The sequence below is a fragment of the Caulobacter sp. LjRoot300 genome (assembly GCF_964253875.1).
Classification (GTDB): domain Bacteria; phylum Pseudomonadota; class Alphaproteobacteria; order Caulobacterales; family Caulobacteraceae; genus Caulobacter.
In genome coordinates, this window is sequence record NZ_CAXUSA020000001.1 from 671,584 (window position 1) to 783,097 (window position 111,514).

General features: G+C 68.9%; 103 protein-coding genes and 1 pseudogene (1 of these 104 cut by a window edge). 38 read left to right on the top strand and 66 right to left on the bottom strand.

Going from position 1 to position 111,514, the window contains the following annotated elements; all coding sequences use genetic code 11:
- From pyk to fliL, 11 genes are all read right to left on the bottom strand, one after another.
- On the bottom strand, window positions 1–1,394 hold the 5' portion of the coding sequence (gene pyk, locus ACSQ2G_RS03110) for a pyruvate kinase (protein ID WP_436028201.1). The gene continues 37 nt to the left of window position 1, outside the view; 1,394 of the gene's 1,431 nt are visible here — the first part of the coding sequence; its start codon is at window positions 1,392–1,394; the stop codon falls past the left edge of the window.
- Between the two features lie 254 nt (window positions 1,395–1,648).
- Complete coding sequence (locus tag ACSQ2G_RS03115; RefSeq protein WP_436028203.1) at window positions 1,649–2,665, bottom strand: LacI family DNA-binding transcriptional regulator; 1,017 nt, start codon at window positions 2,663–2,665, stop codon at window positions 1,649–1,651.
- Window positions 2,666–2,796: 131 nt separating this feature from the next.
- On the bottom strand, window positions 2,797–3,786 hold the full coding sequence (glk, locus tag ACSQ2G_RS03120) for a glucokinase (RefSeq protein ID WP_310084503.1): 990 nt from the start codon (window positions 3,784–3,786) through the stop codon (window positions 2,797–2,799).
- A 12-nt stretch (window positions 3,787–3,798) separates the two neighbouring features.
- Entirely contained in the window at window positions 3,799–5,610 is a 1,812-nt protein-coding gene (gene edd / locus ACSQ2G_RS03125; RefSeq protein WP_436028205.1) for a phosphogluconate dehydratase, read from the bottom strand.
- A 5-nt stretch (window positions 5,611–5,615) separates the two neighbouring features.
- Window positions 5,616–6,308, bottom strand: coding sequence for a 6-phosphogluconolactonase (gene pgl, locus ACSQ2G_RS03130; protein WP_436028207.1), 693 nt, complete (start codon window positions 6,306–6,308; stop codon window positions 5,616–5,618).
- 11 nt (window positions 6,309–6,319) lie between these two features.
- Complete coding sequence (zwf, locus tag ACSQ2G_RS03135; RefSeq protein WP_436028209.1) at window positions 6,320–7,783, bottom strand: glucose-6-phosphate dehydrogenase; 1,464 nt, start codon at window positions 7,781–7,783, stop codon at window positions 6,320–6,322.
- Window positions 7,784–8,612: 829 nt separating this feature from the next.
- Entirely contained in the window at window positions 8,613–11,501 is a 2,889-nt protein-coding gene (locus tag ACSQ2G_RS03140) for an endoglucanase (protein WP_436028211.1), read from the bottom strand.
- Window positions 11,502–11,522: 21 nt separating this feature from the next.
- A complete protein-coding gene (locus ACSQ2G_RS03145; RefSeq protein WP_436028213.1) occupies window positions 11,523–12,311 on the bottom strand; it encodes a MotE family protein in 789 nt (262 codons plus the stop codon).
- Window positions 12,308–12,883: a DUF6468 domain-containing protein gene (locus ACSQ2G_RS03150; RefSeq protein ID WP_436028215.1), complete on the bottom strand. Its 576-nt coding sequence runs from the start codon at window positions 12,881–12,883 to the stop codon at window positions 12,308–12,310. Before ACSQ2G_RS03150 ends, ACSQ2G_RS03145 begins: the two co-directional genes overlap by 4 nt.
- Window positions 12,880–14,007: a flagellar motor switch protein FliM gene (gene fliM / locus ACSQ2G_RS03155; RefSeq protein ID WP_436028216.1), complete on the bottom strand. Its 1,128-nt coding sequence runs from the start codon at window positions 14,005–14,007 to the stop codon at window positions 12,880–12,882. Before fliM ends, ACSQ2G_RS03150 begins: the two co-directional genes overlap by 4 nt.
- Before the next feature lie 27 nt (window positions 14,008–14,034).
- Window positions 14,035–14,643: a flagellar basal body-associated protein FliL gene (fliL, locus tag ACSQ2G_RS03160; protein ID WP_436028218.1), complete on the bottom strand. Its 609-nt coding sequence runs from the start codon at window positions 14,641–14,643 to the stop codon at window positions 14,035–14,037.
- A gap of 224 nt (window positions 14,644–14,867) precedes the next feature.
- Between fliL and flgF the strand changes: the two genes are divergently transcribed.
- The 5 genes from flgF to ACSQ2G_RS03185 all read left to right on the top strand — a co-directional run bounded on the left by flgF (window position 14,868) and on the right by ACSQ2G_RS03185 (window position 18,527).
- The gene (gene flgF, locus ACSQ2G_RS03165) at window positions 14,868–15,605 is read left to right on the top strand and encodes a flagellar basal-body rod protein FlgF (RefSeq protein WP_436028220.1); all 738 of its coding nucleotides are present in this window, start codon (window positions 14,868–14,870) and stop codon (window positions 15,603–15,605) included.
- 14 nt (window positions 15,606–15,619) lie between these two features.
- The gene (flgG, locus tag ACSQ2G_RS03170; RefSeq protein WP_436028222.1) at window positions 15,620–16,408 is read left to right on the top strand and encodes a flagellar basal-body rod protein FlgG; all 789 of its coding nucleotides are present in this window, start codon (window positions 15,620–15,622) and stop codon (window positions 16,406–16,408) included.
- Window positions 16,409–16,412: 4 nt separating this feature from the next.
- The gene (flgA, locus tag ACSQ2G_RS03175) at window positions 16,413–17,171 is read left to right on the top strand and encodes a flagellar basal body P-ring formation chaperone FlgA (RefSeq protein ID WP_436028224.1); all 759 of its coding nucleotides are present in this window, start codon (window positions 16,413–16,415) and stop codon (window positions 17,169–17,171) included.
- Between the two features lie 11 nt (window positions 17,172–17,182).
- Entirely contained in the window at window positions 17,183–17,902 is a 720-nt protein-coding gene (flgH, locus tag ACSQ2G_RS03180; protein WP_310084718.1) for a flagellar basal body L-ring protein FlgH, read from the top strand.
- Window positions 17,903–18,020: 118 nt separating this feature from the next.
- Window positions 18,021–18,527, top strand: coding sequence for a hypothetical protein (locus tag ACSQ2G_RS03185; protein ID WP_436028225.1), 507 nt, complete (start codon window positions 18,021–18,023; stop codon window positions 18,525–18,527).
- 87 nt (window positions 18,528–18,614) lie between these two features.
- On the opposite strand, the gene manD is transcribed toward ACSQ2G_RS03185, so the two are convergent.
- Window positions 18,615–19,826 (bottom strand): D-mannonate dehydratase ManD, encoded by a 1,212-nt coding sequence (gene manD, locus ACSQ2G_RS03190; protein ID WP_436028227.1) that lies wholly within the window; start codon window positions 19,824–19,826, stop codon window positions 18,615–18,617.
- A gap of 145 nt (window positions 19,827–19,971) precedes the next feature.
- Here manD and ACSQ2G_RS03195 point away from each other — a divergent pair, with 145 nt between their 5' ends.
- The 3 genes from ACSQ2G_RS03195 to ACSQ2G_RS03205 all read left to right on the top strand — a co-directional run bounded on the left by ACSQ2G_RS03195 (window position 19,972) and on the right by ACSQ2G_RS03205 (window position 22,926).
- Window positions 19,972–20,733: a FadR/GntR family transcriptional regulator gene (locus ACSQ2G_RS03195; protein WP_310084538.1), complete on the top strand. Its 762-nt coding sequence runs from the start codon at window positions 19,972–19,974 to the stop codon at window positions 20,731–20,733.
- A 309-nt stretch (window positions 20,734–21,042) separates the two neighbouring features.
- Window positions 21,043–21,483 (top strand): thioredoxin TrxC, encoded by a 441-nt coding sequence (trxC, locus tag ACSQ2G_RS03200; protein WP_436028229.1) that lies wholly within the window; start codon window positions 21,043–21,045, stop codon window positions 21,481–21,483.
- A 75-nt stretch (window positions 21,484–21,558) separates the two neighbouring features.
- On the top strand, window positions 21,559–22,926 hold the full coding sequence (locus ACSQ2G_RS03205; protein ID WP_436028231.1) for a PQQ-dependent sugar dehydrogenase: 1,368 nt from the start codon (window positions 21,559–21,561) through the stop codon (window positions 22,924–22,926).
- On the opposite strand, the gene ACSQ2G_RS03210 is transcribed toward ACSQ2G_RS03205, so the two are convergent.
- The gene (locus ACSQ2G_RS03210) at window positions 22,923–24,290 is read right to left on the bottom strand and encodes a dicarboxylate/amino acid:cation symporter (protein ID WP_436028233.1); all 1,368 of its coding nucleotides are present in this window, start codon (window positions 24,288–24,290) and stop codon (window positions 22,923–22,925) included. The genes ACSQ2G_RS03205 and ACSQ2G_RS03210 overlap by 4 nt on opposite strands.
- Before the next feature lie 532 nt (window positions 24,291–24,822).
- Here ACSQ2G_RS03210 and ACSQ2G_RS03215 point away from each other — a divergent pair.
- The gene (locus ACSQ2G_RS03215) at window positions 24,823–25,080 is read left to right on the top strand and encodes a GlsB/YeaQ/YmgE family stress response membrane protein (protein ID WP_028040338.1); all 258 of its coding nucleotides are present in this window, start codon (window positions 24,823–24,825) and stop codon (window positions 25,078–25,080) included.
- Window positions 25,081–25,148: 68 nt separating this feature from the next.
- On the opposite strand, the gene ACSQ2G_RS03220 is transcribed toward ACSQ2G_RS03215, so the two are convergent.
- The 6 genes from ACSQ2G_RS03220 to ACSQ2G_RS03245 form a co-directional block, all read right to left on the bottom strand.
- On the bottom strand, window positions 25,149–25,661 hold the full coding sequence (locus ACSQ2G_RS03220; protein ID WP_436028234.1) for a CinA family protein: 513 nt from the start codon (window positions 25,659–25,661) through the stop codon (window positions 25,149–25,151).
- Window positions 25,662–25,707: 46 nt separating this feature from the next.
- Complete coding sequence (locus tag ACSQ2G_RS03225) at window positions 25,708–26,244, bottom strand: hemerythrin domain-containing protein (RefSeq protein WP_436028236.1); 537 nt, start codon at window positions 26,242–26,244, stop codon at window positions 25,708–25,710.
- 219 nt (window positions 26,245–26,463) lie between these two features.
- Window positions 26,464–27,816 carry a sugar MFS transporter gene (locus ACSQ2G_RS03230; RefSeq protein ID WP_436028915.1) on the bottom strand — a complete coding sequence of 451 codons (1,353 nt, stop codon included), beginning with the start codon at window positions 27,814–27,816 and terminating at the stop codon, window positions 26,464–26,466.
- Window positions 27,817–28,121: 305 nt separating this feature from the next.
- The gene (locus ACSQ2G_RS03235) at window positions 28,122–29,477 is read right to left on the bottom strand and encodes an FAD-dependent oxidoreductase (RefSeq protein WP_436028239.1); all 1,356 of its coding nucleotides are present in this window, start codon (window positions 29,475–29,477) and stop codon (window positions 28,122–28,124) included.
- 87 nt (window positions 29,478–29,564) lie between these two features.
- Window positions 29,565–31,787, bottom strand: a complete 2,223-nt coding sequence (locus ACSQ2G_RS03240; RefSeq protein ID WP_436028242.1) for a molybdopterin cofactor-binding domain-containing protein — start codon at window positions 31,785–31,787, stop codon at window positions 29,565–29,567.
- Between the two features lie 2 nt (window positions 31,788–31,789).
- Window positions 31,790–32,254, bottom strand: a complete 465-nt coding sequence (locus tag ACSQ2G_RS03245; protein ID WP_436028244.1) for a (2Fe-2S)-binding protein — start codon at window positions 32,252–32,254, stop codon at window positions 31,790–31,792.
- 197 nt (window positions 32,255–32,451) lie between these two features.
- Between ACSQ2G_RS03245 and ACSQ2G_RS03250 the strand changes: the two genes are divergently transcribed.
- The 4 genes from ACSQ2G_RS03250 to ACSQ2G_RS03265 all read left to right on the top strand — a co-directional run bounded on the left by ACSQ2G_RS03250 (window position 32,452) and on the right by ACSQ2G_RS03265 (window position 35,482).
- Window positions 32,452–33,108 carry a DUF47 domain-containing protein gene (locus ACSQ2G_RS03250; protein ID WP_436028246.1) on the top strand — a complete coding sequence of 219 codons (657 nt, stop codon included), beginning with the start codon at window positions 32,452–32,454 and terminating at the stop codon, window positions 33,106–33,108.
- Window positions 33,108–34,109 carry an inorganic phosphate transporter gene (locus ACSQ2G_RS03255; protein ID WP_310084564.1) on the top strand — a complete coding sequence of 334 codons (1,002 nt, stop codon included), beginning with the start codon at window positions 33,108–33,110 and terminating at the stop codon, window positions 34,107–34,109. The genes ACSQ2G_RS03250 and ACSQ2G_RS03255 overlap by 1 nt, the downstream gene beginning before the upstream one ends.
- Window positions 34,106–34,666 (top strand): NUDIX hydrolase, encoded by a 561-nt coding sequence (locus ACSQ2G_RS03260; RefSeq protein ID WP_436028248.1) that lies wholly within the window; start codon window positions 34,106–34,108, stop codon window positions 34,664–34,666. Before ACSQ2G_RS03255 ends, ACSQ2G_RS03260 begins: the two co-directional genes overlap by 4 nt.
- An 87-nt stretch (window positions 34,667–34,753) precedes the next feature.
- Complete coding sequence (locus tag ACSQ2G_RS03265; RefSeq protein ID WP_436028250.1) at window positions 34,754–35,482, top strand: endonuclease III domain-containing protein; 729 nt, start codon at window positions 34,754–34,756, stop codon at window positions 35,480–35,482.
- Between the two features lie 152 nt (window positions 35,483–35,634).
- On the opposite strand, the gene ACSQ2G_RS03270 is transcribed toward ACSQ2G_RS03265, so the two are convergent.
- Window positions 35,635–36,573 carry a M15 family metallopeptidase gene (locus ACSQ2G_RS03270; RefSeq protein WP_436028252.1) on the bottom strand — a complete coding sequence of 313 codons (939 nt, stop codon included), beginning with the start codon at window positions 36,571–36,573 and terminating at the stop codon, window positions 35,635–35,637.
- A 65-nt stretch (window positions 36,574–36,638) separates the two neighbouring features.
- Window positions 36,639–38,135, bottom strand: a complete 1,497-nt coding sequence (locus tag ACSQ2G_RS03275; RefSeq protein WP_436028253.1) for a CoA-acylating methylmalonate-semialdehyde dehydrogenase — start codon at window positions 38,133–38,135, stop codon at window positions 36,639–36,641.
- Between the two features lie 75 nt (window positions 38,136–38,210).
- Here ACSQ2G_RS03275 and ACSQ2G_RS03280 point away from each other — a divergent pair.
- A pseudogene (locus ACSQ2G_RS03280) lies at window positions 38,211–38,372 on the top strand (hypothetical protein); the annotation flags it as partial.
- On the opposite strand, the gene ACSQ2G_RS03285 reads toward ACSQ2G_RS03280, so the two are convergent.
- The 4 genes from ACSQ2G_RS03285 to ACSQ2G_RS03300 form a co-directional block, all read right to left on the bottom strand.
- The gene (locus tag ACSQ2G_RS03285; RefSeq protein ID WP_057184515.1) at window positions 38,330–38,851 is read right to left on the bottom strand and encodes a flavin reductase family protein; all 522 of its coding nucleotides are present in this window, start codon (window positions 38,849–38,851) and stop codon (window positions 38,330–38,332) included. The pseudogene ACSQ2G_RS03280 and the gene ACSQ2G_RS03285 sit on opposite strands and share 43 nt — an antisense overlap.
- A gap of 804 nt (window positions 38,852–39,655) precedes the next feature.
- The gene (locus tag ACSQ2G_RS03290) at window positions 39,656–40,825 is read right to left on the bottom strand and encodes a glutathionylspermidine synthase family protein (RefSeq protein WP_436028255.1); all 1,170 of its coding nucleotides are present in this window, start codon (window positions 40,823–40,825) and stop codon (window positions 39,656–39,658) included.
- A gap of 183 nt (window positions 40,826–41,008) precedes the next feature.
- Entirely contained in the window at window positions 41,009–41,734 is a 726-nt protein-coding gene (locus tag ACSQ2G_RS03295; protein WP_436028257.1) for a PspA/IM30 family protein, read from the bottom strand.
- A 26-nt stretch (window positions 41,735–41,760) separates the two neighbouring features.
- Window positions 41,761–42,189 carry a YjfI family protein gene (locus ACSQ2G_RS03300; protein ID WP_310084588.1) on the bottom strand — a complete coding sequence of 143 codons (429 nt, stop codon included), beginning with the start codon at window positions 42,187–42,189 and terminating at the stop codon, window positions 41,761–41,763.
- Window positions 42,190–42,384: 195 nt separating this feature from the next.
- On the opposite strand from ACSQ2G_RS03300, the gene ACSQ2G_RS03305 reads away from it, so the two are divergent.
- The 6 genes from ACSQ2G_RS03305 (at window position 42,385) to ACSQ2G_RS03330 (ending at window position 48,811) form a co-directional block, all read left to right on the top strand.
- On the top strand, window positions 42,385–43,038 hold the full coding sequence (locus ACSQ2G_RS03305) for a DUF2491 family protein (protein ID WP_436028259.1): 654 nt from the start codon (window positions 42,385–42,387) through the stop codon (window positions 43,036–43,038).
- Window positions 43,039–43,058: 20 nt separating this feature from the next.
- A complete protein-coding gene (locus ACSQ2G_RS03310; protein WP_436028261.1) occupies window positions 43,059–43,472 on the top strand; it encodes a DUF350 domain-containing protein in 414 nt (137 codons plus the stop codon).
- Window positions 43,473–43,480: 8 nt separating this feature from the next.
- Window positions 43,481–44,146: a DUF1190 domain-containing protein gene (locus ACSQ2G_RS03315; protein WP_436028262.1), complete on the top strand. Its 666-nt coding sequence runs from the start codon at window positions 43,481–43,483 to the stop codon at window positions 44,144–44,146.
- A gap of 253 nt (window positions 44,147–44,399) precedes the next feature.
- Window positions 44,400–45,119 carry a response regulator transcription factor gene (locus ACSQ2G_RS03320; protein ID WP_436028264.1) on the top strand — a complete coding sequence of 240 codons (720 nt, stop codon included), beginning with the start codon at window positions 44,400–44,402 and terminating at the stop codon, window positions 45,117–45,119.
- Complete coding sequence (locus ACSQ2G_RS03325; RefSeq protein WP_436028266.1) at window positions 45,116–46,483, top strand: FecR domain-containing protein; 1,368 nt, start codon at window positions 45,116–45,118, stop codon at window positions 46,481–46,483. Before ACSQ2G_RS03320 ends, ACSQ2G_RS03325 begins: the two co-directional genes overlap by 4 nt.
- A 3-nt stretch (window positions 46,484–46,486) precedes the next feature.
- Window positions 46,487–48,811: a CHASE2 domain-containing protein gene (locus ACSQ2G_RS03330; RefSeq protein WP_436028268.1), complete on the top strand. Its 2,325-nt coding sequence runs from the start codon at window positions 46,487–46,489 to the stop codon at window positions 48,809–48,811.
- Between the two features lie 274 nt (window positions 48,812–49,085).
- Here the strand turns inward: ACSQ2G_RS03330 and ACSQ2G_RS03335 are convergent, their stop codons facing one another.
- The 5 genes from ACSQ2G_RS03335 to ACSQ2G_RS03355 form a co-directional block, all read right to left on the bottom strand.
- Window positions 49,086–49,841 carry a class I SAM-dependent methyltransferase gene (locus ACSQ2G_RS03335; protein ID WP_436028270.1) on the bottom strand — a complete coding sequence of 252 codons (756 nt, stop codon included), beginning with the start codon at window positions 49,839–49,841 and terminating at the stop codon, window positions 49,086–49,088.
- A 307-nt stretch (window positions 49,842–50,148) separates the two neighbouring features.
- Entirely contained in the window at window positions 50,149–50,649 is a 501-nt protein-coding gene (locus ACSQ2G_RS03340; RefSeq protein WP_436028272.1) for a hypothetical protein, read from the bottom strand.
- A 133-nt stretch (window positions 50,650–50,782) separates the two neighbouring features.
- The gene (locus tag ACSQ2G_RS03345; RefSeq protein WP_436028274.1) at window positions 50,783–50,941 is read right to left on the bottom strand and encodes a hypothetical protein; all 159 of its coding nucleotides are present in this window, start codon (window positions 50,939–50,941) and stop codon (window positions 50,783–50,785) included.
- Window positions 50,942–50,943: 2 nt separating this feature from the next.
- Entirely contained in the window at window positions 50,944–51,291 is a 348-nt protein-coding gene (locus ACSQ2G_RS03350) for a hypothetical protein (protein WP_436028276.1), read from the bottom strand.
- 127 nt (window positions 51,292–51,418) lie between these two features.
- Complete coding sequence (locus tag ACSQ2G_RS03355; RefSeq protein ID WP_436028277.1) at window positions 51,419–52,912, bottom strand: amino acid permease; 1,494 nt, start codon at window positions 52,910–52,912, stop codon at window positions 51,419–51,421.
- Between the two features lie 166 nt (window positions 52,913–53,078).
- On the opposite strand from ACSQ2G_RS03355, the gene ACSQ2G_RS03360 reads away from it, so the two are divergent.
- The 7 genes from ACSQ2G_RS03360 (at window position 53,079) to ACSQ2G_RS03390 (ending at window position 59,335) form a co-directional block, all read left to right on the top strand.
- A complete protein-coding gene (locus tag ACSQ2G_RS03360; protein ID WP_436028279.1) occupies window positions 53,079–53,468 on the top strand; it encodes a VOC family protein in 390 nt (129 codons plus the stop codon).
- 82 nt (window positions 53,469–53,550) lie between these two features.
- On the top strand, window positions 53,551–54,126 hold the full coding sequence (locus ACSQ2G_RS03365; protein ID WP_310084621.1) for a GbsR/MarR family transcriptional regulator: 576 nt from the start codon (window positions 53,551–53,553) through the stop codon (window positions 54,124–54,126).
- A gap of 65 nt (window positions 54,127–54,191) precedes the next feature.
- The gene (locus tag ACSQ2G_RS03370; RefSeq protein ID WP_436028281.1) at window positions 54,192–54,899 is read left to right on the top strand and encodes a DUF4166 domain-containing protein; all 708 of its coding nucleotides are present in this window, start codon (window positions 54,192–54,194) and stop codon (window positions 54,897–54,899) included.
- Complete coding sequence (locus tag ACSQ2G_RS03375) at window positions 54,896–56,392, top strand: TIGR01777 family oxidoreductase (protein ID WP_436028283.1); 1,497 nt, start codon at window positions 54,896–54,898, stop codon at window positions 56,390–56,392. Before ACSQ2G_RS03370 ends, ACSQ2G_RS03375 begins: the two co-directional genes overlap by 4 nt.
- 49 nt (window positions 56,393–56,441) lie before the next feature.
- Complete coding sequence (locus ACSQ2G_RS03380) at window positions 56,442–58,061, top strand: GMC family oxidoreductase (protein WP_436028285.1); 1,620 nt, start codon at window positions 56,442–56,444, stop codon at window positions 58,059–58,061.
- Between the two features lie 530 nt (window positions 58,062–58,591).
- Window positions 58,592–58,918, top strand: coding sequence for a hypothetical protein (locus ACSQ2G_RS03385; RefSeq protein WP_436028287.1), 327 nt, complete (start codon window positions 58,592–58,594; stop codon window positions 58,916–58,918).
- Window positions 58,919–58,921: 3 nt separating this feature from the next.
- Entirely contained in the window at window positions 58,922–59,335 is a 414-nt protein-coding gene (locus ACSQ2G_RS03390) for a hypothetical protein (RefSeq protein ID WP_436028289.1), read from the top strand.
- Between the two features lie 161 nt (window positions 59,336–59,496).
- Here the strand turns inward: ACSQ2G_RS03390 and ACSQ2G_RS03395 are convergent, their stop codons facing one another.
- From ACSQ2G_RS03395 to recA, 3 genes are all read right to left on the bottom strand, one after another.
- Window positions 59,497–60,366, bottom strand: a complete 870-nt coding sequence (locus tag ACSQ2G_RS03395) for a hypothetical protein (RefSeq protein ID WP_436028291.1) — start codon at window positions 60,364–60,366, stop codon at window positions 59,497–59,499.
- A 687-nt stretch (window positions 60,367–61,053) separates the two neighbouring features.
- A complete protein-coding gene (alaS, locus tag ACSQ2G_RS03400; RefSeq protein ID WP_436028917.1) occupies window positions 61,054–63,702 on the bottom strand; it encodes an alanine--tRNA ligase in 2,649 nt (882 codons plus the stop codon).
- A 512-nt stretch (window positions 63,703–64,214) separates the two neighbouring features.
- A complete protein-coding gene (gene recA / locus ACSQ2G_RS03405) occupies window positions 64,215–65,285 on the bottom strand; it encodes a recombinase RecA (protein WP_310084265.1) in 1,071 nt (356 codons plus the stop codon).
- Between the two features lie 273 nt (window positions 65,286–65,558).
- On the opposite strand from recA, the gene ACSQ2G_RS03410 reads away from it, so the two are divergent.
- The gene (locus ACSQ2G_RS03410) at window positions 65,559–67,163 is read left to right on the top strand and encodes an EAL domain-containing protein (protein ID WP_436028293.1); all 1,605 of its coding nucleotides are present in this window, start codon (window positions 65,559–65,561) and stop codon (window positions 67,161–67,163) included.
- Window positions 67,164–67,311: 148 nt separating this feature from the next.
- On the opposite strand, the gene ACSQ2G_RS03415 is transcribed toward ACSQ2G_RS03410, so the two are convergent.
- Together ACSQ2G_RS03415 and ACSQ2G_RS03420 are read right to left on the bottom strand one after the other, a co-directional pair.
- The gene (locus ACSQ2G_RS03415) at window positions 67,312–69,141 is read right to left on the bottom strand and encodes a DUF885 domain-containing protein (RefSeq protein WP_436028295.1); all 1,830 of its coding nucleotides are present in this window, start codon (window positions 69,139–69,141) and stop codon (window positions 67,312–67,314) included.
- 130 nt (window positions 69,142–69,271) lie between these two features.
- Entirely contained in the window at window positions 69,272–69,649 is a 378-nt protein-coding gene (locus tag ACSQ2G_RS03420) for a YybH family protein (protein WP_436028297.1), read from the bottom strand.
- Between the two features lie 70 nt (window positions 69,650–69,719).
- Here ACSQ2G_RS03420 and ACSQ2G_RS03425 point away from each other — a divergent pair, with 70 nt between their 5' ends.
- Window positions 69,720–70,238, top strand: coding sequence for a GNAT family N-acetyltransferase (locus ACSQ2G_RS03425; protein ID WP_436028299.1), 519 nt, complete (start codon window positions 69,720–69,722; stop codon window positions 70,236–70,238).
- 6 nt (window positions 70,239–70,244) lie between these two features.
- Here the strand turns inward: ACSQ2G_RS03425 and ACSQ2G_RS03430 are convergent, their stop codons facing one another.
- From ACSQ2G_RS03430 to ACSQ2G_RS03440, 3 genes are all read right to left on the bottom strand, one after another.
- Entirely contained in the window at window positions 70,245–72,749 is a 2,505-nt protein-coding gene (locus tag ACSQ2G_RS03430; RefSeq protein ID WP_436028301.1) for a M10 family metallopeptidase C-terminal domain-containing protein, read from the bottom strand.
- A 127-nt stretch (window positions 72,750–72,876) separates the two neighbouring features.
- Window positions 72,877–74,964, bottom strand: coding sequence for a cell cycle histidine kinase CckA (cckA, locus tag ACSQ2G_RS03435; protein ID WP_436028303.1), 2,088 nt, complete (start codon window positions 74,962–74,964; stop codon window positions 72,877–72,879).
- 119 nt (window positions 74,965–75,083) lie between these two features.
- Complete coding sequence (locus ACSQ2G_RS03440) at window positions 75,084–75,554, bottom strand: MarR family winged helix-turn-helix transcriptional regulator (RefSeq protein WP_436028305.1); 471 nt, start codon at window positions 75,552–75,554, stop codon at window positions 75,084–75,086.
- A 63-nt stretch (window positions 75,555–75,617) separates the two neighbouring features.
- On the opposite strand from ACSQ2G_RS03440, the gene ACSQ2G_RS03445 reads away from it, so the two are divergent.
- Complete coding sequence (locus ACSQ2G_RS03445; protein ID WP_436028307.1) at window positions 75,618–75,971, top strand: hypothetical protein; 354 nt, start codon at window positions 75,618–75,620, stop codon at window positions 75,969–75,971.
- A gap of 4 nt (window positions 75,972–75,975) precedes the next feature.
- Here the strand turns inward: ACSQ2G_RS03445 and ACSQ2G_RS03450 are convergent, their stop codons facing one another.
- From ACSQ2G_RS03450 to ACSQ2G_RS03505, 12 genes are all read right to left on the bottom strand, one after another.
- Window positions 75,976–76,590: a hypothetical protein gene (locus ACSQ2G_RS03450; RefSeq protein ID WP_436028309.1), complete on the bottom strand. Its 615-nt coding sequence runs from the start codon at window positions 76,588–76,590 to the stop codon at window positions 75,976–75,978.
- Window positions 76,591–76,664: 74 nt separating this feature from the next.
- Entirely contained in the window at window positions 76,665–77,747 is a 1,083-nt protein-coding gene (flhB, locus tag ACSQ2G_RS03455; protein ID WP_436028311.1) for a flagellar biosynthesis protein FlhB, read from the bottom strand.
- 9 nt (window positions 77,748–77,756) lie between these two features.
- The gene (fliR, locus tag ACSQ2G_RS03460) at window positions 77,757–78,512 is read right to left on the bottom strand and encodes a flagellar biosynthetic protein FliR (RefSeq protein ID WP_310084662.1); all 756 of its coding nucleotides are present in this window, start codon (window positions 78,510–78,512) and stop codon (window positions 77,757–77,759) included.
- A gap of 10 nt (window positions 78,513–78,522) precedes the next feature.
- Entirely contained in the window at window positions 78,523–78,786 is a 264-nt protein-coding gene (gene fliQ, locus ACSQ2G_RS03465; RefSeq protein WP_035073657.1) for a flagellar biosynthesis protein FliQ, read from the bottom strand.
- A gap of 279 nt (window positions 78,787–79,065) precedes the next feature.
- Window positions 79,066–79,560: a RidA family protein gene (locus ACSQ2G_RS03470; RefSeq protein ID WP_436028313.1), complete on the bottom strand. Its 495-nt coding sequence runs from the start codon at window positions 79,558–79,560 to the stop codon at window positions 79,066–79,068.
- Between the two features lie 65 nt (window positions 79,561–79,625).
- A complete protein-coding gene (locus ACSQ2G_RS03475) occupies window positions 79,626–80,018 on the bottom strand; it encodes a c-type cytochrome (RefSeq protein WP_056758897.1) in 393 nt (130 codons plus the stop codon).
- Window positions 80,019–80,059: 41 nt separating this feature from the next.
- Window positions 80,060–81,676 (bottom strand): FAD-dependent oxidoreductase, encoded by a 1,617-nt coding sequence (locus ACSQ2G_RS03480; RefSeq protein WP_436028315.1) that lies wholly within the window; start codon window positions 81,674–81,676, stop codon window positions 80,060–80,062.
- A gap of 303 nt (window positions 81,677–81,979) precedes the next feature.
- Window positions 81,980–84,379, bottom strand: a complete 2,400-nt coding sequence (locus tag ACSQ2G_RS03485) for a TonB-dependent receptor plug domain-containing protein (protein ID WP_436028316.1) — start codon at window positions 84,377–84,379, stop codon at window positions 81,980–81,982.
- Window positions 84,380–84,860: 481 nt separating this feature from the next.
- On the bottom strand, window positions 84,861–87,401 hold the full coding sequence (locus ACSQ2G_RS03490; protein WP_436028317.1) for a TonB-dependent receptor plug domain-containing protein: 2,541 nt from the start codon (window positions 87,399–87,401) through the stop codon (window positions 84,861–84,863).
- A 334-nt stretch (window positions 87,402–87,735) separates the two neighbouring features.
- Window positions 87,736–90,297: a family 20 glycosylhydrolase gene (locus ACSQ2G_RS03495; protein WP_436028318.1), complete on the bottom strand. Its 2,562-nt coding sequence runs from the start codon at window positions 90,295–90,297 to the stop codon at window positions 87,736–87,738.
- 73 nt (window positions 90,298–90,370) lie between these two features.
- The gene (gene phoY / locus ACSQ2G_RS03500) at window positions 90,371–92,053 is read right to left on the bottom strand and encodes an alkaline phosphatase PhoY (RefSeq protein WP_436028319.1); all 1,683 of its coding nucleotides are present in this window, start codon (window positions 92,051–92,053) and stop codon (window positions 90,371–90,373) included.
- Window positions 92,054–92,119: 66 nt separating this feature from the next.
- Window positions 92,120–92,482 carry a VOC family protein gene (locus ACSQ2G_RS03505; RefSeq protein WP_436028320.1) on the bottom strand — a complete coding sequence of 121 codons (363 nt, stop codon included), beginning with the start codon at window positions 92,480–92,482 and terminating at the stop codon, window positions 92,120–92,122.
- Window positions 92,483–92,617: 135 nt separating this feature from the next.
- Between ACSQ2G_RS03505 and ACSQ2G_RS03510 the strand changes: the two genes are divergently transcribed.
- Together ACSQ2G_RS03510 and ACSQ2G_RS03515 are read left to right on the top strand one after the other, a co-directional pair.
- On the top strand, window positions 92,618–93,091 hold the full coding sequence (locus ACSQ2G_RS03510; protein WP_310084682.1) for an Lrp/AsnC family transcriptional regulator: 474 nt from the start codon (window positions 92,618–92,620) through the stop codon (window positions 93,089–93,091).
- Window positions 93,092–93,332: 241 nt separating this feature from the next.
- On the top strand, window positions 93,333–93,935 hold the full coding sequence (locus ACSQ2G_RS03515) for a DUF998 domain-containing protein (protein ID WP_436028321.1): 603 nt from the start codon (window positions 93,333–93,335) through the stop codon (window positions 93,933–93,935).
- 130 nt (window positions 93,936–94,065) lie between these two features.
- Here the strand turns inward: ACSQ2G_RS03515 and ACSQ2G_RS03520 are convergent, their stop codons facing one another.
- Window positions 94,066–95,613 (bottom strand): glycine betaine ABC transporter substrate-binding protein, encoded by a 1,548-nt coding sequence (locus ACSQ2G_RS03520; protein WP_436028323.1) that lies wholly within the window; start codon window positions 95,611–95,613, stop codon window positions 94,066–94,068.
- A complete protein-coding gene (locus ACSQ2G_RS03525; RefSeq protein WP_436028325.1) occupies window positions 95,606–96,370 on the bottom strand; it encodes an ATP-binding cassette domain-containing protein in 765 nt (254 codons plus the stop codon). Before ACSQ2G_RS03525 ends, ACSQ2G_RS03520 begins: the two co-directional genes overlap by 8 nt.
- Before the next feature lie 170 nt (window positions 96,371–96,540).
- Here ACSQ2G_RS03525 and ACSQ2G_RS03530 point away from each other — a divergent pair, with 170 nt between their 5' ends.
- Both ACSQ2G_RS03530 and ACSQ2G_RS03535 read left to right on the top strand, forming a co-directional pair.
- Window positions 96,541–96,789 carry a hypothetical protein gene (locus ACSQ2G_RS03530; RefSeq protein WP_436028327.1) on the top strand — a complete coding sequence of 83 codons (249 nt, stop codon included), beginning with the start codon at window positions 96,541–96,543 and terminating at the stop codon, window positions 96,787–96,789.
- A 132-nt stretch (window positions 96,790–96,921) separates the two neighbouring features.
- On the top strand, window positions 96,922–97,557 hold the full coding sequence (locus tag ACSQ2G_RS03535; RefSeq protein ID WP_436028329.1) for a dihydrofolate reductase family protein: 636 nt from the start codon (window positions 96,922–96,924) through the stop codon (window positions 97,555–97,557).
- Window positions 97,558–97,579: 22 nt separating this feature from the next.
- On the opposite strand, the gene fliE is transcribed toward ACSQ2G_RS03535, so the two are convergent.
- Genes fliE through flgB form a run of 3 tightly spaced genes read right to left on the bottom strand, consistent with a single transcriptional unit; the run spans window position 97,580 to window position 98,782 of the window.
- On the bottom strand, window positions 97,580–97,888 hold the full coding sequence (gene fliE / locus ACSQ2G_RS03540) for a flagellar hook-basal body complex protein FliE (RefSeq protein WP_436028330.1): 309 nt from the start codon (window positions 97,886–97,888) through the stop codon (window positions 97,580–97,582).
- Between the two features lie 11 nt (window positions 97,889–97,899).
- Window positions 97,900–98,319 carry a flagellar basal body rod protein FlgC gene (gene flgC / locus ACSQ2G_RS03545; RefSeq protein WP_028041629.1) on the bottom strand — a complete coding sequence of 140 codons (420 nt, stop codon included), beginning with the start codon at window positions 98,317–98,319 and terminating at the stop codon, window positions 97,900–97,902.
- Between the two features lie 13 nt (window positions 98,320–98,332).
- Window positions 98,333–98,782, bottom strand: a complete 450-nt coding sequence (gene flgB, locus ACSQ2G_RS03550; RefSeq protein WP_436028333.1) for a flagellar basal body rod protein FlgB — start codon at window positions 98,780–98,782, stop codon at window positions 98,333–98,335.
- Between the two features lie 133 nt (window positions 98,783–98,915).
- Here flgB and ACSQ2G_RS03555 point away from each other — a divergent pair, with 133 nt between their 5' ends.
- The 3 genes from ACSQ2G_RS03555 to ACSQ2G_RS03565 all read left to right on the top strand — a co-directional run bounded on the left by ACSQ2G_RS03555 (window position 98,916) and on the right by ACSQ2G_RS03565 (window position 101,025).
- Window positions 98,916–99,239: a hypothetical protein gene (locus tag ACSQ2G_RS03555; RefSeq protein WP_436028335.1), complete on the top strand. Its 324-nt coding sequence runs from the start codon at window positions 98,916–98,918 to the stop codon at window positions 99,237–99,239.
- A complete protein-coding gene (gene fliP, locus ACSQ2G_RS03560) occupies window positions 99,239–100,039 on the top strand; it encodes a flagellar type III secretion system pore protein FliP (RefSeq protein ID WP_436028337.1) in 801 nt (266 codons plus the stop codon). The genes ACSQ2G_RS03555 and fliP overlap by 1 nt, the downstream gene beginning before the upstream one ends.
- A gap of 74 nt (window positions 100,040–100,113) precedes the next feature.
- Complete coding sequence (locus ACSQ2G_RS03565) at window positions 100,114–101,025, top strand: ribokinase (RefSeq protein ID WP_436028339.1); 912 nt, start codon at window positions 100,114–100,116, stop codon at window positions 101,023–101,025.
- Window positions 101,026–101,028: 3 nt separating this feature from the next.
- On the opposite strand, the gene ACSQ2G_RS03570 is transcribed toward ACSQ2G_RS03565, so the two are convergent.
- The 4 genes from ACSQ2G_RS03570 to mopJ form a co-directional block, all read right to left on the bottom strand.
- Window positions 101,029–101,313 carry a DUF5985 family protein gene (locus ACSQ2G_RS03570; protein ID WP_436028341.1) on the bottom strand — a complete coding sequence of 95 codons (285 nt, stop codon included), beginning with the start codon at window positions 101,311–101,313 and terminating at the stop codon, window positions 101,029–101,031.
- On the bottom strand, window positions 101,310–101,579 hold the full coding sequence (locus ACSQ2G_RS03575) for a DUF5985 family protein (protein WP_436028343.1): 270 nt from the start codon (window positions 101,577–101,579) through the stop codon (window positions 101,310–101,312). Before ACSQ2G_RS03575 ends, ACSQ2G_RS03570 begins: the two co-directional genes overlap by 4 nt.
- Window positions 101,576–101,950: a hypothetical protein gene (locus tag ACSQ2G_RS03580; RefSeq protein ID WP_310084707.1), complete on the bottom strand. Its 375-nt coding sequence runs from the start codon at window positions 101,948–101,950 to the stop codon at window positions 101,576–101,578. The genes ACSQ2G_RS03575 and ACSQ2G_RS03580 overlap by 4 nt, the downstream gene beginning before the upstream one ends.
- Window positions 101,951–102,055: 105 nt before the next feature.
- Complete coding sequence (mopJ, locus tag ACSQ2G_RS03585; RefSeq protein WP_436028919.1) at window positions 102,056–102,562, bottom strand: motility/cell cycle regulatory protein MopJ; 507 nt, start codon at window positions 102,560–102,562, stop codon at window positions 102,056–102,058.
- 451 nt (window positions 102,563–103,013) lie between these two features.
- On the opposite strand from mopJ, the gene ACSQ2G_RS03590 reads away from it, so the two are divergent.
- Window positions 103,014–104,108 (top strand): 2-hydroxyacid dehydrogenase, encoded by a 1,095-nt coding sequence (locus ACSQ2G_RS03590; RefSeq protein ID WP_436028345.1) that lies wholly within the window; start codon window positions 103,014–103,016, stop codon window positions 104,106–104,108.
- A gap of 129 nt (window positions 104,109–104,237) precedes the next feature.
- Here the strand turns inward: ACSQ2G_RS03590 and ACSQ2G_RS03595 are convergent, their stop codons facing one another.
- The 7 genes from ACSQ2G_RS03595 to ACSQ2G_RS03625 form a co-directional block, all read right to left on the bottom strand.
- Window positions 104,238–104,660: a MucR family transcriptional regulator gene (locus ACSQ2G_RS03595; RefSeq protein ID WP_436028347.1), complete on the bottom strand. Its 423-nt coding sequence runs from the start codon at window positions 104,658–104,660 to the stop codon at window positions 104,238–104,240.
- Window positions 104,661–104,887: 227 nt separating this feature from the next.
- Window positions 104,888–106,108, bottom strand: a complete 1,221-nt coding sequence (locus ACSQ2G_RS03600; protein ID WP_436028349.1) for a DUF2336 domain-containing protein — start codon at window positions 106,106–106,108, stop codon at window positions 104,888–104,890.
- Between the two features lie 129 nt (window positions 106,109–106,237).
- Window positions 106,238–107,716 (bottom strand): methyl-accepting chemotaxis protein, encoded by a 1,479-nt coding sequence (locus ACSQ2G_RS03605; protein WP_436028350.1) that lies wholly within the window; start codon window positions 107,714–107,716, stop codon window positions 106,238–106,240.
- Window positions 107,717–107,880: 164 nt separating this feature from the next.
- Window positions 107,881–108,381, bottom strand: a complete 501-nt coding sequence (locus tag ACSQ2G_RS03610; protein WP_436028351.1) for an AprI/Inh family metalloprotease inhibitor — start codon at window positions 108,379–108,381, stop codon at window positions 107,881–107,883.
- Window positions 108,382–108,439: 58 nt separating this feature from the next.
- Complete coding sequence (locus ACSQ2G_RS03615; RefSeq protein ID WP_436028921.1) at window positions 108,440–109,441, bottom strand: hypothetical protein; 1,002 nt, start codon at window positions 109,439–109,441, stop codon at window positions 108,440–108,442.
- A complete protein-coding gene (locus ACSQ2G_RS03620) occupies window positions 109,354–110,274 on the bottom strand; it encodes a glycosyltransferase family 2 protein (protein ID WP_436028353.1) in 921 nt (306 codons plus the stop codon). Before ACSQ2G_RS03620 ends, ACSQ2G_RS03615 begins: the two co-directional genes overlap by 88 nt.
- Window positions 110,275–110,299: 25 nt before the next feature.
- Window positions 110,300–111,430 carry a GNAT family N-acetyltransferase gene (locus tag ACSQ2G_RS03625; protein WP_436028355.1) on the bottom strand — a complete coding sequence of 377 codons (1,131 nt, stop codon included), beginning with the start codon at window positions 111,428–111,430 and terminating at the stop codon, window positions 110,300–110,302.
- Window positions 111,431–111,514 lie beyond the last annotated feature (84 nt).

Here is a 111,514-nt window from a genome sequence, read left to right on the forward strand (position 1 = left end):
CGCAGCAGGTTGGCCGCGCCCGGCGCGCCGAACGGGGTGCCCGCGACGATCAGCACGCGCTCGCCCGGGCCGACCAGCTTCAGCTCGACCGCCTTGGCGACGGCGTCCGAAGTGACGACCTCCAGGCTGTCGGGCTGGCCGCTGACCCGGGCCTCCACGCCCCAGACCAGGCACATGCGGCGCACGGCGTTGATCTGCGGCGACAGGGCCAGCACCGGCTGCAGCGGCCGCTCGCGCGACAGGCGGCGGGCGGTGGCGCCGGTGGTGGTGAAGGCCACCAGGCACTTGGTCGAGCCGGACCGGGCGGCCTGGGCGGCGGCGACCACCAGGACGTCGGCGTCCTCGTCGTTGTGCGGCTGTTCGGCCTGCATCAGCTCGGGCCAGCGCGGATCGCGCTCCACCCGCTCGATGATGCGGCTCATCATCGTCACGGCCTCTTCCGGATAGTCGCCGGCCGCGCTCTCGGCCGACAGCATGACCGCGTCCGCGCCCTCGTAGACAGCATTGGCCACGTCGGAAGCCTCGGCCCGGGTCGGGGTCGGCGAGTTGGTCATCGATTCCAGCATCTGGGTGGCGACGATCACCGGGATGCCGCGCTCGCGGGCGGCGCGCAGGATGACCTTCTGGGCCACCGGCACCTCTTCCGGCGCCATCTCGACGCCCAGGTCGCCGCGCGCCACCATCACGCCGTCGCAGAGGTCGAGGATCGGGCCCAGCACTTCCAGCGCCTGGGGCTTTTCGATCTTGGCCAGCACGGCGGCGCGACCTTCGACGATGCGGCGCAACTCGGCCATGTCTTCCGGGGCCTGCACGAACGACAGGGCGATCCAGTCGACGCCCAGGCGCAGGGCGAAGGCCAGGTCCTCGCGGTCCTTCGGCGTCAGGGGCGACATGGGAATGACCACGTCGGGCACCGCCACGCCCTTGCGTTCCGACAGCTTGCCGCCGTTGACCACCGTGGTGTTGGCGTAGCCGGGGCCGGCGTCGATCACGGTCATCCGCAGCTTGCCGTCGTCCAGCAGCAGGGTCGCGCCCGGGCGCATGGCCACCAGGATCTCCGGGTGCGGCAGGTGCACGCGCGTCGCGTCGCCCGGCGTCGGGTCATTGTCGAACCGGAACGCCTGGCCGGCCTTCAGGGTGACCGGACCGTCAGCGAACTTGCCCACGCGCAGCTTCGGCCCCTGCAGGTCGGCCAGGATGCCCAGCGGCCGTCCGACAACCGCCTCGGCCGCGCGAATGGCGTTGTAGGCGGCGGCGTGGTTGTCGTGGCTGCCGTGGCTGAAGTTCAGACGGAAAACGTCCGCCCCGGCCTTGGCGAGGGTGATGATCATCTCCGGCGAGCTGCTGGCCGGGCCGATGGTGGCGACGATGCGGGAGCGGCGCGCGCGGATCATGAACCTGCTCCGGAGAGGCTAGAAAATGCTGCAATGCGGCAATTTATACCGCATAGCGGAAAGGATTTGCTTTTGACGAACGTCATTCTCGAATTTCGCGCCTGACAACGTTGTCTAGCGGCCCAAGCCTGGATTCGCCATTGCTGACTTAGCGTCAACGCCGAAGCCTTTCCACCTCCATCGGAAAAATGGGCGCGAAAGGCCTTGGGATTCCGAACGCCTGAAGCGGGGTTCGGATCAGAGAAACCTGGAACCTAGCCGACCGGGCCGGTGGATTCGCGGACCACCAGTTCGAAGTCCAGCAGGCGCGACGGCGGCGCCTCGCCTTCTGTCCGGGTCACGCCGGTCAGCAGCAGATCGGCCGCCGCCGCCGCCATGGCCTGGATCGGCTGGCGCACGGTGGTCAGCTGCGGCCAGACCACCTTGGCGCCGGGCGTGTCGTCGAAACCCGCCACCGACAGGGTCTGGGGCACCTCCAGGCGCAGGCGGTTGGCGACCGCCATCACGCCCAGGGCCATGTCGTCGTTGGAGGCGAAGATCGCGGTCGGGCGGTCGGGACGGTCCAGCAGCCGCTCGGCCGCCTCGAAGCCCGAGCGGAACGAGAACCAGCCCTGCTCGACATGGTCCTCGCGCACGGGGCGGCCATGCTCCTTCATCGCGGTCACATAGCCTTCGTAACGCAGGTGCGAGGCGCCGTGCTCGGGGTGGCCCTTGATGAAGCCGATGTCGGTGTGGCCCAGGCCGATCAGGTGGGCGGTCATCTCGTAGGCGGCGCGCACGTCGTCCATGCGCACATGGGCCGAACGCTCCAGGTCCTGGTCCGGCGACAGCCGCACATAGGGCACGCCCTCGGCTTCCAGCACGTCCAGCACCGCGACGTTGTCGCAGACCGGCGGGGTCAGGATCACGCCGTCCATGCGCAGGGTGCGCAGCATCGGCTCCACCTGGGCGGCCACATCGCCCTCGGAGTCGAGCGGCTCGACGATCAGGTGATAGCCCTCCTCGCGGCAGCGGGCGATCGCCCCCAGCTGCACGTCGGTGACGTAGGCGGGGCTGGGGTTGTCGAAGAACACGCCGATCAGATAGGCCTTCGAGCCCGCCAGGCTGCGGGCCGAGATGTTGGGCCGGTAGTTCAGGGCCGCGACGGCTTCCTGCACACGTGTGCGGGTGTCGGTCTTCACGTTCGGCTCGCGGTTCAGCACCCGCGAAACGGTCTTGATCGATACCCCCGACAGACGGGCGACCTCGTGGATCGTAACCTTGGAACTCAAGACCGGCCTCGCGAAGCGTCGGAAATCGACAAGCGACGCAATAAAGGCATGACAACCTTGTCAAGGCGAGCCCACTTCCGGTGGAAATCTCGCCTCGCAGGATGGGAAACCAGGCTCGCGGGGAGAAAGCCCTACGAAATGGCGGCCTTGCCGTCCGGGGTCATGGCGACGGCCGCGCCGATCAGGGCTGTGTGGGGGTTCATCACCACGTGGGTGGGGATGGCGCGGGTGTAATCGCTGAGACGACCCTTCGACTCGAATCGGCTACGGAACTCGCCCTGCTCCAGGAGATCGACGATCCGGGGCGCGATGCCGCCGGCTATGAACACCCCGCCCCGCGCGCCCAGCGCCATGGCCAGGTCACCGGCCGCCGAGCCGAGGATGGCGCAGAACCGGTCGATCGTGACCTTGCAGCACTCGTCGCCGGCCACGCCGTGCTCGGTGATCTGCTTGGCGGTCAGTTCGTCGGCCTTTCGGCCTTCGACCTCGGCCAGGATGAGATGCAGGTCCTCCATGCCGGGGCCCGACAGGATGCGCTCGATCGAGCAGCGGCCGAAGCGCTTGTTCAGCGCCCGGAGGATCTCGATCTCGACGTCGTCGAACGGCGCGAAGGCGATGTGGCCGCCCTCGGTGGTCAGGGGCGTCTCGACGCCGTGCCGGCGCACCATGCCCGCGGCGCCGAAGCCGGTGCCTGGGCCGATGATCGCCAGGTCGCCCTCGCCCGAGGTCTGCAGGGGACCGATCTGGCGCAGGTCCTTGGGCGCCAGGCGCGGGGCGGCCAGGGCCTGGGCGGTGAAGTCGTTGATCAGCCGGGCGGTGCGGAAGCCGCCGGCCCGGCGCAGGCTGTCCTCCGACAGCTTCCAGTCGCTGTTGGTGAACTGCACCGCGCCATGCTCGATCGGGCCGGCGACCGCGACCACCGCCTGGTCCGGATGGCGCACGCCCATCTTGTCCAGATAGGCCTCGACGGCGTCCTCTGCCTGGCCGTAGTCCTCGCCCTTGTACGAGGTCGGCTCGATCAGCTTGGGGTCGACCCCATCGAAATCGACCAGGGCGAACCGCGCGTTGGTTCCGCCGATGTCGCCGACCAGGCCTAGTCCGATGGAGTTCAAGCCGCTCATATCCGTCATTTCCTAAGCAAACAGCACCGATGCGCCGTGGTCGGAAGCGCCGACCCCCGAACGCAACAGGCCGAAGAGTTCCCGTCCAAAGCCCGGCTTGGACGCCGGGACTTGCGCCGGCGTGCGGGCGCGCAAAGTCGCCTCGTCCACCAGGATTTTCAGTTCGCCCGTGTGGGCGTTCAGCGAGATGACGTCGCCATCCTCGACATAGGCCAGGGCCCCGCCCTTGGCGGCTTCCGGCGTGATGTGGATCGCCGCCGGGGTCTTGCCCGAGGCGCCCGACATCCGGCCGTCGGTGACCAGGGCCACCTTGAAGCCGCGGTCCAGAAGCACCGAGATCGACGGCGACAGGTTGTGCAGCTCGGGCATGCCGTTGGCCGACGGGCCCTGGAAGCGGACCACCACCACCACGTCGCGATCCAGCTCGCCGCGCTTGAACGCGGCGATGAAGTCTTCCTGCTCCTGGAACACCGCGGCCGGGGCGGTGATCACCTGGTGCTCGGGCTTGACGGCCGAGACCTTGATCACCCCGCGGCCCAGATTGCCGGTCAGCAGGCGCAGGCCGCCTTCCGGGCTGAACGGGTCAGAGGCCGGACGCAGGATGTTGAGGTCCAGCGACTCTTCGGCGCCCTCGCGCCAGGTCAGCTCGCCGTCGATCAGCACCGGCTCCTGGGTGTAGCGCGACAAGCCGGGGCCGGCGACGGTCAGCACGTCCTCGTGGGCCAGGCCGGCCTTCAGCAGTTCCTTGACCACGAAATGGATGCCGCCGGCGGCGTGGAAGTGGTTCACGTCGGCCGAGCCGTTCGGATAGACCTTGGCCAGCAGGGGCGTCGCCTTGGAGATGTCGTCCAGGTCTTCCAGGGTCAGGATGATGCCGGCCGCGTGGGCCATGGCCACCAGGTGCAGCGCCAGGTTGGTCGAGCCGCCGGTGGCCATCAGGCCGACCACGCCGTTGACCACGGCTTTCTCGTCGATCACCCGGCCGACCGGGATCCAGTCGTTGCCCTTGTGGGTGATGGCGGCCACGCGCTTGGCGGCTTCCTTGACCAGGGCCGTGCGCAGCGGGGTGTGCGGATGGACGAAGGCCGAGCCGGGCAGATGCAGGCCCATCAGCTCCATCAGCATCTGGTTGGTGTTGGCCGTGCCGTAGAAGGTGCAGGTGCCGGGGCCGTGGTAGCTGGCGCTCTCGGCGGCCAGCAGTTCCTCGCGGCCGACCTTGCCCTCGGCGTAGAGGGCGCGGATGCGGGCCTTTTCCGAATTGGGCAGGCCCGAGGTCATCGGCCCGGCCGGCACGAACATCGCCGGCAGGTGGCTGAAGGTAAGGGCGCCGATCAGCAGGCCCGGCACGATCTTGTCGCAAACGCCCAGGTACAGCGCGCCGTCGAAGGCGTCGTGGGTCAGGGCGATGCCGGTGGCCATGGCGATGACGTCGCGCGAGAACAGCGACAGCTCCATGCCCGGACGGCCTTGAGTCACGCCGTCGCACATGGCCGGCACCCCGCCGGCGAACTGGGCCGTGGCCCCGACCTCCCGCGCCGCGGCCTTGATCAGCGCCGGATACTCCTCCAGCGGCTGGTGGGCCGACAGCATGTCGTTATAGGCCGAGACGATGCCCAGGTTGGGGGCGTTGACGTCCAGGGCGCGGACCTTGTCCACCGCCGGCGAGGCGGCAAAGGCGTGGGCCCAGTTGGCGCAGCTGAGCTTGGCCCGGCCCGGCTGGGCGGCGGCGGCGGCGTCCAGATTGGCCAGATAGGTCGCGCGGCTGTCGCGGCTGCGTTCGATGATCCGCGCGGTGACTTCGGCGATGACGGGGTTCAAGGCCATGGGGATTACTCCGCCCAGAGGATACGGACCGGGGCGCGGTCCTGGTTCAGAATCGCGGCGATCGGCAAGCTTTGATCGACCGGACCCTCAAGCAACGTCTTCTTGGCGCCGCCGGTGACCAGCAGCACGATCAGCGACGACTGGATCAACGCCTGAAAGGTCAAGCTGATCCGGGGCAGGTCCGGCGCGGGCTGGCCGGGCGGCACGGCGATCACCGTGCGCTCGGACCGGGGGTCCAGGCCTTCCGCCAGCTTCGGGTTGCCGGGGAACAGCGACGCGAAGTGGCCGTCCGGCCCGACGCCCAGCAGGGTCACGCCGAACGGCAGCGCCCCTGCGACGCCGGCCTCGGCCTTGGCTGCGACCGCGTCCTGGGGCACGCCGTCGAAATAGAGCGGCGCGAAGCCGGCCTTGGCCGCCTCGCCTTGCAGCAGGTGGCGGCGAACCAGGCCCTCGTTGCTGCTGGGGTCGGACGGCCGCACGAAGCGCTCGTCGGTCAGGGTGACCACGACCTTGTCCCAGGGGACGGTCATCGTCGCCAGCCGGTCATAGACCGGGGCCGGGGTCGAGCCGCCGGTGGCGGCGAACCCGGCCTGGCCGCGCTTGGCCACCGCGTCGGTCAGGGCCGAGGCGACGACCGAGGCGGCGGCGTCGTAGAGCGCCTCGCGGGTGGCGAAGGCCTCGATCTTGGGAAGGACCATGGTCGTCACGCCTATTCGTTCCACGCCCGGCCCTGGGGCGAGATCAGCGCCGTGGCGCTGTGCGGCCCCCAGGTGCCGGCGGCGTAGGGCGCGGGCTCGATCTTGGCCTCGGCCCAGGCGGCCGAGACGCCGTCCACGAACTTCCAGGCCTGCTCGACCTCGTCGCGGCGCACGAACAGGGTGCGGTCGCCGCGGAACACGTCCAGCAACAGCTTCTCGTAGGCGATGCGGCGGCGGCTGCCGGCCGCGCTCATGGCCAGGGACAGCGGCAGGGACTGCAGACGCATGCCCTCCTCCGACAGGCCCGGACGCTTGGTCATCACGGTCAGCGAGATGTCTTCGTCCGGCTGCAGGTCGATGACCAGGCGATTGGCCTTGGTCTCGGCCTGGGCGGCGCTGCCGAAGATGTTGTGCGGCACGGGCTTGAACTGCACGACGATCTGGGTGCGCCGGTCGGGCAGGTTCTTGCCGGTGCGCAGGAAGAACGGCACGCCGGCCCAGCGCCAGTTGTCGATGTCGACCTTCATCGCCACGAAGGTCTCGGTCCTGGACGCCTTACCGACCTCTTCCAGATAGCCCTCGCGCGGCGTGCCCTCGACCACCCCGGCCACGTACTGGCCGCGCACGGTGTCATGGGCGACATTGGCCTTGGTGAAGGGACGCAAGCTGCGCAGCACCTTGACCTTCTCGTCGCGGACCGCGTCGGGATCGAAGCCCGACGGCGCCTCCATGGCGACCAGGCAGAGCAGCTGCAGCAGGTGGTTCTGCAGCATGTCGCGCAGGGCGCCGTATTCATCGTAATAGGGCCAGCGCTCGCCGACCTTCTCGGTCTCGGCGATGGTGATCTGCACGTGGTCGATGTGCTTGTTGTCCCACAGGGGCTCGAACAGCACGTTGCCGAAGCGCAGGGCGGTCAGGTTCTGGACCGTCTCCTTGCCCAGATAGTGGTCGATGCGGAAGATCTGGCTTTCGTCGACCACGGCGCCGACCGCGCCGTTGATCACGCACGAGCTGGCGAAATCCTTGCCGATCGGCTTTTCCAGCACCAGGCGCGTCCTGGGCCCGGTCAGGCCGGCCGATTGCAGGGCGGTGCAGACCGAACCGTAGAGGCTGGGCGACAGGGCGAAATAGATGACGAGATCACCGTGCGGACCGACCTTGTCGGCCAGGGCCTTGGCGCCCTCTTCCTTGGTGATGTCGACCGACAGGTAGTCCAGGCGGGCGGCCAGGCGGTTCCACGCCGATTCCTCGACGGTGGCCCGCTTGCCCAGTTGCTCGCGCACCAGCTTGCGATAGCTGTCGGGCGTGTGGTCGTGACGGGCCAGGCCGACGATCCGCAAGTCATGCGGCAGCAGGCGGTCGACTTCGAGAAAGTACAGCGAAGGCAACAACATGCGCAACGCGAGGTCGCCCGCGCCGCCCAGCAGAACCAGCACTTCGCGACCGGTCTGGTCGGCGTTCGTTTCTTTGGCCAAAGTTTCCACCCTATGACAACGTTGTCATGACACGCCCTTTCGAGCAATGCAAGCGGGCCCATGACGTCAGGGGCCGATGTCCCGTGTCGACGTCCCGACAGGACCGCGTGCGCGGCGTCTAACTAAGGCGTTTGGGTCGAGGCCGCCAGCAGACCAATCGCTTTTCCCGCGCGAAGGTTCACCGCCTGGGCAGACGAAACGCGGTCGCGCGGCAAATGACGACCGTCTGGGCAGGGTTGAACGGTAGAATCGTTCCCTAGAGCGCCAGTGCACACAGCGTTCGACACCCTGCGGAGCGCTCGAACTTCGCTTGAAGAAACCACCCGGCTTCTGAAGGCCGGCCAGCAAAGAACTACCGGGCCGGACTCGACAAGCACACCTCCTCGGTCACCGAGTCGTCGAGGAGGCGGTAAGTCACCGCGTAGCGCGTACAGGCTTGCCGCGAAGGCGGAGCTTGGTTGCGTGTACGATAATGCGTGTTGGGCATCTGCGGGCGAACCCGCTGGACCGACAGCAGGACGTGAATCGTCGGCTCTCCGTGCTCCACGGCGCCATAGTAGAGCCGGTGGTAGGCTTGTCGGGGCCCGAAGGCCGTCGAAGCGAACCGCGGATCTGCTTGAAAGCGGTCCAAGGCGGCGTCCACCTTGACCACATAGGCGTCGCTGGGTCGCCACGAACTCCACCGCACATGGGACGGCCTGCCGCTACAAGCGCTCAGCAGCGTCGCGGCTGCAACGAGCAGCGCAATCTGAAACCTCATGGCGCCCCCTGACACTTCGGCTGCAACCAGCTTAGTCAAGGAAGGGATCTTCACAATAGCGGGGCGAACCTACCCCGCCTTGCTCGCCTGCGGCCGGAAGCGGTCCTTCATCTTGGCCACCCAGCCGTTGAAGGCCTCGTTGTCGGCGGTGACCTTGCTGAAGTCGGTGCTGGACAGGCTGCCCGGATCGGCGCCAGCCAGGGCCACGCGCAGCCCGTCGGGATTGCGCGCGCCTTCGACGAAGGCGCCGTAGCGCTGGCGCAGTCGACCCAGTGAAGCATCGTCGTCGGCCAGGCTGAAGGCCACGGCCGAACGCAGCAGCTTGGATTCGTCGGCCGGGTTCAGCACGCCCGGAGTCTTCCAGCGGTCGGCCAGAGAGCGCTCGTACAGAGCGCCGGCCTGGGGCCAGGCATGTTGTTTCCAGGCGATCTCGGCGCGGACGTCCTCGGCGTCGCGGCTCTTGTCGGCCTCGATCACCTCCAGGGCGGCGTCGTAGCGGCCCAGGCCCATCAGGGCGCGGGCCGTGGCCAGCCTGCGTTCGGCGTTCAGGGCCGGCGGCAGGATCGTGGTGCGCGTCGCGTTGATGGTGTCCAGCGCGCTCTCGGGCTTGCGGTCCATCAGGTAGATCCAGGCCAGGTCGGTGGCCACCTGGGCCTTGGGCACGCCGTTCAGGCGGTTGTCGACCTGGTACTTCAAGAGCTTGGCGGCCTCGTCCAGCAGGTCGACGTCGACCAGGCGGCGCACCAGGTTGCGGACCATCTGGTCGCCGTCGGCGCCGATCGGGGTCAGGTCCTGGAAGTCGTAGAACAGCCCCACGGCCTGGATCGGCTGCATGCCGTCGGCCAGGCCGTCCAGGAACAGGCTGCGGAAGGCGGTGTTGAGGTCGTTGCGCAGGGCGACGGCCTGCGGCAGGTCGGACTGCACGTTGCTGGCCGAGTGCAGCACCTCCAGCGCCTCGCGATAGCGGCCCTGCTTGATCTGCAGCTGGCCTAGGGCGCGGATGGTGTCCAGCTCGACCCCGTCGCCGCGCCAGTGGAAGCGCAGGGCGTCCAGCCCCTTGGCGGCGATGTCGGCGCTGATCTGGTTCTTGGCCAGGCGCAGCTGGATGGCGTGCAGGGTGGCCGGCGCGGCCAGGCGGTCGATGCCGCAGCGGGAAATGGCCTGGAACACCGGCAGGGCGCGGACGTCGTTCTTGGCCTCGAAGGCCTTGGCCAGGGTCAGGCGCAGCTCCAGCTGGTCCTCGACCGGGATGTTCGGCAGCTTCAGGGCCTGATTGACCAGGCGGATGGCGCTGTCGGGCGCGCCGACGCCCACCGACGCCTCGGCCTGGGCGCCCAGGAAACGGGCCTGCCACAGGGCCGGGAACATGTTCAGCGCGCGCGCGCCTTCGGCGAACCGCTGGTTGGCGTCGACCCACTGACCGGTCTTGCTGGCGATATAGCCCCGCCACATCGCCGCCGAGGGGTCGTCGCTCAGCACCGGCGAGGCGAAGTCGGTCTCGGCCTCGGCGTAGCGCCGCGCCAGCACCTTGGCCACGCCGCGCAGGCCGCGGAACTCGCCGTCGCCCATCAGGGTCTGGTGGGCGCGGCCGGCGGCGTTGAGCACGCCGATCGCCTCGAACGACAGGTTGGAGCCGACCAGGAAGCGGGCCAGGGCCATGCGGGCGGCCGTGTCGTCGCCCTTGCCGTCACTTCCGCCGGCCGCCGGGATCGCGCCCAGCAGCGCGTCGTACCGGGCCATGAAACCGCCCGAGCCGGTCTTGGACCAGTGCTCGGAATCGATCAGGGCCGGCATGGCCATGGCCTGGGGCGCGCCGGCCCCGGCGTCCGCCTGGGCATGGCCGCTGGACGAGGAGGACAGCAGCAGGCCCTTGGGCCGGCCGATGCGGACGATGTCGCCGTCGGCGGTGACCTGCAGGTCGCCCGCATAGGTTTCGACGGCCAGGCCGGTGGCCGACTGCAGCAACGCCATCTCGACATAGTCGCGGCGCGACGGCAGGCCCTTGGACGGGGCCAGGGCGGTGGCGACGGCGACCCTGTCGCCGACCGCCGGGTCGGTGACCCAGGCGATCTTCGTCGCGCCGGCGACGTTGGCGGTCAGGGTGACAGGGCTGGCGTTGTCGTCGCGGGCCACATGGACCAGGTCCGGAGAGTCCTGGGTCCCCGCCCCCAGGGCGATCGTCCAGTTGGAGCCGACGCCGTCGGCGTAGAACGGCGCGCCCTGCGGCGTGCTGATGCGCAGCGCGGTGTAGTCGGGCCCCTTGAAGGCCTGGATGGTGCGGTACTGCGGGGTGCTAACCGGCAGCTTGCCGATGTCCAGCCGGGCCGGAGCGTCGAACACCACCCAGACCGCCTCGCCGCGCCGAAACACCGCGGCGCCGGCCGGATTGGCCCAGTCGAAGCTGAGTTGGACCTGGCCCGCGACCTTGGAGAACTTGACCGCCACCGCGCCGTTGGCCGGCATCGGGTTGGGACGCCGCGCGACCACGGCCGCGGCGGGCGCCGGCGCAGAAGCCGTTTCGGCCCGGGCGAACAGGTTGATGAAGTCGTCGCCGTCGGCGTTGCCGGCCCGGAAGTCGGCGTCGTCGCTCAGCGCGACCACGATCTCGACCACGCCGCCGACGTGACGGGCCTGAGCGCCCTTGACCCAGCGTGGCGGGCCGACGTTCAGCGGCGAGAGATTGGGATTGGCGTCGCGGGGAAAGCGCAGAACCACCGCCGTCCCCTCGCGACGGGCCTGCATGCCACGCGAGCCGGGGAACTCCAGCCGCGTGAAGTCGGGGGCCTGGGCGACCCTTACCTGGAGGCCCGCGGAAGCGGCGGGACGCGGCGCGGCGGCCTTGCGGGGAGCGGGCTTGGAGACCTGGCGCGGCGCGGCCGAGATCGACACCGCCGGGGTCGCGACCCCAAGGATGCAGATCGCCGCGACGGTCGATCTCAGGATCCCTCCCAGCTTCATGCCCCCGCCCGCGCTCCCGTCCTAGCCGGCCTTCTTGCCGCCGGCCTTGCCGGCCTCGGGACCCGCGCCGGCCAGGGGCGCGGCCGCGGCCTGAGCGGAAGGAGCGGCGGCGGCGGGCTTGTCGGCGGCCGCCAGGGCCGCCCGTTGCTTGGCGATGGCGTCGGCCGACAGCCGGTTGGCCAGGCGCTCGGTCAGGATCTTGGCGTCGTTCGGCGACATGTTGGCCAGGATCATCGAGAGCGTGCGCTCCTTCATCTTGGCGGCGATGGGCAGGCGGACGGAGTCGTCCAGCACGCTCATGCGGGCGGCGGCGTCCTTGGGCTTCATGGCCGAATAGACCGTGACCATCCGCATGGCCTCGGCCTCCTTCTGGGCGTCGGCCTGGCCCAGCAGGCCCTGGATCTCGCCCTTCATGCCGTTCAGCGCCTTCATCTTGGCGTCGAGCTTGGCCTCGGCGGCGGTCAGCAGCTGCAACTGGACGTCGATGTCCTGCTCGCGCTGGTCCAGCTGGCCGCGGCGCTGGCCCAGGCTCTGCAGGACGCGCAGCTCGGCCGGCGACAGGCCGGCTTCCTTGGCCAGCTCGCTGGACGACGGCGCGCAGACCGCCGGCGGCGTCCTGGCCGCGGCGTCCTGGCCGGCGTCGGCGGCCGACACGGCCTTGCCGGCGTCGGGCTTGGCCATGCCTTCGGCGAAGGCCTTGGCGCCGCTCAGCATGTCGGGCACGGACTTGGCGCCGGCCAGCGCGTTGACGGCGAGCACGCCGACCACGGCGACCCCGACGATCGGCAGGATGCGCGGAACGTTTTTCATCGACGGCCCCTAAAGGTCGAACCGGGGCGCGGCGGATCTTCCGGGCCCTCGAACAGGTCATCATCTATCCGCGCCCGTGAACGCGGAGTTTCCTTTGGCGCCGAAGACCGCGCGGGGGAAGGCGGCGGGGCGTCGCGGGGGATGCGGGCTTCGCGGTCCAGCAGCTTCTCGAAGTCCTCGGCCCGCAGCCGGCGCGGGGTTTCCGGCGGAAGCTGCGGCTCCGGTGCGCGGATCGGACGCGTCGCGGCGCGGGGCTCGGCGGCGGCGTGCGCGGCGGGCGGCGGCGTAACCATCGGCCGGTTCAGGCGCTCGTCCAGTTGGACGGCCAGGGCCTGGGCCCGGGAAATGCGGTCGGCCAGGGTGTCGGCGGCCTCGTCGGTCGCGGCGCGCAGATCGGCCAGGCCTTGTTCGGCGCGCATGGCGGCGCGGTCGAGATCGGCCACGGCCTTGGCGAAGCCCTCGTGGCTGTCGCGCAGGGCCTTCAGCCGGCGCTCAAGGCGCACGCCGAAGGCCAAGGCGATCAGCAGCAGGATCGCCAGCAGACCGTTGAGGGCGATGGCCGTCACGCTCATTTCAGCTTCTGAACCGCCTTCTTGGCCGCCATGCTCAGGGGCGCGTCGGCCCGCACGGCGATCGAGTGGTTGCGGCGGCCCATGCGCCCGCGGGTCAGCGGGATGGAACCGGCGCGCAGCTCCACCGGGCTGTCGGGCGTGGCGTTCAGCATCAGGGTGTCGCCCACCTTCAAGTCCAGGACCTTGGAAAGCGGCAACTGCTGCTCGTCGAGCACCGCGCGCACCTCCATCTGGGTGGTCCAAAGTTCGGTGGCCAAGTGGCCTTCCCAGATGTTGTCGCGGCCGAACTTCTCGCCCATGAACTGCTGCAGCAGCATCTTGCGGATGGGCTCGAGGGTCGCATAGGGCAGCAGAAGCTCGATTCTGCCGCCGCGGTCTTCCATGTCGATCCGAAGCTTCACCAGAATCGCGGCGTTGGCCGGCCGGGCGATGGCGGCGAAGCGCGGGTTGGTCTCCAGGCGGTCCAGGCTGAACGACACCGGATGCAGGGGCTCGAAGGCCGCCTTGGCGTCGTGCAGCACCACCTCGACCATTCGCTGCACCAGTACCCGCTCGATGGTGGTGTAGGGACGGCCCTCGATGCGCATGGCCGCGGTGCCGCGACGGCCGCCCAGCAGCACGTCGACGATCGAGTAGATCAGGTTGGAGTCGACGGTCAGCAGGCCGTAATTGTCCAGCTCCTCGGCCCGGAACACCGCCAGGATGGCCGGCAGCGGGATCGAGTTGAGATAGTCGCCGAAGCGGATCGAGCTGATGTTGTCGAGGCTGACCTCGACGTTGTCGGAGGTGAAGTTGCGCAAGCTGGTCGTCATCAACCGCACCAGGCGATCGAAGACGATTTCCAGCATCGGCAGGCGCTCGTACGAGACCAGGGCCGAGTTGATGATGGCGCGGATGCCGGTGCGGTCGTCGTTGCCGTCGCCGGACATGTCGAAGCCCAGCAGGCTGTCGATCTCGTCCTGGTTCAGGATGCGCTCGGCGCCCATGCCGTCGCCGCCGCCGTCGTCCCAGCCGCCCATGCCGCCGCTGAAGTCGCCAAACTCGTTGGCGCCGGCCTCGCCGCCTGGCGGGTTCTCCGAGGCCCATTGGGCCATCGCGGCCTGATCGTCGATGTCTTCCGCCATGTCGGTTCGCCTCAGCCAGCCCGGGGGCTAGTTGATCAGCATCTCCTCGATCAGCACCGCGTTCACCTTGGAGGGCGCGGCGACCAGATTAACGCGACGCAGCAGCTCGGCCCGCAGCTGATAGCTGCCCTGGCTGCCATTGAGGTCTTCCGGACGCAGTTCGCGCAGGAAGGTCTGGAACATGTCCTGCAGGCGCGGGAGGTTCGGCGTCAGGGTCTCGGCCGTCTCCTCGTCGGGCAGTTCGAAGGTCAGTTTCAGCTTCAGGAAGGTCGACTTGCCGTCGGCGGCCTGCATGTTCACCACGATGTCCGGCAGGGTGTAGAACACCACGCCGTCGGGGCCTTCCTTGATCACCGGCGCGCCGGCCGCGGGCGCGGCTTCGCCGCCGCCATGGCCGCCCTTCTCTTCCTTCTTCTTTTCCTTCTTCTTCGGCTTTTCGTGGCCCGCCTCGCCGTGGGCGTCGGGCTTGGGCTTCAGAAGCAGGAAGGTCGTCACGCCGCCGCCAACCAGCACGACGGCCGCCGCGGCCGCGATGATGATCATCATCGGCGGCTTCTTCTTAGCCGGAGCTTCGCCCTCGGCAACGCCCTCTTCGCCTTCCGGGGCGGGAGCGTCCTTGGGGGGTTTCTTGGCCACGCGCGCGGTTCCTTGAAATCTACGGATCTACTCATGCGTGGAGCATGGTTAACGATGTCTTTTGAAGGCCATTTCGCCGCAGGCTGAATCTGCCCGGCAGACTCCGTCACACGAGCCTCATTAACCTTTCTCTTCGTTGAAATTCCTGGTCTTTTCGAGTTGGCACGAGGGTTGCTTGCGGAGTTGCGGCGCATTTGTCGCGCCAGCCGTCTCGGTAACCGGTCATGGACAACGCTCTGTATGTGGGACTTTCGCGGCAGATGACCCTGCGCCGCGAGCTCGACATCGTGGCCAACAACATCGCCAACGCCAACACCACCGGCTTCAAGGTCGAGGAGTTGATGGTCCGCACCGAACCGGCGAAACCGGCCCGCACCGCCGGCGGCGCGAACCCGGTGAAGTTCGTGCTGGACGACGGCGTGGCGCGCGACTTCGGCCAGGGCGCCCTGACCCAGACCGGCGGCGACTTCGACCTGGCCCTGGAAGGCCAGGGCTTCTTCAAGGTCTCGACAGCCGGCGGCGAGCGCTACACCCGCGACGGCCGTTTCACGATGAACCCCGAGGGCAAGCTGGTCACCCAGAACGGCCAGCCCGTGCTGGATGACGGCGGCGGCGAGATCCTGCTGGACCCGCTGAAGGGCCCGGTCACCATCGCCCGCGACGGCACGGTCAGCCAGGGCGCCGAACTGCTCGGCAAGATCGCCGTGGTGCGCCCCACCGACCTGGCCAGCTTCCGCAAGGACGGCGACAACCTCTATCGCAACACCACTAACGACACCCCCCAGGCCGCCCCGGACGCCAAGATCCACCAGGGCATGCTGGAGGCCTCCAACGTCCAATCGATCACCCAGATCACCAAGCTGATCGAGGTCAGCCGCGCCTACGAGAGCGTGGCCAAGATGATGGATCAAACCTCGGAACTGTCCCGGTCCGCCGTCGAGCGGATGGGCAAGGTCCAGTAAGGGATAACTGAACGATGCAAGCGCTTCGCACCGCCGCGACCGGCATGTCGGCCCAGCAGCTGAACGTCGAGGTCATCTCGAACAACATCGCCAACATGAACACCGTCGGCTTCAAGCGCCAACGGGCCGAGTTCCAGGACCTGATCTACCAGACGATCGAGCGGGCCGGCTCGCAGTCGTCGGGCGACGGCAACGTGGTCCCGACGGGCGTGCAGATCGGCGGCGGCGTGAAGGCCGGCTCGGTCTACCGCATCCACGAGCAGGGCACCCCGACCATGACGAACAACGAGTTCGACGTGGCCATCCAGGGCAAGGGCTTCCTGCAGATCCTGCTGCCCTCGGGCGAGACCGCCTACACCCGGGCCGGCAACTTCTCGACCAACGACCAGGGCCAGATCGTCACCGAGGACGGCTACACCGTCCAGCCGGGCATCACGATCCCGCAGAACGCCGTGTCGACCACCATCGGCAAGACCGGCCTGGTTCAGGTGAAGCTGGACGGCAACCCGACCCCGCAGACCGTCGGCCAGATCGAACTGGCCAACTTCATGAACGAAGGCGGCCTGGAAGCCATCGGCGACAACATGTTCATGGAAACCGCGGCCTCGGGCGCGGCCAACATCGCCGCCCCCGGCCAGCCCGGTTTCGGCACGTTGCTGCAGAACTACACCGAAGCCTCGAACGTCGACTCGGTCAGCGAAATCACCGCCCTGATCGTCGCCCAGCGCGCCTACGAGATGAATTCCAAGGTCATCACCACGGCCGACCAGATGCTCCAAGCCGCGTCGAACCTGAGGACGTAAGCCGATGAAAGCCCCGCCCCACTCCCTCGGCGCCCTTTCCCTCGCCGCTCTGCTGATCGCCAGCCCGGCCCTGGCCGGCCAGACTGTGTCGCTGCGGTCCGACACCACCGACGCCGACGGCCGGATCACCCTGGGCGAGCTGTTCGACGGGGCCGGCGCGGCCTCGGACGTCGTCGTCGCCAACCGCGTGGGCCCCTCGGCCGTGCTCGACGCCGGCGCGGTGCAGATCGCCGCCCGCCGGGCCGGGCTGGACTGGGCCAACAGCAACGGCGTGCGCCGGATCATCGTCCGCCAGGGCTCGGACGGAGCCCTGGCCGGCGCCTCGCGCGGCAATGTGGAAGTTCTTGCCTACGCCCGCAGCCTGGCGACCGGCGAGATGGTCCAGCCGGAAGACCTGGTCTGGATCAAGGTCGCGGCCAGCCCGTCGGACGCGCCACGCGACGCCGACGCCCTGATCGGCATGACCGTCAAACGCCCGCTGCGCCAGGGCGCGACCGCCAGCCTGCGCGACGTCTCGACGCCGCAGGTCATCAAGGCGGGCGACATTGTCGCAGTCACCTACGAAGACGACGGCGTGGCGCTCACTTTGCAAGGGAAAGCAATGGCGGCGGGGGCGGTCGGTGAAAGCCTGATGGTCCAGAACACCGCCAGCAAGAAGATCATCGAGACCGTGGTCACCGGGCCCGGCTCGACCGCCGTCGGCCCGCAGGCGATGCGCCTGAAGGCCAACCGTAACAACACGCTGCGCTACGCCGCTCGCTGAGAAGGTCACGTCTGATGCGCCCCGCCCTCGCCGCCCTCCTGCTGCTCGCCCCGCTCGCCGCCTGCTCGACCGTCAAGGAAGCGGTGAAGGGCCCGGAACTGGCGCCCGTCGGCTATCCGGCCCAGCTGGCGCCGATGACCCAGCAATATGTCGCCACGCCCCAGCCCGCCTCGGCCAACTCGCTGTGGCGCACGGGCGCGCGCACCTTCTTCAACGACCAGCGGGCCAGCAAGGTCGGCGACATCCTGACCGTCAACATCGACATCGACGACAGCGCCACCACCAAGAACCAGACCTCGACCTCGCGGGCCTCCAACAGCTCGCTGGGCGTGCCGAACTTCCTGGGCCTGGAATCCAGCCTCGGGAAGGTTCTGCCGGGCGGTTTCGACCCGGCCAACATGATCAACACCAAGTCGGGCACGTCGAACGCCGGCGCCGGCGCGGTGAACCGTTCGGAAAAGATCAGCCTGACCATCGCCGCCGTCGTCTCGGGCGTGATGCCCAACGGCAACCTGGTGATCCAGGGCACCCAGGAGGTGCGTACCAACGCCGAGGTGCGGCAGCTGACCGTGGCCGGCATCGTGCGCCCCGAGGACATCTCGTCAGCCAACACCATCAAGCACACCCAGATCGCCGAGGCCCGCATCAGCTATGGCGGCCGCGGCGACATCAGCCGCGTCCAGAAGACCCCGGCCGGCCAGTCGCTGGTCGAGAAGTTCTCGCCGTTCTGAGGGCTTGCTCGCGGGACGGCCGAGGCGGACTCCTTGATCGGATGGGCGCGCGGGGCCAGATTGGTTGGCGTCACAGCGTTCGCCCGGTCTCGCCGGGCCTGATCCCGGAGCCGACCCCATGACCAAGCGCGCCCGCGCCCTCATCGCCCTGGTCGGCGCCGCCCTGCTGGCCGCCGCGCCCATGGTCGCCAGCGCCCAGCCGTTCAGCGGCCCGATGGGCGTGACCGGACGCTGGGCGATTGACCTGTCGCGCTCGAAGTTCAACGCCGCCCTGACCGGCCCCCCGCCGCTGAGCGGCGAACTGGACGTCACCATCGACGACGGAAAGGCCCTGGCCTGGACCCTGGTCGAGGTGGACGAGGCCGGCGTCGCCGCCCTGCAGTTCGCCCACGCCGTGCTCGACGGCCCGCCGACCCAGGCCGTGGTCAATCTGAACCTGGTGAAGATCAGCGTCCAGCGCGTCGGCCAGAGCGCGGTGACCGTCACCACCCACGGCGAGCAGGGCTCGCGCCATCAGTCAATGAAGGTCACCCGCACCGATCCCGACACCCTGCTGGTCGAGCAGGACATCGACGGCCGCCCCGGTCCGCCGGACCAGACGCTGATCCTGACCCGGGTGAAGTAGCGCCCTTTCCTCCCCTTTTGGCGGAAGGTGTCGCCCAACGGCCGAGGGAATCTTCGCGCCGCCCGAAGACGGCGCGAAGGAAACGCGTCACCAGTTGAACATGGTCCCGTCCTCCAGCCGGTTCACCGGCAGGTAGGCGCGCTTGTAGGGATATTGTTCGGCCAGAACCTCATCGATCTCGACGCCCAGGCCCGGGCGCTCGCCCGGATGCAGCATGCCGTCCTTGAAGGTGTAGCCGTGCGGGAAGACCGCGTCGGTCTCGGGGGTATGGCGCATATATTCCTGCAGGCCGAAGTTCGGGATCGACATGTCGAAATGCAGGGCCGCGGCCATGGTCACCGGCGACAGGTCCGTGGCGCCGTGGCAGCCGGTCTTGACGTGGTGCAGGTCGGCGAAGGCGGCGATCTTCTTCAGGTTGGTGATGCCGCCGGCGTGCAGCACCGTCGCCCGCAGGTAGTCGATCAGCTGTTCCTGGATCAGGATGTTGGCGTCCCAGACGTGGCTGAAGATCTCGCCGACCGCCAGCGGGGTGGTTGTGTGCTGGCGCATCAGGCGGAAGCCGGCCTGGTTCTCGGCGGGCACGGCGTCCTCCAGCCAGAACAGGCGGTAGGGCTCCAGGTCCTTGCCCAGGCGGGCGGCCTCGATCGGGGTCAGGCGGTGATGGACGTCGTGCAGCAGATGCACGTCCCAGCCCAGCACCTCGCGCGCCTTCTCGAACAGCTTGGGCGCGTGGCTCAGATATTTGGCCGTCGACCAGACGTTCTCGGTGGGCAGGTCGGCGTCGGCCGGCTCGTAGAACATCTTGTCGCCCGAGACGCCATAGGTGCTGGCCAGGCCCGGCACCCCGGTCTGCAGGCGGATGGCCTTGTAACCGAGGCCCTTGTACTTCACCGCCTCGGCGATGGTGTCCTCGATCGTCTCGCCGTTGGCGTGGCCATAGACGGTGACGCCCTCGCGACAGGCGCCGCCCAGCAGCTGGTAGACCGGCAGGCCGGCCACCTTGCCCTTGATGTCCCACAGCGCCATGTCGACGGCCGCCAGGGCGGTCATGGCCACCGGGCCGCCGCGCCAGTACGAGCCGCGATAGAAGAACTGCCAGATGTCCTCGATCCGATGGGCGTCGCGGCCGATCAGGCAGGGGATCATGTGGTCGCGCAGATAGCTGACCACCGCCAGCTCGCGGCCGTTCAGCGTGGCGTCGCCGATCCCCGTGACCCCGTCCGAGGTGGTGATCTTCAGGGTGACGAAGTTGCGGCCAGGGCAGGTGACGATCACCTTGGCGTCGACGATCTTGAGCATGGAGGGTTGGTCTACCTTTGTCACGTAAGTGGCCTGACCAATCCTTAGTCCAGATATTACAATTGCGCTAGAGCATCGTGGCGCCTTTCGCCGCCATGCTTTAGGCTGCCAGGGACCCCGCGACGCGCGTGGGCGGGAAAGTCTCATGACCACGTCGACCGCAGAAACCCGCAAGCTCTACCAGCAGGTCGCCAACGCGATCGCCGAATCCATCCGCGAAGGCGCGTTCCAGCCCGGACACCGCCTGCCCTCCGAACGCGACCTGGCCGAGGAATACAAGGTCAGCCGCCCCACGGTGCGCGAGGCGATGATCGCCCTGGAGATCCGCGGGCTGGTCGAGGCTCGCCACGGTTCGGGCGTCTATGTCACCGAGGCCGCCTCAGCCGAGGTTCCCGCCCCCGAGCTGGACATCGGCGCCTTCGAACTGACGGAGGCCCGCCGCTTGATCGAGGGCGAGTCCTGCGCCCTGGCCGCCACCACCATCACCGACCAGGAACTGGTCGACCTGGAAAAGATCCTTGACGACATGGTCGAGGAGAACGACCACGACGTGCGCGGCGATCTGGCCGACCGCCGGTTCCACGTCACCATCGCCCGCGCCACCCGCAACAGCGCCCTGGTCACCGTGGTCGAGAACCTCTGGGACCTGCGCTACAAGTCGCCGCTGTGCCGGGCGATGCTGGAACGCGCCCGCCAGGTCGGCGTGCGGCCGCTGATCGACGACCACCAGGAAATCCTCAGCGCCCTGAAGGCCCGCGACCCGAAGACCGCCCGCAACGCCATGCGCGAGCACCTGGGCCGGGTGATCGACAATCTGCTGACCGCCACCGAGATCGACGCGATGCAACAGGCTCGCAGCGAGGTCGCCGCCCGCCGCAGCGAACTGGCGCGCCGCTCGCTGATCTGACAGCGCTGCATTCCGGCCGAAATCAAAGCCTGAGGGTGGGCGGCTGAAGGGAAGGCTCCAGCCGCCCGTCGCCGGCCGGCCCCGGGAGGAGGTGCGATGACGGGCAAGGTCATCGCGTAGGCCGACGAGGTTCGTCGCCTATCAGCATAGCCCACCCACAGGTTGGCGCAAGACAATTGGTCTGACCATTAAATCGCGCAAAAGTATATTTGGTCAGGACTGTCTAGTGGCGCGGATCGGACCCGCCGGGTTTTAGCAAGTCGGCGCCGGTAGAACCCGAACGCCCGCTGTTTCGTTGAGACAAACACCATGGCCGAGACCGTCAATATCGTCTGCCCGCACTGCGACACCACCAACCGGCTGCCCGCCGAGCGCGACGCCAAGGCGGCCAAGTGCGGCCGCTGCGCCCGGCCGCTGTTCACGGGCCAGCCGGTGGACCTGACCACCGCCCGGTTCCGCAAGCACCTGGCCGGCAGCCAGATCCCAATCGTCGCCGACTTCTGGGCGGCCTGGTGCGGACCCTGCAAGGCGATCGCCCCGATCTTCGCCCGTTCGGCCGCCGAGCTGGAGCCCCGCGCCCGTTTCGTGAAGGTCGACGTCGACGCCGAGCCCGCCCTGGCCCAGGCCTATGGCGTGCGCGGCATCCCCGCTCTGTTCCTGTTCAAGGACGGCAAGGTCGCCACCAACCAGGCCGGCCTGCCCGACCCCGGCTTCTTCCGCCGCTGGCTGGACGAGCACGCGCCGACCTGAGGACGACGAGCCAAGCCGGAGCTTGCCGCCCGGTCCCGCGTTTATCCTCATTCAACAAAGGGAATGAGGCCGACGATGCCCAAAACCCATCACACCCTCCTGGTCGCGGGTCCGGTCGCCCTGCTGCTGGCGGCCTGCGGCGGCGGTCCGGCCTTGCCGCCCGAGCAGGGCTATGGTCCTAACCCCGTCCTGCCCGCCGCCGAGAAACAGATGATCCCGGTGATGAAGATCGCGCCGGCGGTCGGATGGGCCGGCGGCCAGACCCCGGACGCCGCACCGGGCTTCATCGCCACCGCCCTGGTCCGCGGCCTGGACCACCCCCGCTGGCTCTATGTGCTGCCCAACGGCGACGTGCTGATCGCCGAGACCAACGCCCCGCCCAAGCCCGAGGACGGCAAGGGCCTCAGGGGCTGGTTCCAGAAGATCATCATGAAGCGGGCCGGCGCGACGCCGCCTTCGGCCAACCGCATCACCCTGGTGCGCGACGCCGACAATGACGGGACGCTGGAGGTCCGAACCCCCTTCCTGTCGAATCTGCACTCGCCGTTCGGCATGGCCCTGGTCGGCGACACCTTCTACGTCGCCGACAGCGACGCCCTGCTAGCCTTCCCCTACCAGACGGGCCAGACCCGGATCACGGCCGCGCCGCGCAAGGTGGCCGACCTGCCGGCCGGGCCGATCAACCACCACTGGACCAAGAACGTCATCGCCAGTCCCGACGGCTCCAGGCTGTACGTGACTGTCGGCTCCAACAGCAATGTCGGCGAGAATGGCATGGCCGCCGAAGAACGGCGGGCGGCGATCCTGGAGATCGACCCGGCCACCGGCGCCAGCCGCGTCTTCGCCTCGGGCCTGCGCAACCCCAACGGCATGGACTGGCAGCCGCAGAGCGGCGCCCTGTGGGCGGCCGTCAACGAGCGCGACGAGATCGGCAACGACCTGGTCCCCGACTACATGACCTCGGTTCGGGACGGCGGCTTCTATGGCTGGCCCTACAGCTATTACGGCCAGACGGTGGATACGCGCGTGAAGCCCCAGCGGCCGGACCTGGTGGCCAAGGCGATCAAGCCGGACTACGCTCTGGGCGCCCATACCGCCTCGCTGGGCCTGACCTTCTACGACGCCGACGCCTTCCCGCCGCGTTACAAGGGCGGCGCCTTCGTCGGCCAGCACGGCTCGTGGAACCGCAAGCCGGTCAGCGGCTATCGCGTGGCGTTCGTCCCGTTCTCGGGCGGCAAGCCGTCCGGCCCGGCCGAGCCGTTCCTGACGGGCTTCCTCGACGCCAAGGGCCAGGCCCTGGGTCGCCCCGTCGGCGTGGTGGTCGACAAGTTCGGCGCCCTGCTGGTGGCCGACGACGTCGGCAACGTCGTGTGGCGGGTCGCGGCCAACACACCTCCGCCACCCAAGGGCGAGCCTTCGCCCGCCGCCAAGCCTGCCCCCTAGGCGGGCACGGGCTCGTCGACGCCCACCTCGCGCGGCGGGGCGTTGAAGACCGCCTCGTCCAGCATCCCCTCGCGCTTGGCGACGATGGTCGGCACCAGGGCCTGGCCCGCGACGTTGACGGCCGTGCGGCCCATGTCGAGGATCGGGTCGATGGCCAGCAGCAGGCCCACGCCTTCCAGGGGCAGGCCCAGGGTCGACAGAGTCAGGGTCAGCATGACCACCGCGCCGGTCAGCCCCGCCGTCGCGGCCGAGCCCAGCACCGACACGAAGACGATCAGGCCGTAGTCGGTCAGCTGCAGCGGCAGGTGGTAGAACTGGGCGATGAAGATCGCCGCCACGGCCGGGTAGATCGCCGCGCAGCCGTCCATCTTGGTGGTCGCGCCCAGCGGCACGGCGAAGGCGGCGTAGGCGCGCGGCACGCCCAGCCGCGTCTCGGTCAGGGCTTCGGTCACCGGCAGCGTGCCGATCGACGAGCGCGAGACGAAGCCCAGCTGGATGGCCGGCCAGGCCCCGGCGAAGAACCGCAGCGGGTTCAGACCGTTCAGCGCCAGGATCGTCGGATAGACCACGAACAGCACCAGGCCCAGGCCGATATAGATCGCCCCCGCGAAGGCGCCCAGCTGGCCCAGGGTGGTCCAGCCGTATTGGGCCACGGCGTTGCCCAGCAGGCCGATGGTGCCGATCGGCGTCAGGCGGATCACCCACCACAGCACCTTGCGCACCACCGCCAGGGCCGAGGCGTTGAAGGCCAGGAAGCCCTCGGCGGCCGGACCGACCTTGATCGCCGCCACGCCCGCCACCAGAGCCAGGACCAGGATCTGCAGCACGTTGAACGAGGCCGTCGTCGTGGCCGCGCCGTCGACGATCTTGGTCGAGGCCTGCAGGCCCAACATGTTGGACGGAACAAGGCCCGTCAGGAAATCCAGCCACGAGCCGGTCGTGCGCGGGGCGTGGGCCGTCGCCAGGTCGACCACGGCGTGATCGCCGGGACGCAGGATCAGGCCCAGGGCGATGCCGATGGCCACGGCGATCAGGGCGGTGATCGCGAACCACAGCAGGGTGCGCCAGACCAGCCGGGCGGCGTTCTGCAGCTCGCGCAGGTTGGCGATGCTGGCGACGATGGCGGTGAACACCAGCGGTGGCACCAGGACGCGCAGCAACTGGACGAAGATCGCCCCCACCTGGTGCAGGGTCTCGGCCAAGCCGTAGCCGGGCTGGCCCTCCGCCGGTCCCAGGGACCGGGCCAGCAGGCCGAGCCCCAGGCCGACGACCATGGCGGCCAGGACCTGGACGCCGAAGCTGCCGATGAAGCGCCCAGCCTTCGCGGTGGGGGGCGAGGATGGAGGAGTCTGGGTCTGGGCCATCTGGGTCCTCTCGAAAGCCCGTCGGGCTCTCCAGCATAACGTCGCAAGGCCCCGACCGGGTCAAATCAGGGGGCCGTCCGACCTCGGTTCTGACGCCGACGGGTGGAAACGCCCAACCAGAATTCATCGACGCCGGCTCAACGCATCTGGATTGGCCGGATCGCGCAAGACGGCGCCCGGCGTCGGCATGTCACATGGTCAACGGCCGGCCGTTGGCTCTAGAAGGGTGTTGGTCGCAGCCTCCAGTACCCCGGGGATTCCATGAGCCTGTCCTTCGTCATCGGCGCCGTCATCGGCTCCGGCGCCTTCATCCTGCTGGGGCGCGCGCCGGCGCAGAAGCTGGTCGAGGCCGTTCAGGCCCGCATCGGCAAGCCGCGCTAACCACGACCGAAGCAACGCGCGAACGGACCGGAAGTCTTCGCCGTACTTGCGGGCCCGAACACGCAAGCGTGTCGGAACGAAAGTCTTGGCCAACGCCTTTATTTGGTATCGGCGCGCAGCTCGCACGCCTTTTGATGCCAAGGAGGCGTACATGTCTATTCTTGCGTGGATCGTGCTCGGCCTCGTGGCCGGCTTCATCGCCAGCAAGCTCGTCAGCCGCACCGGCGGCAGCCTGGTTGTGGATCTGGTGCTCGGGATCGTCGGCGCCGTGGTGGGCGGGTTCCTGTTCAACCAGTTCGGTTCCGCTGGAGTCACCGGCCTGAACCTCTACAGCCTGCTGGTCGCCGTCATCGGCGCGGTCGTCGTCCTGGCGATCTACCACGCCTTCACCGGTCGCCGAGCGCTCTAGCTTCCCAGACGTTCGACACGGGAAAAGCGCCTCCGGCCCGGCCGGAGGCGCTTTTTCATGGCCCGCGGTCAGAGCGCCACCGCCTGCTGCAGCATCTGCAGCGCCACGCGCAGGCATTCGATCCGCAGAGGACCGCGGCCGATGTCGCCGAACTGGGCGTGGCGATGGTGGGTGTAGCCGCCGCGGCGCGCGCAGGCGAAGTGGACCAGGCCGCCCGGCCGCTCCGGATCACCGACCTCCTCGGCCCAACCGGTGATCGACACCGCCACGTCCGCCTTCGACCGCTTGATCGCTCCGTCCGCCATGGCGATCGCCGTTGCCTGCGAGACCGAGCCGCCGTGCGGCAGGAGCGACGCGGGCACGTCGAGCAACGCGATCTTGGCGTCGTCGGTATAGACCACGAAGCCGCGGTCGAAGGCGTGCGAGCATCCCGGCACGTCGGTCAGCAGCGAGGCCAGCAGGCCGCCGGTGCAGCTCTCCGCCGTCGCCAGGGTCAGTTCGCGCGCGCAGGCGGCCTCCAGGACCGCCCGCGTCAGTTCATCGATGTCCGGTGGCAGGATCGGATCAAGCGCCTCGGGCATGAGCACTCCGAAAAAGGGGGAAGGCCGACGGCCCTCCCCCAGGACATCAGTTCGGCTGTTTTCCGCCCAGTTCGGCCATCAGCTCTTCCTTGCGGGCCTTCAGGCGTTCGCCCATGGCCTCGAGGTCTTCGTCGCCCTTCTTGGCCTGGGCGAAGATGCCGCCGGGCTGCTCTTCTTCCTTGACGTGGTGCTTGATGTACTCGCCCAGCACCTTGACCTTGGCGTCGTAGAATTCATCGCCCGGCCGCATCGCCTCGATCTCGGCGATCAGCTTCTTGGCGCCGTCGTGCTCGACATAGGCTTCGTCCAGCATGTCGTCCTCGACCTCGCCGCGCTCCTCCGGATAGAAGATCTCCTCCTCGATCCGCGTGTGGACCTTGAGGGCCAGGGCGATCTTGTTGAAGAGCGCCAGCTTTTCGGACTCCGCCTCCAGCTGTTCGTATTCGTCGAACCAGCCTTCGACCTCGCGGTGGTCCTTCTTCAGAAGGGTGATCGCCAGCGGATCGCGGCGGCCAGTGCGACGCGTGCGGCGAGGCTTGGCGGACTTGGCCTTGGTCGATGAGTTCTTGGCGGTGGTCGCCATGGTGTCTCTCCCTGAGTGCTTGGTCGCCGAAGTTGGCGGATCACAAACACTTGGCGTCGGGAGGGCGTTCCCGTTTCAGAGCTTTTCCGCTCAAGTAACGCGCCTTAGGTCGACTGCCCGACATCTATAGTCGCAAGTCATTATCATTCTTAGATCAACCGCATGAAAAAGCCCGGACGCAACGCGCCCGGGCTCTTCCGTCGTCGTCGCGGTCTGGCCCTAGTGAGCCGCGACCACCTCTTCCTGAATCTCGTGAACCTTGGCGCCGCGCGCCGCGAACGAGAACCACAGGACGTAGACGTAGCAGATCAGCGGCGCGACGAAGGCCAGCGACTTGGAGCCGGTCATCTCCTCGATCTTGGCGAAGATCAGCGGCAGGAAGGCGCCGCCCACGATGGCCATGCACAGCAGGCCCGAGGTCGCCGAGGTCGGCGCCGAGGACCGTTGCAGGGTCAGGGTGAAGATCGTTGGGAACATGATCGAGTTGAACAGGCCGATCAGCAGGGCCGCGAAGGCCGGGATCAGGCCGCTGGTCATCGGGGCCTGGGCCAGGATCAGGTTCAGCGTGCCGGCGTGGGCGGTCGGGGTCATGTCCTTGGTGACGATCACCACCACGCAGAGCGCGATGGCGCCCAGGGCGACCAGCATTAGCAGCACGTAGTCCTTGACCGACTTCAGCAGGGCCGAGCCGGCGAAACGGCCGATCATCGCGAACACCATGTAGAAGGTGGTCAGCTTGCCGGCCTGCTCGGCCGGGATGTTCAGGACGTGGCTCTGCTCGATGAACAGCAGCAGGTTCAGCGAGATCGCCACCTCGGCGCCGACATAGAGGAAGATGCCGATCGCGCCCAGGTTGGCCCACTTCGAGGCCAGGGCCGAGAACGGGCTCACCAGGTGGCCGGTCTTCGGCGCGGCTTCGGTGATCTTGTGGCGGACCAGGAAGATGGCGACGATGAACAGGGTCAGGCCCACGCCGATCGCCAGATAGACGTTCGAGACGAAGCCCAGGGCCTGTTCGCGCAGGGCGGGCGTGATCTCGATGCCGTGCTTGAAGATGTCGCCCTTGAGCAGGAAGTTGGCGCCGAACCACAGGCCGCAGGCCGCGCCCAGCGAGTTGAAGGCCTGGGACAGGTTCAGGCGGAAGGACGCGCCCTCCGGCTTGCCCATCGAGGCGATCAGCGGGTTGGCGGCCACCTGCAGCAGGGTGACGCCCGAGGCCATCACGAACAATCCGACCAGGAAAATGCCAAACACGTGCAGCTTGGCCGCCGCGATGGCGACGAAACAGCCGGCGACGATGCCGCTGAGGCCCACGATCACCGACTTGGCGTAGCCGAACTTCGACAGAAAGGCCGCCGAGGGCATCGACATGACGCCATAGGCGATGAAGAAGGCGAAGCCGGTGAGGTTCGCCTCGACCGGGCTCAGGGTGAAGACCGTCTTCATGGTCTTCAGCAGAGGGTCGAGCAGGTTGGTGACCAGCGCCCAGATGAAGAAGAGCGCCGTCACATAGACGACGGCCAGGACCAGACTGCCTCCCGCCTTGGGCGCGGGCCCCGAACTCGGCGTCATCGACGCACCCATACCTGCCATGTTGTTTCACTCCCTGTCCGACATTGCGGGACGCGCCATCCACCCCAACCGTGACAACGTTGTCAAGCGTCGAGGCCGAACGTACGCCGCGAAGATCTCGCCTAGCCGCCGTGTGGGAACCGATTTCCCCGATTCGACGACAAATCGAAAACTCCGACAAATCCCCGCCAATGGGAAGTGGCGATGTCGATCATCGCCATTCTATGCGTGTCGGGCTGGGATCGTGATCGCCGTAAGTTGGCCTGGCCGAGGCTTGCACGCCCCGGCTGCGCCGAGCCGGTCCCCTACGCCGCCCGGCGCCCCGCGTTGGGCGCGGGCGAGACGTCCCACACGTCGTGAGCGGTTTCGCCCGTGAGGATGTTCTCGGCGGTCAGGAGGCCGCTGAGCGGGGCCTGATCGCGGTCGCCGTCGCGGTGCAGGCCGTTGCGGCCGGCCAGGTGCAGGCTGGGGAACTGCATCTTCAGGTCCAGGCGGATCATCGCCCGGTGCTCGGCGCAGTCCTCGTCCTCGATCGGCAGCACCTTGCGCTGGCGCACGACGCGGGCGTCGCTGACGGCGGTCGGGTCCATCAGCCCCATCACCGCGGCCTCGCGCCAGGCCAGGGCCACCAGGTCGGCGTCGCTGGCGGTCCACAGGCCGTCGCCCTCGAAGCAGAAATAGTCCAGACCCAGGCAACTTGCCGCCTCGCCTTCCGGCGCCATGTCCGGCGACCAGGCGCGGTAGTTCTGAACCCGACCGACCTGCAGGTCGGTGTCGTGCACGTCGATCGCGGCCTCGCGCAGCGGCTTGCGAGTGCGCCCCACCAGGGCGACGGTGACCTGGTCGCGGTACATCAGCTCGCCGGCGTGGAACAGGCTGACCGGCGCCGGCCGCAGCATGGCCATCAGTTCGCGCAGCGGCGCGGTCGAGACCACGTGGTCGGCGGTGCGCACCTCGTGGGCGCCGTCGTCGCGCAGGATGGTCGCCGTCCATAGCCTGGTAGCGGCGTCGAACTTCAGGGTCTCGACGCGCCGACCCAGGGCGACTTCGCCGCCAAAGGCCGCGATCCTGTCGGCGCAGGCCCGCCACATCGAGCCGCCGCCCTGGCGCGGATAGCGCAGGCGGGCCGCTGGCCTGGCGGGGCCGGCCCGACCGGCCGGCATCTGGTCGCGGATCAGGCCTGACACCTTCTCGGCGAACGGCAGGAACAGCATCGACGACAGCCGGGCGCCGACCTGGTTGCGGATTTCGTCGCTGAAGGTGCGAGGCGTCCTGATCGGACGGATCTTGGCCACGCCGAACGAGGCCGCGCAGGCCGCGGCGCCGCGCAGGCCCAGATGCGTCAGGGTCTCCAGGGTCTTCAGCGGATAGGCATAGAACCGCTCGCGGTGATAGATCCGCGCCGTGCGGGGCTGCTCGACGAAGCCGTCCGGCAGCAGTTCAGACCACAGCGCCAGCACGCTGGGCGAAGCCGAGGCGTAGGCGCCGCCGTTCAGGTCGATCTTGAAGCCGTGATGGTCGATCGTGCGACTGGAGCCGCCAACCGCGTGGGGATCCATTTCCATGACGGCGACGTCCCGTCCCGCCTTGGCCAGGGCATAGGCGGCGGCCAGGCCGGCCGGCCCGGCCCCGATCACCAAGGTTTCGACGTGCTGCCCCATGGCCGATGGTCCTCGTTCAAGAACCATCCTGGCCCAAGAAGGTTAAGGACCGCCCCGTCGGACGGCCCCGAACTTGGCCATGGGACGCTATGCCGCGCCTTGCGGAACCCCAGGTCCCGAAGCCAGTTGGTCGCCGATCGGCAGGGTCCGGATGCGCTTGCCGGTCGCGGCGAAGATCGCGTTGACCAGGGCGGCCGGCGCCGGCGGCAGGGCCGGCTCGCCCAGCCCCGTCGGCGGATTATCGCTGGTCACGAAATGCACCTCGACCTCGGGCGCGTCGGCCAGGCGCAGCATCGGGAAGTCGCCGAAATTGCTCTGGACCACCGCGCCGTTCTCGATGGTGATCGCCTGGCCCAGCGCGCTGCCGATCCCGTCGAGGACCGAGCCCTGCACCTGCTGCTCGGCGCCGTTCGGATTGACGATCTGGCGGCCGACGTCGGCCGCCGCCCACGCCTTGCGAACCGTCAGGCTGCCGTCCGCGACCGCCACCTCGACGACCACCGCCACATAGCCTCGATGGCTGTAGTGGCAGGCCACGCCCAGGCCGACGCCCTTGGGGGTCTTTCGGCCCCAGCCGGACGCCTCGGCCGCCCGGTCGAGCACGGCGCGCATCCGGCCGGTATGGAAGCTGTCGCCCTTGCCCGGCTCGCCGATCAGCCTGGGTTCGCCCAGCAGCCTGCGACGAAACTCGACAGGGTCGACGCCCGCCGCATGGGCCACCTCGTCGGTGAAGCCCTGGTACACGTAGCCGTAGGCGTTGTTGCCCGGCGCTCGCAGCCAGCCGGTCGGCACGCCCAGCGGCATGACCGAGACGTCCTGGGCGTAGTTCTCCACCGCCCCGTACGGAAACTGCGTGCCGCCGATATTGGCCGCGCGCGCGAACTTCTGGCCCTCGCCGAAGGTCACGAAGTGGTTGCGCCAGGCGGTCAGCCCGCCTTGAGCGTCCAGCCCCGCCGTCAGCCGGTGGAAGCCGGCGGGACGGTAGAAGTCGTGCTGCATGTCGTCCTCGCGGGTCCACAGCAGCTTGACCGGCGCCCCGACGGTCTTGGAGATCCACGCCGCCTCGACCATGAAGTCGTTCATCAGCCGCCGGCCGAAGCCGCCGCCGCTGCGGGTGAAGTGGATGGTGATGTCCTCGGGCCGGATCCCCAGGGTCTTGGCCACCAGTTCGCGCCCGTCCTCGGGGTTCTGGGCGGGAGCCCAGATCTCGACCTTGCCGTCCTTGAAGCTGGCCGTGCAGTTCTGCGGCTCCAGCGTGGCGTGGGCGTTGAACGGATAGCTGTAGTCGGCCCTCACCACCTTGGCCGCGCTCTTCAGGGCCGCGTCGACGTCGCCGACGGTCTTGAGATTGCGATGCGGCGGTTGGCCGTGCAGTTCGGCGGCCTTGGCGACGAAGCCCGCGCTGCTCTGGGCGCTGGTCGGGTGGTCGGCCCAGGTGACCTCCAGGGCGTTGCGGCCCTTGCGCGCCGCCCACCAGCTCTCGGCCACCACCACCACGCCGGCGAGCAGGCCCTCCAGCTCGGTCCCACCGTCGACCACGAAGGCGTGGCGCACGCCCTTGACCGCCTTGGCCGGCGTCAGGTCGACCTTGGCCACCTTGGCTGCGAACACCGGGGCCTTGAGGAAGGTGGCGTACAGCATGCCCGGCACGCGCACGTCGATCCCATACAGCGGCTTGCCGACGACGATGGCGGCCGTGTCGGACTGGGGCTGGGGCTTGCCGATGATTCGGTAGGCCTTGGGATCCTTGAGGACCAGGGTCTTGGGGTCGGGCGCCGCCAGGCCGGCCGCGGCCTGGGCCAGCTCGCCATAGGACAGCCGGCGCTTTCCCGCCTTGTCGACCACGAAGCCCGGCTCGGTGGCTAGGCCGGCCGCCGGGACGTTCCAGCGCTGGGCGGCGGCCTGGATCAGCAGGGCCCGGCCCACCGCCCCGACCTGGCGCATCGGCTCCCAGTCGTCCGGGGTGGAGGTGCTGCCGCCGGCCGACTGCTCGCCGAACACCTTGGCGTCGACCGGGGCCTGCTCGATGCGCACGGCCGACCAGTCGACGTCCAGTTCCTCGGCGATCAGCATCGGCATCGAGGTCTTGATCCCCTGCCCGATCTCCGGCCGCTTGGCCGCGATGGTCACCACGCCGTCGGGCGCGATGCGGACGAAGGCGTTGAACGGATTGGCGCCCACGCCGCTCGCCGCTTCGTCCTGCGCGTGGCCAAGCCCCGTCAGGCTGAACGACAGCAGCAGGCCGCCGCCGACCGCCGCGCCGGTCTTGAGAAACAGCCGGCGAGCGGGATTTTCCAGGATCGCTGTCATGCTCACGCCTCCACCTGGCCGGACGCCGCCTTGATGGCCTTGCGAATGCGGATGTAGGTGGCGCAGCGGCAGAGATTGCCGTTCATCGCCGTGTCGATCTCGTCGTCGGTCGGCTTGGGGGCGGCGACCAGCAGGGCCGTGGCCGACATGATCTGGCCGGCCTGGCAATAGCCGCATTGCGGGACGTCGATCGCCTTCCACGCCGCCTGCACCTTGGCGCCGACCGGACTGGCGCCGACGCCCTCGATGGTGGTCACCGCCTTGTCGCCCACCCGGGCCAGCGAGGTGACGCAGGACCGCATGGCCACGCCGTCGATGTGCACGGTGCAGGCCCCGCACTGGGCGATCCCGCAGCCGTACTTGGTCCCGACCAGGCCCAGCTCGTCGCGCAGCACCCACAGCAGGGGCGTATCCGGCTCGGCCTCCACAGTGTGGACCTGGCCGTTCACCTTGAGACTGGTCGACATGCCGCTGCTCCCGAACTGACGCGGCGACACAGTGCCAAAGGCCGGGAACGACGACCAGAGGGTGTGGTTGTCATAAATCCGTCACTCAAGGCTTGAACGCGGTCGCCTTCCGTGGTTCCGCTCCGCCCCGTCGGGCGTCGTTCGGTACCAGGATCGCCCGAAAGATCTCCACGCTTCGAACAGAGGATGAAGCGACCATGCTGGGCTTGTTCCGGGCCGTCATGCCCAAGGAAGACCGCTTCTTCGAGCTGTTCGCGCAGCACGCCGCCACCCTGGTGCTGGGCGCCAAGGCGCTGCGGGACCTGATGGAGGGCGGCGACGGCGTCGAGGCCGCCAGCGCCCGGGTCTACCAGCACGAGGAAGAGGCCGACGAGATCACCCGCCAGGTGATGGGCGCGATCCGCCGCAGCTTCATCACCCCGTTCGACCGCAGCGACATCCAGGACCTGACCACCTCGCTGGACGACGCCATCGACCAGATGCGCAAGACGGCCAAGGTCGTCAGCCTGTTCGAGGTCAAGACCTTTGAGCCGCAGATGCGCGAGATGGCCGCGATCATCGTCCAGGCCGCCGAACTGACGGTCGAGGCCGTGGCCCTGCTGCCCGACATGCGCAAGAACGCCCAGCGCCTGACCGAGCTGGCCGTCCGCGTCACCCAGATCGAAGAGCAGGCCGACCTGATGTACGACCAGGGCCGCAAGGCGCTGTTCCTGGCCAACCGCGCGACGGGCTCCTCCGGCGACCCGATGACCTTCATCGTCGGGGTCGACATCTACAGCCACCTGGAAAAGGTCGTCGATCGCTTCGAGGACGTCGCCAACCGCATCAGCGGCATCGTGGTCGAGCAGGTCTAGTGGATCCGACCTTCCTGATCCTGGTCGTGCTGGTGGTCGTGGCCCTGGGCTTCGACTTCCTGAATGGCCTGCACGACGCCGCCAACTCGATCGCCACCATCGTCTCGACACGCGTGCTGTCGGCCAAGTGGGCGGTGCTGTGGGCGGCGTTCTTCAACTTCATCGCCTTCATCTTCTTCGGCACAAGCGTCGCCAAGATGGTCGGCGCGGGCATCATCGACCCGCACATCATCAGCGACCGCCTGATCTTCGCCGCCCTGATGGGCGCGATCAGCTGGAACCTGATCACCTGGTGGGCCGGCATCCCATCGTCCAGCTCGCACGCCCTGATCGGCGGCCTGGTCGGGGCCTCGGTCGCGCGGGTCGGCAGCTTCGACGCGGTGCAGTGGGCGGGACTGGGCAAGACCGCGGCCGGCATCGTGGTCTCGCCGTTGATGGGCTTCGTCCTGGCGCTGCTGCTGGTGCTGATCGTCTCCTGGACCTTCCTGAAAAGCTCGCCCTTCTTCGCCGACCGGGTGTTCCGCAAGCTGCAGTTCGTTTCGGCGGCGGCCTATTCCCTGGGCCACGGCGGCAACGACGCCCAGAAGACCATGGGCATCATCGCCGCCCTGCTGTTCGCCCACGGCGCCACCCACGCCCCCGGCACGATCCCATTGTGGGTGGTGCTGTCGTGCCAGACCGCGATGGCGCTCGGCACCCTCTTTGGCGGTTGGCGCATTGTGCACACCATGGGCAGCAAGATCACCCGCCTGACGCCGATGCAGGGCTTCTGCGCCGAGACCGGCGGCGCGATTACGTTGTTCCTGGCGACCCATATCGGCGTTCCGGTCTCGACGACTCACACGATCACGGGCGCTATTGTCGGCGTCGGCGCTTCGCGTCGGGTTTCAGCCGTCCGCTGGGGCGTGGCCAAGAGCATCGTGACGGCCTGGATCGTCACCCTGCCCGCGGCCGGCCTCGTCGCGGCGGCGTTCTACTATCTCGGGTTCTGGATGAAGTGAGCGACACGGCGGGCGGCAAGCAGGCGGGACGCAAGTCCGGAACACGGCGCCGCCAGGTCGCCGCCCTGCCCTGGCGCGCCGATCCGGTCGCGGGCCTGCAGATCCTGCTGGTCTCGTCCCGCGAGACCCGCCGCTGGGTGATCCCCAAGGGCTGGCCGATGAAGGGCAAGCTCGACCATCAGGCCGCCGCCCAGGAAGCCTACGAGGAAGCCGGACTGGACGGCCGCATCGTCGAGACCCCGATCGGCGACTATCCCTATCTGAAGCGCCTCAAGAGCGGCGCGGCGCGTCCGGTGACGGTCGACGTCTATCCGATGGAGATCACCGGCGAGCACGCCGCCTGGCCCGAGAAGGGCCAGCGGACCCTGCGGTGGATGTCACCGGTCGAGGCGGCGCTGGCGGTGCAGGAGCCGGAGCTGCGCGACATGATCGCCCGCTTCGCCCAGGTCGAGCTGCCGGCCGAGGAGCGCCCGGCCCCGACCTTGGCGCCCACGCCGGTCCGGGTCGCCTTCGATCGCCTGCGCCGGCGGGTCACCGCGCTGTGGGGCCGACGCTAGGCCGACGTCTTTCAACAGGCTGGGGATAACTCGACAAGCCGCTTCGCGTTCACTATGTTCCCGTTACGTTCCGAAGCGAGAATCGCCATGCAGCTGTCCCTCGACCTTTCGACCTCGCCGCTCGAAGCCCTGCGCGACGGGCTGCTCAAGACCTTCGGACCGCAGCGGCCGACCAAGCGGCTGGATCCGGTGTCGCAGCTGGTCAAGTCGTCGATCAGCGGCCGGACCAAGGACGCCGTCTCCTGGGCGGTCTATCACCGGCTTAAAGACCGGTTCGCCACCTGGGAGGAACTGGCCGAGACGCCGGACGCCGAGGTCCAGGAGCTGATCAAGGACGTCACCTATCCCGAGGAGAAGGCCCGTCACCTGCCCCATGCCCTGCGGCTGATCCAGGTGCGCAGCGGCTGGAAACTGTCGCTGGACCACCTGGCCGAGCTGGAACTGGACAGCGCCCGCTGGTGGCTGCAGGGCCTGCCCGGCGTCGGGGTCAAGGTCGCCGCCTCGGTGCTGAACTTCAGTCCGCTGAACATGCGGGCCCTGGTGGTCGACACCCATGTGCATCGCGTCGCCGGCCGCTACGGGCTGGTTCCCGCGAGCTACGACACCGCCCACGCCTACCGGGCGCTGATGGACCTGGTCCCCGACAGCTGGACGGCCGAGGATCTCTACGAGCTGCACTGGCTGATGAAGGGCCTGGGCCAACTGCTGTGCTCGCACCACGCGCCGCGCTGCGGGGCGTGTTCGCTGAAGGGGACGTGCTCGCGGACGGGGGTGGAACGCAGCGCCGACATCCTGGCCTGGCGGCCGCGCGCCTGAAGCCGGCGGGAGCGGTGAAGCGCTTGCGCCGCCTGCACGGCTCGCCCGCCCTGTACGCGACGGCGTATGACGACGCCCCACCTCAAGCTGGTGCGTGCTCGACAACACCCGGTTCGGCGCGGCGACCACCGACGCCCTGACGCTGATGGCGCTCACCGCGCTGTCGCCAGTTCGCTGAAGGTCCGCGTCCCGATGCCGTAATGGCGCCAGTCCTTGTAGTCGAAGTGCCACCATTCCTCGGGATAGACCTCGAAGCCTTGGGCGATCATGGCCTCGCGCAGCGTCGCGCGCATCGCCCTCTGCTTGGTCGTGCCGCCGATGAAGTCGGCGTAGGAGCGGCCCGACATCTCGTCGTAGCGGCTGGGCATCTCGACCGGCTGGCCCGTCTTCAGATCGTACAGCGTCAGGTCGACAGCGCAGCCGCGGTTGTGGCGCGAGCCCTGGGCCGGATCGGCCACGAACATGTGGTCCTCGGGCGGGGTCGCCTCCCAGAACATCCAGGTCACGAACCAGGGCCGGTAGGCGTCGTGGACCAGCAGGCCGTAGCCCTTGGCCTTCAGCGCCTGGGCGGCCCGCGCCAGGGCCAGGGCGGCGGGGCGCTGCAGATAGGCCGCCGCCCGCTCGTACAGCGGCAGGCCCATGAAGTTGTCCGGACCGGCATAGCGGATGTCGAGGCGGATCGTCGGGTCCAGCGTCGACAGGTCCACCAGGTCGGCGGGCCGGTGCTCGGCGGTCTCGACCGGCGGCTTGGCGGCCAGGGCCCGGGCCCGCAGGGCGGCGGGATCGGCGCGGACCGCCGCGCGGACGCCGGCCTCGACCTCGGCCCCGAAGTCGTGGCGCGGCAGGCGGTTCCCGTCCAGGCGCACGGCGACCGGCTCCAGCACCAGTTCGCCGCCGCCCTCGATCCGGTAGCGGCCGCGCCCCAGCGGCGTCAGCCTGGCGTCCGAGCGGCCCTGGCCATCGACCCGCAGCACCCCGGCCCGCTCGAACACCGTCAGCGGCGCGGCGCGCTGGCCATATTGGCCGACGGCCGCCATCTCGGCGGCGTCCAAGGGCTGGGCGAAGGCCGTGGTGCTCAGGACAAGTCCCATCAGCAAGGGGGCGACAACGGTGAAAGCTCCGGCCAGTTTTCGCATCGCCCCCATGCCTTGTCGTCCTACTTCATCGTCGGGATGACGAAGGCGTCGCCCTCATGGTCGCCCTCCGGCCACCGCGCCGTGACGGTCTTGACCTTGGTGTAGAACTTCACGCCCTCGACGCCATGCTGGTTGGTGTCGCCGAACGCGCTGCGCTTCCAGCCGCCGAAGGTGTGGTAGGCCACCGGCACCGGGATCGGCACGTTGATCCCCACCATGCCGACATTGACCCGGCTGGCGAACTCGCGCGCCGCCCGGCCGTTGCGGGTGAAGATAGCCACGCCGTTGCCGTACTGGTGCTCGGACGCCAGGCTGAGCGCCTCCTCGAAGCTCTCGGCGCGGACGATCTGCAGCACGGGGCCGAAGATCTCCTCCTGATAGGTCCTCATGCCCTTCTTGACGCCGTCGAACAGCGACGGGCCGATGAAGAAGCCCTGCTCGAAGCCCTGCAGCGCGAAGTCACGACCGTCGACCACCAGCTCCGCGCCCTCGTCGACGCCCAGCTGGATGTAGCCGGCGATCTTGGCGCGGTGCGCGGCGCTGACCACCGGGCCATAGTGGGCGGCGGCGTCGGTGGAGATGCCGACCTTCAGGGTCTCGATCTCGGCGACCATCCGCTCGCGCAGTTCGTCGCCGGTCTTCTTGCCGACCGGGACGACCACCGGCAGGGCCATGCAGCGCTCGCCGGCCGAGCCGAAGGCCGCGCCCGACAGGTCCTTGACCACCTGGTCGAGGTCGGCGTCGGGCAGCACGATCCCATGGTTCTTGGCCCCGCCCATGGCCTGGACGCGTTTGCCGTGCGCCGTGCCGGTCTGGTAGACGTAATGGGCGATGTCGGACGAGCCGACGAAGCTGACCGCGCGGATCAGCGGGTGGGTCAGGATGGCGTCGACGGCGGTCTTGTCGCCGTGCACCACGTTCAGCACGCCGGGGGGCGCGCCGGCTTCCATCATCAGCTCGGCCAGCTTGACCGGCACGGTCGGATCCTTCTCCGACGGCTTGAGGATGAAGCTGTTGCCCACGGCGATGGCGATGCCGAACATCCACATCGGGATCATGGCCGGGAAATTGAATGGGGTGATCCCCGCGCAGACACCCAGCGGCCGGCGCATCGAATAGACGTCGATGCCTGGGCCGGCGCCCTCGGTGTATTCGCCCTTCAGGACGTGGGGGATGCCGCAGGCGAACTCGATCACTTCGAGACCGCGCTGGATGTCGCCCTTGCTGTCGGCGATCACCTTGCCGTGCTCGGACGACAGGATCTCGGCCAGGGCGTTCATGTCGCGCTCGATCAGGCGCTTGAACTCGAACATCACCCGGGCGCGGCGCTGGGGATTGGTCGCCGCCCAGCCGAGCTGGGCCTTGGCGGCGGCCTGGACGGCGGCGTCCAGCTCGGCGTCGGTCGCCAGGGCCACCCGGGCCTGGACCTCGCCGGTGTTCGGGTTGAACACATCGCCGAAGCGGCCGGAGGTCCCTTCCAGGGTCTGTCCGTTCACGAAATGGCTGATGGTCCGCATGATACGCTCCCTGGATCTTGTTTTGCGCGTCAATAGCATCCGGCCGGGCGCACGTATTCCGCAAAATTCGTCCACCAACGCCCTGCGTCCTTCGAGGCTCGCCGGGGGCTCGCACCTCAGGATGAGGAATTCAGCAGCAACAAAGCTCCTCATCCTGAGGCGCCCGCGCAGCGGGCCTCGAAGGACGCACAGCGTTACTCCTCCACGTGCACCCGCCGGAACCGGCCCTGCAGATAGACCAGCGGCTCGTGGTCCGGGTCGTAGCGCAGCTTGACCACCCGGCCGACATAGACTCGGTGGTCGCCGGCGTCGAAGACCTGGTGGGTCACGCATTCGAAATTGGCCATGCAGTCGGGCAGGATCGGCGCGCCGGTGCCCCAGGTCTCGGTGTCGATGCCCGCGAACCGGTCGCCGTCCTTCTGTACGAACTGGCGGGCCATCAACTGCTGGTCGGCGTGCAGCACGTTGACCGTGAACCGCTGGGCGGCGTCCAGGATCGGCAGGCTGCGCGAGTTCAGGTCGACGCAGACCAGGGCCAGGGGCGGATCCAGCGACACCGAGGTGAACGAGTTGGCCGTCAGCCCGACGCGGCGGCCGTCCTCGCAGACCGTGGTGATCACCGTCACCCCGGTGGTGAAGCATCCGAAGGCGTGGCGCAGCGCCCGGGCGTCATGCGCGCCGCCCTCGCCCAGTTCGATCGTGACCGGCTGACTCATTGGATCACCAGTGATGCAAACCGACGTGACGGGCAAGGGTTTGAGCCGTGGCGCGCCGCCCGGTGGGGGCAAATGTTGGCGGGCACGATCTCTCGTCCTCACGCGGCTGGCCGCTGAGCTATCGGAAAGGGACGCGGAGCGCCGGACACCGTCCGGAGTGTTTGAGTAGTAACCGTTTTCGACGAAGCCCGATCGCTCCGCGCGGTCGTTATCCGGAAGCCCGCGGCGCTGAGCCCTGTTCGGGCCTCGCCGCCTTGAAGCCTCCGACGGGCGGGCCAGGTCAACGAACCCCGGTCCCGGACCGCGAGCGCGTCACCGCCCGCCTGTTGCTTCGCCAGCCCTCGCGCCACGCTGTATCCGTGTTCCGAGCCCAGCCGGCACCAGAGACGCGAGGTTTGGTCCCAAGGGACCGCCGACAGAGCTTCCCGCTCGATCGCCCCCCGCCGCCGCATCAGTCGCTGGCCATTGCGCCCTTTCCCCGCGACGAGGTGGGATCAGGATAAGGGCGGTCTGGGAGGGTGAGGACCAAAGCGGGTCGAGAAATTTCAGGGCGTTGAAATCGCCGGAGTTTGTTCGCTCAACGCCGAGCGCAAGCCGGGGACGTGCTCTCACGGCAAGGCGTCGCGGATCGATCCACGGTCTCGGGGTGAGTGCATGTCCCCAACGCCATCCACGGCGTCATGGGACTTCAGCGCCGGACTCAGCGGGTCCGTTGGGGACACGCACTCACAGCCAGCGCCCTGCAAACCGGCCGGCGCCTTGCCGTGAGTGCGCGTCCCCGGCCGCGGTGTCCCCGGCCGCGCCCTACCCCTCGATCACGTGCGGCACGAACCGGGCCAGGTTCTTGGTGACCACGCTGTCGTCCTCGCGGATGCCGATACCGGCCGGCGCGTTGCCGACCATCCACGCCCCGACCACCGGCCGCTTGCCGTCGAACTCCGGCGGCGGATGGTAGGCCTGGACGATCGCGCCTTCCGCGCCGTAGCCCTGGTCGAGCACGGCTTCGCCAAGGTGTTCTGGGCCGCCGACCACCTCGACATTGGCTCCTTCGCGCGAGAACAGCGGCTTGCGCACGAACCGGCCACCCAGCGCGTTGGCCGCCGGGTCGCCCTCGAAATAGGCTTCCAGCAGGTTGGGATGGCCACGATGGCGCTCCCACAGCAGCGGCAGGATGCCCTTGTTGGACAGGATCGCCTTCCACGGCGGCTCGATCCAGCGGACCTGGGCCGTGTTCAGGTGCGCGGCGTAGGGCTCGCGCAGCATGAACTCCCACGGATAGAGCTTGAACGCCGCCTGCAGGACGAAGCCCTCCAGGTCGACGAACTGGCCCTCTTCGTTGAGGCCGATATTGTCCATGGCCACGAACTTGGGCTCGACGCCGGCCTGCAGGGCCAGGTCCTCGAGGAAGCGCACGGTCTGGCGATCCTCGACCGCGTCCTCGTCGCTGGCGAAGTGGACGAAGCCGCCGGTCGGGAACAGCACCTTGAACCGGTCGCGCAGGGCCTCGAACAGGCTGTTGAACTGGTCGGCGTTGGCCGGAAGCGTGCCGTTGGCGATCAGCTCCTCCAGCCACAGCCATTGGAAGGTGGCCGCCTCGAAGACGCTGGTCGGGGTGTCGGCGTTGTATTCGTAGAGCTTGGGTTTGGCCTTGCCGTCATAGCCGAAGTCGAAGCGGCCATAGAGCGACGGCGACTTGGCGCGCCAGGACGCGGCCACGAAGTCGCGGTGCTCGGCCGGGATCGCCAGCCGCTCCATCAGCGCTTGGCTGCCGGCCACCTCGTCGACCAGGTCCAGGCACAGGTCGTGGAGCTCGGCCGCGGCCGGCTCCAGGTCCTGCTCCACTTGTTCCAACGTGAAGGCGTAGGCCACGCCCTCGTCCCAATAGGCCTGGCCTTCGGTGTGGTGATAGACGAACCCGACCGCCTCGGCCTTGGCCTGCCAGTCGGGACGCGGGGTGAGCTTGAGGCGGCGCATCAGGCTTCGATCCATTTCAGCATTGCGGTCGACAGGACCAGGTCTTCCAATCCAGTTGTCTTCCCGGAAGCCTCGAAGAGGCTGTCCGGGACCCAGGGGACTGGGCTGATGCGGTGCGGCTCACCTGGGTCCCGGACAGCGCTACGCGCTTCCGGGATGGCAACGCTCTGAGGGCCGGAAACCCTACGCCTCGCCGTCCGGCTTCTGTTCGATCTGCAGGGTCGGCTGGGCCGGGGCCAGGCGGGCCAGGATGTCGTCGGCGCTGGACTGGCCGGGCAGGATGCCGGCCAGGCGCAGCTTTTCGTCGAGGTCCGCGCCGGTGCGGCGGTCTTCCAGCTCGCCGGCGGCCTTGATCCGCTCGCCGCGGATCATCTGGCGTTCCTTGATGCGGGCCAGGCTGTCGGCGGCCGAGCCGAGCGAGGCGCCCGCGCCGGCCCCGCGCGCCGAGACGGCCGCCTGGGCCTTCTGGACGCTTTCGTTGACCTTCACGACCTCGACCTCGCGACGCAGGGTCTCGATGCGGCGGTCGGTGGCGGTCACGGCCTGGTGCAACTGGTCCTCGGCGGCGCGCATGTCGCCGATCTGCGGCTCCTTCAGCGCGATGTCCTGCTCGAGGTCGGCGATGCGCTGGGCCACCTGGCGGGCCAGGTCCATGTCGCCTTTCTGGACGGCGGCCCGGGCCGAGGCCTCGTACTTGGTGACCTGGTCGCGGAAGCCGGCGACTTCCTTCTCCAGGATGCGGCGGCGAGCCACCAGCGTGGCCATGTCGTCGCGGGCCTTGCCCTGGGCGGTGTCGGCGTCGCGGATCTCCTGGTCGAGGATGCGCAGGGCGTTGGCGTCGACGACGGCCGCGGTGGCCTCGTGCGCGCCGGCGCGACCCAGGGTGAACAGCTTGTTCCAGATGGACATGAGGGGTCTCCGAGGTGCGCGGGTGTTTAGGCGGCGGGGGTGAAGGACGAGCGCAGGTCGGACGCGGCCTCGATGGCGTTCTCGGCCAGGACCCGCAGCTCGATCAGGATATCGTCCAGGGACGAGCTGGGCGACAGCTCGCCGAACAGCTCGTAATAGTCGCGGCCGTTCACGGCGCTGATGCCGAAGTTCGACAGCGGCACCAGCTTCTGGGCCTTGAGCAGGAACTCGTTGAAGGCGTGGCGGTCGGCCTGTTCGTCGACCGGCCACAGCAGCACCGAGGCGGCGATCTGCTGGTCGCTGACGCTGACGAAGATCTCCAGGTCGCCGTGATCGTGCATGGTCACCAGCAGGATCGGGTCGGCGCCCTCGACCACGCGGGCCGTCATGGCGTCACTGAAACCGTCGGAAAGCGCCGTCTTCAGCGAGCGAACAGTCCAGGCGGGGGTCGTCATCGGGCGGTGTCTCCTCGGGAGCGTGTCTTGCGGCAAACCGATCTTGGGGCCGTTTCATACTAGATGGGCCGGCGAACGCCAGTCGTCGAGAGCGCAACCTTACGTGCGCTCATGACAAGTTGGTAATCCCCTTCCCTCTTTTGTCGCCGGGATTGGCGCCGTACATGTGACGGGAGTTTCGCATCGGGTCGCTTCATGTTCGGTAAGCTCTTCGGCCGCAAGGACGCCGCGCCCGCCTCGGCCCTGCCGGCGATCCGCAACGTCACCCTGGGCCGCACGGTCTGGTTGGACACCCTCGCCTGGCGACGCCTGGGCGACGACCTGAAGTTCGCGCTCGACACCGACACGCTGGAAATCACAGCCCAGGGCCTGGTCGAGCTGCGCGAGGGCGGCTTCGTCCACAGGTTCTATACCGACGACAACATCATGTTCCAGGCGGTGTCCGACGACCGCGAGGGCCAGCGCGTCACCGACATCACCCTGTTCATCCCCTGGGACAGCGCCTATCCGGGCGGCCGGGCCGACGAGGAGGCCTGGGCCAAGCGGCTGCGGGCGCGCACCTTCACCGGCCCGGGCCTGCCGGAGTACCGGCGCGACTGGTTCGGCGACGAGGCCGAGAGCCAGGAACCGGTCAGCTTCTGGGAAGACGTCCACGACGACCGCGACGGCGTTCCCGACCGGCGGATCTTCCAGACCTGCATGCTGTTCTCCCGCGACTTGCCGGGCGACGGCCGCGAGCTTCTGCTGGCCATCCAGCAGGAAAACGAGAACGAGGACACGCGCCAGCGCGAGATCTCGTTCGAGATCATGGTCGGCGTCGCCTTGGGCGTCGGCGAATTCCGGGCCTAGGGCCTTTTAGGGGGAAAGACATGAGCGATCTGCACGGATTTGGCGGCAACGCCCTGGCCTTCGTGGTGGCCTTCGTGGTCGCCGGCCTGTTCACCGTCGTCTTCAAGCTGATCTACCAGTGGGTGACGCCCTATAACGAGGCCAAGCTGATCCGCGAGGGCAACGTCGCCGCGGCCCTGGCCCTGGGCGGGGCGCTGGTCGGCTACGTGCTGCCCCTGGCCTCGGCGCTCAGCAACACCGTGTCGCTGGTCGAGTTCTGCGCCTGGGCGGCCCTGGCGGGCGTGATCCAGATCGCCGCCTTCACCCTGGTGCGCGTGGTGGCCATGAAGGACCTCTCCGCCCGGATCGAGAAGGGCGAGATCGCCGCCGGCCTCTATCTGATGAGCATCTCCCTGGCGGTGGGCCTGCTCAACGCCGCCTGCATGACGGCCTGAGGCGCGCCATGACCGATCAGACCTCCATCCCCCAGACCTCGCGCCCCCAGACCTCGCGGGCGAAACGCCGCCTGCGCTCCAGCAGCCTGGCCCTGACCGGCCTGATGGCCGGCACGGCGATCTCGGTCAGCGCCTGCGACGACCCCGGCACGGCCACCCAGTGGGGCGACCCGCCGGCCGCCTCCAGCGAGGTCGACGCCAAGACCTACGCCTCGCTGGCCGACTGCAAGAGCTCGGGCGACATGACCGCCGAGCAGTGCGACACCGCCTACGCCCAGGCCCAGAAGGACAGCGCCGCCAACGCCCCCAAGTTCGGCGACCAGCAGAGCTGCGAGGAGCGCTACGGCGTCGACCAGTGCGTGCCGCGCAACAACGGCGGCGGCGGCAGCTTCTTCACCCCGCTGCTGACCGGCTTCATCGTCGGCCAGGCGCTGAACAACCTGGGCGGCGGCGGCGGCCGCTACTACGGCGCGCCGATGTATCGCGACCGCGAAGGAACCTATTACGGCGGCTCGGGCTATCCCCTGTCGCGCGACTATGTCACCGGCCGCACCCGCGTGCGCACCGACAGCTTCAACGCCCCGGAAATGCGCGCCCCGGCCCGCGTCCAGAGCCGCAGTTCCGTGATCTCGCGCGGCGGCTTCGGCGGCGGCGGCCGCTCGTTCGGCGGCTAGATCCAGATCCCGCTCGTCCTGGCCAGTCCCGGACGAGCGGAACGGGGCGGCCGGCCTGTAAACCCCAGACTGCAAACCCCAGACTGTAAACCATTGTAAATTTGGCCGTCCTAACCGGGCGTAGGGGGCTTCCGCACGGTACGCTTGCCAACGCGGATGGTCGCCTTGATCCTTCTCGGACGGCGCCCCGCCGCCGCGCGCCCCGCGCCCCACCCCGCGGGGCGCGCGAGTTACCCTGGTTGCAAGTGAACGCATGAAAGTCGCCCTGCTCGACGACGACGACAGCCACAACGCGCTGGTCGCCGCCCTACTGGGGCCGGCGGGCTATGACTGCACCAGCTTCACCCGCCCCGAGCGCCTGCTGGCCGAGCTGCGCCGCCAGACCTTCGACCTGCTGATCCTGGACTGGAACATGCCCGAGCTCAGCGGCATCGAGACCCTGCGCCGGGTCGGCGAGCTGCTGAGCCCGTCGCCGCCGGTGCTGCTGCTGACCAGCCGCTCGGTCGAGGCCGACCTGGTCGAGGGGCTGAACGCCGGGGCCGACGACTACATCGTCAAGCCGCTGCAGCCGCAGGTGCTGCTGGCCCGCGTCAACGCCCTGGCCCGGCGCGCCTATCGCCCGACCGCCGTGCCCCAGGTCGAGCAGCACGGCCCCTATCGCCTGGACCCCGGCGCCCAGACCGTCAGCTGGGGCGACACTGTCGAGACCCTGACGCCCAAGGAGTTCCAGCTGGCGGCCCTGCTGTTCAACAACCTGGCCCGGCCGCTGTCGCGCGAGTACCTGCTGCGCCGGGTCTGGGGCCAGCGGCCCGACCTGGAGACCCGCACCCTGGACGCCCACGTCTCGCGCCTGAGATCAAAGCTTCACCTGCGCCCCGCGAACGGCTTTAGACTGACGACGGTCTATGGGTTCGGCTACCGGTTGGAAGTCTGCGAGCCCGAGGCCGACGCCGCCTCGGGAGCCGCTGAATGATTCTTCGACCTTCGCTGTTCGCCCTGGCCTCCGTCCTGGCCCTGGCGTCCGGCCCGGCCGTGTGCGCGCCGCGGGCCCCGGCGAAGCCCTCCAAGCCCGTGGCCAGCCCGGCCGACCCGCCGGTCCGCTATGTGGTGCGACGTGGCGACACCCTGTTCGACCTGGGCCGCGCCTATCTGCGCCAGGTCGACGACTACCGCCATGTGCAGCGCGCCAACCAGATCAGCCGGCCGCGCGTGATGCCGGTGGGCAAGACCCTGACCATCGACGCCGACCTGCTCAAGACCGTGCCGATCGACGCCCGGCTCAGCGCCTTCAGCGGCAGGGTCGAGATCGAGACCGACGGCCGTCGGACCCCGGCCCAGACGGGCATGCCCCTTCGGGAAGGCCAGCGGGTGATCACCGGCCCCGGCGCCTTCGCGACGTTCGAGATGGAGGACGCCTCGCGCGTCACCCTGCCCTCCAACACCGCCATGCGGGTGGTGCGGCTGCGCAGCGTCGTGCTGACCAACGCCCCGCAGCGGGTGTTCAAACTGGACGAAGGCCGCAGCGCCATCCAGGCGACGCCCAACCCCAATCCCAACGCCCGCTTCGAGGTGCGCACGCCGGTGTCGATCTCGGCCGTGCGCGGCACCGAGTTCCGGGTGGCGGCGTCGGAGGGTCGGGCCCGGACCGAGGTGCTGAAGGGCGCGGTCGGCGTGGGCCCTGGCGAAGCGCCCCCCGCCGGGCCGCCGATCCCGGCCGGCTTCGGCGTCACGGTCTCGGCCGACGGGACCGGGGTCAGCGCCCCGGTCGCCCTGCTGCCTCCGCCCCGGCTGGACGAGGCCGGCCAGAACCAGACCGGCCGCACCGTGCGCTTCGCCGTCCAGCCCCAGGCCGGAGCCGCCGGCTACCGGCTGCTGCTGTCGCACGACGCCGGCTTCGTCGACCTGTTCGCCGAGGCGACCCAGGCTGAATCCACGGCTGACTTCGGTCCGCTGGAGGACGGCGTCTATTTCGTCCGCGTCACCGCCCTGGACCCCGCCGGCCTGGAGGGCGCGCCCGCCGACTACAGCTTCGACCGCGACCTGGATGTGCTGGAGCCGGGCGCCCCGCCGGTCGCCGAGGTCAGCGGCAAGCATCGCCATTTCCTGTTCCGCTGGAGCGCGGCGGGCGGCGGTGTGCGCAGCTTCCGCTTCCAGCTGTTCGCCGGAACCGAGCCGACCGCGCCGATCGTCGACCAGCCGGGCCTGGTCGCGCCGCAGCTGACCCTGACCGACCTGCCGCCGGGCCTCTACAGTTGGCGGATCAGCGCCACGCGGGTGAAGAACGGGGTGGTCACCGAAAAGGTCGCGCCGCTGCAGTCGCTGAAGATCGGAAGCTAGGCCTTGGCCACCTTTCCCCCTGCGCCGCTCTCCCGCCTGGCGCCGCTTCGGCGGTTGAGGCCCGGACCGCCCCGCTCGCCGCGCCGGCGGCTGGCGCGCTGGCTGATCGTCGCCGTCCTCACCGGCCTGGCCCTGGCCGGCCTGACCGCCAGTTCGCTGACCACGCGACTGGACAACATCCTCTACGATCGGCTGGTGCGCGCCTCGGAACGCCCGGTCGACGCCTCGATCCTGATCGTCGGCGTCGACGAGCGCAGCCTGCGGGCCCTGGGCGCCTGGCCGTGGAACCGCGCCCGCCACGCCCAGATGATCGACCGGCTCGGCCAGGCCGGCGCCAGGGCGATCGTCTACGACGTGCTGTTCAGCCAGCCGTCGCAGGACCCCGCGGCCGACGACGCCCTGGCCGCCGCCGTCGCCCGCTCGGGCAAGGTCTACCTGCCGCAGTTCCTGGAGCCTTCGCCCCAGGGCGACGCGCCGCCGACCCTGGTCGGGCCGATGCCGAGCATCGCCCAGGGCGCGGCGGCCGTCGGCCTGGTGCACGTGCGGTTCGACCGCGACGGCATGGTCCGCCGCATGGCGCCGTTCGAGGCCGACGGCTCCCGCCTGGCGCCCGACCTGATGACCGTGGTCCACCGCGCGACCAAGCCGTTCGACGCCCCCGACGCCACGCGCGGCGAGGCCCCGACCCTGCTGATCCCGTTCGCGGGCCCGCCGGACCGCTATCGCCAGGTGGCCTTTTCCAGCGTCCTGGCCGGCGAGGTCCCGCGCGAGCTGATCGCCGGCCGGACGGTGTTCGTCGGCCTGACCGCGCCGGGCCTGGGCCCCGCCTTCCCCACCCCGGTGACCCCCGACGCCGCCAGCATGACCGGCGTGCAGCTGCAGGCCAGCGAGCTTGACGGCCTGCGCGGCGGGACGATGATCCGGCCAGCCGGCCTGGCCGCGCGCCTGGTCTTCGCCCTCAGCCTGCTGTGGCTGCTGCTGGCCGGGCTGCTGGTGCTGCCGCCCCGGGCCAGCCTGCTGCTGCTGGCGGTGCTGCTGGCCGCGGCCCTGGCGACCAGCGCGGCCCTGTTCTCCCGCGGCCACCTGTGGCTGTCGCCGGTGGCGGCGATCATCGGCATGGCGCTGGTTTCCCTGGTCTGGGGCTGGGGCCGGCTGGGACGGGTCAACGACCTACTGGGCCATCAGCTCGACCGCCTGCGCTCGGTGGACCCCACCGGCGGAGTCCATGCCGACGCCGAGTTCGAAAGCGACCTCGTCGCCCGCCAGGCGCTCAGCCTCGGCGCGGCCATCACCCGGATCGACGACCTGCGGCGGTTCTCGGCCGACGCCCTGTTCAGCCTGCCCGACGCCACCCTGGTGGCCGACGCCGAGCGGCGGGTGATCGCCGCCAACGCCGCCGCCCAGGCCTTGCTGGCCGATCGCCGCCCGGTGCTGGACGGCGGCGGCCTGGCCGACGTCCTCAACGCCCTGTCGCCCCTGGGCCGCACCTTTCCGGCCAGCTGGCCGGCCGAGGGCGACGGGGGCCATCCGATCGACCTGCACCTGGCCGACGGCCGCGCCTTCCAGATCCAGACCGTGTTCCGGCGCGACGAGGCGGGGGATGGCGCGGGCTGGATCGTGCGCCTGGCCGACATCACGCCCCTGACCGCCGCCATGCGCCAGCGCGAGCAGGCGCTGCAGCTGCTGACCCACGACATGCGCTCGCCGCAGACCTCGATCCTGGCCCTGCTGGCGACCACGCCGGGCCTGCCGCCGGAACTATCCGAGCGCCTGGCCGCCTATGCCCGCCGCACCCTGGCCCTGGCCGACGGCTTCGTGCAGCTGGCCCGCGCCGAGGTCACCAAGACGGCGATGGAGCCGGTCGACCTGTGTGACGTGGCGGTCGAGGCGATAGACGAGCTGTGGCCCCAGTGCCGCCAGCGCCATATCGAGATCCGCCAGGAGGGTTGCGACGGCCCGATGATGGCCCTGGGCGACCGCGGCGTGCTGGCCCGCGCCCTGGTCAACCTGATCGGCAACGCGGTGAAGTACGGCCCGGACGGCTCGACGATCATGGTGCGCGCGGCCACGGTGCTGGACGGCGGCCGCACCTATGTCGACCTGTCGGTGGCCGACCAGGGACCGGGCCTGACCGTCGAGGAGGCCGCCCTGGCCTTTCGGCCGTTCCAGCGCTTCGACCGCCCGGGCGCCGACGCCGCCGGCGGCGCGGGCCTGGGCCTGGCCTTCGTCCAGGCCGCCGCCACCCGGCACGGCGGCGGGGTCAGCTGCCGCAGCACGCCCGGCGGCGGCGCGACGTTCACCCTGCGGCTGCCTGAGATGCCGGCCTAGGCGGGCACGACCTTCAAGGCAGTGCGTGGCAGAAACGGAGCCGTGCATCCAAGATCCTCCCCCTGTGGGGGAGGTGTCGCCCAAAGGGCGACGGAGGGGGGAGTGATCGGCCGATGGCCGGACCTCGGATCGAAGGTCCTAAAGCTCCCCCCAACGATCGCTACGCGATCGCCTCCCCCATAGGGGGAGGACCGTTGAAAAGGACACGCCCTCGCGCGCCGCGCTTCTTGTCCGGCGCGGCTGGCGGCGCGGGCGTGTCCCCTCCTCCCCTCCCCTAGGGCTTGACGAACTTGAGGACGAACTGGTCGGTCTTGCCGCGAATGGCGGGGTCGAAGACGCTGGCGGTGCGCGGGTCGGCCGGGTCGCGCAGCAGCGGGCTCTCGGCGGCCAGCTTGAAGCCGGCGGCCTCGACCTCGGACTTGACGGCCGCGATGTCGATCCGGTGCAGGGTGTCCGGGGCCGACAGGCCCGAGCCGTCGGCGGCGTAGTGGTCGACGACCAGGAACACTCCGCTCGGCTTCAGCGACTTGAACACCTCGGCATTGACCTTGGCGGCGGTGTCGGCCGGGAACGGCTTGAGGTGCAGGTCGTGGTAGTTCTGGACGGTGATCACCGCGTCCAAGCCGTCGGGCAGGTCCAGGCCGGTCAGGCCGCCGTCCAGCGGCGTGACGTTCTTGTAGGCCGCCGCGACGGTCTTCAGGTCGTCGCCGTACTTGGCCTGGAACTTGATGAACTCGGCCGGCTGGTAGGCGTAGACCGTTCCCGTCGGGCCCACCGCCGCCGACAGGATGCGGGTGAAATAGCCGCCGCCGATGATGAAGTCAGCCACCTTGCCGCCCGGCTTGATATTGGCCAGGGCCAGCAGTTCGGCCGGGTGGCGCGCGGCGTCGCGGGCGGTGTCGGCCGCCGGCCGGGCCGGGTCGGCCAGGGCGGCCGTCAGGTTGGCGGGGACCTGGGCGAAGCCAGGCGCGACGGACAGGCCGAGCGCCAAGGCGACCGCCCAGCCCGCCAGGGCGGGGACGGAGATCATGGACCGCGACGTCATGGGCTTCCTCACCTTTGTTTCCCCTCGATAGCGCGTCGCGTCGCCTGGGTGAACATCGGTATTCGAGATCCCCGCGCGTTTCCGGGGAGAAGCTGGGGATAGCTTGCGCGCGGCCCTTAGGTCTCGTCTTCCGATCCACACGATGTTGTCATCCCGGCCGTAGCGAAGCGTAGAGCCGGGATCCAGGTGAACCACACCGCCTTCGCCCAGTCCCCTGGGTCCCGGACAGCCTCTGCGAGGCTTCCGGGATGACAACCGTTCTAGGTCGCCGGCCGGTGGACTATGCCGCCCCTTACGTCTGGGCCGGCTTCAGGGCCGCGACCAGGCGGTCGGCCAGGTCGACGGGATCGTCGCTCGACGCGCGGACCGTCGCCCAGGCCACGACCTTGCCGCTGGACAGGTCCAACACCGCCAGGGCCGCCGTGCGGACCGGTCCCCGGCGCGACCAGGGGCGCAGCCGGGTCGGGGCGCTGCGCCAGGGCGCGACCCCGACCTGCGGGCCGACGGCGGTGGAGATCCCGACCCCGGCCGGGGAGGTCCCGACCGTCACCTGCAACCGGTAGCGGGCCGGCATGGGCCCCGGCTGGACGGCGCCGACCTCGCCCATGCGGCTGGCCGCCCGGGCCTGGATCGCCTCGACCAGGATGTGGTCGGGGTCGGCGGACCCTGCGGCCTGCATCGCGACGGCTTGTCCCGCCAGCACGCCCAGATCGCCCTCGTGCGCCACCTGCGGGGGCGTCGCGCAGCCGCCCAGCAGCAGCCCCGCGACCAGGGTTATCGGCAACATACGCATGGAAAACCCCCGACGGCCCTTGGCGGCCATCCTAGAGCAAGCCGTGCGATTTGGGAATCGCTCGGCTTGCTCTAGATTTTTGTTTTCGCATCGCTTTTGCGGAAAACCGGCATCCACTTTTCCGCGCGATGCTCTAGCCGTGGACCATCCGCCCGACCAGCGACGACAGCCCCCAGGCGATCACGCTCCACAGCACCAGGCTCAGCAGCGAGGCGACCAGCAGCAGGCGCGGGCGCCGAAAGGCGGGGTCCAGGCCGAGGCGGTCGGCCAGGGCGCGCAGAGCCAGTTCCATCGTCAACGGATCCCGGCGTTCGCCCGGTCGCGCATCATGCCGTAGGCGTGGTCAGTCAGGGCCCAGCGCTGGCTGTGCGGACCATAGGGCAGGTGCAGCAGGTTGGCGGCCCGCGGGTCGCTGGCGCCCAGGCAATAGGCGGCGAAGGCCTCGTCCAGTTCGCGCCGCATCGCCTCGGACGGCCGGTACACGCCCCGGCGCTTGGCGATATAGGCCACGACGAGGTCGCGATGGGCCGCGCCGCCCAGGTCCAGCAAGGCCTCGGCGATCTCGCCGACCAGCGGGTTGAGGATCGCGACCCCGCTCGCGACCCTCTCCAGGTTCCGCCTTCCGGCCTCCGACCAAGCCATCGATCCGCCCCCCGATTATTTCGGGACGGATTTAAAGGCCATGGGCCGCCGATCCACCAGAGGGCGAACTCGGGTTTTTACAATGCGTTACATTGACCGGATGTCCCAGAAGCGGTCGGCCGGCTTGTCAGTGCGTCTCGTAGGCGGCCTTGCCGCCGCTGATGGCGAAGGCCTCCTCCGGCGACAGCACCAGCTTCTTGCGCCCGAACAGGGCGAAATAGGCGATGCCGACCGCGAACCAGATCGCCACCCCGATCACCCCGGTGCGATAGATCGGATCCTTCAGCTGGTAGAAGATCGTCACCAGCGAGATGGCCACCGTCAGCACCGCCCCGGTCAGGCCAAAGCGGCTCTTGTAGGGACGTTCCAGATTGGGGAACTTGCGGCGCAGCAGGATGAACGACAGGCCCTGGGCCAGGTAGGACAGCATGGCCCCGAACACCGCCATGTTCAGCAGCGTGCCGCCGATCACCGCCGCGCCCTTCTCGGCCCCGAGGATGAACCACACCGCCAGCATCACGGCCAGGCCGGCCACAGCCCCGGTGATCAGGGCCACGTCCGGGGTCTTGCGCACGCCGTGGGTCACCGACAGGGCGCGGGGGAAGTAGCCGGCCCGCGACAGCGAATAGATCTGCCGGCCATAGGCGAAGATCACCGCGTGGAAGCTGGCGACCAGGCCGGCCACCGCCACCGCCGCCAGCACCTTGGCCAGGCCGCCGCCATAGATGGTGCGGAAGCCTTCCAGGATCGGCTCGCCCGACTTGGCCAGGGCGAAGGTCCCCGGCGAAATGGCGCTGTTGAGCCACAGCACCAGCAGGGCCGAGACGATCAGGGTCGAGATGCCCAGGATGATGCCCTTGGGCAGGTCGCGGGCCGGGGTGTGCGACTCCTCGGCCGCCAGCGGCAGCTGCTCGATGGCCAGGAACAGCCAGACCGCGAACGGCAGCTGGGCCAGGGCCCCGCCGATGCCGGCCGGCAGGAACGGCCCGTGGCCGTCCTTCAGCTCGGTCCCGCCTGGGCCGACGTTCATGGCGTATTTGAAGAAGTCGGCGTGCGGCAGGGCGCTGACCCAGAACACCGCCAGGCAGGCCAGGGCCAGCAGGGTGATGAACACCGTGAACTTGAACGACATCGCCACCCCGCCGGCGTTCAGTCCGACGAAGACGGCGTAGGCCCCGATCCAGTAGAGCGGCTGCACCCAGGCCGGCGTCTCGAAGATGCCGCCCAGATAACTGCCGATGAAGAAGCAGACCACCGCGGCGGTCAGCACATATTCGACGTTCTCGCACAGGCCGGTGATGAAGCCGCCCCAGGGTCCCATGGCGGCCCGCGCGAAGCTGTAGGCGCCGCCGGTGTGCGGCTGGGCCGCGGCCATCTCGGCGATCGAGAAGGTCAGGCCCAGGTACATGACGGTGATGATCAGGGTGGCGACCAGCATGCCGCCCCAGCCGCCGGTCCCCATGCCCAGGTTCCAGCCCGAGAACTGGCCGGCGATCACCGCCCCCACCCCCAGGGCCCACAGCGAGAACACCCCCGCATAGCGCTTGAGTCCGCGCTTGTCGAAATAGGCGTCGTCGACCTTCTCGTAGCTGACGCCGCCGCCGGCGGTTTCCTCGCTCATGACCGTCCCCTTCTCGCCACTGTCCCGAGTCACGCTTGCGCGGTTCACCGGCGACGACGAGCCTTCGTGATCACGAATTTCGTCTTTGATCGATCGGCGTTCACTATTTCGGCGCCGCCGGGCGTGGTCGGGGCCGATTGAGACCGCGCCTGCCAAGGGAAACGGCATGATCGTCCTCGACCGTCTCGACCATCTGGTGCTGACCGTCGCCGACCTGGACCGGACCATCGCCTTCTATCGCGATGTTCTGGGCATGCGGCTCGAGACGTTCGGCCAGGGGCGCAAGGCGCTGACGTTCGGCGACCAGAAGATCAACCTGCACCAGGCCGGACACGAATTCGAGCCCAAGGCCCTGAAGCCGACACGCGGTTCGGCGGACCTGTGCTTCCTGGCCGCGACGCCGCTGGAGCAGGTGGCGGCCCATATCGAAGCGCTGGGCGTGGCGATCGAGGAAGGCCCGGTGCGGCGCGCCTGCGCGACAGGCCCGATCCTGTCGATCTATGTGCGCGACCCGGACGGCAACCTGGTGGAAATCGCCAATCCGATCACGGACTGACTTCGGGCAGGTCTCCTTGGCCTCGATGTCCGGGCCGGCGGGTCCGGTTGACGACCGTTCAATCTGGCTCTATATTTCTGTCATGACAGAAATTGCAGACAACACGAAGCGCCTCCCCGCCGCGGTCGAGCAGTTCGTCCTGCGCTGGGGCGACATGGGCGGACAGTGGGGCGTCAACCGCTCCGTCGCCCAGATCCACGCCCTGCTCTACCTGGCCGACCGGCCGATGACCGCCGAGGACATCGCCGAGAGCCTGGGCATGGCTCGCTCCAACGTCTCCAACAGCATCCGCGAGCTGATCGGCTGGAAGCTGATCCGCCGCGTGCCCCAGCTGGGCGACCGGCGCGACCACTACGAGGCCGAAGCCGATCTGTGGCAGATGCTGACCCGCATCGCCCAGGGCCGCAAGGAACGCGAGATCGACCCGATGGTCGAGGCGCTGGGCCCGGTCCTGGCGGCGGCCGAGAACGACCCCACCCTCAGCAAGGTCGCCCGCAAGCGCCTGAGCGAGATGCACAGCTTCGTCACCACGATCGACAGCTGGTACGGCCAGATGCTGAGCGTGCCGCCCAGCACCCTGATGTCGCTGATCAAGATGGGCTCGAAGGTGGTCGGCCTGCTGGGCATGGGTCGCGGCAAGCCGGACAGGACGACCTAAAAAATTTCGCCGGTAATTTCTCTTTGGACAGAAATAACAGGCAAGACCGGAAGAGGAAATTGGCCATGAACAGGATCGCAGAAGCCCGCCCGGCGCCGGACCAGGACCTTCCGCCGCCCGCGCCCGCCGAGCTGCACGACCTGCGCTTTCGCGCCCTGCTGGGCGAGGCCGGCTGGAGCCGCCTGCCCCAGGCCGTGCGCGACCGGTTCAGCAAGCGGCTGCGCCCCGGCATGGCCGTGACCTATGTCGGCGAGATCACCGAAAGCCGCCGAAACGCGGCCGGCCGCGTCCTGGCCCAGCTGTGCCGCCTGATCGGCGCGCCCCTGCCCCTCCATGACGACCTGGGCGTCGCCGCGGTGGTGACGGTCACCGAGGACGGCCCCGCCGGCGGCCAGTTCTGGACCCGGATGTACAACCGGGCCCACGGCTTCCCGCAGGTGATCCACAGCAGCAAGCGCTTCGCCGGCCCCACGGGCCTGGAGGAATATCTGGGCTGGGGCTTCGGCATCGCCCTGGCGGTCAGCGCCGACGAGACCGCGCTGCACTTCCACAGCCACGGCTACTTCCTGGCGCTGGGCCCCGCGCGGCTGGGACTGCGCCTGCGTCTGCCGGCCTGGCTGGCGCCGGGCGTCCTGACCATCAGCCACGTCGACCAGGGCGACGGCGGCTTCGCCTTCGTGCTCGACCTGCGCCACCCGCTGCTGGGCCCGATGCTCCGCCAGGTCGGGATGTTCCGCGAGCGCCCGGCCTATCCGCAGGAGACCCGCCGATGAGCGACCTGATCTGGACCCTGGTGTTCGCCCAGGTGGCGATGGGCGGGTTCGACACCCTCTATCACCATGAACTGACCGAGCGCCTGGCCTGGCGACCGTCCCAGGCCCGCGAGCTGCGGCTGCACGGCGTGCGCAACCTGGCCTATGCGGCGATGTTCGTACTCCTGGGCTGGAGCCGCCCTCAAGGCATACTCGCGGTCGCCCTGATCGCCCTGATGCTGGGCGAGCTGGTCCTGACCCTGTGGGACTTCGTCGAGGAGGACCGCACCCGCAAGCTGCCGGCCAGCGAACGCGTCACCCACACCCTGCTGACCCTGAACTACGGCGTGTTCCTGGCGCTGGTCCTGCCGGTGCTGGCCGGCTGGGCGGAGCGGCCGACCGCGCTGGCCCCCGCCGCCTATGGCGTCTGGAGCGGGCTTTGCGTCCTCGCCGCCGTCGCGGTCCTGGTGTTCGGCCTGCGCGACCTGGCCGCCGCGGGACGGACCCGGCGAATCGTGGCGAGCGATCCCGTTCCCCTGGTCGCGGGACTGGCGCCGAGGCGATCGATCCTGGTCACCGGCGCCACGGGCCTGATCGGCCGCCGCCTGGTCGCGGCCCTGGTCGGCGCCGGGCACGAGGTCACCGCCCTGACCCGCGACCGCGCCACCGCCGCCGGCCTGCCCGCCCCGATCCGTATCGTCACCGACCTGGGCCAGATCGCCGACGACGCGCGGATCGACGCCATCGTCAATCTGGCCGGCGAGCCGATCTCGGACGGCCTGTGGACGCCCGCCAAGCGCCGGCGGATCGTCCGCTCGCGCCTGGCGGTGACCCGGGCGGTGGTCGCCCTGGTCGCCCGGCTGGAGCGCCGCCCCGTCGTGCTGGTCAGCGGCTCGGCCATCGGCTGGTACGGCCTGCGCGGCGACGAGGTGCTGGACGAGGCCGCCGACGGGCTCGACTGCTTCTCGCGCACGGTCTGCCGGCGCTGGGAGCGCGCGGCCCTGCTGGCCCAGGACCTGGGCGTGCGCGTGGTGCGCCTGCGCATCGGCCTGGTCCTGGCCCTCGACGGCGGGGCCCTGTCGCGCATGCTGACGCCGTTCGAGTTTGGCCTGGGCGGGCCGTTCGGGGCCGGACGACACTGGATGAGCTGGATCCACCTGGACGACCTGGTGCGCTTGATCGCCCACGCCATCGCCACGCCGGGCCTGGCGGGACCGCTGAACGGCACGGCGCCGGAGCCCGTGCGCAACGCCGCCTTCGCCCGCGCGCTCGGCCGCGCCCTGAACCGCCCGGCCCTGCTGCCCGCCCCGGCCGCGCCCCTGCGGCTGGTCCTGGGCGCGTTCGCCGACGAGCTGTTGCTGCAGGGCCAGCGGGTCGCGCCCGCCGCGGCCCTGGCCAGCGGCTTCCGGTTCATCCACCCGGCGCTGGATGGGGCGCTGGACGATCTCCTCGGCAACCGGACGCGGCAGCCTGAGCCCGAGGCTTCCCAACGCGGCGCGCTTGCCTCAGCCTGAGCGCTTCGACCGTCCCGACCAAGGCGCGGCGCAAGGAGGAGCCGGCGCGATGGCGGACGAGACCGACCTGGGGACGTTCGACTATGTGGTGGTGGGCGCCGGCTCGGCCGGTTGCGTGCTGGCCAACCGCCTGTCGGCCGATCCCTCGGTCCGGGTGCTGCTGCTGGAAGCCGGCGGCCGCGACGACTGGATCTGGTTCCACATTCCCGTCGGCTACCTGTTCGCCATCGGCCATCCCCGCGCCGACTGGTTGTTCGAAACCATCGCCCAGCCCGGCCTCGACGGCCGCGCCCTGGCCTATCCGCGTGGCAAGGTGATCGGCGGCTCCTCGTCGATCAACGCCATGATCTACATGCGCGGCCAGGCCCAGGACTATGACAATTGGCGACAGAAAGGGCTCGTGGGCTGGGGATGGGCCGACGTCCTGCCGTTCTTCCTGCGGCACGAGGACCACATCGCGCCGCGCGGCGAGCATCACCGGTCGGGCGGCGAATATCGGGTGGAGCATCCCCGGGTGCGCTGGGACATCCTGGACGCCATCCGCGAGGCCGGGCGGCAGGCGGGCGTTCCCATGGTCGAGGATTTCAACGGCGGCGACAATTCCGGCTCGTCCTATTTCCAGGTCAACCAGCGGGCGGGCCGCCGGTGGAGCACCGCCTCGGCCTTCCTGAGGCCCGTGCTGGCGCGGGGCAATCTGCGGCTGGAGACCGGGGTCGAGGTCCAGCGGATCGAGCTGGACGGACGACGGGTGACGGGTCTGCGCGCCGTGCGCGGCGGCCAGGTCCTGACCGCCCGGGTGGCCGGCGAACTAATCCTGGCCGCCGGCGCGATCGGCTCGCCGCTGATCCTGCAGCGGTCGGGGATCGGCGATCCGGAACGCCTGGCGCGCGCCGGCGTCGCCGTGCGGCATGCCCTGCCTGGGGTCGGCGCCAATCTGCAGGACCACCTGCAGATCCGGCCGGTCTACAAGGTCTCCGGCGTGCGCACCCTCAACACCGACTACGCCAACCTGGCCCGGCGCCTGGCCATGGGCGTCGACTATGCGCTGCGCCGGTCGGGCCCGCTGACCATGGCGCCGTCGCAGCTGGGGATGTTCTGCCGCTCGGACGCCGGCCGGGCCACGCCGAACCTGCAGTTCCACTTCCAGCCGCTGAGCCTGGACCGCTGGGGCGAGGGCCTGCACCGGTTCGGCGCCTTCACCGCCAGCGTCTGCAACCTACGGCCCACCAGCCGGGGCGGCGTCGGCCTGTCGGGGCCCGGCCTGGCCGATCCGCCGCGGATCGATCCCAACTACCTGGCCACCGAGGAGGATCGCGACGTCGCGATCGCCTCGCTGCGCTGGGCGCGCCGGATCGCCAGCCAGCCCGCCCTGGCCCGCTACAAGCCCCAGGAGCTCCGGCCCGGCGCGGCGATCGAGACCGACGGGGACCTGCTGGCGGCGGCCAAGGCCCTGGCCACCACGATCTTCCACCCGGTCGGCACGGCGGCCATGGGCGCGGCCGACGACCCGCTGGCGGTGGTGGACGAGCGCCTGAGGGTGCGCGGCCTCGACGGCCTGCGCGTGGTGGACGCCTCGGTGATGCCGGCCATCACCTCCGGCAACACCAACGCCCCGACGGTGATGATCGCCGAAAAGGGCGCGGCGATGATCCTGGAGGACCGGCGGTGATGAGGGCAGAGGGTGTGGAAGGGGAACGGCGTGAGGTCGGTACAGGACCCGTTGCGGACGTCGGCGCCTTCATCCACCCTTGTCGCATGACCTACTCGACGGACGTCCTGCGAGCAGCGCACCGACACTCATCCGGGCATCGAATAGCCATCGAAGACAGTGATATTTGCGGCTGCTTCTACTGCCTTGAGACGTTCAAACCAGCCGAGATCGAGCGTTGGCTTAACGAAGGCACGGGCACAGCTATCTGCCCTCACTGCCAAATCGACTCGGTTCTGGGATCGGCGTCAGGTCTTCCCGTGGATGATTCCGGCTTCTTGCGGGCAATGAATAGTCACTGGTTTTGACGTCCGTCTCCCCCCTTGCCTACCCCCTCGCGATGTCCGCTTGCCGGCAAATCGTCGAATGTCTGATCTTGGGCGAGGACGTGATTTCTGTTCCCGGCCCGTTGCGGACCTTGGCAATCTCGGGTTCATCAACCGCCTCTACGGTTGAGCATGCTCGCGACAGCAATCGGGATAATCGACAGGATGGCGAAGACCGATCGACCTTTTTGGCTGACGATGCTTCGATACGGAGCGGTATCGGCAACGGTGGGGCTACTCGTTGCGCTCTTGCTCTATTTCCTCAATCCGTTGATCGGGTTTCCGGCATGGTGCCTGCTGGTATGGCCTTCAGCGTTCATGCTGATGGCTCTGTCGGGCATGAGTGAAGGATCGGCTCAACTCTGGTGGCTGGCCATAGTCGCGTCGAACGGGCTCTTCTATTTCTTGGTCAGCGTTCTTCTGGCGCCGGTGATCGTATCGGTCCGCAGGGCGCTTGTTCGATTCCGCAGCAAGAACCCGATGGTCAGCTAGGTTATGCAGTCGAAGAAACGTCCCCATGGCGCCACCATCGCCTTCTTCGTCGCGGCTGCCGCCTCGTTCGTAGCCCAATGGTACGTGGGGATCGCACACCGCTTCCCGGTCGGTCCCGCGCTGTCGCTTCTGATGCTCCTGTTGGTCCTTGGCGCTCTAATTCCATCACTAATGCGCACCATCCGGTTTCGTGCGTGGGAGTGGAGACCGGCCGCGACCGCCTTCGCTGCGCTTGCGGCCGTAGAGTTGATTTGGCGCTGGTTCCTGTCACCATTCCCTGACGTTTACAAACTTGTGGCGCTCGTAATTTTCAGCGCTGAACCGGTGATAATCGGACTCGGCATTGTGGTGATCATCGCCGAATGGCGCAGGCACCGTCAGATCGTTCCTCGGCCAGAGCGCTTTTTCTCGTCGTAACGGTGAATGTCTGCAAATTACCCCAAGCTGAAGCCGGAGTAGTCCGCTTCGTGGTGAGTGGCGCTAGGTCCGCTGTCAGGGCCGGCGCCTTCCTGTTCTCGACCCAAGTCCGACGTTGGTGATTGGCCGAAGCCGACCTGAATGAGCTCCGCAACGCCGTATTATGAGGCCTGGACCGGGCTTGGATGCCGAGAGCCATACAGGTCAAAGAACCAGAAAGGTGTAGCGGCGAGTTCAGCCTGCACGCTCGGGATCGTCTCGAACGACGCCAGCCAGTCAAGAAACGTGGCTTCGTCAAAATGCTCCTTGATGCCAAGTAGCGCCGTCTCGCGATTGGCCTCTGGAATGAAGTCCAGCCGACGGCATTCCCCCGTGTCACCATTGTGGTAGTCACCGGATAGGCAATGAGACCAGTCCCAGTCGATGCGGGGGTAGCCGGACTGATCGAATTTGGAAGGCTGCCGCACGGTTCCGGTCAGCACGGCATGCGCGCCGAGCAGCCAGCTCATCACCTGCGCACGCCAGCGTGGTTCACGGATGGCCAGAACCGACCGTAACCAGATCCCCACCTCGTCCGCGCGAAGATATTTGAGGCAGAGGAACATCGAGGCCGACAGTGGACCATTGGCGTCGCTCCAGCACCAAAGCCCCAAACGGGGAATGAAGTAGCGATCCAGGCAAACCTCGACGTCAAGTTCGCCGTCGGGCCAGCACGCGGCGTCCATCTGGCATTGACCGAGCGTGTTCAGAACGTCTTCTCGAAAGCCTGGATGAGAACACTCTTCAAGGCCAGCGGGATATTGGGTGAAGAGCGCCGTGATCGTGACTTCGAGTAGAGACGCGTAGTCTCGTTGATGGATACGAGGCACCAACTGCGGCAGAAGATACAGAAACCAGTCGCGCCATTCATCCAGCGATCCGAAACTGACAGTGCCGCTCGCGATCTCTTCCAGCACATGACGAAGTTCAGCCACGGGCAGGGTGTCTAGGTCGCCAAGCAATTCATCGAACATGCGGCGCTCTTCGCTCATGAACCAGGCCTCACCCATTGCAAGGTGGGGGCGAGGAATGGACTCCCGCAGGCGAGCCAAGGCCACGGGGTCAGAACCCCGGCCCGGGACCCATTCGAATGGTCTAGGTGCGCGCGCGTTCATGGAGCAGACCATTTCAACGGGTCAGAGCGCGATCATGGTTCGCGTCCCGTTGCGGATTGGTGAAGGGCTGAGCCCCCTATCTGACGCCGGAATGGTCTGTTTCATGGCGAGGAGCGCGAGGTCCGCTGTCAGCGCCGGCGCCAGTTATCGACCCGCACCCGCCAGTCCGGACGTCTTCGCCGCCGACCGAGGGAGGGTCGTCAGCCGACGCTGGGAGGAGCGATATCCGCGACGGTGAGCTTACGGTCAGGCCGCTTGACGACGGCGCCCAAGCCCCCTGAACACAAAGCTCAGCTATTGCCGCGACCGCCGCGTCGTCATCGCTGAAGACCAGGGCGCCCAGCCGGACATCCGGTCGCCTCGGCGCCCCACCCAACCTTATACTTCGGCATATCCGACGCCCGTCTTCGCGCCCACAATCGTACATGTCGAGATCGGCGCCGCTACGTCCACAACCCACCCTCTGCCGACGATCGCCCTGTCCAGATCGGCGTCGACGTCGGGCGGAACGACGGACGGTTCGGCGGCTTGCCGAGCCGTCCGGAACGAGGGCCGCCGGGGCGATCAGCCGGCCAGAACCGCCTTGATGGCGGCCAGGCCGTCCTGGGCCTTGGTCGCGTCGGGGGCGCCGCCCTGGGCGAAGTCGGGCTTGCCGCCGGCGCCCTGGCCGCCCATGGCGATCACGGCGGCCTTGGCCAGGTCGGCGGCGCTGAACTTGCCGACCAGATCGGCGGTCACGGCGACGGTGACGGCGGCCTTGCCGTCGGTCGTGCCGACCAGGGCCACGACGCCCGAGGCCAGCTGCTTCTTGAACTCCTCGGCCACGCCGCGCAGTTCCTTGCCGCCGACGCCGTCGAGGACGCGGGCGATCAGGGCCGTGCCGGCGACATCCTCGGGACCCGCCGCGCCGCCGCCAGAGCCGCCGCCCAGGGCCAGCTGCTTCTTGGCCTCGGCCAGCTGCTTTTCCAGGGCCTTGCGCTCGGCGACCAGGGCGTCGACGCGCGCCAGGACCTCGGCGACCGGGGTCTTGAACTGGTCGGCCAGGGCCTTGGCGACGCCGGCCTGGTCCAGCAGGAAGCGGCGGGCCGCCTCGCCGGTCAGGGCCTCGATGCGGCGCACGCCGGCCGCTACGCCTTGCTCGGAGACGATCTTGAACAGGGCGATGTCGCCGGTGCGGGCCACGTGGGTGCCGCCGCACAGCTCGACCGAATAGGCCTTGCCGGCCTCGGTCAGGGACTCGCCCAGGGTCAGCACCCGGACGCTGTCGCCGTACTTCTCGCCGAACAGCGCCACGGCGCCGGCCTCGATGGCCTCCTGGGGCGCCATCTCCTGGGTCTGGGCCGGGACGTTCTGGCGGATCACCGCATTGACCTCGGCCTCGATGCGCTCGATCTCGTCGGCGGTCAGCGGGCCGCCGTGGCTGAAGTCGAAGCGCATGCGGTCGCCGTCGACCATCTGGCCCTTCTGGGCGACGTGCGGGCCCAGCACGTGGTGCAGGGCGGCGTGCACCAGGTGAGCGGCCGAGTGGTTGGCGCGGGTGGTGGTGCGCTTGGCCGCGTCCACCGAGGCCACGACCGGGTCGCCGACCTTCAGCGGGCCGGCCAGCTCGACGCGGTGGACGTGCAGGTCGCCGGCCTGCTTCTGGGTGTCGACCACGCGGCTTTCGACGCCGCCGGCCTCGATCACGCCGGTGTCGCCGGCCTGGCCGCCGCTTTCGGCGTAGAAGCTGGTGCGGTCCAGCAGGATATCGACGACGGCTCCGGCCGGCGCGGCTTCGACGGGCGCGCCGTCCAGCACGATGGCCTTGACGGTTCCGGTCGTCTCGGTGGCGCCATAGCCGACGAAGCTGGTCGGGCCATTGGCCTCGCGGATCGGGAACCAGGCGGCGGCCGCGCCCTGCTGGCCGGAGCCGGCCCAGTTGGCGCGGGCCATCGTGCGCTGGCGGTCCATGGCCACGTCGAAGCCGTCGGTGTCGACCGTGACGCCCTTGGCGCGCACGGCGTCCTGGGTCAGGTCCAGCGGGAAGCCGTAGGTGTCGTAGAGCTTGAAGGCGGTCTCGCCGTCCAGCACGCCGCCGCTTTCCAGGCCGGCGGTAGCTTCGTCGAGAAGTCCCATGCCGCGCCCCAGGGTGACGCGGAAGCGCTCCTCCTCCTGGCGCAGGGTCTCGACGATCGAGGCCTCGGCGCGGCGCAGCTCGGGATAGGCCTGGCCCATCTCGGCCACCAGGGTCGGGGCCAGGCGGTGCATCAGCGGCTCTTGAGCGCCCAGCAGATAGGCGTGGCGCATGGCCCGGCGCATGATCCGGCGCAGCACGTAGCCGCGGCCTTCATTCGAGGGGGTGACGCCGTCGGCCAGCAGGAACGAGGACGAGCGCAGGTGGTCGGCGATCACCCGGTGCGACGGGGCCTGGTCGCCTTCGGCCTTCACCCCGGTCAGCTCGACGCTGGCGGCGATCAGGGCCTTGAACAGGTCGATGTCGTAGTTGTCGTGCACGCCCTGCAGGACGGCGGCGACGCGCTCCAGGCCCATGCCGGTGTCGATCGACGGCTTGGGCAGCGAGACGCGCTCGCCGCCGGCCATCTGCTCGAACTGCATGAACACCAGGTTCCAGATCTCGATGAACCGGTCGCCGTCTTCATCAGGGCTGCCGGGCGGGCCGCCGGCGATATGAGAGCCGTGGTCGAAGAAGATTTCCGAGCACGGGCCGCAGGGGCCGGTGTCGCCCATCGACCAGAAATTGTCGTTGGTCGGGATGCGGATGATGCGGCCGTCGTCCAGGCCCGCGATCTTCTTCCAGAGATCGGCCGCCTCGTCGTCGGTGTGGTAGACGGTGACCAGCAGCTTGTCCTTGGGCAGGGCGAAGTCGCGGGTCAGCAGGGTCCAGGCGTGGGTGATCGCCTGTTCCTTGAAGTAGTCGCCGAACGAGAAGTTGCCCAGCATCTCGAAGAAGGTGTGGTGGCGGGCGGTGTAGCCGACATTGTCCAGGTCGTTGTGCTTGCCGCCGGCCCGGACGCACTTCTGCGACGAGGTCGCGCGCGGATGCGGCGGGGTCTCGGCGCCCGTGAACACGTTCTTGAACGGCACCATGCCGGCGTTGACGAACAGCAGGGTCGGATCGTTCTGCGGCACCAGCGGCGCGGACGGGACGATGGCGTGATCGGCCGCGCCGAAATAGTTCAGGAAGGTGCCGCGGATCTCGTTGAGGCTGGGCAGGCTGGTCATCGGCGTCTCGGGTGTTCGTACTGGGTCCGGTCGAACCGGAGGTCGGGGCTGCATAGCGCGGTTTCAAGCGATGTGGAAATCGCCTTGGTGATCACGGGGCGCGGAGGCGCGTTGGAGGCGCGCCAGGGCCTGCCTCCGTGGAGGACGCGGTCGCGATGCGACGGGCGGGGGAGCTGCGGGATCGTCGATCCGGGGGGGGGCGGCCGCCCCTTGATCACTCCCCCCTCCGTCGGCTGCGCCGACACCTCCCCCAGAGGGGGAGGATCCTAGGCGGTCGACTCGGCAGGCCTCCTCCGGCCCTTCGGGCCACCTCCCCCGGAGGGGAGGATCAACGAAATCGGACGCCTGGCATGGGGTCCAGGCGTCCGGGGATCGCGGCCGGCCGGGCGGTGTGCGCGGCGGGCTATAAGGCGGGGTCGCCCGCGGCGGGCGGCGGCCGCGAAACCTTCGGCTGGTCCAGGTCGCTCCCGGGTTTGCCTGGGGCGGCCCGGACCAGGGAAGTCCTATTCGTCGCCGTCGTCGTCGGGACCGCCGACCAGCAGCTCTTCCTCGATCTTGCGGGAAGACTGGCGCACCGCGGCCTCGATCTCGGCGGCCAGGTCCTTGTTGGCCTTGAGGAACTCGCGGACATTGTCGCGGCCCTGGCCGATGCGCTGGCTATTGTACGAGAACCACGAGCCAGCCTTGTCGATGATCCCGGCCTTGACGCCCAGGTCGATGATCTCGCCCAGCTTGGAGATGCCCTCGCCGTACATGATGTCGAACTCGACCTCGCGGAACGGCGGGGCCACCTTGTTCTTGACCACCTTGACCCGGACATTGTTGCCGACGATCTCGTCGCGGTTCTTGATCGAACCGGTGCGGCGGATATCCAGGCGGACCGAGGCGTAGAACTTCAGGGCGTTGCCGCCGGTGGTGGTTTCCGGGCTGCCGTACATCACCCCGATCTTGTGACGGATCTGGTTGATGAAGATGACGATGGTGTTGGCCTTGTTGATCGAGGCGGTCAGCTTGCGCAGCGCCTGGCTCATCAGGCGGGCCTGCAGGCCAGGCAGGCTGTCGCCCATCTCGCCTTCGATTTCCGCCTTGGGAGTCAGGGCCGCGACCGAGTCGATGACCACGATGTCGACGGCGCCCGAGCGCACCAGGGTGTCGGTGATCTCCAGGGCCTGCTCGCCGTTGTCGGGCTGCGAGACCAGCAGGTTGTCGAGATTGACGCCCAGCTTGAAGGCGTAGCCCGGGTCCAGGGCGTGCTCGGCGTCGACGAAGGCGGCGGTGCCGCCGGCCTTCTGGCATTCGGCCACCACGTGCAGGGCCAGGGTCGTCTTGCCCGAGCTTTCCGGGCCGTAGATCTCGATCACCCGCCCCTTGGGCAGGCCGCCGATGCCCAGGGCGATGTCCAGGCCGAGCGAGCCGGTGGAGATCGACTCGATCTCGACCTTGCCCTTTTCGCCCAGCTTCATCACCGAGCCCTTGCCGAACGCCCGGTCGATCTGGGCCAGCGCGGCTTCCAGAGCCCGTTGCTTGTCGCCGTCTTCCTTGCCCACGAGTTTCAAAGCCGCCTGATTGCTCATTGGAGTGATCCGCCCTTATTCCATGATTCCGACAACCGGATCGGAGGTTCGCGACCGCCGCACCCACCCGCCTGTGGAATGATTAATGCGTACATGTTTTGTTCCATGTTCGCAACATGTTCTTACTGTAGAAGCCGCGTACGTCAGAAACGGTCGCTCGATCATGCCGCATGCGGCAATTCCCCGCGTCTCGGCCCTGGGGCGCAAGCTCGACCGAAACCCGTCCTTAACGCCGGCCGGCGATGGTGATGGTCTTCCGGGGGGACCTTTGCCTTGTCGATCGATCCGCGCCGCCTCTTGGGCCTGGCCTTCGCCAGCGCCGACCTTCTGCTGGAGGTCGAGAACGGCCGGGTGATCCTGGCGCTCGGCGCGGCGCAGCGGATCATGGGCCAGGACGAGCGGACGCTGACGGGCCGCGCCTGGAGCGAGCTGTTCGCGGCCGCCGACCGCCCGCTGATCGACGCCGCGACGCGGGTGATGGACGACGGCCAGCGGCGCGGGCCGGTCACTGTGCGCATGGCCGGCGAACCGCCGCGCCACGTGAACCTGACCATGCGCGCCCTGCCCGACAACGGCGGCCGGATCTCGGTCTCGGTCACCCCGGCCAACGCCCCTTCGGGCCAGATGGACGACGAAGGCCTGCGCAGCCGCGAGAGCTTCGAGGACATCGCCCGCGGCCTGTTCGAGGCCGCCCGCGTCACCGGCCTGGAGCTGGAGCTGGCCATGGTCGACTTCTCCGACCTGGACGCCCTGCGCCAGCAGCTGTCCCAGCCCGAGGCCCGAGCCCTGGACCTGAAGCTGGCCGGCGCGGTGCGGGCCGAGTCGCATGCCGGCGGCATGGCCACCCGCCTGTCGCCCGACCGCTTCGCCCTGGTCCGCGCCAAGGCCGACCACGCCGACGACATGGCCCAGCGCCTGACCCGCTCGACCACAGTCCAGGCCAGCGCCCAGGTCGTGTCGATCGACGACGGCGTGGCCCCGTCGCGCGGCCTCAAGGCCCTGCGCTACGCCCTCGACGACTTCCTGCGCGAGGGCCTGAAGGACACCCCGCCGCTCAGCCTGTCCGAGGCGATGAACCGCTCGGTCAAGCGCACCCTGTCGCGGGCCGGCGCCCTGGGCGTGGCGGTCAGCCAGCGCCGCTTCAGCCTGGTCTACCAGCCGGTGGTCGACCTGAAGACCGGCGCGGCCCATCACCACGAGGCCTTGGTGCGCTTCGAGGACGGCGGCAGCCCCTTCCAGCTGATCCGCATGGCCGAGGAGTTCGACCTGATCGAGGAACTGGACCACGCCATCGCCGAGATGGCGGTCAAGCGCCTGGCCGCCGACCGTTCGGGCGCGATCAAGCTGGCGATCAACGTTTCGGGCCGCACCATCGTCAACGAAGGCTTCGTCGACCATATCGGCCGCCTGCTGACCAAGGCCGACGTCGCCAAGGGCCGGCTGATCTTCGAGATCACCGAGACCAGCGCCATCGACGACCTGCCGCGCGCCAATCGGCACATCCAGGCCCTGCGAGGCCTGGGCTCGCTGGTCTGCCTGGACGACTTCGGGGCCGGGGCCTCATCGTTCGCCTATCTGCAGGAACTGAGCCTGGACATCGTCAAGATCGACGGCCGCTACGTCCGCGAACTGGCCGGCAGCGGCCGCGACGGGGCGATGGTGCGCCGGCTGGTCGAGCTGTGCCGCGATCTGGACATCCGCACCGTCGCCGAGATGGTCGAGACCGCCGAGGTCGAGGACGTGGTCCGCAAGGCCGGCGTCGACTTCGCCCAGGGCTGGTTGTTCGGCAAGCCAGCCGACCAGCCGCAGCCGGCGCTGAAGGTCGGTTCGGTGACCCCGGCGGCGCGCCGGGCGGGCGTGTCGGAGGGGTGGGGGTGACCCAACGCCCTTCCCTCCCCTTTATGGGGTGGCCCGCGTAGCGGGTCGGGTGGGGCTCGGTGCAGAGCCTGGCTGACTCAGCACGCCCCCCCCCACCAGCTTCGCTGGTCCCCCCTCCCCATAAAGGGGAGGGAAAAGCTTTCGGGCCTTACTTCGCCGTCTTGGTCTTGGCGATGTAGTCGTCGATCACGCGGTCAAGCACGGTCAGCGGGGTCATGCCCGCCAGCAGGCCGGCGTCGTGGAACTGGCGGATGTCGAACGCCTTGCCCAGAGCCTTCCTGGCTCGTTCGCGGGCCCGCAGCCAAGTGATCTTGCCGATCATGTAGCTGCAAGCCTGGCCCGGCCAGACGACGTAGCGTTCGATCTCGGTGATCGTGCCGCTCTCCTCATCGCCCATGGTCTCGGCCATGTACTTGACGGCCTGCTCGCGGGTCCACTTCTTGTAGTGCATGCCGCTGTCGACCACGAGGCGGACGGCGCGGAACAGGGCGTCGTGCAACATGCCGATGTGGCCGCGCGGGTCGCTCTTGTAGATGCCCATCTCGACGGCCAGCTCTTCGGAATAGAGCGCCCAGCCCTCGGCGTAGCCCGAATTGCCGATCGTCTTGCGCAGCAGGGGCAGGCTCTTGGCCTCGTTGGAGATCGACAGCTGCAGGTGGTGGCCGGGCACGCCCTCGTGCACGGTCAAGGTGGTCAGAGTGTACTTGGCCTGCTCCTTGGTGTCGCGCAGGTTGATCCAGTAGATCCCTGGGCGCTTGCCGTCCAGCGAGGGCGCGTTGTAGTAGCCGCCCGGCGCGCCGGCCTCGATGGCCTTGGGCACGCGGCGGATCTCCAGCGAAGCCTTGGGCAGAGCGCCAAAATAGGCCGGCAGCTGCTTCTGGATCCAGGCCGCCTTGACGTTCAGGTCCTTGATCAGCTGTTCCTTGGCCGGATCGGTGTTCTCATAGATGTCCTTGCCCAGCTCGGCCATCCGCTCGCCGACCGTGCCCTTGGACATGCCGATGCTCTTGAACAGCTTGTCGGCCTGGACCGAGATCGACTTCACCAGGTCCAGGCCCAGCTGGTGGATCTCGTCGGGAGTCAGGGTCGAGGTCGTGTAGTTCTTCAGCGACACGGCGTAGTAGTCGCCGCCGTCCTTCAGGCGCCAGACGCCGGCGTCGTGGGTGGCCTTGGGGCGGACGCTCTCCAGCAGCGCGATCTGGCGCTTCAGGGCGGGCAGCACCGAATTCTCGTAGATCTTGCTCGCCTCGCCGGCCCAGTCGCCGGGGATGTTCTTGTCCTTGGTCCGGCGGGCCACCGACAGCACCAGCGGCGCCTCGGCAGTGGGCGTGCCGGCGAAGGCCTTCATCTGGACCAGGGCCTTGTCGATGACGAAGTCCGGCGGGATCACGCCGTCGGCGTAGTCGCGGGCGGCGATGGCGGCTTCCTGGTCCATCAGCCGGGCGAAGGCCTCCATCCGCGACAGATAGGCGTCGGCGTCGGCCTTGGTCTCGATCGAATGCTGGGTGTCGAGGAAGTCGGGATAGGACTGGTAAGAACCCGTCAGCTGGCTGAGCACATAGGGCGCGCCCGAACCGCCGCCGGCGTACGTGAACTTGCTGTTGCCCTCGTCCTGCACGGCCAGGGTGAACTCGACCGTGTCGTAGTTGACCACGTCCATGCCGGTCAGCTGCTTGCGGTCGATGGCGCGCAGGTCGGCCAGTTGCTGTTTGGTCTGGGCGATCCCGGCGGCGATGGCGGCGAACGAGCGGTCGCCCAGCTGCGACTTGGTCCAGGCCAGGTCGCCGACGTCCAGGCCCAGGCCCGTGGCCGTCTCGGGCGACTGGCGCAGCTGCTTGGCCATGATGGCGTCGAACAGGGCGTTGAGCTTGGCGCTCTCGCCGGAGGCCGGCGCGGCCTGAGCCAGGGCGAGACCCGGGGTCGCGGCGGCCAGGCCGACGGCGACGGTGGACAGCAGCATCTGACGACGGTTTTGCAAGGCGGGGCCCCTTCCCTGGATCTTCGGACGCCAAGGGGTAGAGGGCCTTTCCCCCCTGGGCAACGGCGCTGGCATTAATTTCCCGTCATCTTGTGACGGAGCGCACGTTTCGTGCGGCCGAGAACCGCGTCTAGCTCAAGGTCACGAACAGCTCGTTCTCGATCACCCACTGGCCGGTGACCTTGCGCCAGGTCGCCAGATAGGACCCGCTCGTGTCGGCTGCGCCGCGCGTCGTCCCGACCCAGGTCCCGTGCTCGGCGGCGCGCTCGCCGGCGGCGTCCAGTTCGATCCGGTCGGTGGTGCGGACATAGGCGACGAAGGCCGGGTCGGCGAACTGGCTGGCGAAGGCCTCCAGGACGTCGCGTGCACCCAGGATCAGCGAGCCGTCGCCGACGATCACCTTGATGTCCGGCGCGAAGAACGGCGCCAGGCGGCGGGCGTCCTTGCCGGCGATCAGTCTGTTGGTCAGCTTGCGGCGGGCGGCGATGGCGTCTTGCGGCGCGGTCATGGGCAAGTCCGGCGGTTGGCGTCTGGCGCGGTCGGTATAGGCTCGCGGCGCAGACCCGAACAGGACCCCGATGATTCCGCCGACCCTGACCACCGCCCGCCTCACGCTCAGCCCGCCCCAGGCGTCCGACTTCGAGGACAGCGCCGCGATGTGGAGCGACCCGATGGTCACCCGCCACATCGGCGGCCGCACCTCGACGCCCGAGGAGAGCTGGCAGCGCCTGCTGCGGGCCCGGGGGCTGTGGGCGGTGCTGGGCTACGGCTACTGGGCGGCGCGGGAGACGGCCAGCGGCCGCTATGTCGGCGAGCTCGGCTTCGCCGACTTCCGCCGGGGCCTCCAGCCCTCGATCGACGGCGTCCCGGAAATGGGCTGGGCCCTGGCCAGTTGGGCCCACGGCAAGGGCTTCGCCAGCGAGGCCATCGCGGGCGCCCTATCCTGGGCCCGCGAGCAATGGGGCGACGCGCCGGTGGTCTGCATCATCGACCCCGACAACGCCCCCTCGCTGAAGCTGGCCTGGAAGATGGGCTTCCTGGAGGTCGTCCGCACCACTTACCGCGACGCGCCGACGGTACTGCTGCAGCGGGGCTAACCGGTTCTAGAACAGGATGTCCCCCGCCAACACCGCGGCGGTGTTGGTCAGTTGGATGGTCATGTCGCCCACCCCATCACCGCCCAGGTCGACGAACACGAAGGTCGAGCCGCCAGAAGACAACACGCCGTAGATGTCGTTCACGCCGGTGTGGACGCTGGTCAGGTCCAGCTTGTCGATCCCAGACTGGAAGTCGAAGATGCTGTCGAGGCCCGCTCCGCCGTCGCCCGGCGCGCTGTCGGAGGCCGCGCCATACTTGAAGACGTCGGCCCCGGCTCCGCCCCAGATGGCGTCGCCCCCCCGGCCGCCACGCACAATATCGTCGCCGGCCCCGGCCTGGATCACGTCGTTCAAGCCGCCGCCGACCAGGATGTCGGCGGTCTCGTCACCGATCATGAACACCCCGCGCGACATGCCGGTGATCAGGTCGCCTGCATTGAGGTCATGGCCGACCGTAGCCAGTTGCATGGCTCCGGTCGGGGTGTTGGCGAACAGGAAGGTCGAACCGCCGGCCCGGATCAGCGACACCTCGATGGGACCGGCCGCCGACAGGTCGATCTTGTCGACCCCAGTCTCGAACTCGTAGATTCCGTCCGGCCCGACGGCGTTGGTGTCGGCCCCGGCCAGGTACCTAAAGGTGTCGGCCCCGGTCTGGCCGAACAGAACGTCCCCGCCGCCCCCGCCGATGATCACGTCGTCACCGGCGCCGGCCTGAATGACATCGCCGCTCATGCCGCCGATCAGGGTGTTGGACCCGGCATCGCCCAGGAGATATACGCCGTGGCCGTCGTGGGTCTGGATATCCAAGCCGTTGACGTCGCCGCTGACGCCGATGGTCATCGGGCCGTCGGGCGTGTTGACGAACACGAAGGTCGAGCTTCCAGACCGCACCAAACTGACCTCGACCGGCGTCACGCCCTTCAGGTCGATAGTGTCAAAGCCCGTCATGAAGTCGGTGATGATGTCATAGGCGTCCGGCGCGCTGTCGGTCCGGGTCAGGTAGCGGAAGGTGTCCGCCCCCGCCCCGCCCGTCAGGGTGTCGCCGTCGCCCGCGCCCACCAGGAAGTCAGCGCCGCCGCCCCCGACCAGGACGTCCTTGCCGGCTCCGCCCGTATAGGTCTGCCCCACGAGGGTCGGCAGGATCAGGTCGCCGGCCGCCAGGGACGCCGTCAGCGACACCGTCAAAACGCCTCCCGCCGCCATCACCTGCAACATGGTGACACCGTCGGCGTGGCCGATCGTGTAGCCGGTCACCGACAACGCCGACAGGTCGATCTTGTCGATGCCGCTGATGAAGTCGGTGATCATGTCCGGCGCGGCCGCGGCGGACTCGGTGATCGCCCGATAGACGAAGGTGTCGGCACCGGCTCCGCCGGTCAATTGATCCGTGCCGAGCGCGCCGTAGAGCAGGTCGTCGCCGGCGCCGCCCATCAGCCGGTTGTCGGCCGCGTTGCCCAGCAACTGGTCGGCGGCAGAGCCACCGATCGCGTTTTCGATGATCACGTTGGCGGCGATCGCGACATTGCCGACCAAGTTGCCCACGTTGGAGAAATGCCCGGCCTGCAGGTCGATGACCTGGGTGTGGGTGAAGCCGGAGAAGTCGAAGGTGTCGACACCGCCTGCGTCCCAGACCGCGAAGATCAGGAAGGTGTTGGCGGAGGTGGCCGAGAACCAAGTCCGGCCCGCCGTGGAGTTGAAGCCGTAGACGGTATCCCCGGTCCGCGTCGTGGCGTTGACGCCATATTCCTGCTGGGCGGCCGAGATGTCGTCCAGCATCGGGACCGCGCCGTAAGCGCCATTGAACGACGCCCCGGTGTCGGTCTCGTCGAAATAGCTCATCACCGTGTACTGGTTGGAATCTTCGTAATATTCGGCGTCGGCGGCATAGGTGATCTGCCCCCCGTCACCGGCGTCGTAGTTACCCGGGTGGGCCAAGCCGATCGTGTGGCCGATCTCGTGGACCAGCACTAGACCGCCATAGCCGCCCTGGACCGGATTGCTGTTGTAGCTGAGCGAACTGTTGACCCACACGTCGCCCGAGTTCGACGTGAAGTCGGGATTGCCGGGATAGTTGGCGAAGGCCGCCGCGCCCTCGGCCCCGGTGGCGTAGTTGGCGAACAAGATCGAGGCGGAGTTGGAATAGGCCTGGGCCCCGGTTCCAGACCCCACTCGGGTGAAGGTGATGTTGGCCACGTCGCTCCAGGCCAGCAGGGCGCGCTCGGCCTGGGCGATCTGAGCGGCGTTGAACCGCGAAAAGCCGCCGGTGTCGTCCGGCATGTCGGCGGGGGCGGTGGAACGAAACCCATAGGTCACCGTGTAACCCTGGCCCAGGGCCCCGGACCAGCCGGGCTCGCCGCCAATCAGGTGGAAGCCCGCCTCCTCGATCGTCAGGCTCGGCTTGCCGTTCGGGGCGATGTCGCCTCGCTGCTCGGCGTTCAGGAAGGCCTGCGGAGCGGGTGTCTCGCCCGAGTCCCAGGTCAAGCGGTCGCCCGCATTCTCGATTATCTGCACGTGCCCCTCGCGAACTCCCGCTACCGGAGGATAAGACGAGATCACGACCGAATGCTTACCACGCAATGGCTGCCCGACGCCGTGACACGCTGTCGCCGGTCTTCCGCCTTCGGGTGAAGTTCGCCAGTCAGGCCGCCTGCATCTGCTGCTTCACCCGTTCGGCCAGGGTCTTGATGTCGATCGGCTTGGGCAGGAACGTCACGCCCGTCTCGCCTTCCAGCAGGTCGCTGAACTCGGCCTCGGCATAGCCGCTGATGAACATCACCGGCGCATTGCCCAGATAGGCGCGGGCCTTCTTCAGCAGGGTCGGGCCGTCGATGCCGGGCATGATCACGTCGCTGATCAAGAGGTCGATGGTGCCGGCGTGCTCCTCGGCGATGATCAGGGCCTCCTCGCCGTCGCTGGCCTCCAGCACCTCGTAGCCCCTCGCGCGAAGCAGGCGGGCGGCGACGCCGCGCACGGCGTCCTCGTCCTCCACGAACAGGATGCGGCCCGCGCCCGACAGGTCGCGCGGCGGGCGTGGCTTGGCCGGTTCGGCGACCGCCAGGGCCGCCGCGGCGGCGGCCTGCTGGGCCGGGGTGGCTTCATAGACCGGCAGGAAGATGCGGAAGGCGGCCCCCTCGCCGGGACGGCTATGGACGTGGATCCAGCCGTCGCTCTGCTTGACGATGCCGTAGACGGTGGCTAGGCCCAGGCCCGTGCCCTCGCCCACCGGCTTGGTGGTGAAGAACGGGTCGAAGATCTTGCCCATCACCTCGGGCGGGATGCCGGGACCGTCGTCGCTGACCTCGATGAAGGCCTGGTCGCCCTCGGCGCCCGGGAAGCCCAGGCCCTGGGCCTCGTCCTGGGTCAGGCGGGCGGTGCGGATGCGCACGACGCCGCCGCCCTTGGCCGCCCGCACCGCGTCGCGGGCGTTGACGGCCAGGTTCATGACGGCGGTCTCGAGCTGGCTCTTGTCGGCCCGCACCTGCGGCAGGTCGCGGCCGTAGTCGGTGATCAGCTTGACGTCCTCGCGCAGCAGCCGCCGCAGCAGGACCTCGAACTCGCTGATCAGCTCGCCCAGTTCCAGCACCTCGCGCTGCACGGTCTGCTTGCGGCTGAAGGCCAGCAGCTTGCGGACCAGGTCGGCGGCGCGCACGCCGGTCTGGCGGATCTCGTTGAGGCCCTCGTACGACGGGTCGCCGACCGGGTGGCGGTGCAGCAGCTCGTCCAGGCGCAGCTGGATGGCGGTCAGCAGGTTGTTGAAATCGTGGGCCACGCCGCCGGCCAGCTGGCCGATGGCCTGCATCTTCTGGGCCTGGGCCAGCTGCAGCTCCATCTGCTTCTGCTCGGAGACATCGATCAGATAGGCCACCAGCCGGCCTTCGGCGCGATAGAGATAGAGGTGGGCGATGCGGGTCGGGTCGCGGGCCAGACGGACCTCGAACGGGCCGCTCTTGCCCTCGGCCAGGCGGGTCTCGGCCTCGGCGCGCGACGGCGGGTCGATCAGGGCGCCGAACAGCGTGCCGGACGGCACGGCGCCGGTCATGGCGGCCAGGGCCGGATTGGCCTCGAGGACGCGCGAGTTGAACGGGTCCAGCCCTTCCAGCAGGGCCGCGCCGAACGGCGAGGCGCCGGAGAAGGCGTCCAGGGTGCGTGGGGCCGGCGCTGACTGGGCGACCACCGGGGCGGGCGCGGCGGTCGGGACATAGACCTCCTTCTCGACCACCGACGGCAGGCGGACCAGCAGGCGGCCGCCGCGCAGGCGGGCGGCCTCGGCGCGGCGCTCCTGGCCGGCGATGATCAGCGTCCCCTCGGCGCGCTGGCCGTCGCGGGCCTTGACCAGGGCGGCGAACAGGCGGGCCCCGGCCGCGCCCCGGGGCAGGCGGCGGGCGTCGCCCACGGCCTGGACCCAGGCGGCGTTGGCGGCCAGCAGCCGGCCGTCGGCGGCGGTGACGGCCGCCGGTTCGGGCAGGGCCTCGACGAAGGCTTCGGCGCCCTCGGGATCGGGGTCGCCGACCGCGGTCGAGGCGCGGATGGCCACCAGGCCCAGGATCGCCACGCCAGCGACGCCGCCCAGCAGCAGCAGGCCCGCCAGGGTGGCTGGACCGGCCCGCAGGGCGGGGGCGGCGGCGAACACGGCGGCCAGGACCAGGAACACCGCCGCGCCCCAGATCAGCAGGTCGGGACGACGCTTTGCCTCGCCGGAAAGGTCTTTCATGGGCGTCTCGGTCATGGTCGACCGAAATCCTTCTGCAGCCTTGCGGGCATCCAGCCCATCGATTCGCGGGATAGGATAGCCCCAACCCGCTCGCGGAGCGCGATCCGTGATCGATTCCTGATTCCGTGACGGGATTATGGTCTCCGGACCTCGTCCGCCACGTTGGCGCGCAGGCGGTTCAGCAGGTTGCGCAGCAGGTCGGTCTCCTGGCCGGTCAGGTCGCCGCGCAGGCGGGCGTCGAAGCGCTCGGCGGTCTGGCGCAGGTGCAGGAACATCGCCCGGCCCTCAGGCGTCAGGGCCACCTGGTGGGCGCGGCGGTCGGCCTGGTCACGGGTGCGGATGACCAGGCCCTGGGCTTCCAGGCCGTTCAGGTGGTGGGTCAGGGTCGGCCCCTGGACGCCGACGGCCAGGGCCAGATCCGCCTGAGGCCGATCGCCTCCGGGCATCAGCGACAGCAGGACCAGCCAGGTCGGCAGCGAACCGCCCGCTTCGTTCATCGCCTCGTCGAAGGCCCGGGCCACGGCCTTGGAGACCTGGGACAGCACGAAGCCGATCGGCGGGGCGGACGGCGGACCTGAGGTGCTCATGACTCGATAGATAGACATCGAATAATTCGATGTCTATCTATATCGCGCCGCCAGAACGGCGGTTCACGAGAGGAGCCCGTCATGAACATCGGATTGATCCTGCTGCTGTCGTTCCACGTGTTGGCCGCCATCTTCTGGGCCGGTACGACCTTCGTCCTGGCCCGGACCGGCGGAGTCGGCATCGAGGCCCTGCGTCGGCCGCAGATCGGCGCGGCCGTCGTCGCCGTGCTGACCGGCGCGGGCCTGGGGGCCTGGGTGCACGGCGGCGCCTTTGGACGCACCGAGCAGGTGCTGATGGTCGCCATCATCGCCTCCCTGATCGCCCTGATCGTCCAACTGGCCGACCGGGCGAATCCCGCTCGCAGCCAGCGGATCGCCGCCGGCCTGCTGATGATCGCCGTCGTCGGGATGGTGTCCGCGCGGTACATTGCCTGAGGTCTCAGCCGGCGAAGCAGGGCATGGCGCGACCTCGATAGGGGCGCGTTCTGAAAATGAGGAGCCGATCCTTGTACTCGACCTGACGCCAGACTTTTCCGTCTCCGCGCAGCAACATCGCATTGCGGTCCTCGTCCCAGCCCTCCGCCCGCAGGTCGCACGGCGTCCAGGTGATTAGCGCGTAGCGGTCGCCCGGCCAGAAGACGGCGCGGGAATAGGCCGAGTGGGAGATGGTCTTGGGCTTGTCGGGGCTGAAGCTAACAAAGGCCGGAACCTTGGCGGCGTCCAGGGCGGGCCGGCAGTCGATCGGCGCGGCGGCCTTGCGGCCCTGGAAGGCTAGCACGGCGTCAATCAATTTCCATGACCGACGACGGGGTCCAAAGGCCTTGGGCGCACCCGCCACCCGCTCCGCGCGCAGCAGCAGATAGGGGTCGTCTGGCATGTCGCGCGACCGCTCTATCTGTTCGGCGATCCGTTCGCGCTCCAAGCCGGCGATCAAACGGCACTCGCGGGCTAAGTGTTCGGCGGTCTCGACTGGATCGTGCAGCCAAACCGCCGGCGCAGCGACCAGCGCCGCGCCGATCGTCAGACCGACGGCAAACCATGCCAACCGCGCCATCACCCCTCCCCGATAACAAACCCCATGGCGCATGCTCACGAGGCGGAGGTCAACCTTCGGACGAAGACCAAGTCTCAGTCGGCCCAGCCGCGCTTCTTGGCCTGCTTGTTGCTCATCACGAAGCCGATGACCTTGGCGACGGCCTCGAAGTGCTCGGCGGGGATCTGCTCGTCGACGTCCATGGCGGCGTAGAGGGCGCGGGCCAGGGGCGGGTCTTCCAGCACGTAGACCCCGGCCTCCTCGGCCACGGCGCGGATCCTCAGGGCCAGGGCGTCGACGCCCTTGGCCACGCAAATCGGCGCGGCGGTCTCGCCCTGCTCGTACTTCAGCGCCACGGCGTAGTGGGTCGGGTTCATGACCACCACGGTGGCCTTGGGCACGGCCTGCATCATCCGCTGGCGCGAGCGCTGCATGCGCAACTGCTTCTGCTTGCCCTTGATGTGCGGGTCGCCCTCGGACTGCTTCATCTCGTCCTTGACGTCCTGCAGGCTCATCCGCATGCGCTTGTTGAAGCGGATGCGCTGCCAGAACCAGTCGAAGCCGGCGGTGGCGATCAGGAAGATCAGCACCATCCAGAACAGCTTGGTGCACAGCTTCATCGACATCGGGATGATCGCCCCGACGTCCATGCCGACCAGGTTGGTGATCAGGGCCGCGTCGGGCTTGACCACGAACCAGGCGATGACGCCGGTGACCAGGAACTTCAACGCCGACTTGGCGAACTGCACGAAGCCGTCGGGACCGAAGATCCGCTGGAGCCCCTTGATCAGGTCCAGCTTCTTCAGGTCCGGCTTGATCTTGTCGGCCGACAGGATGAAGCCGGACTGGGCGACGTTAGCCGCCGCGCCCAGCAGGCCCGAGACCACCATCACCAGGATCAAGGCCGGCAGGGCGGCCATGACCGCGGTCCTGGCGATGGCGCGGACGCCGCCCTCGACGTCCATGGTGCCGGCGTGGGCCAGGAAGGGCGTCAGGGACTGGACCATGTCGCGGGTCAGCCAGCCGCCGGCGATGACCACCACGCCGAACGCCCCGGACAGCGAGGCCAGTTGCGAGATGTCGGCGGATTTGGGGACGTCGCCCTTGGCGCGCGCGTCCGACAGCTTCTTGGCTGTTGGTTCTTCTGTCTTTGACGCGTCGTCCTGCTCGTCGGCCATGGCGCGCCCCTAGTTGAACACCGCCAGCAGGTCCCGATAGCGATCGGTCCACACCATGGCGATGCCGCCGAGCGAGAGGCCCAGCAGGGAGAGGCCCAGGATGACGCTGAGCGGCGAGGTGACGAAGAAGATCTGGAACGACGGCATGACCCGGCCGACCAGGCCGGTGGCCAGGTTGAAGACGATCGAGAACACCAGGACTGGGGCCGACAGCTGCAGGCCCAGCTTGAACGAATCGGCCACCGTGCGCACGGCCAGTTCGGCGGCGTCGCCCACCGGCACCGGGCGGCTGAACGGGAACAGGTCGTACGACTTGACCATCGCCCCGATGAACAGGTGGTGCAGGTCGGTGACCATGATCAGGGTCAGGCCCAGCATCGACAGGAAGGTGGCCACCGCCGTGCTGGTCTGGGCCCCGGCCGGGTTGGTGGTCTGGGCGAACGACAGGGTGGTCTGCAGCGAGATGATCTCGCCGGCCGTGGTCAGCGAGCTGACGAACAGCTTGAGCACCGCCCCGATCATCAGCCCCACCAGCACCTCGTGCAGCACCGCCCCGCTCATGGCTCCGACGCTGGAGGGCACGGTGACGATCGACTTGGAGACCAGGGGGGCCAGCAGCAGGGCCATCAGCACCGCGAACGACAGCCGGATGCGCGGCGGCACGACGTTTTCGCCGATGCCGGGCATCAGCATGACCATCGCGCCGATCCTGGCGAAGACCAGGCCGCCGGCGTAGACCTGCAGAACGGTGGCGAAGCTGTCCAAGCCTTGCTCCCTACATTCCGGCGATCTTGGCGGCGATTTCCTTCATGAAGCCGGCCATCAGCGCGCCCATCAGCGGCAGGAACAGCAGCAGGGCCACGAAGATCGCCACGATCTTGGGCGCGTAGACCAGGGTGGCCTCCTGGATCTGGGTCAGGGCCTGGAACAGGCCGATAGCCACGCCGACCACCAGGCCGACGATAAGGATCGGCGCGCAGAGCTGCAGGGTCAGCCAGATGGCGTCGCGGCCGACATCCAGGACTTCGGCTCCGCTCATCGGAAGGCCTCTAGGTGACGCGCGCACGCGGGAACTGACGGTGACTCGCACCATCGTCCGTCATGGTTAACAGCCGGTTAGGGAGAATTAACAGAGGGCGGTTGCGCGCGTGGCGAAAGGTCGCCAGGGAATGCTCTTCCCCCTTGGGGGAAGACGGCCGCGAAGCGGCCCGTAGGGGGCAAGTGTTCGCCCGCAGTGCGGCTAGCTACTTGCCCCCACCTGACCGCTTCGCGGTCTGTCCGCCCCCATAGGGGGCGGAACGGCGGGGGGTCCCCCGCCCTACTTCGGCTTGCGCGCCGCCTGGACCTCGATCTCGACCAGCATCCCGCCCTGCACCAGCGAGGTGATCTGGCTGGTGATGCGCGAGGGCTTGTTGGGCTGTTCGGCGGTGCCGAAGAAGGTCTTGTAGGCCTCCATCATGCCGGGGAAGTCCATCTTGCCGCCCTTGGCCGGGTCGCCCACCAGCAGGACGCGCATCATCACCACGTCGCCCATGGTCGCGCCCTGGCTCTTGAGCGCCTCCTGGATGCGCGTCAGCACCCCCATGGTCTGGGTCTTGGTGTCGCCGAAGGTGGCGGGCAGGGCCGGGTCGCCCTTGGGGTCGAGCGGCGGCGGGGTCATGCCGCTGACATAGATGGTGTCGTAACCGGCCGGCACGGTGACCACGCTGGCGATCGGCGAGGTCGGCGCGCCGCCCCGGACGATCTCCTGGGCGTGGGCGGCGGTTCCGGCGAGGCTGGCGAGGGCGGCGGCGGCGAGGATCAGGCGCTTCATGGTCGTCTCCAGGGACTGTCCGTTGCGAAATTCCGGGATGCGGACGGCGCCCGCGATCCGATGCTCTAGTGGGCCTGCAGGCTGGCGGGCTTCTTGCCGGCCTTGATCGCGGCGCGGGCGGCGGCGACGTCGGACGCGCTGACCGGCTTGCCCTTGTTGCCCCACGAGGTGCGGACATAGGTCAGCACCGAGGCCAGCTCCAGGTCGTTCAGGTCGTCCTTGAACGACGGCATGCCGGCCCGGCCGGCCAAGACCGTGGCCATCATCGGGGCCGGGTCGCCCTGGACGAACGGGTCGCCGGCCAGGGCCGGGAACGCGCCCTTCACGCCCTTGCCCGTCGTCTGGTGGCAGGCCGAGCAGTTGTCGTTGAACAGGGCCGAAGGGGTGGCGGCGAAGGCGGCCGCCGAGACGGCCGAGGCGGCCAGCACGCCGGCGAGGAAGACGATCGAACGACTCATGGAAACTCCTCAAGCAACCTTTGGACAGGCATAGCGCGACTTCAGGCCGTGAGCACGCGGGCGTGCAGCTTGCCGATCTGCTGCCAGGCCGACTCGATGGCCCCCGCCTGCCAGCCGCCCAGATAGGTCAGGTGCTCGCCCGCCAGGTAGATGCGGCCGTCGGGCTCGCACAGCACCGGATAGGCCGCCTTGCGCCCCTCCTCGCCCCACTCGGCCCAGCCGCCCAGATTGAACGGCGCTAGGTGCCAGCTGAACGAGAAGGCGTTCTCGAAGTTCTCGGCGTATTCGGGGAACACCTTCTGGCCGGCGGCCACGGCGAACGCCGCGCGTTCGGCCGGCGGCTTGGCGCTGATCTTGGCCGCCTCGCCGCCGAACGCGTAGTAGCCCAGCAGCACGCCCTTCTGGCCTTGCCAGCCGGTGGACGGCAGGGTGATCGTGCCGATGCCGGGCATGTCGTTATAGATGTGGCCGCCATAGATGTGGTGGTTCTCTTCCCAGAACCGGGTCTTCATCTGCAGGCCGATCTTGTTGACCGGCGCGTAGGCCACGCCCGACATCGCCGCCTTGAACGGCTTGGAGAAGTCGGCGTCGATGTTCTTGAGCACGCTGAGCGGGATGGTGCAGACGCAGTAGTCGGCGGTGATCGTGTCCTGCTCGCCGAACTTGTCGGTGTAGGTGACGACCACGCCCTTGGGGCCCTGCTTGATCTTGTCGACCACGCAGGAATAGCGGATCAGCGTTCCGACGCGCTTTTCGAAGCCCTTGGCGATCTGGTCCATGCCGCCGACCGGCTGCAGCATGGTGCGCTGCTGCTCGTAGCCGGAGACCGAGCTGAGCACCCGCCAGGCGTTGGAGTGCAGCACGTCCGACAGGCTGTAGGGCGTCGAGGGCTTGCCGGGGCCCGGATCCACACCGGCCCCGGGATGGACGTCGAAGCCGCGGCCTTCGGTGCCGGTATAGGCCAGGTCGGTCGGCGAGAGGCGGCCCTCGTTGATCATGTAGGCCACGAACAGGTCACGGTCCGCGGCGGTCAGGGGCGCGTCGAGCTGGCCCTTGGAGGCGGCCTTGGCGATCATCTCGGCGGCGTAGCCGCGGACGTCGGCGGCGATCTGGCCCTTGCGGATCGGCTTGCCGGCCAGCGGCCCGTCGCCCTTCTCGAAATAGACATAGGCCGCGTCGTTGTCGTTGACGAAGCTCTCCAGCTGCACGCCGAACAGCTTGGTGTAGTGCAGGGTCGAGCGGTGGTGGTACGGGATCCGCCACGGGCCGTGGTTGATGTAGAGCCCCTCGTCGAACTCGCAGGTCTGGTTGTTGCCGACCAGGTCGGTGTGCTGGAAGCCCTTGCGGGCCGTCTGGCAGCGGCCGCCGGCGAAGGATCGGGCCTCGATCACCTGCACCTGGTAGCCGGCCTTGGTCAGCTCGTAGGCGGCGGTCATGCCGGCCAGGCCCGCGCCCAGCACCACGACCTTGGTCCCCTTGGGATCGCCTTCCAGCTTGGGCGGGGCGGTCTGGGCCGAGGCGAAGCCGAAGCCCAGGGCGTCCATGCCGGCCATGGCCAGCGACACGCCGCCGAACGCCGCCAGGCTCTCGAAGAACCGCCGCCGCGTCAGCACGCCGCCCGCCTCGCTCAGGGGCGCGGCCGCCGATTGATCACCCATAACGATCCCCGATTTTTACTTGTCGCGAAGACGCCTGCGAGCCAGGCGACCGCCTTGGCTATGTCAGACCAGGCCCGCCTAACGACAATGCGAAAAACTTGTCAGTCCTATGAGAAAACCCTCCGGCGCCACGCCCTTGGGCGCCCGCGGCGAGGCTTGTGCGGAGAGCGGGCGGTGTGAAATTTCACGCCAGAAACAGAGATTTCACCGACGGAAAATCCGCCGACGGACATCGTTGACGAAAACGCAGAAAAACCGGGCGCGAGGCCCGGCTTTTCCTTGTTCCATAACGCTTTCCAGGGATCAGAAGTTGTAGGCGAGCTTGGCGTAGTAGTAGCCGCCGTTTAGGCCGTAGGGTGAGATGCTGGGATAGATGTCTTGAGCGCCGTTGCCGTTATCGGCCTCGTCCTTGAGCTCGGCGGCGCTCTTCTTGTCCGGCTGCTTGTCGAACAGGTTATTGGCGCCGACCGAGATCTTGAACTGCTCCATCACCTGCCAGTCGATTTCCAGGTCAGTGATGAAGGCCGGCTTGACCTTCTCCAGCCAGTATTTGACGCCGTCATAGGTGGCGTATTCGGACGACTTTCCGTACAGCGTCTCGTGCAGATTGATCGTCACCGGCCCGCGGTTATAGAGCGCGCCGGCCGAGACCTTGTATTTCGGCGAGGCGGTTTCCAGGTCGGAGATCGCGGCCTTGTCGTACAGTGAAGCCCCCGCCAGCTCTGCCGGCGGCGCGGCGATCTTAGTGACCTCGGTCTCATTGTAATTGGCCGCCAGACTCCAGTCGACCCGACCCAGGTCGCCGAAGCTCGTCGCATAGGTGACGACCGCTTCGACGCCGCGGGTGCGAGTATCCAGCCCATTGGTGAAGATGGTGATGCCGATGTCGGTGGCGTCGTCGGAGATCGAATTGCCGTTGGCTTTGATGGCGGCGGTCACGGGGTCCAAGGGGTCCGAAGGGTCCGCGTATAGCGAGCCGCTGCCGGCGATGCGGTCTTTAACCTCGATCTGGTAGGCGTCGAGGGTCGCCGACAGCCCCCCACCCGGGTGAGCCACGAAGCCGACGCTGTAGTTCGTCGACTTTTCAGGCTTCAGGCCGTTGACGCCCACCAGCTTGGCGCCAGCGGAGTTGGGCGCCAGTTGCACGAAGGCCGAGGTCGGCCCGACATTGGTGGCCGAATAGTATTCTTCGGCCAGGGTGGGGGCGCGGAAGCCGGTGCTGGCCGTGCCGCGCAGGGCGAAGGCCGGCGAGAAGTCGTAGCGGCCGGTCAGCTTGCCGACCGTGGTGTCGCCGAAGTCGCTGAAGTGCTCGTAGCGGACGGCGGCGTCCAGTTGCAGGGCCTCCACCGGCTTGACCGCTAGGTCCAGATAGGCCGCGACGTTGTCGCGTTCGTGCTTGCCGGCGTCGGTCAGCGAGAAGCCCGGATAGGACTGCGAGCCGCCGTTGTAGCGCGAGGCGTATTCGCCGGCCTTGATCTTGTAGGTCTCGTGACGCTGCTCGGCGCCGAAGGCGACGGTCAGCGGTCCGGCCAGGCCGACGTCGAAGGGACGGCTGACGTCCAGGGTGGTGCTCCATTGGGTGGAGAGGAAGGCGCCGGCGTGGAAGGCCGACTGGGTCGAGCCCGCGCCCAGCACCGACGGCGCGGCGAGATAGAGGTCCTTGTTGACCGAGTTGGTGACGTTGATCGCGTCGAAGTCGCGGCCGTAGGTCGAGCTCAGATCCCAGTCCCAATCGCCGAACACCTTGCCCTTCGCGCCGCCGGTGACGGCGTAGTCCTCCTCCTTGATGGTCTCCATCGGGTTGAAGCCCAGCGGATAGAGCTGCGGCAGACGGGTGGGCGTGCGGAAGTTCTCGTAGGCGCCGGCGTACTTGTGGCCGTAGGTGCCGAACGAATAGACCTCCAGGTCGCCGATCTCCACGCCGCCGTTATAGGCCACGGTGGTCAGCTGGTAGCGGGCGTCGCCCGAGATCTTGTTGGTGTGCGGATAGCCGGCGAGGATCGTGCTCCAGCCGTTGGCGGCGGTGTTTCCGCGGATCACCCGCTGGTCGTCGCCGCCCCAGTCGCTGAAGTCGTGATAGCGGGTCTCGGCGGTGAGGTTCAGGTAGGAGTTGGCGAACGGCGACAGGCCGATGTTGCCCGACACGTTGCCGGTCTTGCCGTCGCCGCCATAGTAGCGGCCGGCCGTGACGTCCAGCGAGCCGCCCGAGGTGTTCTTCTTCAGGATGATGTTGACCACGCCGGCGATGGCGTCGGTGCCGTACTGGGCCGCGGCGCCGTCGGTCAGCACTTCGATATGGTCGATCGCCGACAGCGGGATGAAGTTCAGGTCGGCGGCCGCGCCGCCCTGGTAGGGTCCGCCCAGGACCGCCAGGTTGGCCGTGCCGTGCCGCCGCTTGCCGTTGATCAGCACCAGGGTGTGGTTGGCGCTCAGGCCGCGGAGCCGGGCCGACAGGGTCAGGGCCGCGGTGTCGCCGCCGAAGGATTGCGCGTTGAACGAGGGAATCGCCTGGGCCAGGGCCGCGATCAGGTCCGGCTTGCCGGCCCGCTTCAGCGACGCGGAATCGACGACCTGGATCGGCGCGGCGCTGTCGACGGCCTTCATGCCGGTGGTGCGGGTGCCGGTGACGATGACCGTCTCGACCTCGGTGGTGGCCGGGTCGGCCGGCGCGTCGGCGGCATAGGCCAGGCTGGCGCTCGCCATGCTGAGCGAAAGAGTTGAGATCCCGGCAAGCAGGATATTCCGCGAACACTTATTCATTAAGATCCCCTGGTGGCGTTACAAACGCGCTGTGGTTTTCGCCGCCTGTGGAATCCCCCGATAGATCTTTTCTTTTTTTGAGTCTGGATGCTGTCAACCGTAGGAAGAATATTTTAAGCGCTGATCACATATACAAGCGGCGGCCGACCGCCGCCGATCGAAGACTTCCTCAGGGGGTAAAGTTCGGCAATAGCCGCTGCGCTTATGGACGCCGGCGCGGCGCCAGATCGGCCCCGGCGCCCCTTTGCGCGGCGCCCACGGCGCCTTTTGGCCGTCTTCTGATCATCGGCTTGGCGTCCGGGCCGCAAGAAAGCCCCTCAAGCCCCCTGAAACAGGACGAGCCGGACGCGAACGCCCGGCTCGAGGATCTGGTCCGATCGCGGTCCCGACATCCAAACCGTGGACGCCAGGACCGCTCTGGAGCCTAGAAGCTGTAGGTGACCTTGCCGTAATAGTAGCCGCCGTTGATGCCGAAGGGCGAGAACGAGGGGAACTGGGTGACGAAGCCGTTGCTGTTGTTCTTCAGGTAGTGCTCGCGCAGCAGACCGTTGATCCGATTGGGATAGCGGTTGAGCAGGTTGTTGGCCCCGATGGACACCTTTACGCTCGGCAGCACCTGGTAGCCCAGGTCCAGGTCGGTGATCAGCGCCGTCTTGACGGTGGTCCTCATCAGCGCCGACGAACCGCTGTCGTTGCTCAGGCCCGACGACTTGCCGTAGACGGTCTCCTTCAGGTTCATCGAGAACTTGCCGAGGGACCAATAGGCGCCCGCGATGATCTTGAACTTGGGCGAGGTGTCTTCCAGGTTGGCGATCGCGATGGCGTCGAACAGGGTCAATTTCGGGTCCAGGCCCGGCGGGTTGGGCGCGATCTTGGTCACTTCGGTCTTGTTGTAGCTGGCGCTCAACGACCAATCGACCCGACCCCAGTCGTCGAAATCGCTGTAGTAGGTCGAGACGAAATCGATTCCGCGGGTGCGGGTGTCCAGGCCGTTGACGAACATGTTGGCGCCGACGCTGTAGGTCGCGTTGCTGCGGATCGAGGGATCCACGTTGACGCCGTTCGCCGCGAGGGCGGCGACGACCGCCGGCGAGACGATGCCATTCGTCACTTGCTTCGTGGTTTTGGCGCCCGTGACCGGGTCGATAACGGTCTGGGTGACGACGTTCTCGCCGTACAGCGTGCCCGAGCTGACGATGCGGTTCTTGATGGTGATCTGGTAGGCGTCCAGCGTCATCGTCAGCTTGGGCGCCAGGTGGGTGACCAGGCCGATGCTGAAGTTGTTCGACTTCTCGGGCTTCAGGCCGTTGATGCCCAGCAGGCTGGCGCCCGGCGAGTTCGGCGGCAGCTGGCCGCTGATCGAACTGGGCGAAACGTTGATGCCCGAATAGTACGACTCCGCCAGGGTCGGGGCCCGGAAGCCCGTGCTGGCCGTGCCGCGCACGGCGATGGCCGGCGAGAAGTCGTAGCGACCGGTCAGCTTGGCGACCGTGGTGTCGCCGAAGTCGCTGAAGTCCTCGTAGCGGACCGCGGCGTCCAGCTTCAGCGCCTCGACCGGGCTAACCGCCAGGTCGACATAGACGGCCTTGTTGTTGCGCTTGTGCTTGCCGGCGTTGACCGGCGCGAAGCCGAAATACGACTGCGAGCCGCCGCCATAGTAGGTGGCCGGGTCGCCCGCCGTGATCTCATAGCTTTCCTTGCGATACTCGGCGCCCGCCGCGAAGGTCATCGGACCGGCCAGGCCGACCTCGAAGTCGTGGCTGACGTCGAGGGTGTTGCTCCATTGGGTGTTGATGAAGCCGCCCGCATGGATGTCCGTGGGCGAATAGCCCTTGGTCGTCGTCGTCGAGGTGTCGGCGTAGAGCGACGCGTTGGCGGTATCCAGGACGTTGACCGAGTCGTCGTCCTTTCCGTAGGTCGAGCTCAGGTCCCAGTTCCAGGCGTTGGTCACGCCGCTGACGCCGCCGGTGACGGCGTAGTCGGTCTCGGTGATCGACTCCTTGGGATCGAAGCCCAGCGGGTACGGAATGTCGGTCGCCATCTTGCCCTTGACGACGTTGGGCAGGCGGTAGTTCTCGTGGGCGGCGCTCCATTTGCGGCCGATGGTGCCGAAGCTGTAGGCCTCGATGTCGGGCGTGATCTCGTAGCCGGCGTTGTAGGCCAGCACCGTCTGGCGGTACTGGGCGTCGCCGGCGATGCGGTTCACATAGGGCCAGTTCGGCGCGTTGACGACCTGCGGATAGCTCTTGGCCGGACTGTTGGTGGCGCCGGTGTTGTAGGGCGTGTTCACCACGCGGGGGTCGTAGTCGCCGCGGAAGCTGTAGCCGTGGTACTTGGTCTCGCCGGTGAGGTTCAGGTACGACTTCTCGGTCGGGGCGATGCCGATATTGGCGGTGAAGTCGCCCGTCGTGCCGCCGCCGTCGATATAACCGCCGCCATTGATGATGACCTCGCCGCCCGAGGTGGCCTTCTTCTGGATGATGTTGATGACGCCAGCGATGGCGTCGGTGCCGTACTGGGCGGCCGCGCCTTCCAGCAGCACCTCGATGTGGTCGACCGAGGCCAGGGGGATGAAGTTCAGGTCGGCGGCCGCGCCGCCCTGATAGGCTCCACCGAGGACGGCGAGGTTGGCCGTGCCGTGACGGCGTTTTCCGTTCAGCAGGACCAGGGTGTGGTTGGGGCTGATGCCGCGCAGCTTGGCCGACAAGGTCAGGGCGGCGGTGTCGCCGCCAAAGGCCTGGGCGTTGAACGACGGCACGTTCTGGGCCAGGGCCTGGATCATGTCCGGCTGGCCGGTCTTCTTGAGGATGTCTGCGCCCAGGACCGTGATCGGCGCGGGGCTGTCGACGGCCTTCATGCCGGTGGTGCGCGTCCCGGTGACGATGACGGCCTCGAGTTCGGCTGTGTCCTGCGAAGGCTCTGGAGCCTCGGCGGCATAAGCGTTGACGCCATAAGCAAAGATCATGCTGACAGCGGACACCCCAGAAAACAGGATGCTACGCGAACGGTTATTCATTCATACCCCCTCATGCGCTATCTAAGCGCGATTGTTTTTCTCCTCTTTGGCGTTTCCCGGTAAGCGTGTTCTTTTTGCTTGATAACAATACTTTACAACTCACGGATATGACCGCGTTTGAAACAGTTCGTCGAAGCTGAAATTTCTGCAAGCGCGGCAACCGTCATCGGATCGTAACGGACGTCCCGAGGGGTCTCGGCGCCCCTTTGGACGGCGCCGGCCACGATTTTTGTGCAGGGCGATGATCAGGATTGTGGCGCCTTTGCGGCGCCCGAAGACCCTCTCAGGGGACGACGACGGCCCGCCCGGCCCGCTTGCCGTCGGCCGAACGGGCCCGCACCTCGACCTTGCCGGCGACCGGCGCGTCGGGCGCATAGGGCCGCCAGGCGCCGCCATCGACGCGGTACTCGATCGGCAAACCGGGGAATTCGACATTGGCCCGCAGCCGGCCGTTCTCGATCACCGCCCCGGCGGTCGGGATGCGATAGGCCACGCCCGCCGCGTCCAGCCGGGCCAGCTCGCGCCCGCCCAGCAGGGTGGCGAAGGCGGCCCAGTCGGTGTCGCGCCGGGCCCGCATTTCGGCGGTGAAGGCGCCGGTCGTGGGGTCGTAGGCCTTGCCGGGCGCATAGGGCGTCTCCCAGCTGGCGCCGTGCCAGGCCCGCTCGGCCAGCGCCAGCAGGCGCGGATACAGCATGTAGTCGACCTGGGCGTCCGAGCGGATCGTCTCGCTCCACAGCTGGCCCTGCAGGCCGTTGAAGCGCACGCCGGGCTCCAGCGGATGATCGTCCTTGGAAGCCTGGGGCCTGCCCTGCAGGTCGGGCCACAGTTCGGCATGGGCCGGCAGGTTCTCGGGCATGAAGTCGAACACCTTGCGGGTGTCGGTGGCGCGCGAGGGCCAGTCGTAGCCGCGCTCCTTGGGGTCGGCGGCCTGGGGGCTGTCGAAGTACAGGACCTCGGGCGTGGAGATCACCACCTCCCAGCCCTGGTTGGCCTGGACATGGGCGCTGGCCGGTCCCTCGCCGGCCAGGGCGCCCCAGTTGTTGGAATGGACCCTGGCCGGCATGCGGTCGGGCTTGGCGTGGCTCATGCCGTCGCTCCAGCCGGCCACCACCACGCCCCGCGCCGCCAGCAGGGCCGAGACCTTCTCGATGAAGTGGCCGCCCAGGTCGGCCGGCTTGACCCCGGTCCTGGCCTCGTAGGCCGCGCAGGCCGGTGAGGCGCTCCAGGCGCCCGGCGTCTCGTCGGCGCCGATGTGGTAGCGGGTCAGCGGCTGGCCGGCGGCGGCGTGCAGGGCGGCCATCTCGTCCACCACCTTGCCCAGGAAGGCGTAGGCGCTGTCCAGGCAGACATTGATGGTGTTGTCGTCATAGTGCTGGATGCTGCTGTAGACCGAGGCGTTGGCGGCCTCGCTCAGCAGGTAGCGGCCGGCCTCGGCTTCCGGCCTGCCCTCGGCGCGCAGGCGAGCCGCCCTCGCCTCCATCGCCTTGATCGCCGCCCGCGAATGGCCCGGCATGTCGAACGACGGAATCACCTGGATATGCCGCGCCTGGGCCGCGCGGACGATCTCGATGTAGTCGGCGCGGGAATAGAAGCCGTTCACCGGGATCGACGGGTCCGGCCCCGAGCCCAGTTGCGGCAGCAGGCAGGTCCGCTCGGTCAGGTCGTGGCAACGGCGCGAACCGATGTCGGTCAGCTCCGGCAGGCCGGCGATCTCGACCCGCCAGCCCTCGTCGTCGGCCAGGTGCAGGTGCAGGCGGTTCAGCTTGTAGGCCGCCATCTGGTCGAGGATGGCCAGGATCTCGGCCTTGGAATGGAAGTTGCGGGCCACGTCGACATGCAGGCCGCGGAAGTCGAAGCGCGGGGCGTCGTCGATGGCCAGCAACGGGACCGTCCGCCGGGCGTCGATCAGCTGGGCCAGCGAGGCAAGGCCGTTGGCCGCGCCTTCGGGGTCCGAGGCGAGGATCTGGATCCGGTCCGCCCGGACCGTCAGCTGGTAGCCGCCGACGGCCAGCTTCTCGGCGGGCGCCAGCCGGATCCGCAGCGGGACGCCGCCGGCCGCCTCCCCCGCCCCGGCCTTGGCCAGTCGCGCCAGGCCGGCGGCCAGGGACGGGCGCGCAACGCCGCTGATCGAGACCTTCACCCCACGCGACAGGTCCAGCGCGCCGCCGCCCCGATCCAGCCGGGTCCGCAACGGCGTGGGCAGGACGGCGCCGCGCGGGATCGGTTGGATGCGGGCCCCGGCGGCCGCGTTTACGGCGAAGACTCGCGGCGCGGTGGCCCAGACCGTCGTGTCGGCCGCCGAACCGCCGGCCAGCCGGGCCTCGTCGGTGAACGGCGCGACGAACGGCAGGCTTTCCAGACCGGTCTCCGGGTCGATCGCCGGCCGGGTGCTGGCGATGGTCCGCGCCGCCACGCCCTCGGCCGCCACATAGTAGTTGGGCATCGGGTAGAGCTCGGACAGCTGGTGGCCTTCCAGCTTCAGGGGGATGCGGATCGGCCGTCCGGGCGCGAAGCCGGCGAACGCCGCCGTCGGCGCCAGGCGATAGAGGTCGCCGTTGATGTGGGTCAGGGCGAAGGCGTCGCTGTCGGCGTTCAGGATCGGGGTGACGCTGCTGAAATACAGCGACCAGCCGGCGGCCGGGGCCTGAGGCGCGGCCAGGATCAGCTCGGCCAGGTGGCACCCCGGAGCCGGCGCGCAGGCGGCGGGACCGGGCCGGTTGTCGAGCACCGCATAGCGGACGTCCAGCGTGGCGGCGAAGCGATCGAGCTGGGCCTGGCCCGGCTGGGCGTGGGCGCCCGTGGCGGCGAGGGTCAAGGCGGTGAGCGCGATCAGGCGTCGTGGCATGGAGCCTCCGGGGTCGCCAGACCCTAACCCTCGCCGCCGAAGTCCGTCATCCCCCGGCGTGTTCGGGAGACCCTTAGCAGCCCGGTCCCGCTCCCAGCGGCAGGCAGCGCCCGTCGACATCGGCCGGGACCGGCACGCCGGTCACCGCCGCGAGGGTCGGGGCGATGTCGACGGTCTCGATCGGCAGCACGCGCTCGCGCGCCGGGCCGCCCTTCCACCAGAACAGGATCGGCACCCGGCGGTCGTAGTTCCACGGGCTGCCGTGGCTGGCGACATAGGTCGCGCCGGCCGAGGCCGGGGTCAGGTAGGGCTGGAAGGCAACCAGGATGTCGCCGACCCGGCCGGGATAGGCGCTGCGGCGCATGCGCTCGGCGACGCTGATCTCGTCCGGCGGCGTGCCCCGGGGCGGCGGGGTGGCGGTGACCAGGGCGTGGGCGTCATAGGCCGCGAACACTTCCGGCCGCTTGGCCAGGATCGCCAGGGCGGCGGCAGTGATCCGGGCGTGGTCGACGGCGGTCGGCGTCTTGCCGTCGGCCCCGACCACGTACAGCGACTCGACGCCGCCGGCCTGGACCAGCGGATCGTAGGCCAACTGCAGCTGGCCGCGTACGGCGGCGTTGAGGTCCTTCAGCCATGGCGCGGGCGGTATGCGGCCGGCGTCATAGCCCTGCTGGGCCAGACGCTCGGGGAAGTCCGACCCGCCGTGGTCGGCGGCCAGCACGACCAGCACCTGGCCCTTGACCTTGTCCAGGCTGTCGAGGAACGCGCCCAGCCGGTCGTCCAGCCGCATCAGGTGGTCGCACATCTCAGGACCCTTGGTCCCGAAGCGGTGGCCGATGAAGTCGGTGGCCGACAGGCTGATGGCCAGCACGTCGGTGGCCTCGCCGTCGCCCAGCTTGAACTGGTCGCGCAGCATCTGGGCCGCGTCCAGGGTCACGCGGTCGGTATAGGGGCTGACCGCCAGGTCGTCGGTCGCCGCCGCGGCGTCCTTCGGCCTGGGGCGAGGCAGGGCCGCCCGCCAGGCCCGGCCGCCGGTGACATAGTCGTCCTCCAGGGCCGCGCACCGCTTGTCGGCATAGGTCCAGGTGAACGGGTGCGCCTTCTGGTCGGCCACCAGCTTGGCGTTGAACGCCGCCACCGGGGCCAGCCGGGCCTTGGCGTCCTGGCCGGGCTCGACCCAGGTGGTCATGCCAAAGCGCGTCTCCAGCCAGAACACCCCGTCGCCCTGGTGGCCGGCCATGTTGATCGCGCCGCGGTCCTTGCCCGACACCGCATAGACCCGGCTCGCGGGCGACACCGCCTTGAGCCAGTCGCCATAGGTGGCGGCCATCAGCAGCTTGGGGCTGACCAGCCGACCGCCGCCGGACGGGTCGTTGGCCAGGGTCACCGACGGGTCGGCCAAGCAATAGGTCTTCTGGCCCGTCGCCAGGTCGTAGAAGTCGTTGGCGACGACGCCCGTCTTGTTCGGCGACTTGCCGGTCAGCAGGGTGGAGTGGCCGGGGCAGGTCTCGGTCATGCCGTGCGACTGGTAGCCGCTGGGATAGACCGTCCCTTGCCGCGCCAGCCTGCCCAGGCCGCCGTGGAAGTCGGCGCGGTACTGCTCGAACAGGCTGGCGCCGAACTGGTCGATCGAGATCACCACCACCAGCTTGGGCCTGGGCGCCTGGACCGGCGCGGCGAGGGCTGGCGAGAGGGGGGCGGCGAGGACGGCGGCGGTCAGGCCCGCCACGGCGACGGATTTGGACAAGCTGAACATGGCCGCCAACAAGCATCGTCACAAAACCGTCGCAAGCCGGAACTGACGCGGATCCGGCCTTTTCGCCTAGACCGGCACGTGGCTGACGAACTCGATCAGCCGGCCGTCCGGATCGTGGGCGAAGCCGGCATAGTAGTGCGGATGGATCTGCGGCAGCACGGCCGGGGCCCGCTCCTGCACGCCGCCGTGCTGGCCGGACCGGACATAGGCGCGGTCGACGGCGGCGCGGTCGGCGGCCAGGAAGGCGTAGTGCACGTCGATCGACGGCTCGCCCTCGACGATCCAGAAGTCGAGGCGGCCGCCGTTCGAACCGAAGCCCTTCTTGGGACCGTCGACGACCAGGCGATAGCCGGTGGGCTCCAGGACCTGCCGGTAGAAGGCCACGCAGTCGTCGAGGCGGCGGGTGCGGATTTCCAGGTGATCTAGCAAGGGAGCGACCTTTCAGGGGCGTGAAACGACGCCATGACGTGTAGCCGCGCCATCGCGGCGTTTGGCGGCGAAGATCGTCGCCACAACGCGGAAATTCGGCGTTCCAAGGCGTGGATCTGGCGTAGGCTCGGGACCATGAAACTCGACCGCTTCGATCGCCAGCTGCTGAACCTGGTCCAGGAGGACGCCGGCCGCACGTCGGAAGACCTGGCCCAGCGCGTGGCCCTGTCGCCCTCGGCCGTGCAGCGCCGCCTGCGCAAGCTGAAGGAAGCCGGGGTCATCGTCCGCCACACCGCCGTGCTGGAGCCGCGCAAGGTGGGCCGGCCGACCTTCTTCATCGTTTCGCTGGAGATCGAGCGGGACCGGCCCGAACTGCTGACCCAGCTGCGCGCCTGGCTGGCCGGCCAGGAACACGTACAGCAGGCCTTCTACGTGACCGGCGAGGCCGACTTCGTCCTGGTGGTCACCGCCCCCGACACCGAGACCTACGACGCCCTGATGGCCCGGCTGGCCACCGAGAACCCCAACGTCCGCAAGTTCACCACCAACGTGGCCCTGGGCGTGGTCAAGCGCGGACTGACGATCCCGGTGTCGCTGGAGGAGGACTAGGGCGGCGGCAGGCCTCTGGGATGCCGGCGCTGGATGGTTTTCGGTCTTTATCCGCTATTTTCGATAGAGTTCGAGCGCACGCGCAGGTCGCGCTTGCATTCCACGGCCGGCCCTGTGTTCTCTAAGCTCAGCCAGTCTCGAAATCCCGGAACGAACATGGCGGCGGCGGAGAGGGGCGAACATGAGTAGCCAGACAACCGACCGTCAGTTCGCCAGGTCGAAGCGCCTGGCCGAGATCGCCATGGGCTGTTTCGGCTATTTCATCGTGATGCTTGTTCTGCTGCATGGTCTTCGGCCGGACTACACACCTGTCGACCATATGATCAGCGACTATGCGGTTGGGCGTCTCGGCTGGGTCATGACGACGGCCTTCGTGGCGCTGGCCGTGGGTTGCCTGACGCTCGGATTGGGAATGGCCGTGGCCGGTCCCAAATCCTTGCCGGGTCGCGCCGCGGTGCTGCTCCTGTGGGTCGCCACGCTTGGCGTGTTGGTGACGGCGATCTTTCCAACCGATCTCGAGACGGCGGCCACGACAACGACGGGCAACATTCACACCGCCAGTTTCCTGGTCAACGTGACCAGCCTGATCCTGTGCGCGTTGCTTTTCGCCGTCGGCTTTCATCAAAGCGAGGATTGGCGCGGCTATCGGTGGGTCGGGTCGGCCATGGCGATCGTGGTGCTCGGGGCGTTCATCGCCCAGTTCCTGACCCTGCATCGGGGCGCGCCCTACGGCCTGACGAACCGTCTCCTCGTCGCCGTGCTGATGATCTGGTTCCTGGCGACCGCCAGGCAACTCCGTCGCGTCTCCATTCAACGACAAGGCTCTATTGCGCCCAACGCGTAGCGGGGCGGGCCGATCGTCCGCTCAGGGCCGCAAGCCGCCCTTGGGCCGTGGCCCTGAGCCGGAGGTCGGGCCTCCTCCAAACGGAACCCTGGCGCGAAGAGCAAGACCCCGCATCCGGGCACGCACCACGTCAGCGCTTGAGCGTCTTCTCCAGCGCCTTCGCCGCCTGGGCTGGAGAGACCTTGCCGTCGTCGCGGTCCACCGAATAGTTCGCCGTCCGCATCGCCTCCACCGTGATCGCCCCGTCCAGCCCCGCCAGCGCCTTGCGTAGTCGCGCATCGTCAGCCCGGCCCGGGGCGATCAGCAGCACCGCGTCGTAGGGCGGCAGCGCGCCCTTGGGGTCGGCCAGCACCACCAGGTCGTCGGCGGCGATGCGGCCGTCGCTGGAGAAGGCCGAGATCACGTCGGCCTCGCCCGAGCCCAGGGCGCGGTACATGAAGGTCGGCTGGAACTGTCGTTTGCTCTTGAAGCGCAGGCCGTAGGCGGTCTCGACGCTGGCCCATTCGGGACGCGAGAAGAACTCCAGGTCGCCGCCCATGGTCAGCTGCGGGGCCTTGGCTGCGAGGTCGGCCAGGGTCCTGATCCCCAGCGCCTGGGCGCGGTCACGGCGCATGGCCAGGGCGTAGGCGTTCTCGAAGCCTAGCGGGGCCAGCAGCACCACGCCGTCTCGGCGCTTCAGCTCGGTGCGCAAGCCAGCCAGCACGGCGGCGCGGCCGGGATTGTCCCTGCGGCCCAGGACGTTGGCCCACAGGGTGCCGGAATAGTCGACATAGGCGTCGATCTCGCCGGCGGCCAAGGCGCGGTAGGCGACGGCCGAACCGAGGTTGATCTTGCGGGTGACGCTGGCCCCCTGCCCCTCCAGCCGGTCGGCCATCAGCTCGGCCAGGATGTACTGCTCGGAGAAGTTCTTGGCCCCGACCACGTAGCGGGCGGGCCGCGGGGCCAGGTCGGCAGCCAGGGGCGCGACGGCGACCGTCAGGCCGACGGCCAGCCCCGCCAGGCCCGCGCCCCACAGCCGCCGGTCGCGCCGCTCGGTCCCGCGCTCGATCAGGCCCAGCAGCTGGTCGACGACCAGGGCCAGCACGGCCGAGGCGACGCAGCCGGTCAGGACCATCGCCCAGTTCTCGGTCTGCAGGCCGGAGAAGATGTAGTCGCCCAGCGAGGTCTGGCCGACGGGCGTGGACAGCGTCGCCGCGCCGATGGTCCACACCGCCGCGGTGCGCACCCCGGCCATGATCACCGGCCCGGCCAGGGGCAGCTCCACCCGCCACAGCCGCTGGCGGTCGGTCATGCCCACGCCGCGCGCCGCCTCGACCACCGCCGGCTCGACGCCGGTCAGGCCGGTCACCGTGTTGCGCAGGATCGGCAGCATCGAATAGAGCGTCAGGGCCAGCAGCGACGGCAGGAAGCCCAGGGCCGAGAAGCCGTGGCCGAACGCCCCCTTGGCCAGGTTCGAAAGCCCCAGCAGCAACGGATAGAACAGGGCCAGCAGGGCCAGGCTGGGGATCGTCTGGACCAGGCCGGCCAGGGCCAGGGACGGCCAGCGCAGGCGCGGGCTGCGGGCGGCCAGCACGCCCAGCGGCAGGGCGATCGCCAGGCCCAGGGCCAGGGCCGCCGCCGACAGCGCCACGTGCCAGGCCAGGCGTTCCGGCAGCAGGGACAGCAGGCCGCTATTCACCGGCGATCTCCCGCATCCGCGCGGCCTGACGACGCGGGGCCTGCATCAGGGCCTCGACCGCCGGGTCGGGGTGGCCGGCCAGCAGGGCGCGAGGCGTGTCGTCGGCGATCACCCGCCCCACCGCCATCACCACGATCCGGTCGGCCAGCAGCACGGCCTCGGCGATGTCGTGGGTGACCATCACCGTGGTCAGGGACAGCCGGTCGTGCAGGCGGCGCACGTCGTCGGCCAGGGCCGTGCGGGTCACCGAGTCCAGCGCGCCGAACGGCTCGTCCATCAGCAGGATCGAGGGCCTGGCCGCCAGGGCGCGGGCCACGCCCACCCGCTGGCGCTGGCCGCCGGACAGGGCGGCGGGTCGGCGTTTGGCGACGTCCCCGAGCAGGGCGACCAGGTCCAGCAGCTCGGCCGTCCGCGCGGCGATGGCGGCGGCGTCCCAGCCCAGCAGGGTCGGCACGATCCCGATGTTCTCGGCCACGCTCAGGTGCGGAAACAGGCCCACCTCCTGGAACACGTAGCCGATCCGCCGGCGCAGGGTCGGGCCGTCGAGGTCGGCGGCCGCCGCGCCGTCGATCCGCACCTGCCCGCCATCGGGGACGACCAGGCCGTTGATGGTCTTGAGCAGGGTGGTCTTGCCCGCGCCCGAGCCGCCGACCAGGGCGACGAACTGGCCCCGCCCGATGGACAGGCTGGCGGGCTGCAGGACCGTCGCGCCGTCATAGGCCTTGCGCACCTGGTCCAGGACGATGGCGTCGGTCATGCGGCTCCCAGGCAAGGAACAAGGCCAGAAAGAACAAGGAACATCCGGGACAGGCTGTCGCAGGGGCGTCCTGTCACAGTCAGCCAGAACGCGCGGCGTGGGAAGCCTAATGCGACAGCTGATTCCCGGCGCGGTTCGACGCGACGCGAGACGGCTCGCGGAGACCGACCATGACCCTGATCCTCGACCGACCCTTCGAAGCTCGCGTCAGCCCCGCCCAGAAGCGCGCTCGCGCCATCGACGCGCGCCTGCGCGAGGCCGTCGTGCTGATGGTCCTGCTCAACCTCGTCGTCTGGGGCGGCATGGTCGCCACCGCGCGCGGCCTGATCAACGTGCACCAGCTGGCGGACCAGGCCTGGGCGCTGGGGGCCAGCTGGGTCGCGGCGCTGCCGCAGGTGAGCGTCACGATCTCGCGCTGAGTCTCCTCCTATCGGGCGGGCGTCGCTCCAACGCCTTGCCGGACATCGTTCGCGAAGAAATCATCGCGAGGTGTCGGAACGTGTCGGTCCGGTCCGTCCTTGGGCCAGGAACCGCCACGAGGAGCTGAAGCCGTGAGAGACCTGATCCTGAAGATGTCCATGTCGATCGACGGCTTCGTCAGCGACCTGGAAGGCCGGAACACATGGATGTTCGGCGCCGACGACGAGGCCAAGGCCTGGGCCGTCGACACCCTGTGGAACGCCGGCCTGCACATCATGGGCAGCCGCAGCTTCCAGGACATGGCCGCCTGGTGGCCGACCTCCACCGACGCGTTCGCCGCGCCGATGAACCAGATCCCCAAGGCCGTCTTCTCGCGGCATGGACCCGCGATCCTGAAGAAGATCGAAACGTCCGCGTCGCTCGAAGAGACTCGCCGGCAGAATGCGGGGACCGGACAGGCCGCGGCGCCGCAGCCGGGCGCGGAAAGCTGGGCGGAGGCCTATGTGGCGAGCGGCGATCTGGCCGAGGAAATCGCGAAATTGAAGGCCCAGGACGGCAAGCCGATCATGGCCCACGGCGGAGTCCGCTTCGCCCGCAGCCTCGTCGCCCGGGGCCTGGTCGACGAGTTCGTCCTCGTCGTGGCCCCTACCGCGTTGGGCAAGGGCCTGCCGCTGTTCTCGGACCTCGCCGCGCCCATGCCCCTGAAGCTGGTGAACGCCAAGGCCTTTCCGGGAGGGGCGGTCGCGCAGACCTATCGGGCGGCCTGACCGGGGAGCCCGGAGCGTCGCGCTAGATCGGCATCCGCATGATTTCCTGGTAGGCCGAGATCACCTGGTCGCGGACGGCCATCACCGTGTCGAGGCTGGCCTCGGCCGAGGAGATGGCGGTGACGACGTCGATCAGCTCGGCCTTGCCGGCCGCCTGCTGGGCCATCTTGGTTTCGGCCGCGCGGGTCTGGTGCAGGGTGTCGGTCATGGCCGACTTCAGCAGGGAGCCGAAGTCCATGGCCTTCTTGGCCTCGCCGGTCCCGCCCAGCGAGGGCGCGGCCATCGAGCCCTGGGCGGCGTAGGCCTTGGCGGCGGCAAGCGCGGTGATCATCGGCTAACCCCTTACTTGCGCAAGATGTCGAGCGTGCGCGATTCCATGGCGCGCGACGTCTCGATGACGTTCATGTTGGCTTCGTAGGCGCGCTGCGCCTCCTTCATGTCCAGCGCCTCGACCAGGGTGTCGACATTGGGCAGCTTGACGTAGCCCTTGGCGTCGGCGGCCGGGTTGCCGGGGTCGTACTCGGTGCGGAAGTCGCTGCGGTCGGGATCGACCGAGGCCATGGCCACGCCCTCGCCGCCGGCCACCTGGGCCGGCTTGAACACCGGCACCTGCCGGCGATAGGGGTCGCCGCCGGCCGTACGGGCCGTCGAATTGGCGTTGGCGATGTTCTCGGCGATCACCCGCATGCGGCCCTGCTGGGCCTTCAGGGCGCTGGCGGCGATCGCCATGGTCGCCATCGACTGGGAGCGGATCTCGGTCATCTAGCGTGTTCCCCTAGCCGCCCGGCCGACGGGTGGACGTCCGCAGCATGGCCATGGACTTCTGGTAGAAGCTGACCGCCGCGTCGTAGTTCATCCGCGCGTCGGTCATCTTGAGCATCTGGTCCTCGAGCGTCACCGAATTGCCGTCGAGGGTGGTCTCGCTATCGGCCTGCTCAGGCGAGCGCCACGGGCTGACCGGCCTGGACGGCGCCATGTGGGCGGCGCTGGTGGCCATCATCTGCACGCCGTTGGTGACCGTCGGCGACACTGGCCCGCCGCGATAGGGCTGGCCCGTCGCCTGCTGGTCCAGCGTCGCCTTGAAGCTGTAGGCCTTGAGGTCGCGCGGCTGGTAGTCGGGCGTATCGCCATTGGCGACGTTCTGAGCGATGACCTTCTGCCGCTGGGACAGATAGCCCATGCGGCTCTTCAGCATCGCGAAAAGGGGAATGTCGTCGGGACCCATGCCGTTCATGGTGAAGAAACAGGGTTAATCGGCCATTAAGGACCGTGCGGCACACCAGGGGTGCGGCTCCGCGCCGCGCCCTGCGCTATCCTGCTCCCGACTCGCTTCCCGTCACTCCTTCCGACCAGGCGTCATGGACATCTTCCTACTGATCCGCGCCGTCGCCGCCTTGGCCATCACCCTGGGCCTGATCGGGCTGGCCGGGGTGGCCCTGCGCAAGTTCGGGCCCGACGCGATGTCGCGCATCACCGCCTTGCGCAAGGATCGCAGGATGCAGGTGGTCGAGACCTTGGTCCTGGACCCCACCCGCCGCCTGGTGCTGTTCACCCTGGACGGCGAGGAGCGCCTGCTGATGCTGGGCGAGGGCCAACTGCTGGACTGGGGCCCCAGGAAGTCCAGGAAGCCCCCTGCCTCGCCGAAATCGGCGTCCACCCTCTCCGGGGAGACCGTGGTCTGATGCGCGGCCTGCTCAAGCTGATCACCGGCGCCGACCCCAAGGACCTTCGCCAGGCGGCGATCATCTCGGTCCTGGCCGGGCTGGTCACCGTGATCGGCCCCGCCGCGGCCATGGCCCAGTCGGCGATCAATGTCGACCTGGGCACCGGCGCGGGCCTGTCCGAGCGCGTGGTCCAGATGGTGGGCCTGCTGACCGTGCTCAGCCTGGCCCCGTCGATCGTCATCATGACCACCTCGTTCGTGCGGATCGTGGTGGTGCTGGGCCTGCTGCGCACCGCCATCGGCGTCCAGCAGAGCCCGCCCAACCCGGTGATCATCAGCCTGGCGCTGTTCCTGACCGCCATCGTCATGGGCCCCACCTTCGAACAGTCGTACGACGCCGGGGTCAAGCCGCTGCTGGACAAGCAGATGGAGATGCCCGAGGCGTTCGACGCCGCCGCCCAGCCGGTCAAGGTGTTCATGCTGCGCCAGGTCGACCAGGACGACCTGGCCCTGTTCATCCGCCTGTCGAAGATCGAAAAGCCCAAGACCGCCGTCGAGACGCCGCTGAAGGTGGTGACGCCGGCCTTCATGATCTCGGAACTGAAGCGCGCGTTCGAGATCGGCTTCCTGCTGTTCATCCCGTTCCTGGTCATCGACCTGGTGGTCGCCAGCGTGCTGATGAGCATGGGCATGATGATGCTGCCGCCGGCGACGGTCAGCCTGCCCTTCAAGCTGATCTTCTTCGTGCTGGTGGACGGCTGGCGGCTGGTCGCGGGCAGTCTGGTCGAGAGTTTCCAGCGCGGGTCCGGCGGCGGCTAGCGCGCTTTTCAGCGAAAAGAAAAACGGCTCGCGCGAAGAAAGCGCGTAGACCAGGACTCTAGAGAAGAAGAACAATGGGCGTTTTCGTACTGGGCTCGATCAATCTGGACGCCGTGGCGCGGGTCGACGACCTGCCGCGGCCGGGCGAGACCGTGGCCGGCATCTCGCTGGAACTGTTCCCCGGCGGCAAGGGCGCCAACCAGGCGGTGGCGGCCGCCCGCTTCGGCGCCCCGACCCGGCTGATGGGGGCGGTCGGCAAGGAGGACAGCGGCCCCAGCCTGAAGGCCAAGCTGGCCGGCTACGGCGTGCAAGTCGCGGACGTCGCCGAACTGCCGCTGATCCCGACCGGCCAGGCCCATGTCTGGGTGTCGTCCAGCGGCGAGAACATGATCGTCGTCACCAGCGGCGCCAACGCCACCCTCTCGCCGCAGCAGGTGGCCGCCACGGCGCTGGAGGGCCAGCGGGTGCTGCTGTGCCAGCTGGAGACCCCCGCTCCGGCCATCGAGGCCCTGTTCCGGGCCGGCGTCGCCAAGGGCGCCCTGCGGATCCTCAACGCCGCCCCCGCCCTGCCCCAGGGCGCGGCGCTGTTCCCCCTGACCGACATCCTGATCCTGAACCAGACCGAACTGGCCACCTACGCCCGCCTGGACCACGAGCCCTCACGCCTGGAGGAGGTCAGCCGCGTCGCCCGCAAGCTGATGAGCCGCCCGGACCAGATCGTGATCGTCACCCTCGGCGCGGCCGGCGTGGCCGCGGTGCGCCGCGACGAGGCCTTCCTGGTCGAGGGCCGCAAGGTCAAGGCGGTCGACACCACCGGAGCCGGCGACTGCTTCTGCGGCGTCCTGGCCGCCTGCCTGAGCGCGGGCATGGACCTGCGCGAGGCCGTCGAGCACGCCAACGGCGCCGCCGCCCTGTCGGTCCAGAAACCCGGCGCCGCCCCGTCCATGCCCAGCCGGCGGGAAGTGGAGCAGTTCCTGGAGGGATAAACGCTAGCGCTCGCCGCGCCGCAGGTTCTTGGCCAGCACGGCCACGATGATCAGCACGAAGGCCGCCAGGCGGAACAGGTAGATGCCGCCGCGCTCCTCGTGCGGCGTGCCCAGCAGCACCGGCAGGGCGTTGCCCACGGCCAGCAGGCCGAACGCGGCCGCGAAGGCCAGGAACAGGCGATCGCCCGTCCGCCGCCAGAACTTCAGGAAGAACAGGCCGGCGATCAGGAAGCCCATGGCCAGGGCGCCGGCGATCAGGCCCTCGACCGGCGTGATCGGGAAGCTCATTCGTCCACCTCCCAGATGAAGCCGTACAGCAGCGTGGCGACGGCCAGGCCGGCGCTGGCCTGGCGGTAGGGCAGCAGGTTCACCTGGGTGATGAAGACCACCAGGTCGGCCACCAGCAGCAGGTTGTTCAAGGCCAGGAAACCGAAGCTGACCGCGGTCCAGAGCAGCAGGCGCGAGCGGCTGGCCCGCCAGGCTCGCGCCAGCAGGCCCGCGCAGATCATGCTGGCCAGCATGCAGAGGATGTAGACCACCGTCGGCCCGCTCATCGGTCTTTCCCCTTGAACTTGAAGGCGTCAGCCAGGGACTGCAGGCGCTCGGTCGGGGCCGAGATCCAGCGGATCACCGTGACGGGCTTGGCGCGATAGGCGGCGTCCAGCTCGTCGCAGACCTTGACCAGGACGGCGGCGGCCGGCTGGTAGCGAAAACCGCCGCGGTCGTCGGCGACCACCAGGGCGGCCTCGACGAAGGCGGCCAGGTTGTCGCTCACCAGGCTGTGGCTGGCCCGCAGGTCGCTCACCAGCTCTTCGACGGTCCAGCACCGCTCGGGATCACGCTTGAGCCGCAGCAGCAATTCCAGCGCCCAGACCGAACGCACATGCTCGCGAATGAACTGAAAGACGTCGCGGTCGACGGTCACCCGACCCCTTCCCCAAGCTTGGAATCCCAGGGGCGGACAATAGGCGGCGAGGCCGCCGGGGCAAGCTTGGCCATGGCAAATCGCGGCGTCGCCCGAGAGACCTCGTCAGGCGGCGCGGATGCCGCTGTGCTGTTCGGCGGCCTGGGCGCCCACCACGGCGTCGTAGCCCAGGATCATGTCGACGTCCCGGCCGTTGCTGGCCAGGGGCAGGCGCAGCCACAGGATCGACATGTGCGGCGAGCCCTTCCAGGCCAGGCTGTGAACGCCCACGCCCGGCCGGCGCTCGGTGACCACCTTGCCCAGTTCGCGGCGCCAGTATTCGACGGCGGCGCTGTTGTAGACGTCCTCCAGCGTGCGGCCGGTGATCTCGCGGCCATAGACCGAATAGAGGCCGGTGCCGGCCAGCCGCAGGCGATAGTCGATGTCGCCCTCGAGGCCTCGCTTGACGTCGATCAGGCTGACGGTCGGCAGCATGCGCTTGATGCCGGAAGGATGCAGGTCGACGCGCGCCGGTAGGCTAGCCCCCCGGCGGAGGGACGCCCAGTAGGCGAACATCTCCTGGTGAGCGCGGGCCGCCGTGGCCGATGCGCTCATCTGCGCGTTCATCTTCAGATTCCTTAACAAGCCGTTGGAATCACGACGATTCACTATGTCTTAAGGGCCGAATCGCCGCCAGCGAAAATCACGGCTTACGGCTAAGTTTGTTGAGGTGAGTCAATCCGAAAGCGAAACGTTCGGCGCAAAATCGGGATGCCGAAGCGCCGCCCGAAAATGATCGCGAACAGCGCAAGCGATTGTTTGAGTTAAGGTTAATGAACGCTCAGACTCACGTTTTCCGCCGTCCGCGAGTCGCCTTGGGAACCGGATTTCGGGCCCGCCGGCATGCGTGTTTTTCAACCGTCTCGACGCCGTCCAGGCGCAACCCAGGCGACGCGAACAGCCTGAACCCGCCTTCGCCGCATGCTAGGGTCGTGCGGGACGTCAGAGGATTCGGAGTCTCCGATGCTGAAAACCGCGCTGATCGTCCTTCGGCTCCCGAGCCCCCCGCGGGATCATGGCTGGCATGACCGGGGACGCCGCCATGCGCGATGAGACCGCCGCCGACGTCCTGCCCCACGGCGGTTCCCGGTTGAGCGCGGCCATGCGCATGGCGGTCTTCTCGACCAAGGCCTACGACCGACGCTTCCTGGATGCGGCCAATCGCGGCTTCGGTCACCAGATCGACTATTTCGAGGCCCGGCTCGAGGCCAGCACGGCCGCCCTGGCCGAAGGCTATGCCGCCGTGTGCGTGTTCGTGAACGATCGCGTGGACGCGGCGACCCTGAAAGCGCTGGCCAAGGGCGGAACCCGCCTCGTGGCCCTGCGCTGCGCCGGTTACAACAATATCGACCTGGACGCCGCCGAACGCCTGGGCGTCGCCGTCGCGCGGGTTCCGGCCTATTCGCCCGAGGCGGTGGCCGAATTCACGGTCGGCCTGATCCTGGCCCTGAACCGCAACATCCCCCGCGCCTGGAACCGGGTTCGCGAGAACAACTTCGCCCTGGACGGCCTGATCGGCCGCAATCTTTCCGGCCGGCGGGTCGGGGTGGTCGGCACGGGCCGCATCGGCGCCCTGGTCGCCCGCGCCCTGCGGCTGGGCTTCGGCTGCCAGGTGCTGGCCAGCGACCTGGTCGAGGATCCCGGCCTGGTCGCGATCGGCGTGCGCTACGCGCCCGTTGACGATTTGCTGCGAGAGGTCGACCTGATCACCCTGCACTGCCCGCTGACGCCGCGGACGCGCCACCTGATCGACAGGGACCGGCTGGCCGCCGCGCGGACGGGCGTGATGGTCATAAACACCAGCCGCGGGGCGCTGATCGACACGGCGGCGCTGATCGAAGGCCTGAAGTCCGGCCAGGTCGGCAGCGTCGCCCTGGACGTCTACGAACAGGAGGCCGACCTGTTCTTCGAGGACCTCTCGAACGAGATCATCCAGGACGACGTCTTCCAGCGCCTGCTGACCTTCCCCAACGTCCTGATCACCGGGCACCAGGCCTTCCTGACCGAGGAGGCGCTCTCGGCGATCGCCGAGGCCACCCTGGCCAGCGTCGCCGAAGTCGAAGCCGGCGCGCCCTTGACCCGCCAGGTCACCGCCCGACAGGTGCGAGGGGGTAGCTAGGGCGTCGCGCGGAAAAGTGGACGCCGGTTTTCCGCAAAAGCGATGCGAAGACAGAAACCCGGAGCAAGCCGCGCGATTCCTGTATCGCGCGGCTTGCTCCAGGGTCCGGATTCCGTCGAGCGCCTGGCGTCAGCCGCCGCGTCCCCGGCGGGCCGGTTTGCGGCCGCCCTGCCCCAGGCCCATTTGCTTGGCCAGATCGGACCGCGCCTGGGCGTAGTTCGGCGCCACCATCGGATAGTCCTTGGGCAAGTCCCAGCGGGCGCGGTACTGCTCGGGGCTCAGGTCGTACTTGGTGCGCAGATGGCGCTTCAGCGACTTGAACTTCCGGCCGTCCTCCAGGCAGATCAGATAGTCCGGCGTTATGGACCGTCGGACCGACACGGCAGGCTCCCGGCTGGCCTCGCCGGCGTCCGCCGAGGTCCCGACCGCCGAAAGCGCCTGGTGCACACTGCGGATCAGGGCCGGCACGTCGGCCGCCGCGATGGTGTTGCCGCCGACATAGGCGGCCACGAGGCCCGCCGTGACTTCAATAAGGTCGGACTGCTGGTCCATTGTCTTGTCGCTCCCCCGACTCGTACTGGCCCGCTAGGAACCAATTCAGTTTTGGATAGCATATTATTACATACTCGCAACATAGACGTGCGAATATCTACCATGCAAAACGGTCCGTGGACTGGCCAGACCGCCACGCAATACAGCTCTCAGTTGATAGAAATCTAGACTTCAGAGCGGTTCAGACCGGGCAATATTCGCTGAACACATTCAACGACCAAGACCGATCAGCGCGCGAAGTCTCGGGAGAGCGCCAGCATGGCGGCGCGCTGCGGCACTGAATACTCGTCCACGGCCGCTTCGTCGCCTTCGCGGATGGCCTTCAGCAGCGCCGGCGTCATGGCCGAGGACAGCGACCAGTTCCAGTAGCGCAGCATGGTCTGGGCCCTGTCGACGGCGATGGTGTCGAAGGCGGTCAGCACGCGTTCCAGGCCCGGCGTCGGCGCCCCAGCGGCGTCGGTCTCGGGTCGGCGAAGGCTGCGCCACAAGGCCCTCACGGCCCCGCGCGGCAGGCCGGTGGCCTTGCACAGGATCGCCAGCGGCTCGCCGCCCGGATCGGTGAAGATCTTGGCCCCGGTCATCGGCTTCAGGCCCGACAGGTACGAGATCTCCTCGGCCGTCTCGCGGGTCATGCCGGCCTGGGCCGCGGCGATGGCGTCCTCGAGGCTGTCATAGGGGCTCTTGGCTATGGCGGCGCGATTTCGCTGACGGCGTTCAATGAACTGCAGGGCCTTGCGCGACAGCGGGTCCTGCCAGCCCTCGGCCGACGCCAGGGGAAAGACGTCGCCGACCGCGTCCTGCAGGATCTCGCGCGACACGGCGAAACGCTGCAGGATCGTGCGCCGCGGCTCGGAGTCGGACCACCAGAACATCACATAGGCGTGGCTGGGCCGCAGTTCGGCGCGCTTGAGCAGCAGCGGGATCAGCTGCGGATTGTCGCGCGACGACGCGACGATGTTCTCCAGCCCCTGGTGGCTGAAGCGCACCAGCTCGTTCTTCAGCAGGGTCTCGATGACCGCCGTCTCGTCCATGTCGACCAGGGCGTCGGCCACCACCTCGCTGACGCCCCGGCGCAGGGCGATCAGCCGGCGGTGGTCCTGGGTGCTGTTGTACAGACAGCTGATCAGGTCGGCGTCGCTGAGGTTGGGCGAATGCTCCAGCAGGGCCCGCGCCACCGGCAGTTCGTCGCGCAGCAGCAGGCGCACCAGCACCCCCGGCATCTCGGTCAGGTTGGCCAGGCGGCGGGCCACCTTCTCCCGCTCGCCCACCACCGCGTCGCGCAGCATCTCGACCAGCAGGTCGGCGGTCATGGCGCGCTCGAAGGCGTTGATGCGGCTGGCCGGCAGGCAGACCACGTCGGCCAGCCGCTTGAGCAGGGCCGCCCGCGAGCGCGGCGTGGCGGCCGGTTCGGGCTGGGGACTGGCGAAGGGCGCGGTGAAATCGTTCATGGTCGTCCTGACGGAAGCCCGTCCTCGCCTAGCCTAGACCGCATCCCCCTTAACGCCTGGTGAGCGCGCCCGGACGGGCCGAAACGGGACTGTGCGCCGCTTCGCCCGGCTCCGCCACCTGGCGGGGCCTCAGCGCCACTGGCCGGGACGCGATCTCGGTTCGATCTTCAGCGCGTTGGCGCCCTGCACGTAGCGCTCGCGGAAGGCGTCGCGGCGGGGGGCCGCCTCGTGGCGCGGATCGGGGCGCGGGCGGTATTCGTGGATCTCGGCGCCCACCCGGTAGCCGCCCAGCCGGCGCTCCAGGTCCTCGGCCTCGGCGGCCAGGGCGCCGGCGGCGGCGGCGGACTGCTGAACCATGGTCCCGTTCTGGTGGATCACCTGGCCCATCTGGTTGACGGCGGCGTTGACCTCGGCCAGGCCCCCGGCCTGTTCCTTGGACGAAGCGGCGATCTCGCCGACCAGGTCGTTGATCTCGATCACCTGCCCCAGGATCTGGTCCAGGGTCTGGCCGGTCTCGCCGACCAGCTTGACGCCCTTGCCGACCTGTTCGCTGGAGGCGCGGATCAGACCCTTGATCTCCTTGGCGGCGTCGGCCGAGCGCTGGGCTAGGGCCCGCACTTCCTGCGCCACCACCGCGAAGCCGCGGCCGGCGTCGCCAGCGCGCGCGGCTTCCACCCCGGCGTTCAGGGCCAGCAGGTTGGTCTGGAAGGCGATCTCGTCGATGACCCCGATGATCTGGGTGATCGACTGCGACGATTTCTCGATGCCGCCCATGGCCTCGACCGCCTCGCGCACCACCTGGCCGCTCTTCTCGGCGTTGGACTTGGCGCTCTGGGTCACGCCCCGCGCCTTCTCAGCGTTGTCGGAGCTCTTCTTGACGGTGGCTGTGATCTGGTCGAGGGCGGCGGCGGTGCGCTCCAGCCCCGCCGCCTGGCGCTCGGTGCGCTGGGCCAGGTCGGCGGCTGCGGCCGAGATCTCGCCGCAGCCGGCGCGGAGGCCGCGAGCCGCGCCAAGCACCCCGGCCAGGGTCTGCTGCAGGTTGTCGACGGCGGCGTTGAAGTCGCTGGGGATCTTGCGGGCCTCGATGGGGAAAGCGTCCTCGCGCATCCGCCAGATCAGGTCGCCGTCAGCCAGCTTCTCGACGCCCCGCCCCAGGGCGTCGACGGCGGTCAGCTGGGCGCGGGCGTAGGTCTCGACCTCCGCCAGGCGGCGGCGCTGTTCGGCCTCGGCGGCGGCGCGTTCCGAGTCCTCCGCGGCGCGGGCCGCCTGGTCGCCGGCCAGCTTGCGCTGAACGCCGTCCAGGCCCTTGGCCAGCGCCTGGACCTGCTGGTCGTCGGTGGCGGGCGACGCCAGGGGTCGGTCGTACTGCCCCGCGCCCAGAGCGTCGACCGAGCGGGTCAGGCTGTCCAGGGCGCGGCGGGTCGCGTCGTTCCAGGCCAGCAGGCCGAGGGCCAGGGTCGCGACCAAGGTGGCCATGCCGGCCATGCTGTAGGGCGAGACCAGGCCCGCCCCGCCGAACGCCGCCCAGCCCAGCTGGCCCAGGGCCGCCAGCAGGCCGAGGACGACGATCAACCTCCAACCGAGAGGCAGCCGATTGAACCCGCTCATTCCGAATCTCCAGACCCCATGGGGGCAGGATCGAGAAATGGCGACTGAGTCCTAACGCCTCATTAACCATACCAGCGCCGCGACATTTTGGCGGGGCCTTGACGACGGCGAGCGCGCGCAGGCCCGCCCTCAGGCGCGGCGACGGGAGGCGCCATGATCGCCATCTATCGGCCAGCGCCGGCCCCCGCCCGTCGCAGTAACAGGCGATCCCAGTCGCCGCCCTCAGTCGCCCAGACCTCGTCGCCCAGCTTCTTGAACACATAGACGCCCCGCCGCGTGGCGTCGGCCATGACGATCTCGCCGCCGGGGCCGATGCGCCACGCATAGAGGTCGTCCCAATGGGCGACCGCATCCTTGCAGCGCTTGGGCGCGACCAACTGGAACCCACCGATCACCCCGGCGGCGTTGAACCTGACGGCGCAGACCTCGGCCCCCTCCCCGTCCTTGCCGACAATCCACGACCCGACATAGGCCTTTGGTCCCTTGGGCATGTCGTCGGCGAGCGGGGTCTTGGTCTTGCGGGTCTTGGCCATCCGAGCGGTCAGTTCGGCGGTCCCGGCATAGGGCGAAGGCTTGGCCGCGCCGACGACGGTCGGGTCGTTCTGAGCGTGAGCGAGAGCGGGAATGGCGGTCGCCAGGGCGGCCAGCAGCATGGTCCTACGCATGGGGTCCCTCCGTTTGACGGAGCGGACCATGCCGGGCGACGCGCGTCCAGCGTGTAGGTCAGGGGCGCTCGACCAACACCCCGGGCTGACTGGCGTCCAGTCCGAACGTCACCGGCAGGTGGCGCACGTGCGGGGTCTGCAGGTTCAGGGCCTTGGCGCCGCGCGCCACGGCCAGCTTGCCCAGGGCGGTGGGGCCAAAGCCGCTCTGCACGCGGGGCTTGGCGCCCAGCCGCCGGCGCAGCACGCCGTTGGCGTAGATGACGTTGGCGCGCATCAGGGCCGGCGGGGTCATGAATTCGATCGAGATCGAGACGTTCAGCATCGGCCCGTTCTCGATCCGGTGCGGGGCGTTCTGCTTCCAGGTGACCATGGTCCCCGGCGTCAGGTCATAGGCCTGGGCGCCGGCGTCCCAGGCCGGGTCGAAGGCGAACTGCTCGGCGGTCTCCTTGAGCACGATCCTCTCCAGCGCCAGCTCGCCGACATAAGGATCGGCGACCGGATAGACCCAGACCTTCTTCTGGCCGCGGACCTGCCATAGCGACACCAGCGGCACGTCAAGGTGATAGAAGACCTGGGCGTCGGCGCTGCTGATCAGCATGCCCAGGTCGCGCTTGAAGGTCTTCAGCCCCGGGACGCGGGCCTCCTTCTCGGCGAAGATCTCGTCGCAGAGGGCGGCGTAGTCCGGCACGAAGTCGTTGGTCCTGCGCAGGTTCAGCCAGATGCGGCCGGCCTGGGCGGCCTCCAGCAGTTGGTCGCCGGTCAGGTTCCCCGCCGCGCCCTTGCGCCAGGTGGTCCAGGCCTTGGGATCCTCGCCCATGGTGAACACGCCCAGCTGGTCGCGCGGATACTGGTCCAGCAAGCGCGCCAGGCCCTCGTCGTCGAACATCGGCCGCTGGTGCAGGCCATGCTGGAAGACCAGGTTCTCGCGGCCGAAGACCTTGGCCTTGTCGTCGGTCCAGTCGCTGATGATGCTCACGACGCGGTCCTTCCGTAGAATTGGATCTTGAACGGGCCCCACCACAGGGTCTTGCCCAGGCCGCGGGCGGCGCGGTCCAGCCAGTCGGCGCGGTCACCGGCCCGGGTCAGCCACTTGAAGCCGGCCACCAAGCCGAACAGCGCGCTCTGAACGACGCCGACAGCCATCCAGCGAGCGACGCCCAGGTGGTCGGGCGGGCTGGCGGCAGCGCAGTGGGCCGAGGGGCCCTGGCCGTAGGCGAAGGCGCGGCGGATCGTGTAGTCCAGGCTCAGGCGGTCGGGCACGGGGTCCTCCCAGACCCAGGCCGCCGGCTCCCAGGCGAACCGCGCGCCGCTCGCCTGCATGTGGCCGAACAGCATGTCGTCCTCGCCGCCGATAGCGTTGCGCTCGACCGCGAACGGCGCGACCGGATCGGGCAAGGCCGCGCGGCGCAGCAGGCTGTCGCCGCAGCCATAATAGTGGTCGATGACCCCGGCTTGCGCCGGGCCTTCGCGCGAGAAGAAGCGCTCCAGATAGTCGCGATGCCGGGTCACGCCGGCCGGGGCGCGGGCCCGGACCGGACCGAACACCACGTCGGCCGCGTAGCGGGCCTGGGCGGCCAGCAGCGCGGCCAGCCAGCCGGCCGGGGCCTCTTCGTCGTCGTCGAGGAAGGCGATCAGCTCGCCGGACGCCCTGGCCATGCCGGCGTTGCGGGCGTTGGCCACGCCGGGGCGCGGCTCATGCACGTAGTGGATCGGAAACGGCGCCTGGGCGGCCAGGTCCTCGACGGCGGCCTGGGCCGACGGCGCCTGATCGTTGTCGACGACCACCAGCTCCAGGGCGGCGAAGTCGACGCCGACCTGGGCGAACACCGAGCGCGCCGCGACGGCCAGGCCGCCGGGACGCCGTTGGGTGGGGATCATGACCGTGACGCGCATGGGAACTCCAGGCTTTTGGTCGAGCCTACCCGCTCCGCCTTTGCGCTTGGTTAGCGAAGGCGTCGACCAGGCCGCGCATCCGCCCGCCCATGGTCAGCTCGACGCTGGCGATGGCCTCCATGCGGCGGGTCAGCCGCCCGACGGGACCCTCGCCCCGCGAACCAGCCAGGGCCATCACCCCGTCCAGCGAATGGGCGACGCGGCCGGCGACGGTCGCCGCGGTCGCGGTGCCCTCCCCGATCTCGACCTGGCTCAGCGCGTAGGCGCCCTTGTAGTGGTCGTGGCCGGGACCGAGGTCGTAGCGGTGCAGGTTCAGGCCGGGCATGGCGGCGATGGCGCGCATGAAGAAGATCTGGCCAGGCGACCAGTCGCCATAGGTCGGGTTGGTCGAGGCGATCCAGGGATGGAACACCCCGTCCAGCCGCACGCCGAAATGGCCAGCCACCAGCTGGCCGCCGGCATAGAGGTTGATCATCAGGCCCTGGAACGGACCGGTCTGCTTTTGGAACAGGTCCAGAAGCAGGCTGCGGGTCCATTCGGGGCGCAGGAAGTCGTGGACGCCGGTGCGTTCCAACTGCTCGCGCTTCCAGGCGATCAACTGGTCGAAGGCCTCACGCGAGCGGTCGGGGCCGACCAGTTCGATGTCGCCGATCTCCCGTTCGAGCTTGTTGTCCAGCCGACGCCAGTTCTTGATCTTCTTGGGACTGGCCGCCCGGACCGCCTCCAGATAGGTCTCGGCGTCGGTGTTGCCCAGGGCGATCACGTGGGCCAGTCGGTGTTCGTTCGGACCGAAGACCCCGAAGGGGTCGACCAGGCCGGTATAGCGGAACGCGGTCAGTTCGGCGGCGCGCAGCACCTCGGGAGCGCGCAAGCCGGCGGCCGATCGCGAGACCAGGCCATGATAGTCCGACAGCGGCGAGCCGATGGCCCGAGCCATCGCTCCGGGGCGACGATGATGCGCCAGGAAGCCGAGGGTCTCGCCCCCGCGGCGGATCACGGCCACGCGCGCGTCCTCGCGTACGGCGCCCACGGCGTTCGCGAAGTCCGGACCCAGCAGCGGGCTGCTGAAGGCCAGGTCGGCCGCCGCCATGTCGCGCCACGTCCGCAGGTCGGCCTCGGCCAACTCGCGCGGGTGAAGGGTTTCAACGTCCAGCATCGCCATGTGTCCTAATCCGATCCGGTTAGGGAATGATGTGGATCAGGACTGCAACCGCCGGGCCACTTGTATCGGTGGCGATAC

What these genes read in the sequence shown, in the direction of transcription:
- glk (WP_310084503.1), bottom strand. Translation starts at nt 3,786, where the DNA reads ATGAGCGGCTTGAACTCCATCGGACTAGGCCTGGTCGGCGACATCGGC.
- edd (WP_436028205.1), bottom strand. Translation starts at nt 5,610, where the DNA reads ATGGCCTTGAACCCCGTCATCGCCGAAGTCACCGCGCGGATCATCGAA.
- pgl (WP_436028207.1), bottom strand. Translation starts at nt 6,308, where the DNA reads ATGGTCCTTCCCAAGATCGAGGCCTTCGCCACCCGCGAGGCGCTCTAC.
- ACSQ2G_RS03140 (WP_436028211.1), bottom strand. Translation starts at nt 11,501, where the DNA reads ATGAAGCTGGGAGGGATCCTGAGATCGACCGTCGCGGCGATCTGCATC.
- ACSQ2G_RS03145 (WP_436028213.1), bottom strand. Translation starts at nt 12,311, where the DNA reads ATGAAAAACGTTCCGCGCATCCTGCCGATCGTCGGGGTCGCCGTGGTC.
- ACSQ2G_RS03150 (WP_436028215.1), bottom strand. Translation starts at nt 12,883, where the DNA reads ATGAGCGTGACGGCCATCGCCCTCAACGGTCTGCTGGCGATCCTGCTG.
- fliM (WP_436028216.1), bottom strand. Translation starts at nt 14,007, where the DNA reads ATGGCGGAAGACATCGACGATCAGGCCGCGATGGCCCAATGGGCCTCG.
- flgF (WP_436028220.1), top strand. Translation starts at nt 14,868, where the DNA reads ATGGACAACGCTCTGTATGTGGGACTTTCGCGGCAGATGACCCTGCGC.
- flgG (WP_436028222.1), top strand. Translation starts at nt 15,620, where the DNA reads ATGCAAGCGCTTCGCACCGCCGCGACCGGCATGTCGGCCCAGCAGCTG.
- flgA (WP_436028224.1), top strand. Translation starts at nt 16,413, where the DNA reads ATGAAAGCCCCGCCCCACTCCCTCGGCGCCCTTTCCCTCGCCGCTCTG.
- ACSQ2G_RS03185 (WP_436028225.1), top strand. Translation starts at nt 18,021, where the DNA reads ATGACCAAGCGCGCCCGCGCCCTCATCGCCCTGGTCGGCGCCGCCCTG.
- manD (WP_436028227.1), bottom strand. Translation starts at nt 19,826, where the DNA reads ATGCTCAAGATCGTCGACGCCAAGGTGATCGTCACCTGCCCTGGCCGC.
- ACSQ2G_RS03195 (WP_310084538.1), top strand. Translation starts at nt 19,972, where the DNA reads ATGACCACGTCGACCGCAGAAACCCGCAAGCTCTACCAGCAGGTCGCC.
- trxC (WP_436028229.1), top strand. Translation starts at nt 21,043, where the DNA reads ATGGCCGAGACCGTCAATATCGTCTGCCCGCACTGCGACACCACCAAC.
- ACSQ2G_RS03205 (WP_436028231.1), top strand. Translation starts at nt 21,559, where the DNA reads ATGCCCAAAACCCATCACACCCTCCTGGTCGCGGGTCCGGTCGCCCTG.
- ACSQ2G_RS03210 (WP_436028233.1), bottom strand. Translation starts at nt 24,290, where the DNA reads ATGGCCCAGACCCAGACTCCTCCATCCTCGCCCCCCACCGCGAAGGCT.
- ACSQ2G_RS03215 (WP_028040338.1), top strand. Translation starts at nt 24,823, where the DNA reads ATGTCTATTCTTGCGTGGATCGTGCTCGGCCTCGTGGCCGGCTTCATC.
- ACSQ2G_RS03220 (WP_436028234.1), bottom strand. Translation starts at nt 25,661, where the DNA reads ATGCCCGAGGCGCTTGATCCGATCCTGCCACCGGACATCGATGAACTG.
- ACSQ2G_RS03225 (WP_436028236.1), bottom strand. Translation starts at nt 26,244, where the DNA reads ATGGCGACCACCGCCAAGAACTCATCGACCAAGGCCAAGTCCGCCAAG.
- ACSQ2G_RS03230 (WP_436028915.1), bottom strand. Translation starts at nt 27,816, where the DNA reads ATGACGCCGAGTTCGGGGCCCGCGCCCAAGGCGGGAGGCAGTCTGGTC.
- ACSQ2G_RS03235 (WP_436028239.1), bottom strand. Translation starts at nt 29,477, where the DNA reads ATGGGGCAGCACGTCGAAACCTTGGTGATCGGGGCCGGGCCGGCCGGC.
- ACSQ2G_RS03240 (WP_436028242.1), bottom strand. Translation starts at nt 31,787, where the DNA reads ATGACAGCGATCCTGGAAAATCCCGCTCGCCGGCTGTTTCTCAAGACC.
- ACSQ2G_RS03245 (WP_436028244.1), bottom strand. Translation starts at nt 32,254, where the DNA reads ATGTCGACCAGTCTCAAGGTGAACGGCCAGGTCCACACTGTGGAGGCC.
- ACSQ2G_RS03250 (WP_436028246.1), top strand. Translation starts at nt 32,452, where the DNA reads ATGCTGGGCTTGTTCCGGGCCGTCATGCCCAAGGAAGACCGCTTCTTC.
- ACSQ2G_RS03265 (WP_436028250.1), top strand. Translation starts at nt 34,754, where the DNA reads ATGCAGCTGTCCCTCGACCTTTCGACCTCGCCGCTCGAAGCCCTGCGC.
- ACSQ2G_RS03270 (WP_436028252.1), bottom strand. Translation starts at nt 36,573, where the DNA reads ATGGGACTTGTCCTGAGCACCACGGCCTTCGCCCAGCCCTTGGACGCC.
- ACSQ2G_RS03275 (WP_436028253.1), bottom strand. Translation starts at nt 38,135, where the DNA reads ATGCGGACCATCAGCCATTTCGTGAACGGACAGACCCTGGAAGGGACC.
- ACSQ2G_RS03285 (WP_057184515.1), bottom strand. Translation starts at nt 38,851, where the DNA reads ATGAGTCAGCCGGTCACGATCGAACTGGGCGAGGGCGGCGCGCATGAC.
- ACSQ2G_RS03290 (WP_436028255.1), bottom strand. Translation starts at nt 40,825, where the DNA reads ATGCGCCGCCTCAAGCTCACCCCGCGTCCCGACTGGCAGGCCAAGGCC.
- ACSQ2G_RS03295 (WP_436028257.1), bottom strand. Translation starts at nt 41,734, where the DNA reads ATGTCCATCTGGAACAAGCTGTTCACCCTGGGTCGCGCCGGCGCGCAC.
- ACSQ2G_RS03300 (WP_310084588.1), bottom strand. Translation starts at nt 42,189, where the DNA reads ATGACGACCCCCGCCTGGACTGTTCGCTCGCTGAAGACGGCGCTTTCC.
- ACSQ2G_RS03305 (WP_436028259.1), top strand. Translation starts at nt 42,385, where the DNA reads ATGTTCGGTAAGCTCTTCGGCCGCAAGGACGCCGCGCCCGCCTCGGCC.
- ACSQ2G_RS03310 (WP_436028261.1), top strand. Translation starts at nt 43,059, where the DNA reads ATGAGCGATCTGCACGGATTTGGCGGCAACGCCCTGGCCTTCGTGGTG.
- ACSQ2G_RS03315 (WP_436028262.1), top strand. Translation starts at nt 43,481, where the DNA reads ATGACCGATCAGACCTCCATCCCCCAGACCTCGCGCCCCCAGACCTCG.
- ACSQ2G_RS03320 (WP_436028264.1), top strand. Translation starts at nt 44,400, where the DNA reads ATGAAAGTCGCCCTGCTCGACGACGACGACAGCCACAACGCGCTGGTC.
- ACSQ2G_RS03325 (WP_436028266.1), top strand. Translation starts at nt 45,116, where the DNA reads ATGATTCTTCGACCTTCGCTGTTCGCCCTGGCCTCCGTCCTGGCCCTG.
- ACSQ2G_RS03335 (WP_436028270.1), bottom strand. Translation starts at nt 49,841, where the DNA reads ATGATCTCCGTCCCCGCCCTGGCGGGCTGGGCGGTCGCCTTGGCGCTC.
- ACSQ2G_RS03340 (WP_436028272.1), bottom strand. Translation starts at nt 50,649, where the DNA reads ATGCGTATGTTGCCGATAACCCTGGTCGCGGGGCTGCTGCTGGGCGGC.
- ACSQ2G_RS03345 (WP_436028274.1), bottom strand. Translation starts at nt 50,941, where the DNA reads ATGGAACTGGCTCTGCGCGCCCTGGCCGACCGCCTCGGCCTGGACCCC.
- ACSQ2G_RS03350 (WP_436028276.1), bottom strand. Translation starts at nt 51,291, where the DNA reads ATGGCTTGGTCGGAGGCCGGAAGGCGGAACCTGGAGAGGGTCGCGAGC.
- ACSQ2G_RS03355 (WP_436028277.1), bottom strand. Translation starts at nt 52,912, where the DNA reads ATGAGCGAGGAAACCGCCGGCGGCGGCGTCAGCTACGAGAAGGTCGAC.
- ACSQ2G_RS03360 (WP_436028279.1), top strand. Translation starts at nt 53,079, where the DNA reads ATGATCGTCCTCGACCGTCTCGACCATCTGGTGCTGACCGTCGCCGAC.
- ACSQ2G_RS03365 (WP_310084621.1), top strand. Translation starts at nt 53,551, where the DNA reads ATGACAGAAATTGCAGACAACACGAAGCGCCTCCCCGCCGCGGTCGAG.
- ACSQ2G_RS03370 (WP_436028281.1), top strand. Translation starts at nt 54,192, where the DNA reads ATGAACAGGATCGCAGAAGCCCGCCCGGCGCCGGACCAGGACCTTCCG.
- ACSQ2G_RS03375 (WP_436028283.1), top strand. Translation starts at nt 54,896, where the DNA reads ATGAGCGACCTGATCTGGACCCTGGTGTTCGCCCAGGTGGCGATGGGC.
- ACSQ2G_RS03380 (WP_436028285.1), top strand. Translation starts at nt 56,442, where the DNA reads ATGGCGGACGAGACCGACCTGGGGACGTTCGACTATGTGGTGGTGGGC.
- ACSQ2G_RS03385 (WP_436028287.1), top strand. Translation starts at nt 58,592, where the DNA reads ATGGCGAAGACCGATCGACCTTTTTGGCTGACGATGCTTCGATACGGA.
- ACSQ2G_RS03390 (WP_436028289.1), top strand. Translation starts at nt 58,922, where the DNA reads ATGCAGTCGAAGAAACGTCCCCATGGCGCCACCATCGCCTTCTTCGTC.
- ACSQ2G_RS03395 (WP_436028291.1), bottom strand. Translation starts at nt 60,366, where the DNA reads ATGAGCGAAGAGCGCCGCATGTTCGATGAATTGCTTGGCGACCTAGAC.
- recA (WP_310084265.1), bottom strand. Translation starts at nt 65,285, where the DNA reads ATGAGCAATCAGGCGGCTTTGAAACTCGTGGGCAAGGAAGACGGCGAC.
- ACSQ2G_RS03420 (WP_436028297.1), bottom strand. Translation starts at nt 69,649, where the DNA reads ATGACCGCGCCGCAAGACGCCATCGCCGCCCGCCGCAAGCTGACCAAC.
- ACSQ2G_RS03425 (WP_436028299.1), top strand. Translation starts at nt 69,720, where the DNA reads ATGATTCCGCCGACCCTGACCACCGCCCGCCTCACGCTCAGCCCGCCC.
- cckA (WP_436028303.1), bottom strand. Translation starts at nt 74,964, where the DNA reads ATGACCGAGACGCCCATGAAAGACCTTTCCGGCGAGGCAAAGCGTCGT.
- ACSQ2G_RS03440 (WP_436028305.1), bottom strand. Translation starts at nt 75,554, where the DNA reads ATGTCTATCTATCGAGTCATGAGCACCTCAGGTCCGCCGTCCGCCCCG.
- ACSQ2G_RS03445 (WP_436028307.1), top strand. Translation starts at nt 75,618, where the DNA reads ATGAACATCGGATTGATCCTGCTGCTGTCGTTCCACGTGTTGGCCGCC.
- ACSQ2G_RS03450 (WP_436028309.1), bottom strand. Translation starts at nt 76,590, where the DNA reads ATGGCGCGGTTGGCATGGTTTGCCGTCGGTCTGACGATCGGCGCGGCG.
- flhB (WP_436028311.1), bottom strand. Translation starts at nt 77,747, where the DNA reads ATGGCCGACGAGCAGGACGACGCGTCAAAGACAGAAGAACCAACAGCC.
- fliQ (WP_035073657.1), bottom strand. Translation starts at nt 78,786, where the DNA reads ATGAGCGGAGCCGAAGTCCTGGATGTCGGCCGCGACGCCATCTGGCTG.
- ACSQ2G_RS03470 (WP_436028313.1), bottom strand. Translation starts at nt 79,560, where the DNA reads ATGAAGCGCCTGATCCTCGCCGCCGCCGCCCTCGCCAGCCTCGCCGGA.
- ACSQ2G_RS03475 (WP_056758897.1), bottom strand. Translation starts at nt 80,018, where the DNA reads ATGAGTCGTTCGATCGTCTTCCTCGCCGGCGTGCTGGCCGCCTCGGCC.
- ACSQ2G_RS03480 (WP_436028315.1), bottom strand. Translation starts at nt 81,676, where the DNA reads ATGGGTGATCAATCGGCGGCCGCGCCCCTGAGCGAGGCGGGCGGCGTG.
- ACSQ2G_RS03485 (WP_436028316.1), bottom strand. Translation starts at nt 84,379, where the DNA reads ATGGCGAGCGCCAGCCTGGCCTATGCCGCCGACGCGCCGGCCGACCCG.
- ACSQ2G_RS03490 (WP_436028317.1), bottom strand. Translation starts at nt 87,401, where the DNA reads ATGATCTTTGCTTATGGCGTCAACGCTTATGCCGCCGAGGCTCCAGAG.
- ACSQ2G_RS03495 (WP_436028318.1), bottom strand. Translation starts at nt 90,297, where the DNA reads ATGCCACGACGCCTGATCGCGCTCACCGCCTTGACCCTCGCCGCCACG.
- phoY (WP_436028319.1), bottom strand. Translation starts at nt 92,053, where the DNA reads ATGTTCAGCTTGTCCAAATCCGTCGCCGTGGCGGGCCTGACCGCCGCC.
- ACSQ2G_RS03510 (WP_310084682.1), top strand. Translation starts at nt 92,618, where the DNA reads ATGAAACTCGACCGCTTCGATCGCCAGCTGCTGAACCTGGTCCAGGAG.
- ACSQ2G_RS03515 (WP_436028321.1), top strand. Translation starts at nt 93,333, where the DNA reads ATGGGCTGTTTCGGCTATTTCATCGTGATGCTTGTTCTGCTGCATGGT.
- ACSQ2G_RS03525 (WP_436028325.1), bottom strand. Translation starts at nt 96,370, where the DNA reads ATGACCGACGCCATCGTCCTGGACCAGGTGCGCAAGGCCTATGACGGC.
- ACSQ2G_RS03530 (WP_436028327.1), top strand. Translation starts at nt 96,541, where the DNA reads ATGACCCTGATCCTCGACCGACCCTTCGAAGCTCGCGTCAGCCCCGCC.
- fliE (WP_436028330.1), bottom strand. Translation starts at nt 97,888, where the DNA reads ATGATCACCGCGCTTGCCGCCGCCAAGGCCTACGCCGCCCAGGGCTCG.
- flgC (WP_028041629.1), bottom strand. Translation starts at nt 98,319, where the DNA reads ATGACCGAGATCCGCTCCCAGTCGATGGCGACCATGGCGATCGCCGCC.
- flgB (WP_436028333.1), bottom strand. Translation starts at nt 98,782, where the DNA reads ATGGGTCCCGACGACATTCCCCTTTTCGCGATGCTGAAGAGCCGCATG.
- ACSQ2G_RS03555 (WP_436028335.1), top strand. Translation starts at nt 98,916, where the DNA reads ATGGACATCTTCCTACTGATCCGCGCCGTCGCCGCCTTGGCCATCACC.
- fliP (WP_436028337.1), top strand. Translation starts at nt 99,239, where the DNA reads ATGCGCGGCCTGCTCAAGCTGATCACCGGCGCCGACCCCAAGGACCTT.
- ACSQ2G_RS03565 (WP_436028339.1), top strand. Translation starts at nt 100,114, where the DNA reads ATGGGCGTTTTCGTACTGGGCTCGATCAATCTGGACGCCGTGGCGCGG.
- ACSQ2G_RS03570 (WP_436028341.1), bottom strand. Translation starts at nt 101,313, where the DNA reads ATGAGCTTCCCGATCACGCCGGTCGAGGGCCTGATCGCCGGCGCCCTG.
- ACSQ2G_RS03575 (WP_436028343.1), bottom strand. Translation starts at nt 101,579, where the DNA reads ATGAGCGGGCCGACGGTGGTCTACATCCTCTGCATGCTGGCCAGCATG.
- ACSQ2G_RS03590 (WP_436028345.1), top strand. Translation starts at nt 103,014, where the DNA reads ATGACCGGGGACGCCGCCATGCGCGATGAGACCGCCGCCGACGTCCTG.
- ACSQ2G_RS03595 (WP_436028347.1), bottom strand. Translation starts at nt 104,660, where the DNA reads ATGGACCAGCAGTCCGACCTTATTGAAGTCACGGCGGGCCTCGTGGCC.
- ACSQ2G_RS03600 (WP_436028349.1), bottom strand. Translation starts at nt 106,108, where the DNA reads ATGAACGATTTCACCGCGCCCTTCGCCAGTCCCCAGCCCGAACCGGCC.
- ACSQ2G_RS03605 (WP_436028350.1), bottom strand. Translation starts at nt 107,716, where the DNA reads ATGAGCGGGTTCAATCGGCTGCCTCTCGGTTGGAGGTTGATCGTCGTC.
- ACSQ2G_RS03610 (WP_436028351.1), bottom strand. Translation starts at nt 108,381, where the DNA reads ATGCGTAGGACCATGCTGCTGGCCGCCCTGGCGACCGCCATTCCCGCT.
- ACSQ2G_RS03620 (WP_436028353.1), bottom strand. Translation starts at nt 110,274, where the DNA reads ATGCGCGTCACGGTCATGATCCCCACCCAACGGCGTCCCGGCGGCCTG.
- ACSQ2G_RS03625 (WP_436028355.1), bottom strand. Translation starts at nt 111,430, where the DNA reads ATGCTGGACGTTGAAACCCTTCACCCGCGCGAGTTGGCCGAGGCCGAC.